Origin of the sequence: Saccharothrix carnea (assembly GCF_003014735.1) — a bacterium.
Taxonomy (GTDB): Bacteria; Actinomycetota; Actinomycetes; order Mycobacteriales; family Pseudonocardiaceae; genus Actinosynnema; species Actinosynnema carneum.
The window spans coordinates 1-112318 of the sequence record NZ_PYAX01000007.1 but is presented as its reverse complement, the minus strand read 5'-3'; the positions used below and the strand labels follow the sequence as shown (position 1 = coordinate 112318).

The 112318-nt window shown below is 71.8% G+C and carries 116 protein-coding genes; 46 read left to right on the top strand and 70 right to left on the bottom strand.

All coding sequences use genetic code 11. The features are described from left to right. Positions 1 to 83: 83 nt before the first annotated feature. Positions 84 to 1022 carry a carbohydrate kinase family protein gene (locus B0I31_RS21545; RefSeq protein ID WP_106617185.1) on the bottom strand — a complete coding sequence of 313 codons (939 nt, stop codon included), beginning with the start codon at positions 1020 to 1022 and terminating at the stop codon, positions 84 to 86. Then, positions 1019 to 1615 (bottom strand): TetR/AcrR family transcriptional regulator, encoded by a 597-nt coding sequence (locus B0I31_RS21540; protein WP_106617184.1) that lies wholly within the window; start codon positions 1613 to 1615, stop codon positions 1019 to 1021. Before B0I31_RS21540 ends, B0I31_RS21545 begins: the two co-directional genes overlap by 4 nt. A gap of 89 nt (positions 1616 to 1704) precedes the next feature. Between B0I31_RS21540 and B0I31_RS21535 the strand changes: the two genes are divergently transcribed. After that, positions 1705 to 2844, top strand: coding sequence for an acyl-CoA dehydrogenase family protein (locus B0I31_RS21535; protein ID WP_106617183.1), 1140 nt, complete (start codon positions 1705 to 1707; stop codon positions 2842 to 2844). Here the strand turns inward: B0I31_RS21535 and B0I31_RS21530 are convergent. Beyond that, positions 2822 to 4051, bottom strand: a complete 1230-nt coding sequence (locus B0I31_RS21530; RefSeq protein WP_106617182.1) for an amidohydrolase — start codon at positions 4049 to 4051, stop codon at positions 2822 to 2824. The genes B0I31_RS21535 and B0I31_RS21530 overlap by 23 nt on opposite strands. A 19-nt stretch (positions 4052 to 4070) precedes the next feature. After that, positions 4071 to 4943 (bottom strand): aldose 1-epimerase family protein, encoded by an 873-nt coding sequence (locus B0I31_RS21525; RefSeq protein WP_106617181.1) that lies wholly within the window; start codon positions 4941 to 4943, stop codon positions 4071 to 4073. Positions 4944 to 5011: 68 nt separating this feature from the next. Here B0I31_RS21525 and B0I31_RS21520 point away from each other — a divergent pair, with 68 nt between their 5' ends. The 4 genes from B0I31_RS21520 (at position 5012) to B0I31_RS21505 (ending at position 8931) form a co-directional block, all read left to right on the top strand. Next, on the top strand, positions 5012 to 5566 hold the full coding sequence (locus B0I31_RS21520; RefSeq protein ID WP_106617180.1) for a TetR/AcrR family transcriptional regulator: 555 nt from the start codon (positions 5012 to 5014) through the stop codon (positions 5564 to 5566). Further along, positions 5563 to 6396, top strand: coding sequence for an MBL fold metallo-hydrolase (locus tag B0I31_RS21515; protein WP_106617179.1), 834 nt, complete (start codon positions 5563 to 5565; stop codon positions 6394 to 6396). The genes B0I31_RS21520 and B0I31_RS21515 overlap by 4 nt, the downstream gene beginning before the upstream one ends. Positions 6397 to 6473: 77 nt before the next feature. Then, on the top strand, positions 6474 to 6770 hold the full coding sequence (locus tag B0I31_RS21510) for a YiaA/YiaB family inner membrane protein (RefSeq protein WP_106617178.1): 297 nt from the start codon (positions 6474 to 6476) through the stop codon (positions 6768 to 6770). 40 nt (positions 6771 to 6810) lie between these two features. Further along, on the top strand, positions 6811 to 8931 hold the full coding sequence (locus B0I31_RS21505; protein WP_106617177.1) for a hypothetical protein: 2121 nt from the start codon (positions 6811 to 6813) through the stop codon (positions 8929 to 8931). Between the two features lie 49 nt (positions 8932 to 8980). Here B0I31_RS21505 and B0I31_RS21500 read toward each other — a convergent pair whose 3' ends face one another. Beyond that, positions 8981 to 10363 (bottom strand): APC family permease, encoded by a 1383-nt coding sequence (locus B0I31_RS21500; RefSeq protein ID WP_106617176.1) that lies wholly within the window; start codon positions 10361 to 10363, stop codon positions 8981 to 8983. 72 nt (positions 10364 to 10435) lie between these two features. After that, a complete protein-coding gene (locus B0I31_RS21495) occupies positions 10436 to 10669 on the bottom strand; it encodes a hypothetical protein (RefSeq protein WP_106617175.1) in 234 nt (77 codons plus the stop codon). Between the two features lie 95 nt (positions 10670 to 10764). Here B0I31_RS21495 and B0I31_RS21490 point away from each other — a divergent pair, with 95 nt between their 5' ends. The 3 genes from B0I31_RS21490 (at position 10765) to B0I31_RS21480 (ending at position 13244) form a co-directional block, all read left to right on the top strand. Next, positions 10765 to 11604, top strand: a complete 840-nt coding sequence (locus B0I31_RS21490) for a helix-turn-helix domain-containing protein (protein WP_106617174.1) — start codon at positions 10765 to 10767, stop codon at positions 11602 to 11604. Between the two features lie 12 nt (positions 11605 to 11616). Then, complete coding sequence (locus B0I31_RS21485) at positions 11617 to 11826, top strand: DUF397 domain-containing protein (RefSeq protein WP_106617173.1); 210 nt, start codon at positions 11617 to 11619, stop codon at positions 11824 to 11826. A 116-nt stretch (positions 11827 to 11942) separates the two neighbouring features. Then, on the top strand, positions 11943 to 13244 hold the full coding sequence (locus tag B0I31_RS21480) for a cation:proton antiporter (RefSeq protein WP_245950206.1): 1302 nt from the start codon (positions 11943 to 11945) through the stop codon (positions 13242 to 13244). On the opposite strand, the gene B0I31_RS21475 is transcribed toward B0I31_RS21480, so the two are convergent. Continuing rightward, complete coding sequence (locus tag B0I31_RS21475; protein WP_106617171.1) at positions 13241 to 14206, bottom strand: NAD(P)-dependent alcohol dehydrogenase; 966 nt, start codon at positions 14204 to 14206, stop codon at positions 13241 to 13243. The two genes, B0I31_RS21480 and B0I31_RS21475, sit on opposite strands and share 4 nt — an antisense overlap. Before the next feature lie 88 nt (positions 14207 to 14294). Continuing rightward, the gene (locus B0I31_RS21470) at positions 14295 to 15563 is read right to left on the bottom strand and encodes an MFS transporter (protein WP_106617170.1); all 1269 of its coding nucleotides are present in this window, start codon (positions 15561 to 15563) and stop codon (positions 14295 to 14297) included. A gap of 207 nt (positions 15564 to 15770) precedes the next feature. On the opposite strand from B0I31_RS21470, the gene B0I31_RS21465 reads away from it, so the two are divergent. Beyond that, positions 15771 to 16061 (top strand): hypothetical protein, encoded by a 291-nt coding sequence (locus tag B0I31_RS21465; RefSeq protein ID WP_106617169.1) that lies wholly within the window; start codon positions 15771 to 15773, stop codon positions 16059 to 16061. A gap of 69 nt (positions 16062 to 16130) precedes the next feature. Here the strand turns inward: B0I31_RS21465 and pdxH are convergent, their stop codons facing one another. Beyond that, positions 16131 to 16787 carry a pyridoxamine 5'-phosphate oxidase gene (gene pdxH, locus B0I31_RS21460; RefSeq protein WP_106617168.1) on the bottom strand — a complete coding sequence of 219 codons (657 nt, stop codon included), beginning with the start codon at positions 16785 to 16787 and terminating at the stop codon, positions 16131 to 16133. Positions 16788 to 16835: 48 nt separating this feature from the next. Continuing rightward, positions 16836 to 17696, bottom strand: coding sequence for an urease accessory protein UreD (locus B0I31_RS21455; protein WP_245950204.1), 861 nt, complete (start codon positions 17694 to 17696; stop codon positions 16836 to 16838). A 77-nt stretch (positions 17697 to 17773) separates the two neighbouring features. Here B0I31_RS21455 and B0I31_RS21450 point away from each other — a divergent pair, with 77 nt between their 5' ends. Next, positions 17774 to 18280, top strand: coding sequence for a DUF4232 domain-containing protein (locus B0I31_RS21450; RefSeq protein WP_106617167.1), 507 nt, complete (start codon positions 17774 to 17776; stop codon positions 18278 to 18280). On the opposite strand, the gene ureG is transcribed toward B0I31_RS21450, so the two are convergent. From ureG to B0I31_RS21425, 5 genes are read right to left on the bottom strand one after another with little or no spacing between them, the layout of a single operon-like run. Beyond that, positions 18250 to 18924: an urease accessory protein UreG gene (gene ureG / locus B0I31_RS21445; RefSeq protein ID WP_106617166.1), complete on the bottom strand. Its 675-nt coding sequence runs from the start codon at positions 18922 to 18924 to the stop codon at positions 18250 to 18252. The genes B0I31_RS21450 and ureG overlap by 31 nt on opposite strands. 4 nt (positions 18925 to 18928) lie before the next feature. Next, the gene (locus B0I31_RS21440; RefSeq protein WP_106617165.1) at positions 18929 to 19579 is read right to left on the bottom strand and encodes an urease accessory protein UreF; all 651 of its coding nucleotides are present in this window, start codon (positions 19577 to 19579) and stop codon (positions 18929 to 18931) included. After that, a complete protein-coding gene (locus B0I31_RS21435) occupies positions 19579 to 21279 on the bottom strand; it encodes an urease subunit alpha (protein ID WP_106617164.1) in 1701 nt (566 codons plus the stop codon). Before B0I31_RS21435 ends, B0I31_RS21440 begins: the two co-directional genes overlap by 1 nt. Then, positions 21276 to 21587, bottom strand: a complete 312-nt coding sequence (locus tag B0I31_RS21430) for an urease subunit beta (RefSeq protein WP_106617163.1) — start codon at positions 21585 to 21587, stop codon at positions 21276 to 21278. Before B0I31_RS21430 ends, B0I31_RS21435 begins: the two co-directional genes overlap by 4 nt. 9 nt (positions 21588 to 21596) lie before the next feature. Further along, positions 21597 to 21899: an urease subunit gamma gene (locus tag B0I31_RS21425; RefSeq protein WP_106617162.1), complete on the bottom strand. Its 303-nt coding sequence runs from the start codon at positions 21897 to 21899 to the stop codon at positions 21597 to 21599. Positions 21900 to 22086: 187 nt separating this feature from the next. On the opposite strand from B0I31_RS21425, the gene B0I31_RS21420 reads away from it, so the two are divergent. The 5 genes from B0I31_RS21420 (at position 22087) to B0I31_RS21400 (ending at position 26555) form a co-directional block, all read left to right on the top strand. Beyond that, positions 22087 to 23199 carry a citrate synthase 2 gene (locus tag B0I31_RS21420; RefSeq protein ID WP_106617161.1) on the top strand — a complete coding sequence of 371 codons (1113 nt, stop codon included), beginning with the start codon at positions 22087 to 22089 and terminating at the stop codon, positions 23197 to 23199. A 126-nt stretch (positions 23200 to 23325) separates the two neighbouring features. Further along, positions 23326 to 24459: a phosphoserine transaminase gene (serC, locus tag B0I31_RS21415; protein WP_106617160.1), complete on the top strand. Its 1134-nt coding sequence runs from the start codon at positions 23326 to 23328 to the stop codon at positions 24457 to 24459. Positions 24460 to 24701: 242 nt separating this feature from the next. Then, positions 24702 to 25622, top strand: coding sequence for a septation protein SepH (sepH, locus tag B0I31_RS21410; RefSeq protein ID WP_106617522.1), 921 nt, complete (start codon positions 24702 to 24704; stop codon positions 25620 to 25622). Positions 25623 to 25750: 128 nt separating this feature from the next. After that, the gene (locus B0I31_RS21405) at positions 25751 to 26125 is read left to right on the top strand and encodes a hypothetical protein (RefSeq protein ID WP_106617159.1); all 375 of its coding nucleotides are present in this window, start codon (positions 25751 to 25753) and stop codon (positions 26123 to 26125) included. Then, entirely contained in the window at positions 26118 to 26555 is a 438-nt protein-coding gene (locus B0I31_RS21400; protein ID WP_106617158.1) for a hypothetical protein, read from the top strand. The genes B0I31_RS21405 and B0I31_RS21400 overlap by 8 nt, the downstream gene beginning before the upstream one ends. Here the strand turns inward: B0I31_RS21400 and B0I31_RS21395 are convergent. Further along, complete coding sequence (locus B0I31_RS21395) at positions 26552 to 26779, bottom strand: hypothetical protein (protein ID WP_106617521.1); 228 nt, start codon at positions 26777 to 26779, stop codon at positions 26552 to 26554. The two genes, B0I31_RS21400 and B0I31_RS21395, sit on opposite strands and share 4 nt — an antisense overlap. Positions 26780 to 26882: 103 nt before the next feature. Here B0I31_RS21395 and B0I31_RS21390 point away from each other — a divergent pair, with 103 nt between their 5' ends. Together B0I31_RS21390 and B0I31_RS21385 are read left to right on the top strand one after the other, a co-directional pair. Beyond that, a complete protein-coding gene (locus tag B0I31_RS21390; RefSeq protein WP_106617157.1) occupies positions 26883 to 28646 on the top strand; it encodes an ABC transporter ATP-binding protein in 1764 nt (587 codons plus the stop codon). Beyond that, the gene (locus B0I31_RS21385) at positions 28643 to 30508 is read left to right on the top strand and encodes an ABC transporter ATP-binding protein (protein WP_106617156.1); all 1866 of its coding nucleotides are present in this window, start codon (positions 28643 to 28645) and stop codon (positions 30506 to 30508) included. The genes B0I31_RS21390 and B0I31_RS21385 overlap by 4 nt, the downstream gene beginning before the upstream one ends. 6 nt (positions 30509 to 30514) lie before the next feature. On the opposite strand, the gene B0I31_RS21380 is transcribed toward B0I31_RS21385, so the two are convergent. Further along, positions 30515 to 31162, bottom strand: a complete 648-nt coding sequence (locus B0I31_RS21380; RefSeq protein WP_106617155.1) for a DUF2537 domain-containing protein — start codon at positions 31160 to 31162, stop codon at positions 30515 to 30517. 64 nt (positions 31163 to 31226) lie between these two features. Next, on the bottom strand, positions 31227 to 32060 hold the full coding sequence (locus B0I31_RS21375) for a TrmH family RNA methyltransferase (RefSeq protein ID WP_106617154.1): 834 nt from the start codon (positions 32058 to 32060) through the stop codon (positions 31227 to 31229). 148 nt (positions 32061 to 32208) lie between these two features. On the opposite strand from B0I31_RS21375, the gene B0I31_RS21370 reads away from it, so the two are divergent. Then, entirely contained in the window at positions 32209 to 33708 is a 1500-nt protein-coding gene (locus B0I31_RS21370) for a glutamate-cysteine ligase family protein (protein ID WP_106617153.1), read from the top strand. Positions 33709 to 33792: 84 nt separating this feature from the next. Here the strand turns inward: B0I31_RS21370 and B0I31_RS21365 are convergent, their stop codons facing one another. The 7 genes from B0I31_RS21365 to B0I31_RS21335 all read right to left on the bottom strand — a co-directional run bounded on the left by B0I31_RS21365 (position 33793) and on the right by B0I31_RS21335 (position 41361). After that, entirely contained in the window at positions 33793 to 34212 is a 420-nt protein-coding gene (locus B0I31_RS21365) for a YciI family protein (RefSeq protein WP_106617152.1), read from the bottom strand. Positions 34213 to 34915: 703 nt separating this feature from the next. Beyond that, positions 34916 to 35326: a hypothetical protein gene (locus tag B0I31_RS21360; protein ID WP_106617151.1), complete on the bottom strand. Its 411-nt coding sequence runs from the start codon at positions 35324 to 35326 to the stop codon at positions 34916 to 34918. A 4-nt stretch (positions 35327 to 35330) separates the two neighbouring features. Beyond that, positions 35331 to 36941 carry an ABC-F family ATP-binding cassette domain-containing protein gene (locus B0I31_RS21355; RefSeq protein WP_245950202.1) on the bottom strand — a complete coding sequence of 537 codons (1611 nt, stop codon included), beginning with the start codon at positions 36939 to 36941 and terminating at the stop codon, positions 35331 to 35333. Positions 36942 to 37102: 161 nt separating this feature from the next. Then, the gene (locus B0I31_RS21350) at positions 37103 to 37876 is read right to left on the bottom strand and encodes an ABC transporter permease (protein ID WP_106617150.1); all 774 of its coding nucleotides are present in this window, start codon (positions 37874 to 37876) and stop codon (positions 37103 to 37105) included. Between the two features lie 162 nt (positions 37877 to 38038). Beyond that, complete coding sequence (locus B0I31_RS21345; protein ID WP_425444381.1) at positions 38039 to 39286, bottom strand: MFS transporter; 1248 nt, start codon at positions 39284 to 39286, stop codon at positions 38039 to 38041. A gap of 88 nt (positions 39287 to 39374) precedes the next feature. Then, positions 39375 to 39839 carry a MarR family winged helix-turn-helix transcriptional regulator gene (locus B0I31_RS21340; RefSeq protein WP_106617148.1) on the bottom strand — a complete coding sequence of 155 codons (465 nt, stop codon included), beginning with the start codon at positions 39837 to 39839 and terminating at the stop codon, positions 39375 to 39377. Positions 39840 to 39867: 28 nt separating this feature from the next. Then, positions 39868 to 41361 (bottom strand): NCS2 family permease, encoded by a 1494-nt coding sequence (locus B0I31_RS21335; RefSeq protein ID WP_106617147.1) that lies wholly within the window; start codon positions 41359 to 41361, stop codon positions 39868 to 39870. An 82-nt stretch (positions 41362 to 41443) separates the two neighbouring features. Between B0I31_RS21335 and B0I31_RS40725 the strand changes: the two genes are divergently transcribed. Then, positions 41444 to 41713: a DUF2530 domain-containing protein gene (locus B0I31_RS40725; protein ID WP_181320300.1), complete on the top strand. Its 270-nt coding sequence runs from the start codon at positions 41444 to 41446 to the stop codon at positions 41711 to 41713. Positions 41714 to 42090: 377 nt separating this feature from the next. Here B0I31_RS40725 and B0I31_RS21325 read toward each other — a convergent pair whose 3' ends face one another. Both B0I31_RS21325 and B0I31_RS21320 read right to left on the bottom strand, forming a co-directional pair. Then, the gene (locus B0I31_RS21325; RefSeq protein WP_106617146.1) at positions 42091 to 44919 is read right to left on the bottom strand and encodes a sacsin N-terminal ATP-binding-like domain-containing protein; all 2829 of its coding nucleotides are present in this window, start codon (positions 44917 to 44919) and stop codon (positions 42091 to 42093) included. Then, positions 44916 to 45686: a DUF3027 domain-containing protein gene (locus tag B0I31_RS21320; protein WP_245950200.1), complete on the bottom strand. Its 771-nt coding sequence runs from the start codon at positions 45684 to 45686 to the stop codon at positions 44916 to 44918. Before B0I31_RS21320 ends, B0I31_RS21325 begins: the two co-directional genes overlap by 4 nt. A 72-nt stretch (positions 45687 to 45758) precedes the next feature. On the opposite strand from B0I31_RS21320, the gene B0I31_RS21315 reads away from it, so the two are divergent. The 4 genes from B0I31_RS21315 to B0I31_RS21300 are packed head-to-tail and all read left to right on the top strand — an operon-like array spanning position 45759 to position 49514. After that, positions 45759 to 46505: a glutaminyl-peptide cyclotransferase gene (locus B0I31_RS21315; RefSeq protein WP_106617518.1), complete on the top strand. Its 747-nt coding sequence runs from the start codon at positions 45759 to 45761 to the stop codon at positions 46503 to 46505. Between the two features lie 15 nt (positions 46506 to 46520). Further along, complete coding sequence (locus B0I31_RS21310; RefSeq protein WP_106617144.1) at positions 46521 to 47423, top strand: threonine ammonia-lyase; 903 nt, start codon at positions 46521 to 46523, stop codon at positions 47421 to 47423. Between the two features lie 34 nt (positions 47424 to 47457). Then, on the top strand, positions 47458 to 49023 hold the full coding sequence (locus B0I31_RS21305; RefSeq protein ID WP_106617143.1) for an MFS transporter: 1566 nt from the start codon (positions 47458 to 47460) through the stop codon (positions 49021 to 49023). Between the two features lie 11 nt (positions 49024 to 49034). Further along, positions 49035 to 49514, top strand: coding sequence for a DUF2771 family protein (locus B0I31_RS21300; protein ID WP_106617142.1), 480 nt, complete (start codon positions 49035 to 49037; stop codon positions 49512 to 49514). Positions 49515 to 49935: 421 nt separating this feature from the next. On the opposite strand, the gene B0I31_RS21295 is transcribed toward B0I31_RS21300, so the two are convergent. Continuing rightward, entirely contained in the window at positions 49936 to 50322 is a 387-nt protein-coding gene (locus B0I31_RS21295; protein WP_073887878.1) for a cold-shock protein, read from the bottom strand. 178 nt (positions 50323 to 50500) lie between these two features. On the opposite strand from B0I31_RS21295, the gene B0I31_RS21290 reads away from it, so the two are divergent. After that, a complete protein-coding gene (locus B0I31_RS21290) occupies positions 50501 to 50692 on the top strand; it encodes a hypothetical protein (RefSeq protein ID WP_106617141.1) in 192 nt (63 codons plus the stop codon). On the opposite strand, the gene B0I31_RS21285 is transcribed toward B0I31_RS21290, so the two are convergent. After that, entirely contained in the window at positions 50658 to 51302 is a 645-nt protein-coding gene (locus B0I31_RS21285; RefSeq protein ID WP_106617140.1) for an HAD family hydrolase, read from the bottom strand. The genes B0I31_RS21290 and B0I31_RS21285 overlap by 35 nt on opposite strands. A gap of 36 nt (positions 51303 to 51338) precedes the next feature. On the opposite strand from B0I31_RS21285, the gene B0I31_RS21280 reads away from it, so the two are divergent. Then, positions 51339 to 51884 carry a TetR/AcrR family transcriptional regulator gene (locus B0I31_RS21280; RefSeq protein ID WP_181320273.1) on the top strand — a complete coding sequence of 182 codons (546 nt, stop codon included), beginning with the start codon at positions 51339 to 51341 and terminating at the stop codon, positions 51882 to 51884. Positions 51885 to 52170: 286 nt separating this feature from the next. Here the strand turns inward: B0I31_RS21280 and B0I31_RS21275 are convergent, their stop codons facing one another. After that, positions 52171 to 53145: a Gfo/Idh/MocA family protein gene (locus B0I31_RS21275; protein WP_106617138.1), complete on the bottom strand. Its 975-nt coding sequence runs from the start codon at positions 53143 to 53145 to the stop codon at positions 52171 to 52173. A 41-nt stretch (positions 53146 to 53186) separates the two neighbouring features. Between B0I31_RS21275 and B0I31_RS21270 the strand changes: the two genes are divergently transcribed. Continuing rightward, positions 53187 to 53561 (top strand): YccF domain-containing protein, encoded by a 375-nt coding sequence (locus tag B0I31_RS21270; RefSeq protein WP_106617137.1) that lies wholly within the window; start codon positions 53187 to 53189, stop codon positions 53559 to 53561. 4 nt (positions 53562 to 53565) lie between these two features. On the opposite strand, the gene B0I31_RS21265 is transcribed toward B0I31_RS21270, so the two are convergent. From B0I31_RS21265 to B0I31_RS21245, 5 genes are all read right to left on the bottom strand, one after another. Continuing rightward, positions 53566 to 53976 carry a VOC family protein gene (locus B0I31_RS21265; protein ID WP_245950196.1) on the bottom strand — a complete coding sequence of 137 codons (411 nt, stop codon included), beginning with the start codon at positions 53974 to 53976 and terminating at the stop codon, positions 53566 to 53568. A gap of 13 nt (positions 53977 to 53989) precedes the next feature. Continuing rightward, on the bottom strand, positions 53990 to 54775 hold the full coding sequence (locus tag B0I31_RS21260; RefSeq protein ID WP_106617135.1) for a metallophosphoesterase: 786 nt from the start codon (positions 54773 to 54775) through the stop codon (positions 53990 to 53992). Between the two features lie 255 nt (positions 54776 to 55030). Beyond that, positions 55031 to 55768 carry a maleylpyruvate isomerase family mycothiol-dependent enzyme gene (locus tag B0I31_RS21255; RefSeq protein ID WP_106617134.1) on the bottom strand — a complete coding sequence of 246 codons (738 nt, stop codon included), beginning with the start codon at positions 55766 to 55768 and terminating at the stop codon, positions 55031 to 55033. 49 nt (positions 55769 to 55817) lie between these two features. Beyond that, complete coding sequence (locus B0I31_RS21250) at positions 55818 to 56624, bottom strand: HAD-IIA family hydrolase (RefSeq protein WP_106617133.1); 807 nt, start codon at positions 56622 to 56624, stop codon at positions 55818 to 55820. Between the two features lie 18 nt (positions 56625 to 56642). Next, positions 56643 to 57107, bottom strand: a complete 465-nt coding sequence (locus tag B0I31_RS21245; RefSeq protein ID WP_106617132.1) for a MarR family winged helix-turn-helix transcriptional regulator — start codon at positions 57105 to 57107, stop codon at positions 56643 to 56645. A 115-nt stretch (positions 57108 to 57222) separates the two neighbouring features. On the opposite strand from B0I31_RS21245, the gene moaA reads away from it, so the two are divergent. The 3 genes from moaA (at position 57223) to B0I31_RS21230 (ending at position 59572) form a co-directional block, all read left to right on the top strand. Next, positions 57223 to 58281, top strand: coding sequence for a GTP 3',8-cyclase MoaA (gene moaA, locus B0I31_RS21240; protein WP_106617131.1), 1059 nt, complete (start codon positions 57223 to 57225; stop codon positions 58279 to 58281). A gap of 1 nt (position 58282) precedes the next feature. Continuing rightward, entirely contained in the window at positions 58283 to 58537 is a 255-nt protein-coding gene (locus B0I31_RS21235; protein ID WP_106617130.1) for a MoaD/ThiS family protein, read from the top strand. Positions 58538 to 58918: 381 nt separating this feature from the next. Continuing rightward, positions 58919 to 59572, top strand: coding sequence for a transglycosylase family protein (locus tag B0I31_RS21230; RefSeq protein WP_106617129.1), 654 nt, complete (start codon positions 58919 to 58921; stop codon positions 59570 to 59572). Between the two features lie 107 nt (positions 59573 to 59679). Here B0I31_RS21230 and B0I31_RS21225 read toward each other — a convergent pair whose 3' ends face one another. From B0I31_RS21225 to B0I31_RS21205, 5 genes are all read right to left on the bottom strand, one after another. Next, the gene (locus B0I31_RS21225) at positions 59680 to 60105 is read right to left on the bottom strand and encodes a molybdenum cofactor biosynthesis protein MoaE (protein WP_106617128.1); all 426 of its coding nucleotides are present in this window, start codon (positions 60103 to 60105) and stop codon (positions 59680 to 59682) included. After that, positions 60102 to 60575, bottom strand: coding sequence for a MogA/MoaB family molybdenum cofactor biosynthesis protein (locus B0I31_RS21220; RefSeq protein ID WP_245950194.1), 474 nt, complete (start codon positions 60573 to 60575; stop codon positions 60102 to 60104). Before B0I31_RS21220 ends, B0I31_RS21225 begins: the two co-directional genes overlap by 4 nt. Continuing rightward, positions 60572 to 61045 carry a cyclic pyranopterin monophosphate synthase MoaC gene (moaC, locus tag B0I31_RS21215; RefSeq protein WP_106617126.1) on the bottom strand — a complete coding sequence of 158 codons (474 nt, stop codon included), beginning with the start codon at positions 61043 to 61045 and terminating at the stop codon, positions 60572 to 60574. The genes B0I31_RS21220 and moaC overlap by 4 nt, the downstream gene beginning before the upstream one ends. A 55-nt stretch (positions 61046 to 61100) precedes the next feature. Beyond that, a complete protein-coding gene (locus tag B0I31_RS21210) occupies positions 61101 to 62489 on the bottom strand; it encodes an NAD-dependent malic enzyme (protein WP_106617125.1) in 1389 nt (462 codons plus the stop codon). A 95-nt stretch (positions 62490 to 62584) separates the two neighbouring features. Beyond that, the gene (locus tag B0I31_RS21205; RefSeq protein ID WP_077005610.1) at positions 62585 to 62770 is read right to left on the bottom strand and encodes a hypothetical protein; all 186 of its coding nucleotides are present in this window, start codon (positions 62768 to 62770) and stop codon (positions 62585 to 62587) included. Positions 62771 to 62873: 103 nt separating this feature from the next. On the opposite strand from B0I31_RS21205, the gene B0I31_RS21200 reads away from it, so the two are divergent. Both B0I31_RS21200 and B0I31_RS21195 read left to right on the top strand, forming a co-directional pair. Beyond that, the gene (locus B0I31_RS21200; RefSeq protein WP_245950193.1) at positions 62874 to 63473 is read left to right on the top strand and encodes a 3'-5' exonuclease; all 600 of its coding nucleotides are present in this window, start codon (positions 62874 to 62876) and stop codon (positions 63471 to 63473) included. 110 nt (positions 63474 to 63583) lie between these two features. Next, complete coding sequence (locus B0I31_RS21195) at positions 63584 to 65830, top strand: helicase-associated domain-containing protein (protein ID WP_106617123.1); 2247 nt, start codon at positions 63584 to 63586, stop codon at positions 65828 to 65830. A gap of 198 nt (positions 65831 to 66028) precedes the next feature. Here B0I31_RS21195 and B0I31_RS21190 read toward each other — a convergent pair whose 3' ends face one another. From B0I31_RS21190 to B0I31_RS21175, 4 genes are read right to left on the bottom strand one after another with little or no spacing between them, the layout of a single operon-like run. Next, positions 66029 to 66634: a GTP-binding protein gene (locus B0I31_RS21190; RefSeq protein WP_106617122.1), complete on the bottom strand. Its 606-nt coding sequence runs from the start codon at positions 66632 to 66634 to the stop codon at positions 66029 to 66031. Further along, complete coding sequence (locus B0I31_RS21185) at positions 66615 to 67373, bottom strand: DUF742 domain-containing protein (protein ID WP_106617121.1); 759 nt, start codon at positions 67371 to 67373, stop codon at positions 66615 to 66617. The genes B0I31_RS21190 and B0I31_RS21185 overlap by 20 nt, the downstream gene beginning before the upstream one ends. Before the next feature lie 30 nt (positions 67374 to 67403). After that, positions 67404 to 67823 carry a roadblock/LC7 domain-containing protein gene (locus tag B0I31_RS21180; protein WP_033442969.1) on the bottom strand — a complete coding sequence of 140 codons (420 nt, stop codon included), beginning with the start codon at positions 67821 to 67823 and terminating at the stop codon, positions 67404 to 67406. After that, positions 67820 to 71152, bottom strand: coding sequence for a sensor histidine kinase (locus B0I31_RS21175; protein ID WP_245950191.1), 3333 nt, complete (start codon positions 71150 to 71152; stop codon positions 67820 to 67822). The genes B0I31_RS21180 and B0I31_RS21175 overlap by 4 nt, the downstream gene beginning before the upstream one ends. A gap of 558 nt (positions 71153 to 71710) precedes the next feature. Between B0I31_RS21175 and B0I31_RS21170 the strand changes: the two genes are divergently transcribed. After that, a complete protein-coding gene (locus tag B0I31_RS21170) occupies positions 71711 to 72577 on the top strand; it encodes an ABC transporter substrate-binding protein (RefSeq protein ID WP_245950189.1) in 867 nt (288 codons plus the stop codon). Between the two features lie 123 nt (positions 72578 to 72700). Here B0I31_RS21170 and B0I31_RS21165 read toward each other — a convergent pair whose 3' ends face one another. The 4 genes from B0I31_RS21165 to B0I31_RS21150 form a co-directional block, all read right to left on the bottom strand. Continuing rightward, complete coding sequence (locus tag B0I31_RS21165) at positions 72701 to 73678, bottom strand: LppU/SCO3897 family protein (RefSeq protein WP_219910751.1); 978 nt, start codon at positions 73676 to 73678, stop codon at positions 72701 to 72703. A gap of 64 nt (positions 73679 to 73742) precedes the next feature. Further along, positions 73743 to 74210, bottom strand: a complete 468-nt coding sequence (locus B0I31_RS21160) for an LppU/SCO3897 family protein (protein WP_106617117.1) — start codon at positions 74208 to 74210, stop codon at positions 73743 to 73745. Between the two features lie 85 nt (positions 74211 to 74295). After that, complete coding sequence (locus B0I31_RS21155) at positions 74296 to 75183, bottom strand: LppU/SCO3897 family protein (RefSeq protein WP_106617116.1); 888 nt, start codon at positions 75181 to 75183, stop codon at positions 74296 to 74298. A 69-nt stretch (positions 75184 to 75252) separates the two neighbouring features. Continuing rightward, complete coding sequence (locus B0I31_RS21150) at positions 75253 to 75870, bottom strand: LppU/SCO3897 family protein (RefSeq protein ID WP_106617115.1); 618 nt, start codon at positions 75868 to 75870, stop codon at positions 75253 to 75255. Between the two features lie 210 nt (positions 75871 to 76080). Between B0I31_RS21150 and B0I31_RS21145 the strand changes: the two genes are divergently transcribed. The 3 genes from B0I31_RS21145 to B0I31_RS21135 are packed head-to-tail and all read left to right on the top strand — an operon-like array spanning position 76081 to position 79207. After that, positions 76081 to 77742 carry a DNA repair helicase XPB gene (locus B0I31_RS21145; RefSeq protein ID WP_106617114.1) on the top strand — a complete coding sequence of 554 codons (1662 nt, stop codon included), beginning with the start codon at positions 76081 to 76083 and terminating at the stop codon, positions 77740 to 77742. 4 nt (positions 77743 to 77746) lie between these two features. Further along, the gene (locus tag B0I31_RS21140) at positions 77747 to 78238 is read left to right on the top strand and encodes a hypothetical protein (RefSeq protein ID WP_106617113.1); all 492 of its coding nucleotides are present in this window, start codon (positions 77747 to 77749) and stop codon (positions 78236 to 78238) included. Positions 78239 to 78247: 9 nt separating this feature from the next. Next, positions 78248 to 79207: an o-succinylbenzoate synthase gene (locus tag B0I31_RS21135; protein ID WP_106617112.1), complete on the top strand. Its 960-nt coding sequence runs from the start codon at positions 78248 to 78250 to the stop codon at positions 79205 to 79207. Here B0I31_RS21135 and B0I31_RS21130 read toward each other — a convergent pair. Beyond that, a complete protein-coding gene (locus B0I31_RS21130; protein ID WP_106617111.1) occupies positions 79149 to 80054 on the bottom strand; it encodes an RNA polymerase subunit sigma-70 in 906 nt (301 codons plus the stop codon). The genes B0I31_RS21135 and B0I31_RS21130 overlap by 59 nt on opposite strands. Continuing rightward, complete coding sequence (locus B0I31_RS21125) at positions 80051 to 80938, bottom strand: alpha/beta hydrolase (protein ID WP_106617110.1); 888 nt, start codon at positions 80936 to 80938, stop codon at positions 80051 to 80053. Before B0I31_RS21125 ends, B0I31_RS21130 begins: the two co-directional genes overlap by 4 nt. Before the next feature lie 119 nt (positions 80939 to 81057). Between B0I31_RS21125 and B0I31_RS21120 the strand changes: the two genes are divergently transcribed. Next, positions 81058 to 82299, top strand: coding sequence for a hypothetical protein (locus B0I31_RS21120; protein WP_106617109.1), 1242 nt, complete (start codon positions 81058 to 81060; stop codon positions 82297 to 82299). Between the two features lie 25 nt (positions 82300 to 82324). On the opposite strand, the gene B0I31_RS21115 is transcribed toward B0I31_RS21120, so the two are convergent. The 8 genes from B0I31_RS21115 to B0I31_RS21080 form a co-directional block, all read right to left on the bottom strand. Continuing rightward, a complete protein-coding gene (locus B0I31_RS21115) occupies positions 82325 to 83425 on the bottom strand; it encodes a CapA family protein (RefSeq protein WP_106617108.1) in 1101 nt (366 codons plus the stop codon). Further along, positions 83422 to 84048, bottom strand: coding sequence for an SRPBCC family protein (locus B0I31_RS21110; RefSeq protein ID WP_106617107.1), 627 nt, complete (start codon positions 84046 to 84048; stop codon positions 83422 to 83424). The genes B0I31_RS21115 and B0I31_RS21110 overlap by 4 nt, the downstream gene beginning before the upstream one ends. Beyond that, positions 84045 to 84899 (bottom strand): FAD binding domain-containing protein, encoded by an 855-nt coding sequence (locus B0I31_RS21105; protein ID WP_106617106.1) that lies wholly within the window; start codon positions 84897 to 84899, stop codon positions 84045 to 84047. The genes B0I31_RS21110 and B0I31_RS21105 overlap by 4 nt, the downstream gene beginning before the upstream one ends. After that, complete coding sequence (locus B0I31_RS21100) at positions 84896 to 87328, bottom strand: xanthine dehydrogenase family protein molybdopterin-binding subunit (RefSeq protein WP_106617105.1); 2433 nt, start codon at positions 87326 to 87328, stop codon at positions 84896 to 84898. The genes B0I31_RS21105 and B0I31_RS21100 overlap by 4 nt, the downstream gene beginning before the upstream one ends. Next, positions 87325 to 87867 (bottom strand): (2Fe-2S)-binding protein, encoded by a 543-nt coding sequence (locus tag B0I31_RS21095; protein WP_106617104.1) that lies wholly within the window; start codon positions 87865 to 87867, stop codon positions 87325 to 87327. Before B0I31_RS21095 ends, B0I31_RS21100 begins: the two co-directional genes overlap by 4 nt. 72 nt (positions 87868 to 87939) lie before the next feature. Further along, a complete protein-coding gene (locus tag B0I31_RS21090) occupies positions 87940 to 89046 on the bottom strand; it encodes an XdhC family protein (RefSeq protein ID WP_106617103.1) in 1107 nt (368 codons plus the stop codon). Beyond that, positions 89039 to 90124, bottom strand: a complete 1086-nt coding sequence (locus tag B0I31_RS21085) for a vWA domain-containing protein (protein ID WP_106617102.1) — start codon at positions 90122 to 90124, stop codon at positions 89039 to 89041. Before B0I31_RS21085 ends, B0I31_RS21090 begins: the two co-directional genes overlap by 8 nt. Next, positions 90121 to 90999, bottom strand: a complete 879-nt coding sequence (locus B0I31_RS21080; protein ID WP_245950185.1) for an AAA family ATPase — start codon at positions 90997 to 90999, stop codon at positions 90121 to 90123. Before B0I31_RS21080 ends, B0I31_RS21085 begins: the two co-directional genes overlap by 4 nt. 290 nt (positions 91000 to 91289) lie before the next feature. Between B0I31_RS21080 and B0I31_RS21075 the strand changes: the two genes are divergently transcribed. After that, positions 91290 to 91511: a PspC domain-containing protein gene (locus B0I31_RS21075; RefSeq protein WP_106617100.1), complete on the top strand. Its 222-nt coding sequence runs from the start codon at positions 91290 to 91292 to the stop codon at positions 91509 to 91511. On the opposite strand, the gene B0I31_RS21070 is transcribed toward B0I31_RS21075, so the two are convergent. From B0I31_RS21070 to B0I31_RS21050, 5 genes are all read right to left on the bottom strand, one after another. Further along, positions 91512 to 92855, bottom strand: a complete 1344-nt coding sequence (locus tag B0I31_RS21070; RefSeq protein WP_106617099.1) for a beta-N-acetylhexosaminidase — start codon at positions 92853 to 92855, stop codon at positions 91512 to 91514. Then, complete coding sequence (locus B0I31_RS21065; protein ID WP_106617098.1) at positions 92852 to 93688, bottom strand: carbohydrate ABC transporter permease; 837 nt, start codon at positions 93686 to 93688, stop codon at positions 92852 to 92854. Before B0I31_RS21065 ends, B0I31_RS21070 begins: the two co-directional genes overlap by 4 nt. Continuing rightward, positions 93685 to 94572, bottom strand: a complete 888-nt coding sequence (locus B0I31_RS21060; protein WP_106617517.1) for a carbohydrate ABC transporter permease — start codon at positions 94570 to 94572, stop codon at positions 93685 to 93687. Before B0I31_RS21060 ends, B0I31_RS21065 begins: the two co-directional genes overlap by 4 nt. 25 nt (positions 94573 to 94597) lie before the next feature. Beyond that, entirely contained in the window at positions 94598 to 95875 is a 1278-nt protein-coding gene (locus B0I31_RS21055; RefSeq protein ID WP_106617097.1) for an extracellular solute-binding protein, read from the bottom strand. Between the two features lie 104 nt (positions 95876 to 95979). Continuing rightward, positions 95980 to 96633 (bottom strand): copper homeostasis protein CutC, encoded by a 654-nt coding sequence (locus B0I31_RS21050; RefSeq protein ID WP_245950183.1) that lies wholly within the window; start codon positions 96631 to 96633, stop codon positions 95980 to 95982. A 130-nt stretch (positions 96634 to 96763) separates the two neighbouring features. Here B0I31_RS21050 and B0I31_RS40720 point away from each other — a divergent pair, with 130 nt between their 5' ends. From B0I31_RS40720 to B0I31_RS21040, 3 genes are all read left to right on the top strand, one after another. Next, a complete protein-coding gene (locus B0I31_RS40720; RefSeq protein WP_181320272.1) occupies positions 96764 to 96940 on the top strand; it encodes a hypothetical protein in 177 nt (58 codons plus the stop codon). A gap of 181 nt (positions 96941 to 97121) precedes the next feature. Then, positions 97122 to 97727, top strand: a complete 606-nt coding sequence (locus B0I31_RS21045; protein WP_053718676.1) for an RNA polymerase sigma factor — start codon at positions 97122 to 97124, stop codon at positions 97725 to 97727. 59 nt (positions 97728 to 97786) lie between these two features. Then, on the top strand, positions 97787 to 98209 hold the full coding sequence (locus B0I31_RS21040) for a carboxypeptidase regulatory-like domain-containing protein (protein WP_380736080.1): 423 nt from the start codon (positions 97787 to 97789) through the stop codon (positions 98207 to 98209). A 119-nt stretch (positions 98210 to 98328) separates the two neighbouring features. Here the strand turns inward: B0I31_RS21040 and B0I31_RS21035 are convergent, their stop codons facing one another. The 5 genes from B0I31_RS21035 to B0I31_RS21015 form a co-directional block, all read right to left on the bottom strand. Then, on the bottom strand, positions 98329 to 99108 hold the full coding sequence (locus B0I31_RS21035) for a phosphodiesterase (RefSeq protein ID WP_219910750.1): 780 nt from the start codon (positions 99106 to 99108) through the stop codon (positions 98329 to 98331). Between the two features lie 1125 nt (positions 99109 to 100233). After that, positions 100234 to 101856, bottom strand: coding sequence for a chaperonin GroEL (gene groL / locus B0I31_RS21030; RefSeq protein WP_106617094.1), 1623 nt, complete (start codon positions 101854 to 101856; stop codon positions 100234 to 100236). Between the two features lie 216 nt (positions 101857 to 102072). Next, the gene (locus B0I31_RS21025; RefSeq protein WP_106617093.1) at positions 102073 to 103311 is read right to left on the bottom strand and encodes a serine/threonine-protein kinase; all 1239 of its coding nucleotides are present in this window, start codon (positions 103309 to 103311) and stop codon (positions 102073 to 102075) included. Positions 103312 to 103478: 167 nt separating this feature from the next. Next, the gene (locus tag B0I31_RS21020; RefSeq protein ID WP_033432301.1) at positions 103479 to 103685 is read right to left on the bottom strand and encodes a cold-shock protein; all 207 of its coding nucleotides are present in this window, start codon (positions 103683 to 103685) and stop codon (positions 103479 to 103481) included. A gap of 80 nt (positions 103686 to 103765) precedes the next feature. Continuing rightward, entirely contained in the window at positions 103766 to 104410 is a 645-nt protein-coding gene (locus B0I31_RS21015) for an AIM24 family protein (protein WP_106617092.1), read from the bottom strand. 54 nt (positions 104411 to 104464) lie between these two features. On the opposite strand from B0I31_RS21015, the gene moeA reads away from it, so the two are divergent. The 3 genes from moeA to pssA all read left to right on the top strand — a co-directional run bounded on the left by moeA (position 104465) and on the right by pssA (position 107553). Then, complete coding sequence (moeA, locus tag B0I31_RS21010) at positions 104465 to 105679, top strand: molybdopterin molybdotransferase MoeA (protein ID WP_106617091.1); 1215 nt, start codon at positions 104465 to 104467, stop codon at positions 105677 to 105679. Positions 105680 to 105854: 175 nt separating this feature from the next. After that, positions 105855 to 106577, top strand: a complete 723-nt coding sequence (locus tag B0I31_RS21005; protein ID WP_106617090.1) for a phosphatidylserine decarboxylase — start codon at positions 105855 to 105857, stop codon at positions 106575 to 106577. A 4-nt stretch (positions 106578 to 106581) separates the two neighbouring features. Then, a complete protein-coding gene (pssA, locus tag B0I31_RS21000; protein WP_106617089.1) occupies positions 106582 to 107553 on the top strand; it encodes a CDP-diacylglycerol--serine O-phosphatidyltransferase in 972 nt (323 codons plus the stop codon). 588 nt (positions 107554 to 108141) lie between these two features. On the opposite strand, the gene B0I31_RS20995 is transcribed toward pssA, so the two are convergent. Then, positions 108142 to 108726 carry a peptide deformylase gene (locus tag B0I31_RS20995; RefSeq protein WP_106617088.1) on the bottom strand — a complete coding sequence of 195 codons (585 nt, stop codon included), beginning with the start codon at positions 108724 to 108726 and terminating at the stop codon, positions 108142 to 108144. Between the two features lie 111 nt (positions 108727 to 108837). Here B0I31_RS20995 and B0I31_RS20990 point away from each other — a divergent pair, with 111 nt between their 5' ends. Next, the gene (locus tag B0I31_RS20990) at positions 108838 to 109134 is read left to right on the top strand and encodes a DUF3263 domain-containing protein (protein WP_181320271.1); all 297 of its coding nucleotides are present in this window, start codon (positions 108838 to 108840) and stop codon (positions 109132 to 109134) included. Continuing rightward, a complete protein-coding gene (locus B0I31_RS20985) occupies positions 109131 to 109784 on the top strand; it encodes a LytR C-terminal domain-containing protein (RefSeq protein WP_106617086.1) in 654 nt (217 codons plus the stop codon). The genes B0I31_RS20990 and B0I31_RS20985 overlap by 4 nt, the downstream gene beginning before the upstream one ends. A 7-nt stretch (positions 109785 to 109791) precedes the next feature. Here the strand turns inward: B0I31_RS20985 and B0I31_RS20980 are convergent, their stop codons facing one another. After that, positions 109792 to 112026: an AAA family ATPase gene (locus B0I31_RS20980; RefSeq protein ID WP_245950181.1), complete on the bottom strand. Its 2235-nt coding sequence runs from the start codon at positions 112024 to 112026 to the stop codon at positions 109792 to 109794. Positions 112027 to 112117: 91 nt separating this feature from the next. Between B0I31_RS20980 and B0I31_RS41210 the strand changes: the two genes are divergently transcribed. After that, on the top strand, positions 112118 to 112318 hold a 201-nt coding region (locus tag B0I31_RS41210; protein WP_219910767.1), incomplete at its 3' end, for a hypothetical protein.

Below are 112318 nucleotides of genomic sequence, written 5' to 3'. Positions count from 1 at the left end.
CACATCCGGATGCATGGGTGGCTAGCGTGCATCCACCACCGTAGCCCTTATGGGCTGTTTATCCACCTCACGAGGGGTGAGAGCTAGGTCATCTCCAGCTCTCGTTTGAAGGGCGGCTCGGCGCCCGCCCGGGAGCACGTGATGGCCGCCGCGGCGCCCGCGTAGGCCAGCGCCTCGCCCCACTTCCCGGCGTCCAGACCCCGGACAGCCTCGACGGACAGCGCGTCGTGGTCGTGCAGCCAGGCCAGCAGCGCGCCCTGCACGGTGTCGCCCGCGCCGATCGTGTCGACCACGTCCACGGGCGTGGGTGGGACGCGGATCACGTCGCCGGCGGCGGTCAGCACGGCCAGCCCGTCGCCGCCGCGGGTGAGCACGACGGCGGCCGGTCCGGCGCCCTGCCAGTCGCGCACGACCTCCAGCACGTCGTCCTCGGACGCGTCGGCCGGCAGGTCGGCCAGCCACCGCGCGTCCTCGACGGACACCTTCAGCAGGCCCACGTGCGGCAGCCACGAGTCGTACCGGTCGCGGTAGGCCATCGGGTCGTGGATGAGGCCCGCACGGATGTTCGGGTCGAGCACGGTGAGCGCGCCGCGCTCGGCCTCGCGCCACAGCACCCGCTCGTACGTGCTCGCGCCCGGCTCCAGCACCAGCGACAGCGTGCCGAACGAGACGGCCTTCGTCCCGGCGGGCAGCGGGCCCGGGTCGGTCACCTGGCGATCGGCCGTGCCCTCGACGTAGAACGAGTAGCGCGCCGAGCCGTCGTCGGCCAGCCCGACCACGGCCAGCGTCGTGGGCTGGTCGCCGCGCTGGACCAGGTCGGTGCGCACGTTCGAGGCGTGCAGGCGCTCCAGCAGCCGGTCGCCGAACAGGTCGGAGGACACCCGGGACAGGAAGCCGACCGGTGCTTCGAGCCGTCCGGCGGCCACCGCCACGTTGTACGGGCCGCCGCCCAGCCGCGGCGACAGGTCGCCCTCGGACGTGGGCACCAGGTCGACCAGCGCCTCACCTGCAACGACGATCACGACTGGCTCCGTTCTCTCCGCAACCCGTCCAGCAGCAGTTCGCCCAGCGCGGTGAACGCCTCGGCGTCCGACACGCCCGCGCGCCGGGGCAGCACACCGGTCTGGATGCCCTCGATGAGCAGACCGGCCATCTCGGCGATCAGCGTCGCATGCACGTCCCGGAACACCCCGTCGCGGACACCCTCCTGGATGAACGCGCGGATGCGCTCGGCGGCGGCGCGGGCGTTGCGCTCGTAGGTGCTGCGCGTGGGTGCGAACGCGGACACGTCGGTGATGAACTGGGCCGACGCGCGGCGCAGCTCGTCGGCCGCGCCCGCCAGGTAGGTGCCGACGCGGGCGCGCACGTCGTCGATGTCGGCGATGCGCTGCTCGATCCGCTCGGCCGCACCCTTGAAGTACCGGCCGACGACCCGCACCGCCAGCTGTTCCTTGCTCGCGGCCAGCGCGTACAGGGTGGATTTGGAGCAGTGCAGGCGGGCGGCGAGGTCGTCCAGCGTGAAGTGCGCGAACCCCTCGGCGAGCACGAGCGCCTCGAGCCGGCCCAGCAGCTCCACCTGCCTGGGCGTCAGCGGTCTGCGCACGATCGAGGTCATAGGCGGCAACTCTGTCACAGTGCCTGGATCCAGTACTGGAGTACGTCCTACAGTACTGTTGACAGTACCCCGCGATCCGGAGGTCGACGATGCCCGCCGAGCGCCTGCTGCCCACCACCGAGGCCGAGGACCTGCTCGCCCTGGTCCGCGAGATCGCGCGCGACGAACTCGCGCCGCACGCCGCCGAGGCCGAGGAGCACTCCCGGTTCCCGCGCGAGGCGTTCCGGCTGCTCGGCAAGACCGGGTTGCTGGGGCTGCCGTACCCGGAGCGGTTCGGCGGCGGCGAGCAGCCGTACGAGGTGTACCTGCAGGCGTTGGAGGAAGTCGCGTCGGCGTGGATGTCGGTCGCGGTCGGGCTGTCGGTGCACGTCATGTCCAGCTACGCGCTGGCGACGTTCGGGACCGAGGAGCAGAAGTCGCGGTGGCTGCCGGACGTCGTCGGCGGTGACCTGCTCGGCGGGTACGCGTTGTCGGAGTCGCACGCGGGCTCGGACGCCGGTGCGTTGTCCACGCGTGCCGTGCGCGATGGCGACCACTACACCGTGAACGGCACGAAGGCGTGGATCACGCATGCCGGGGTGGCGGACTTCTACACGTTGATGGCGCGCACGTCGGACGCCGGTGGCAAGGGTGTGAGCTGCTTCTTCGCGCCCGGCCACGTCGACGGTCTGGTCGCCGCCAAGCCGGAGCGCAAGATGGGCCTGACCGGCTCGATCACCGCGCAGCTGTCGTTCTCCGACGTGCGGGTGGACGCCGACCGCCTGATCGGCGCCGAGGGTGACGGCCTGAAGATCGCACTGTCCGCTTTGGACTCGGGCCGCCTGGGGATCGCCGCGTGCGGTGTGGGGTTGGCGCAGGCGGCGCTGGACGAGGCCGTGGCGTACGCCAAGCAGCGCACCCAGTTCGGCCGCGCGATCATCGACTTCCAGGGCCTGGAGTTCCTGCTGGCCGACATGGCCGCCGCCGTGGACTCCGCCCGCGCCACCTACCTCGACGCCGCCCGCCGCCGCGACCGCGGTTTGCCGTTCACCCGCCAGGCCGCGATCGCCAAACTGGTCTGCACCGACGCCGCGATGAAGGTGACGACGGACGCCGTGCAGGTCCTGGGCGGCGCCGGCTACACCCGCGACTTCCCGGCGGAGCGCTACATGCGTGAGGCCAAGGTCCTGCAGATCTTCGAAGGCACCAACCAGATCCAACGCCTGGTCATCGGCCGCACCCTCCGCTGACCCGCGGGGGTCGGGGTTCGCGGTAGAAGGGGTTGGTGACGATTTCCTCGCCGTCGGCGTAGCGGTAGACCTCGCGGCCTTCCACGAAGACCTTCAGGGCGCGGCTCATCACGTCCAGCGGGTCGCCCGACCAGATCACGACATCGCCGTCGAGGCCGGGGGCCAGGGAGCCCACGCGGTCGTCCAGGCCCATGATGCGGGCCGGGTTGACGGTGATCGACTCCAGGCCGACCCGGGGGTCCAGGCCTTCCTTCACGGCCAACGTCACCTGGTGCACGAGGAAGTGGATGGGGACGACCGGGTGGTCCGTGGTGATCGCGATCCGCACGCCCGCACGGGCCAGGATGCCGGGGTTGCGCAGCGAGCGGTTGCGGACCTCGACCTTCGAGCGGGACGTGAACAGCGGGCCGATGATCACCGGGATGTCACGCTCCGCCAGCAGGTCCGCGATCAGGTGACCCTCGGTCCCGTGGTTGACGATGAGCCGGTAGCCGAACTCCTCCGCCAGCCGCAACGCCGTCGCGATGTCGTCCGCCCGGTGGCAGTGCTGGCACCACGGCACCTCACCCGACAGCACCCGCGCCAGCACCTCGGACGTGGTGTCCCGCTCGAACACACCACCCTCGGCCGCGTCACGCCTGGCCGCGTAGTCCTGCGCCTTGGTGAACGCGTCACGGATCACCGCCGCCACGCCCTGCCGCGTCGACGGCAGCTTCTTCTGCTCCCCGTACACCCGCTTCGGGTTCTCGCCCAACGCGCTCTTCACGCTGACGGGGTTGCGCACGAGCATCTCGTCGGCCGTGCGGCCCCAGCACTTCACCGCCACGGTCTGCCCGCCGATGACGTTGCCCGACCCGGGCTTGACCACCGCGGTCGTGACGCCGCCGGCCAGGGCGTCGGCGAAGCCCTGGTCGGCGGCGTTGATCGCGTCCAACGCGCGCAGCCGGGCGCCGTTGGGGTCGGTCATCTCGTTGGTGTCCTGCCCGGCCCAGCCCTCGCCCTCCTCGTGCACGCCGAGGTGGCCGTGCGCCTCCACGAACCCGGGCAGCACCCAGCCGCCCGCCGCGTCCACGACCGGCACGCCGTCCGGCACCTCGACGTCGGCGCCGACCGCGGCGATCTTCCCGTCCTGGATCAGGACCGTGCCGCCCTCGATCGGCTCTCCGACGACCGGGACGACGTACCCACCCGTGATAGCGACGTTCATAGTTAGCGACGCTAACGGTCTACGACAGCGGGCGCAAACCCCACCGTCCGGCCCACGACTCGCCCGGCTCCAGCCACAGCAGGTCGATCCCGCTGTTCAACGCGTCGGGCGGGCACGTCATCGGCTCGATCGCCACCGCGCGGCCACGGCCGGGGAAGTTGTCCGGCGTGTAGACCTGCACCCACTTGAAGTCCGGGTCCGCCCACACCTCGACGCCGCCGCCCGGCCCCTTCAGCACGTGCCGCACCAGCCCGTCCACCGGCTCGCACCCGCCGAACGCGGTGTCCAGCTTGACGCCCTCCAGCAGCCGCGCCACCCGGAAGTCGTAGTCGCCCGACACGGGCTCGGCCGGACCGTTCGGGATCATGGTCCGCGGGTCGACCGGCAGCACGGTCGTGGCCGCCAGCGACAGCGACGTCTCGTCGGTCAACGACGCGCCGGCCCGCGGGTACGGGTGCGTGCCCACCCCGAACGGGGTCCGCTTGTCACCCACGTTGGTGACGCCGTGGGAGACGGTCAGGCCGTTCTCGTCGAGCGCGTAGGTGATGGTGGTGCGCAGCTCGACCGGCCAGCCGAGGCCCGCCACCGGCGTCTCCAGCGAGATCAGCGACCCGGTGTGCTCCACGGTGCCCCAGATCGCGCGGCGCACCAGGCCGTGGATGGCGTTGCCCCGCGCGGGCTCGCCGATCTCTAGCCGCTGCTCCTCGCCGTCGAGCACCCATCTGCCGCCCGCCGTGCGGTTGGGCCACGGCACCAGCACCGCGCCGGCACCCATGGGCGGTTCGCCGTCGTACGTCTCCACGTACGGAACGCCGCCGACCTCGTAGGACTTCAGTCCCGCACCCTCGGGTGCGATGACGGCGCGCGCCGCGCCGTGGGCGATCTCCAGCATGGGTCAGGAGCGTATCCGAGGGGCTCTCCCCTTGACGTAGTTACTAGACCGGTCTCTATAGTAAAACCATGCCAAGACGGACCGACACCCGAGAACGCGTGGTGCGCACGGCGGCCGACCTGTTCCGGGCGCAGGGCTACCACGCGACGGGCCTGAACCAGGTGCTCGCCGAGGGCGGCGCGCCCAAGGGCTCGCTCTACTTCCACTTCCCGGGCGGCAAGGAGCAGTTGGCGGCGGAGGCGGTGACGTTGGCGGGCAACGAGCTGTGCGACGCGCTCGCCGCCGTCCTCGACGCCGAACCGGACTCCTCGAAAGCGCTTGCCCGAGCACTGGAGCTCCTCGGCCGCGACCTGCTGGCTTCGGACTTCCGCAGCGGGTGCCCCGTCGCCACGGTCGCGCTCGACGCCGCGTCGGACAGCGAACCGATCCGCGTCGCCTGCGAGGACGTCTACGCCCGGTGGCAGGGCCTCATCGCCGCCCGCACCGGTGACGAAGCCCTGGCGACGGTCGTGCTGGCCGCCATCGAGGGCGCCCTCCTGCTCGCCCGCACCCGCCGTTCGCTCGAACCCCTGCACGCCGTCGGCGCCCGCCTGGGCGCCTTCCTGGGAAGGCCGAGACCATGAAGGTGCACCACCTCAACTGCGGCACCATGCGCCCGCTCGGCGGGAAGCTGGTGACCGGCGAGGGCTCGTACTTCAGCAAGACCGAACTGGTCTGCCACGTGCTGCTCCTCGAAACCGACGACGGCCTGACCCTCGTCGACAGCGGCATGGGCGTCGACGACGTCCGCACCCCGGACGACACACTGGCACGCTCCTGGCGGCTCATGAGCCGACCGGCCCTGGACGAACGCGAAACCGCGCTGCGCCAAGTGGAAGCGCTCGGCTTCACCGCCGCCGACGTGCGGACCGTCGTGCTGACCCACCTGGACCTCGACCACGGCGGCGGTCTGCGCGACTTCCCCCACGCCGACGTCCACCTCTCCGCCGAGGAACTCGCCGCCGCCACCGGCCCGCACAAGTCCCGCAACGACCGCATCCGCTACCCGGACGAGCAGTGGGAGCACGGCCCCCGCTGGGTGCCGCACGAGACCACCGGCGAGACGTGGTTCGGCTTCGACGGCGTCCGCGAGGTCAGCCCCGACGTCCTCCTCGTCCCCCTCTTCGGCCACACGCACGGGCACACGGGCGTGGCGGTGCGCGACGGCGACCGGTGGCTGCTGCACGCGGGCGACTCGTACTTCTTCCACGCCGAGATGACGCCGAAGCGGTACTGCCCGCCCGCGTTGACGTACATGCAGAAGCGGATGCAGGTGCTGCCGGAGCTGCGCGTGGCCAACCAGGAGCGGTTGCGCGAGCTGGTGCGCGACCACGGCGCCGAGGTGGACGTCTTCAGCGCGCACGACGCCACCGAGCTGCGCCGCCACCAGGACCGCGCGGCGGTGGTCGAGTAGCGGAGGTGGCCGAGCAGCGGCGGGATTGAGTAGCGGTACTCATGACAGCGGCGCCCCCGGCCGGGGACGCTTCGGCCATGACCTCCACCGCCAAGCCGCACTCGCCGACCACCACCGCTTTCTACGCGCAGGCGGTGATCTCGTTCGCCGTCTCGCTCGCCGCCGTCGGGCTCGGTGTCGCCTACCTGCCGGTCGACGGCTGGGTCCGCGCGTTCCTCGCCCTCGGCCTGCTGTTCACCGTCACGTCGGCGTTCACGCTGGCCAAGTGCATCCGCGACCGGCAGGAGGAGACCTACGTGGTGAGCCGGGTCGACCAGGCCCGGCTGGAGAAGCTGCTCGCCGAGCACGACCCGTACCGGGTGGAAGCGGCCTGAGCACCTACGCTGTCGCCACCACGCGGGAGGAGCACCTGAAATGACGGCCGCCGCTCTCGACGGCATCGACGACGTCGACTGGGCGTCGCTCGACCACGCGTACGGCTCGGCGGAGGACGTGCCGCAGACCTTGCGCCACGCGGTCAGCGAGGACGACGAAGTCGCCGGCGAGGCGTTGGAGCACCTGTTCGGCAGCATCTACCACCAGGGCACGCTGTACTCGGCAACGCCGTGGGCGGTGCCGTTCGTGGCGCGGCTCGCCGCCGACCCGGGCACTCCCCGGCGCGTCGGCCTGGTGCACCTGCTCGGCGCGATCGCCGAGACCGGCGACGCCTCGCCGGAGGTGCTGGCGGACGTGCGCGCGGCGTTGGCCCGGGAGACCGCACGGCTGCTGCCGCTGCTGGACGACCCGGACGTCGAGCTGCGGCACGTCTCGACCTACCTGCTGGGCAACCTCACGCCGGCGGCCGAGGTGCTGCCCGCGGTGCGGGCGCGGCGCTCTCGTGAACGGTCGCCGCGCGTGGTGGCGGGCCTGCTGGCGGCGGCCGGTCGGGTCGCGCCGGCCGAGAGCGCCGAGTGGCTGGTGGGCGAGCTGGCGCCTGCTCGTCCCGCCGCCGTCCGGGCCGGTGCGCTGTGGGCGATCGCCGACGCCGGGCTGCCGTGGTCGGGTGCGGCGACCGGCGCGGTGGTCGACTGCTGGCTCGACGGCGAGCCGTTGCGGAACTGGGTCTGGTCGGCGTCCCCGTTCGCGGACGTCGTGGCGCGGATCGACGACGCGCCGTTCGTCGAGCTGTGCCGGACGCTGTTCGAACGCGGGTCGGCGGACGCCGCGCGCCGGGCCGTCGAGGCGGCCTACGCGCGGTGCGTGAGGTCGCGTTCGGCCCGTGCGGCGTGCGCTCCCCTGCTGGCCACCGCGGTCGAGCACGCCGACGTGGGCGTCCGGGTGTCCGCCGCCACGGCGGTGCGTGACGTGCCCGCGGCGGCTCCCCTGGCCGCCGACGCGCTGGCGGCTGTCGTCGCCGGGCCCGCGCCCGACGTCGACTCGCCCGAGGAACAGCTGTTCGAGCTCGCCCTGGAGGTGTTGATCGCGCTCGGCGACCCGCGCTGGCGCTCGCCGTTCACCGCGGCGCTCCAGGCGGGCTGCGTGGTGCCCGACGTGATCGCGCTGCTCATCGACACCGCCGTGCCGTGCGATCCCGTGCTGCTGGACGCGGTGCGGCGACGGTTGGCGGCACTGCCCCCGGAGTGGGCGCGGGCGTCGGACTACGACGCCCTCCTCGGCCGGATGCGGTGGCACAACGAGGTGAACACCCTGACCAGGCTCCTGCACCGGTGGGGCGCGGACGCGGCCGAAGCCGTGCCGGACCTGGTCGCCTTGGTCCCGCACGACCAGTGGTGGGCGGTCCGCGCGCTGGCCGCGATGGGTCCGGCGGCGACGGCGGCCGTGCCCGTGCTGAGCCGGGTGCGTGCCGACCCGGCGGCGTCCTGGCGCCACCGCCTCGACTGCGCCGAGGCCCTCACCGCCATCACCGGTGACGTCGGCCACGTCGCCTCCTGCGTCGCGGAAGCCGCCGTCGCGTCACCCGTGCCGGCCGCGCAGACGGCCCTGCGCCACGGACTCCCGCTGGACGACCTGCTGCCGGCCCTGCGCGACCTCGCCACCACCGCCGCGGCCGACGACCCGGCCACCATCCGCCTCCGGATCGAGGCGGCCCGGCTGCTGCTGGGCACGGGCGACACCACCGCGCCGCTCCGCGCCGCCGCCGACGCGCTGGACAGCGCCCGGCACGTGGCGGACGCCGCCGAGCTGGCCGGTCTCGTGGGACCACCGGCCGCGTCCCTGGTGCCACGCCTGCGCGAACTGCTGGCCGACCGCCACGACACGCACGCCGCCGCGCTGGCCATCCGCCGCGTCACGGGCGAGGCCCAGCCCCTGGTCGACGCCGTCCGGCAGCGGTTGGCCTGGGTGGGCACCGGACCGTGGCTGGTCGAGTCGCTGCGCGAGCTGGGCGACGACGCCACCCCGTTGCTGCCCGCGCTGCACGCGTTGGCCGAGGGTGACGCCGCGATGCCGGGCGGCGGCATCCACGGCCGCCGGGTCCGCCAGGACGACGAGGAGCGCCGGCTGCTCCGGAAAACGTTGGCCGGACTCGGCCACTAGTCCACAGAGGACCGTGGTGGGGAAGCGAATCCCCACCACGGTCGGCGGGTCACTTGGACAGCTTCCCCGGGTCGAACGTCACCTTGCCGTGAACCACGCGGTTGATGAGCCAGAGGACCACACCGGCGGCGAGCAGGTACAGCGCGATCTTGTAGTCCGCCGACGCGCGGCCCGACAGCGGGCTCGCCAGGTACGCGCACGTGATCGCACCCAGCACCGGCACCCACGTCGGCGCGCGGAAGTGCTTGTGCTCGACCTTGTCCTTGCGCAGCACCAGCACCGCGATGTTGACGATGGTGAACACCACCAGCAGCAGCAACGCCGTCGTGCCGCCGAGCTTGGCGATGTCCGCGGTCGACACCAGGATGATCGCGACGCCCGACGTGAAGACGATCGAGATCCACGGCGTGCGGCGGAACGGGTGCACGGTGCCGAACACCCTCGGGATGATCCGCTCGTTCGCCATGCCGTAGACCAGCCGGCTGGCCATCAGCATGTTGATCAGCGCCGAGTTGATGACCGCGAACAGGCCGATCAGCGAGAAGAGCCACAGCGGGAAGCCGGGCGCGCCGACCTGCACGACCCGGAGCAGCGCCGATGGTCCGGCCTTGGCCAGTTCGCTCGCCGGGATGAGCAGCGAGGACGTGATCGCCACGAGCACGTAGATCACACCGGCGACGATCATGCCCCACAGCATGGCGCGCGGGAAGATGCGGGTCGGTTCGCGGGTCTCCTCGGCCATGTTCACCGAGTCCTCGAACCCGACCATCGCGAAGAACGCCAGCGCGGTGGCCGCCGTCACCGCCACGAGCGGGCTCTGGCCGGGCTTCGGGTCGATCTGGGTGAGGCGGCTCGGGTCGCCGTCACCGGCCAGCACCGCGTAGACGCCGATCGCGATGATGATCAGCAGGCCGGACAGCTCGATGCAGGTCAGCACGACGTTCGCCTTGACCGACTCCGAGACGCCCCGGAAGTTGATCAAGGCGATGCCGACGATGAACAGGATCGCGACCAGCGTCGCGGCCACCGTGAACGTGTCGGAGAAGAACTCCCTGATGAGCGACTGGAGGTAGCCGCGCCCGAACGTGAGCGCGGCGGAGGACGCCGACGTGATGCCCGAGCTCATCACCGCGAACGCCACCATGAAGGTCAAGAACTGGATCTTGAACGCCCGGTTGGTGTAGAGCGCCGCGCCCGCCGCTTTGGGGTACTTGCCGACGAGCTCCAGGTAGCTGAACGCGGTCATGAACGCCACCGCGAACGCGACCAGGAAGGGCAACCACAACGCGCCGCCGATCAGGCCCGCGACGTTGCCCGAGAGACCGTAGATACCGACACCGAGGATGTCACCGATCACGAAGAACAGCAGCAGCTTCGGGCCGATGGCCCGCTTCAGTTCCGGTTGCGCCGGTGCGCTCGTCGCTTCCGCCATGCCGACTGAGTGTGCCGGATCACACACCGCCCGGATAGTCGGATCCGCGCACCTTGGGCAAGTCTTGATGTTTCAGTCGCGCGCGGCGGCCCGCAGATCGGCTTCGGCTTGCGCGATGGCCTCGTCCAGCGCTTCCCGGAACGCCGCGATCTGGTCCGCCTCCAGCCGGACGCCGTCCACGCCCGAGGGCAGGAACACGTCGATCCCGCCGTCCTGGACTTCGAGGCTCAGCACGTCCTCCTTGTCCGAGTAGCACCGCAACAACCACTCGCGCTTCGGCGAAGTCACCTTGATGATCGGCTCCATGCCCGAAAGATTTGCAGGCTTGCGTTAATTTGGGCAATAACTCTTTCGAGTGACTCTCCTTGCGGTGGAAATTGCAACCGCCCTAACTTGATCGCATGGCCCGCCGCGCTGGAACATCCGCCCGCTCCCGCCGTCTCGCACACGTCCTCCGGAAACTGCGCACCGCCGCCGGTCTGAGCATGGAAGCGGTCGGCGAGGCCGTGGGCATGTCCGGGAGCAAGATCAGCCGCATCGAGTCCTCCGAGATCGGCGTCTACCTGGACGACTTGGAGAAGCTGCTCGACTGCTACAAGGTTGCGCGCAAACAACGCGTCGAACTCCTCGACCTCGCCCGGCACGCCGAGCAACGCGGCTTGTTGCGGATGAACAACCAAAACCTTCCCGAGGACTGGCAGGCGTGGGCCGACTTCGAAGATGAAGCCAGCGCGCTGCTCAATTACGAACCCCTGATGATCCCCGGTCTGCTCCAGACCCCGGATTATGCCCGGTCGATCATCAAGGCGACCGGGCACACCCTGACCAACCCTCAGGTGGATGCCCTGGTCGCGAGCAGGATGGCGCGTCAAGGGTTGCTCAGCCGCAACACGCCGCTCAAGTTGAGCGTGATCATCGAGCAGGGCGTCCTGGAGCGCCCATTCCACGACCAAGCCGCTCAGCGACGCCAGATCCGGCATCTCATCGACGCGGGGGAACGCCCCCACATCACGGTGAGGGTTGTACCGACCGACGCAGAGCTGCACGGCGGCCTCAACGGGCCGTTCGTGATCCTGAAGTACGACGACGACCCGAGTTTGGTGCTGTTGGAGAACAAGGTCGCCAGCCTGTTCATCGACGAGGACGACCAGATCGAGGTGTTCGAGGCGACCTGGGCGGCGCTCCGGCGTTTGGCGTACACCCCGGAGGAGACGCTGGATTACTTGAAGGGCCTCGCGTGACACGATGCAGACATGACCCTGTGGCGTAAGAGTTCCCGCAGCAACAGCAGTGCCAACTGCGTCGAGGTGCTGTGGCGCAAGAGTTCCCGGAGTGCCAGCAGCGCGAACTGCGTGGAGGTGGCGCGCCTGTCGACCCGGGTGGCGGCGCGGGATTCCAAGAACCCGGCGCCGACGCTCAGCTTCCCCGCCGCATCATGGGCCCGGTTCGTGCGGGCTCAGTAGCGCGCCCCGAGGTGACCTCTCCAGAGGGTTGACGCCACCGCGCGGGGGTACCTCACCCGGTACCCCAGCGGCCGAGCGCGTGCCTGGCCGCGGGCCTACCGAGAGGAGACCCGCTGGTGGGTTCGACCGCCGTGGCCTACGCCGGCGTCGGTGTCGCGACCCTCCTGGCCGCGGTGCTGCCCCGGGTCGTCGGTCGGGCGCCCATCTCGATGCCGATGATCTTCCTGGCCGCCGGCGCGGTCGCGTTCACCGTCGTGGAGGGGCTGCCCGACCCCGATCCGACCGAGCACGGCACGCTCGTCCTGCACCTCACCGAGCTGTGCGTGATCATCTCGCTGATGGGCGCGGGACTCGCGCTCAACCGGCCGATCGGGCTGCGCCGCTGGTCGAGCACCTGGCGGCTGCTCGGCATCACGATGCCGGTGTCGATGCTGGCCGTGGGCCTGCTCGGGTGGGGAGCGCTCGGCCTGGGCCTGGCCTCCTCGCTGCTGCTCGCGGCGGTCCTGGCGCCCACCGACCCGGTGCTCGCCGGCGAGGTGCAGGTGGCCGAACCCGCGGAGAACCCCGACCGGCCCGGTGAAGGCGAGGACGAGGCCCGGTTCGCGCTGACGTCCGAGGCCGGCCTCAACGACGGGCTGGCGTTCCCGTTCACCTACGCCGCCGTGGCGATCAGCGTCGTCGGCGCGGCGCCGGACGCCTGGTTGCCGCGCTGGCTCCTGGTGGACGTGCTGTGGCGGTTGGCGTGCGGGGTGCTCGTCGGCCTGCTCATCGGGTGGGCGTTGCGCAAGCTGTTCTTCGCCGCGCCGTCGGAGGACTTCCGGCTGGCGGAGCACGCCGAGGGTTTCGTCGCGCTCGCCTGCACCTTCCTGGCCTACGGCCTCACCGAACTGGCCGAGGGGTACGGCTTCATCGCGGTCTTCGTGTGCGCCTGCACGATCCGGGCGGGCGAGCGCTCCCACGGCTACCACCGGGTCCTGCACCAGTACGTCGAGCAGGTCGAGCGGATGCTCACCGTGCTGATCATCTTCCTGCTCGGCGGCGCGGCGGTCACCGGCCTGCTGGCGGGCACCGGGTGGCGGGAGGTGCTGGTGGCGCTGGCCGTCCTGCTCGTGGTGCGGCCGGTCGCGGGCCTGGTCGCGCTGGCGCGGGGCAAGACGGGGCCTCGTGAGCGGGCCGTCATCTCGTTCTTCGGGGTGCGGGGCGTCGGCTCGCTGTTCTACGTCGCCTACGCGCTCCAAGCCGGGGACTTCGCCGACCAGGACGCCATCTGGCGGGTGGTCGGCCTGGTCGTGATCGGCTCGATCATCCTGCACGGCATCACCGCGACCCCGTCCATAAGGCTGCTCGACCGCTTGCGGCTGCGCGCGGCGCAGGACCGGCACGGCGACCCGGAGCAAGCGCCCCGAACCGCGGTCTAGTCCGCCACGGTGATCACCACGTTGCCCCGCTTGTGGCCCGAGTCGACGTACCGGTGGGCCTCGGCGATCCGGTCCAACGGGTAGGTCCGGTCCACGACGATCCGCAGCCGGCCGTCCTCCAGCATCTCCTTCACGGTCAGCAGTCCGGCGTTCTTGCGCACCGACATGCCGAACACGACCTTCCGGCCGCCGCGCAACGACGTCCACAGACCCCACAGCACGTTGTGCAGGCCGGTGGTCGGGGCGTACTTCCCGCCGGCCCGCAGCGCCCGCCGGCACCGGCTGAACGAGCTCTTGCCGACCGTGTCGAACACGACGTCGTAGGCGTCCACGTCCGCCGTGAAGTCGCGTTTCGTGTAGTCGACGACCTCGTCGGCCCCGAGGGACTGCACCAGTTCGACGTTGCCCGGACCGCAGACACCGACGACCTCCGCGCCGAACAGCTTCGCCAACTGCACCGCGTACGTGCCGATGCTGCCCGACGCGCCGTTGACCAGCACCCGCTGCCCCGCCCGCACGCCGAGCTTGTCGCGCAGGAAGAACAGCGCCGTCGTCGCGCCGTCCACCGCGGCCGCCGCCTCGGCGAACGTCAGGCCGGCCGGCTTGGGTGCCAACGACCCGCTCGCCGGCATCCGCACGTACTCGGCGTGCCCACCCGCCCCGAAGCCGGTGAACCCGTAGACCTCGTCGCCCGGCGCGAACCGCCGCACGTCCGAACCGACCTCGGCGACGACGCCGGAGACCTCCATCCCCAGTGTCCGCAGCCTCCGGCGCGGCCGGCGCAGGCCGATGATCACCCGTCCCCACAGCGGCTCACCGCGACGCATCGCGCACTCGGCCGACGTCACCGTCGTCGCGTGCACCTTGATCAGCACGTCGCCCTTCCCCGGAACGGGCACCGCCGACTCCACGACCCGGACCACGTCCGGCGGACCGAACCTGGTGTGCACGGCAGCTCTCATGCCGGGGGACGCTAACCACCCGGAACTGAGGACGTTCTCAGTATTTCCGCAGGTCAGGGACATCCCCTAGGGATGTTCCCGCACACCGTCAGCCGACCGCGCCCACCGGGCCGGCGGGCGTGAAGCGGTAGCGCCGGATCGCCGGGATCGCCAGCACCGCCAACGCGGTCCCGACCACGACGAGCACACCACCCACCGCCGTCGCGTTGCCGGGGCCGATCATCGCGCCCGTGGTGCCGTGGAGCAGGTCCGCCAAGCGGGGACCGCCGGCCACCACCACGATGAACACGCCCTGCATCCGGCCGCGCATCTCGTCCGTCGCGGCCGACTGGAGGATCGCGCTGCGGAACACCATGCTGATCATGTCCGCCGCGCCGCCGATGGCCAGGAACACCACGGCGAGCCACAGGGCGTGCGACAGGCCGAAACCGACCATCGCCACGCCCCACGCCACCACCGCGAGCACGACGCCCGTGCCGTGCCGGGTCACCCGGGACGTCCAGCCGGACGTGAGGCCGCACAGCATCGCGCCCAGCGGGATGGCGGCGAACAGCAGGCCCAGTGCCAACCCACCGCCGGGCGGGTCGCCGAACGTCTGCTCCGCCATCTCCGGGAACAGCGCCCGGGGCATGCCGAACACCATCGCGATGATGTCCAGCAGGAAGCTCGCCAGCAGGATCTTCTGCACGGCCAGGTACCGGAACCCGTCGACCACGTCCCGCAGCCCGGCCCGCCGCGACGTCCCGTTCAGCGGCGGCAGCGGCGGCAGCTTCCAGACCGCCCAGATGGTCAGCGTCAGCGCGATGGAGTCGACCAGGTACAGCGTCGACAGGCCGACGACCGGCATCAGCGCACCCGCCAGCATGGGCCCGAACACGCCGCCGAACATCATCACCGTCGAGCCGAGCGCCGTCGCGGCCGGGATCTGTTCGGCGGGTACGAGCCGGGCGATCGACGCGGTGCGCGCGGGCGCGTTCACGGCGAAGAACACCTGTTGCAGGCCGAGCAGGGCGATCACCAGCCACACCGAGTCGACGTGCAGCGCGGCCTGCCCCCACAGCAGCACGGACGTCACCGCGATACCGGTGTTGGTCACGACCAGCAGCTTGCGCCGGTCCACCACGTCCGCGATCGCGCCGCCGTACAGGCCGAAGACCAGCAGCGGCACCAGCGCCACCCCGGCCGCCACGCCCACCCAGCCGGACGACCCGGTGAGGTCGTACACCTGCTTCGGCACGGCGACCGCGGTCAGCTGGCTGCCGACTGCCGTGACGACGGTCGAGAGCCACAGCCGCCGGAACGCCACGACCTTCAGGGGCCGCGTGTCGATGGCGATCCTGCCCAGCACTCTCCGCACGGTCGTTAGCGTACGGCAACTAACGAAATCCTCACCGAGATGTGGGACACGGGCCGGAACGGTCCCCGGCGCGGTGTCGCGTCCCCTGAGCACTGCCCGTCCGTCCGCCCTCGCGACCCTCACCGAGCGGCACCCGACCTCTCCATGATCGGAACAGGGCGGCGCGGCCGGCCCGCCGCGGACAGGTCTCGGAGCAGAGGAGAACACATGGCGACGACGGTGAAGCACTACCAGATCGTGAACTTCGGCGGCTCTCTCGACGCCGGCAAGTCGGCCGAGTGGGAGACGGGGGTGATCACCTCCGACCGCAGCCTCCACTTCACCGCCATCCCCGACCCGGTGGATCCCGGCGGGTTCCTGCCCGGCACGATCGAGTTCGAGGTGACCAGGGTGTGGACCAGGTTGAAGCCGGACGGGCTGCACTACCGCATCCAGGTCACCAACGTGGGCAACCACAACTGGTCCTACCGCGTCTTCGCCACCGACGTCGACTCGTAGCGCGTTGCCGTGAGAACGGACGAGCCCCGAGGCGCTGATCCGCCTCGGGGCTCGTTCCACGTCACCGGACTACGGCGCGATGCGCTGGACCTCCCAGCCGTCGCGCCCGAGGCGGAAGCGGAGGCGGTCGTGCATGCGGTCGCGGCGGCCCTGCCAGAACTCGACCTCTTCGGGCCGGATGCGCCAGCCACCCCAGTGGGGCGGCACGGGTACCCGGTCGGCTTCGGCGAACTGCCGTTCGACCTTGTTCAACGCGCTCTCCAAAGTGGAGCGCCCGCTGACCGCGCGGGACTGCGGCGACGCCCAGGCGCCGAGCTGCGAGCCGCGCGGGCGGCTCGCCCAGTAGGCCGCGGTCTCCTCCGGGCCGACCTTCTCGACCGTGCCGCGCACGTGGGCCTGCCGCTGCATCGCGAACCACGGGAACGTGGCCGACGCGTACCGGGTGGCCATCAGGTCGTGGCTCTTCGCCGACGTGTAGTTGGTGAAGAACACCAGGCCGCGCTCGTCCAGGCCCTTCGCCAGCACGGTCCGCGAGGACGGCCGACCCTGGGTGTCGGCGGTCGCGAGGACCATCGCGTTCGGCTCCGGCAGGCCCGCGCCCGTCGCCTGGTCCAGCCACAGCTGCAACTGCTCGTGCCAAGTGGCCGCGAGGTCGCTCTCCGTGAGCGAGCCCTGTTCGTAGGACACGCGCATAGACGGCAACGCGATGTTCGTCGTCTCCGACATCCCGACCTCCCGGAGCGTAATTCGGCCTGGCCAAGGCACTTGTGGCACCTAGCGATCCAGCGACCGTACGGGTTCGGCGCCGAAGGCGAAACCGCCCGCACGGTGATGACCGCCACCCGATCCGTGACTTTGGGTGTGACCGTCACCTCGGAATCGAGTTCGAGATCGAGTCAGAGAGCCGCTCGATCCGGGGTGCCGGGCCCGAGCCTCGTCGAGCGCGCGTTCGACGGTCACCGCGTCGTCGGCCAGGGCGGTGCTCAGGCTGCCGCCGCGGGCCAGCGGTACGAGCGACCACCAGTCCTCTGAAACCGCTCCCGGGAGGTCGTCGTCCCAGCACAGCAGCTCGGTGCCGAACACCCGGCGACCCGCCAGGCCCGCCGGGCTGGTGTCCACTTCGGGCGTTCCGAGTCGGGATGTCTGTCTCATCACGGGCCCGTCCCGGCGGACGTCGAGCGTGGTGGTGAGCGAACCGGACTTCTCGTTCGTCCGCCCCAGCACGACGATCTCGCGCGCACGCAGCCGAGCGCCTTCCCCCATCCGCGCGCGCAACACCGATTCGTGGCACGCACGCGCGGTGACCACGGTCGGTTCCGGCAGGTAGGCCAACGACGCGCCGTCTGCCAGCTGCACGTCGACCACCGCACGGCTGCCGCCGGGGTGCCTGCCGGGCAGCGCGAGCGTCGCCGCCACCCCGCGCAGCTCCAACGACGCCCCCGCCTCGACGATGACGCGCAATTCCAGGTCGTCACCGCCCAACGGCGCCGTGACCGCGCTGACCAGGTGTACCAGCGCCACCTCCTGGGGCCCGGGGCGGGGCACCAGGCGCAGCGGCGCCATCGACCGCACCTCGCGCACGACGGTTCGCCCGTTCGGGTCGGGCGCCACGACCAGGTGAGCCCGCGCCCTCACCGGGGCAACCCCTGTGACCCCCGACACGTCCTTGGGTCGGGTGGAACTCCCACCCGCGAATCTCGGGGGAGATCGTGATGAGGAGAGTGATCGCAGCCGCCGCGGTCGTCGCGGCGGCGACATTCACCATCGGGGGAGCCGCTTTCGCGGTCCCGGAGGTCGGCACCTGCCGATCCGCCGACCTGACCATCGGCTTCGGCCGCGAGGGCGGTGCGGCGGGCACGGTGCACCGGGAGGTCGTGTTCACCAACCGGAGCATGCACGCGTGCGTGCTGCGCGGCTTCCCAGGTGTGTCCTATGTGGACGCCAACGGCAACCAGGTCGGCGCCGCCGCCGTGCGCGTCGGCGAACGCGGGCCGTCGCTCACGCTGCCGCACGGCACTGCGGTCCGCTCGGACGTCGGCTTCGCCCAGGTCGACAACTTCGACCCGGACGTGTGCCGCAAGACGCCCGTGTGGGGCATCCGCGTGTTCCCGCCGGACGAGACCGTGCCGCTGTACCTGCCGATGACCGACCAGCACGGCTGCGCGGGCGACGTCAGCCCGTTCGGCAATCAACTGACCGCCGCGAGCGTGCGGAGCTGAGCGCGCACCCACTCGGCCACCGCGGGAGCGTCCGGTGTGTCCACAAGGGACTGGCTGATCACCGGTAGGTCACCCCGCATCCGGTGGGCGTCGGCCGTCATGACACCGAGGTCGGCGCCCACCATCGGCGCGAGGTCGGTCTTGTTGATCACCAGCAGGTCCGCGGTGGTCACGCCGGGGCCGCCCTTGCGCGGCACCTTGTCACCGCCCGCCACGTCGACCACGAACACCTGCCGGTCCACCAGGCCGCGGCTGAACACCGCGGTGAGGTTGTCACCGCCGCTCTCGATGATCACCAGCTCCAGGCCGGGGATCCGGTGCTCCAGCAGCTCCACCGCGTCCAGGTTGGCGGTGATGTCGTCGCGGATCGCGGTGTGCGGGCACGCGCCGGTCTGCACCGCCTCGATCCGCTCGACGTCCAGCACCCCCGCCGCACGCAGGAAGTCCGCGTCCTCGGTCGTGTAGATGTCGTTGGTCACCACGGCGAGGTTCACGCTGCCGCCCAACGCACGGCACAGCGCCGCCGTCAACGCGGTCTTGCCGCTGCCGACCGGCCCACCGATGCCGATCCGCACCGCCCGGTGCTCGTGCGGTTCGTGGGGGTCGTGGCCGGCGTCGGCGGGGTCGAAGTTCACCGGGTGCACGTGGTCAGCTGACAAAGAGACGCACCTCTTCCGAGTGGTGGCGGTCGTGGGCTTCGGCCAGCAGGTCCAGGCCGGGGGCGCTGGGCGCGGGCAGGTCTTCGGGCGGGGTGTCGGCGTGGTCGGCGGCCATCGCGGCGACCGCGTCGATCTCCGGCGCGAGCCGCGCCAGCACCGCGTTCACCCCGAACGGGTCCAGCCCCAGCAGCCGGATCGCGCCCGTCGCCGGACCCGTCACGGCGTGGTAGGCCACCGTCTGCGCGGCCTCGAACGGCTCACCCACCAGCACGCCGACGATGACCGGGTGGTGCGGCCTCGGCGTGACCCGCAGCAGCTCCGCCAACGCGGGCGACGGCCACGCCTTGCGCGCCGCCCGCGCGATGCCGCGCCCCTGCACGCGTGACGCGCGGCGCTGGGCGGGCGACGGCGTGCGGGCGTCGAGTTCGGCGTCCAGCTCCTCGTACCGCCCACGGCACGCCGCCGACGCGAAGACCGCGCCCAACGCACCCGCCGTGCGCAGCCGGCCGACCAGGAACGACCGCAACGACGCCTCGTCGTGCACCAGCCGCCGCGCGACGGCCTCCTCCAGCCCACCCGAGTGCACGTGGCCGCCGCCCGGGAACCGGGAGTCCGCGATCATCAGCGCCGCGAGGTTCATCAGAACAGGAAGTAGCGCTGGGCCATGGGCAGCTCCGCCACCGGCGCGGGTTCGACCAGCTCGCCGTCGATGCGCACGGCGAAGCTGTCCGGGTCCACCTTCACGTCCGGCAGGGCGTCGTTGAGCACCATGTCCGCCTTGGTCACGCCCCGCGTGTCCCGCACCGGCACCAACGGCCGCGCCAACCGCAGCACGTCCGCCAGATCGGCGTCCACCGCCTGCTGCGACACGAAGTGCACGCTGTTGCGCGCCGCCGAGAGCGCGCCGAACATGGGTCGGGCGAAGATCGGCTGCGGGGTCGGGATGGACGCGTTCGCGTCACCCATCGCGGCGTGCGCGATGAACCCGCCTTTCAGCACCACCGAGGGCCGCACCCCGAAGAACTTCGGCTCCCACAGCACCAGGTCGGCCAGCTTGCCGACCTCCACCGACCCGACCTCGTGGTCGATGCCGTGCGCGATCGCCGGGTTGATCGTGTACTTGGCCACGTACCGGCGGGCGCGCAGGTTGTCCGGCAGGTCGCCGCGCCGCCGCTGCATCACGTGCGCGGTCTGCCAGGTCCGGATGATGACCTCGCCGACCCGGCCCATCGCCTGCGAGTCCGAGCTGATCATCGAGATGGCGCCCAGGTCGTGCAGGACGTCCTCGGCCGCGATCGTGGTGGGCCGGATCCGGCTCTCCGCGAACGCCAGGTCCTCGGGCACGGACGGGTTGAGGTGGTGGCACACCATCAGCATGTCCAGGTGCTCTTCCAGCGTGTTCACCGTGTGCGGGCGCGTCGGGTTGGTCGAGGACGGCAGCACGTTCGGCTCGGACACCACCTGGATGATGTCCGGCGCGTGCCCGCCGCCCGCGCCCTCGGAGTGGTAGGCGTTGATCGACCGGCCCGCGATGGCGGCCAGCGTCGACTCCAGGAACCCGGCCTCGTTCAGCGTGTCCGTGTGGATCGCGACCTGCACGCCGGACTCGTCGGCGATCCTCAGGCAGGCGTCGATCGCGGCCGGCGTGGTGCCCCAGTCCTCGTGCAGCTTGAACCCGCCCGCGCCACCCGCCAACTGCTCCCGCAGGGCGTCCTCCCGGGTCGTGTTGCCCTTGCCGAGCAGCAGGATGTTCACCGGCAGGTGGTCCAGCGAGGCCAGCATCCGCCCCAGGTTCCACGCGCCGGGCGTCACCGTCGTGGCCTTCGTGCCCTCCGCGGGGCCCGTGCCGCCGCCGATCAACGTGGTCAGGCCCGAGGCGACCGCCACGTCCACGATCCCCGGCGTGATGAAGTGGACGTGGCAGTCGATGCCGCCGGCCGTGAGCACCTTGCCGTTGCCCGACAGCACCTCGGTCGACGGCCCGATCACCAGCGCCGGGTCCACGCCGTCCATGGTGTCGGGGTTGCCCGCCTTGCCGATGCCGACGATCCGCCCGTCCCTGACCCCGACGTCGGCCTTCACCACGCCCCAGTGGTCGAGCACGACCGCGCCCGTGATGACGAGGTCCGGCGCGCCCTCCGCGCGGGTGGCCACGCCCTGGCCCATCGACTCGCGGATCACCTTCCCGCCGCCGAAGATCACCTCGTCGCCCGCGCCTTGCGGACCCATCGACCGGTCCTCGGTGACCTCGATCAGGATGTCGGTGTCGGCGAGCCTGATCCGGTCGCCGACCGTGGGACCCAGCAGTTCCGCGTAGCGGCGGCGGCTGATCTCGTTCACCGGTCCAGCTCCCCCGCCCACTCCGGCCGCAGCCCCGGCACCCGCCGCGCGCCCGCCAGCGGCACCAGCACGACCTCCCGCTCCACGCCCGGCTCGAACCGCACCGCCGTGCCCGCCGGGACGTCCAGCCGCTTGCCCCACGCGGCCTCCCGGTCGAACTCCAGCCCGGGGTTGACCGCGGCGAAGTGGTAGTGCGACCCGACCTGCACCGGGCGGTCCGCCGCGTTGACCACGACGAGCGTGGTGCGCGGCCGGCCGGGGTTCAGCTCGACCGGCTCGTCACCGGTGATGATCTCGCCAGGGACCACAGCTGCTCCTCACACGATCGGGTCATGCACGGTCACGAGCTTGGTGCCGTCCGGGAAGGTCGCCTCGACCTGCACGGACTCGATCATCTCCGGCACGCCGCCGAGCACCTGGTCGCGGCGCAGCACGTGCCGCCCGCTCTCCATCAGCTCGCTGACCGTGCGGCCGTCCCGGGCGCCTTCGAGCACGTGGTCGGTGATGAGCGCGACCGCTTCCGGGTAGTTCAGGACGACGCCGCGGTCGAGCCGCCTGCGCGCGACGTCGGCCGCCACGTGGACCAGCAGCTTGTCCCGCTCGTGCGGTGTCAGGTGCATGGCCGGTGGTCTACCACGGGAAACACGCGCGAGCCCGGAACCGAAACAAGGGCTTAACGATCTACCCGCCTTCTGAATCGGTTCCTTGATCGTGACCGACGACACGCGGACCCCCGATTGCCCGCGGTGGAGAAGGGGAGCAAGGTTTGCCCAACTCTTCACTCCCGCCAGAGAAGGAGCGCACAGCGTGGTGCAGACCGAGGACGACGGTTTCCGGCCGGGCTTGGAGGGCGTGGTCGCCTTCCGCACCGAGATCGCCGAGCCGGATCGCGACGGTGGCGCGCTGCGCTACCGCGGCGTGGACATCGAGGACCTGGCCGGGCACGTGACGTTCGGCAACGTGTGGGCCCTGCTGGTCGACGGCCGCTTCGGGCCCGGTCTGCCGCCCGCCGAGCCGTTCCCGATCCCGGTGCACACCGGTGACGTGCGGGTGGACGTGCAGGCGGCGCTGGCCATGGTCGCCCCGATCTGGGGCTACCAGCCGCTGCTGGACATCACCGACGAGCAGGCGCGCGAGCAGCTGGCCCGCGCCTCCGTCATGGCCCTGTCGTACGCGGCGCAGTCCGCGCGGGGCATCGGCCGGCCCGCCGTGCCGCAGCACCGCATCGACGAGTGCACCACCATCACCGAGCGCTTCCTCACCCGCTGGCGCGGCGAGCCCGACCCGGCGCACGTCAAGGCCCTGGACGCCTACTGGGTGTCGGCCGCCGAGCACGGCCTGAACGCCTCCACGTTCACCGCCCGCGTCATCGCCTCCACCGGCGCGGACGTCGCGGCGTCCATGTCCGGCGCGATCGGCGCCATGTCCGGCCCGCTGCACGGCGGCGCGCCCGCCCGCGTGCTGCCGATGATCGAGGAGGTCGAGCGCACCGGCGACGCGAAGGCGTTCGTCAAGGGCATCCTCGACCGCGGCGAGCGCCTGATGGGCTTCGGCCACCGCGTGTACCGGGCCGAGGACCCCCGCGCCCGCGTGCTGCGGCGGACGTGCCGGGAACTCGGCGCCACCCGCTACGAGGCCGCCGACGCCCTCGAGCAGGCCGCCCTCGCCGAGCTGCGCGAACGCCGCCCGGACCGCGCCATCGAGACCAACGTCGAGTTCTGGGCCGCGGTGATCCTCGACTTCGCCCAGGTGCCACCGCACATGATGCCCGCCATGTTCACCTGCGCCCGGACCGCGGGCTGGTCGGCGCACATCCTGGAGCAGAAGCGCACCGGCCGCCTCGTGCGCCCGTCCGCCAAGTACGTCGGCCCCGGCCCGCGCAAGCCGTCCGAGGTGGAGGGCTGGGACGAGATCGCCTGACCCGGCCCGATTCCACGTGACCAGGGACACCCGCCTGTCACCCCCCGGCCACGCGGCTGCAACACTTAGGGACCCGGCAACGGCGCCGGTCGTGCCGACCCCCTCCCCGTAACCGGAGGCTTCGCGATGACCCAGACCGCCGACCCGACCTCGTTGGTCCTGCCCTCCGACCTGCTGCCGTCCGACGGCCGGTTCGGGTGCGGGCCCTCCAAGGTCCGTCCCGAGGCCCTCGCGGCGCTCGCGGCCGAGGGCGCCGCGCTGATGGGCACCTCCCACCGCCAGAAGCCGGTGAAGTCCCTGGTCGGCTCGGTGCGCGCCGGCCTGCGGGAGCTGTTCTCGCTGCCCGAGGGCTACGAGGTCGTCCTGGGCAACGGCGGCACCACCGCGTTCTGGGACGCCGCCGCGTTCGGCCTGGTGCGCGAGCGCGCCCAGCACTTCACCTACGGCGAGTTCTCCTCGAAGTTCGCCAAGGTCACCAACGACGCGCCGTTCCTCGGCGAGTCGATCGTGGTCAAGGCCGACCCGGGCAGCGCGCCCGAGATCGCCTACGCCGAGGGCGCCGACCTCGTCGGCTGGGCGCACAACGAGACCTCGACCGGTGTCGCCGTGCCCGTCTCCCGCCCCGCGGGCAGCGACGGCGCCCTGGTCGCCATCGACGCCACCTCGGGCGCGGGCGGCCTCCCGGTCGACCCCTCCGACTTCGACGTCTACTACTTCGCGCCGCAGAAGTGCTTCGCCTCGGACGGCGGCCTGTGGATCGCGCTGATGTCCCCGGCGGCCCTGGAGCGCGTCGCCGAGATCGGCCAGTCGGGTCGCTGGGTGCCGGAGTTCCTGTCGCTCACCACGGCGCTGGACAACTCCACCAAGGACCAGACCTACAACACGCCGTCCCTGGCCACGCTGTTCCTGCTCAACGACCAGATCGAGTGGATCCTGAGCAACGGCGGCCTCACCTGGGCCGTCGACCGCACCGCCGACTCGTCCTCGCGCCTGTACACCTGGGCGGAGTCGACCTCCTACACGACCCCGTACGTCGCCGACCCGGCGCACCGCTCGCAGGTCGTCGGCACCGTCGACTTCGACGACTCGGTCGACGCCTCCGTGGTGGCCAAGGTGCTCCGCGCGAACGGCATCGTGGACGTCGAGCCGTACCGCAAGCTGGGCCGCAACCAGCTCCGCGTGGCCATGTTCCCGGCCGTCGAGCCGACCGACGTGAGCACGCTGACCAAGGCCGTCGACTGGGTCGTCTCCAAGCTCTGACCAGCCGAAGCGCACCCGTGGGGCCGTCCCTCCCGAGGGGCGGCCCCACGGCTTTGACCGGCCACTTCGGGATCCCGCACCCGTCTCACCCGGGTAAACCTTGGGGTAACGGACGTGCGGACGGCGCCGACATACGGCAAGATCACACGAAGATATCGGCGAACACGGCGAGTCTCCCCCGTCAAGGCGGCGCGCCGCATTAACGTGAGTACTCGGCGAGGTGAGCCATCCGGGAGGCCATGATGCGAGCGTTGCGAGTCATCGGGCTCGAAGACGACGGCAAGTCCGTCATCCTCGAGGACCCGGATCGCGGCGAGCGCTTCGTGCTCCCCGCCGACGAACGGCTGCGCGCGGCGGCACGCGGCGACCTCACCCGACTCGGCCAGATCGAGATCGAGGTCGAGAGCCAGATGCGCCCCCGTGAGATCCAGGCCAGGATCCGCGCCGGCGAGTCCGTCGCCCAGGTGGCAGCCGCCGCCGGCCTGCCCACCCACCGGGTCGAGCGCTACGCCTACCCCGTCCTCCTCGAACGCTCCCGCACCGCCGAACTGGCCCAACGCGCCCACCCCGTCCGCGAGGACGGCCCGGACGTGCAGACGCTCGGCGAGGTCGTCGCGCACTCCTTCGGCCTGCGGGGCCAGGAGTACGCCGACGTCAGCTGGGACTCGTGGCGCGGCGAGGACGGCCGCTGGGTCGTCCAGCTCCACTGGACCGCCGGCAGGTCGGACAACCTCGCGCACTGGGCCTTCCACCCGGGCGCCCAGGGCGGCACGGTCACCGCACTGGACGACGGCGCCATGGAACTCATGGACCCGAACCCCAACCGAACCCTGCGCACCGTCCGCCCGGTCACCCAACTGGCCCGCCAAGCCCTTGAACTGGAAAAACAAGCGGAACCGGAAATCCTCGTCCGCGAGGAACCACCCCCTCCGCCACCACCTCCGGTCCAAGAACCCCAGCAGCCCACCCCCGAGCCGATTCCGGCAGTGGCCGAAGACCCAACTCCGACGCCACCACCGGCACCAGCACCACAACAACCGGCAACGGGCACCAAGCCACAACCGCCCCGCAAGGACCCACCACCAAAGCGCGGCAAGAAGAACCACCCCATCGTCCCGTCGTGGGAAGACGTCCTCCTAGGCGTCCGCTCCACCCGCGGCTGACAGACACCATTCGGAAGGGCCTCCGCCACCAAGGCGGAGGCTCTTCCGCACATCACCGGCCCGACCACCGACCCGAACCCGGATCTCCCCCGGTTTGCCGACACCGATCACCCGGGTAACCACCCGCCATGCTGGGACGACTGGTCGCCGGAGCCGCCCTCGGCGCCGCCCTGGGCGCGGCCTGGTGGGGCCTGCGCGAGTTCATCGCCTCCGGAACCATCTGCTCGACCGACAACTGGGACTGCCTGGCCATGGGCCTGTTCGCCATGCCGATCAGCCTGATCGTGGGCATCCTGATCGCCTGGGCCGTCCTCAAAGCCGCCCACCAGGACCGCCCCCTCGGCTACGCCGCGGTCGGCGTCACGTTCACCGCCGCCCTGACCCTGCTCACCGTCTGGGTGTCGATCCCGGCCGGTTCGGTCGCCGCGGGCGTGATCGGCTTCGTCCTGGCCGCCCCGGTGACAGCACGGCACCCGGTCAGCCACACTTCTGCCCGTGACTGACACGCCGCACCCCTCACGCCTCACCGCGGGAGGCTTCGCGTTCAAGGTGCTCCTGCGCGTCGTGGTGTCGGCGGTCGTCGGTTCCGCGCTGCTCATCGCCTGGATCTGGGCCTACCGAACCGGCGTGCTCGACCGGGTGGTCAACGAGACCACCCTCGGCGAGTTCATCCTGCTGGTCGTCGTCGGGCTCCCCGTCGCGCTGCTGTTCAGCGCCCTCCTGGCCGGCCCGGTCCTCTGGCTGCTGAAGGTGCGCCCGGTGTGGCCGATCATCCTGATCGGCCCCGTCTTCCTCGGTCTCGCGCACTACTTCAAGCTCCCCGACGAGCTGTCCTCACTCGGCGACCGGTGGACCGTCCTCGTCCTCCTCGCCGGCGCCAGCTACGGCCTCGCGGGCCTGCTCACCGCCCCGGCCATCCTCCGCAGGCGCTAACCCACCCCCGGCACCTCGTCGAGCACCTCCACCCCCACCCCCTCGAACCGACACCACTCCTCCGCCTCCTCCCGGCTGATCGGCCGCGCACCCTCGGGCCGCCGCCCGCCGACCACGTCCCACCCGTCCGGCGCGAGCACGTACAACCTCCCCCCGCGCACCGCCAACAACCGGCCACGCGGAAACGCCATCGCGACTTCACCACGCAGGTACGTCACATCCACCTTGACCTCCACCTAACTCCAGCTTGCAGGGTCAAAGACACGAAAACCGGATGCCGATCGTCGGTCCACCTTCGTACCGTCTGAGTGGACCGGAGGGGGACTCGTGTCGGAAGACCGTACTTCCACAGCCGCGACACTGCGCAGGCTGTGGCCGTACCTCAAGCCCGTTCGCACACCCGTCGTGCTGGCGATGGCCGCCACCATGCTGGCGATGATGTGCGGCCTGGGCATCCCGCTGATCACCCAGCGCATCGTGGACGGCCCGATCGCCGGCCGCGACCTGGGAGCGTTGCCGCTGCTCATCGGCATCGTCGTGGCGCTCGGTTGCGCCGAGGCCGGCCTGTTCTACGCCCGTCGCAAGCTGATCGCCGGACCGGCGTCGCACGTCGAGGCGCGGATGCGGGCCGAGCTGTACCACCACCTGCAGGACCTGCAGGTGGCCTTCCACGACCGCTACCAGTCGGGGCAGCTGCTGTCCCGCGCCACGACCGACCTGACCCAGGTGCGGCGGTTCGTGGGCTTCGCCGTCATCTTCCTGGTCGTCAACAGCCTGGTCGTGCTCGTCGGCCTGGGCGTGCTGTTCTGGCTGTCACCCGCGCTCGGCCTGATCGTGCTGGCCACGACGCTGCCGCTGGTCGCGCTGTCCTACCTGTTCGAGACGAAGTTCAAGGTCGTCGCCCGCCGCGCGCAGGACCAGTCCGGCGACCTCACGACCGTGGTCGAGGAGTCGGTCCTCGGCATCCGCGTGCTGAAGGCGTTCGGCCGCGGCCCGCACCTGACCAAGCGGTTCATCCGCCAGGCCCGCGAGCTGCGCGACACCGAGATCGCCAAGGTGCGGATCTTCGCCGCGCTGTGGGCCGTGCTGATCGTGCTGCCCGAGCTGGGCATCGCCGGTCAGCTGGCGTTCGGCTCGATGGGCATCGCGGACGGCACCGTCACGGTCGGCACGCTCGTCGCCGCCGTCACGGTGAGCGCCTACCTGCGCTGGCCGGTCGACTCGATCGGGTGGTTGTTGGCGGAGACCAACTCCACCGCGTCCGCGCTCGAACGGTACTTCGAGGTGGTCGACACCGAGATCACCGTCACCACCCCGCCCGACCCGAAACCGCTGGCCACCCCCGTCCGCGGGCACGTCCGCTTCGAGGACGTCCGCTACCACCACCCCGGTTCGGACAACGAGGTGCTGCGCGGTGTCGACCTGGACATCCGGCCGGGCGAGACCGTCGCGCTCGTCGGCGCCACCGGCTCCGGCAAGACGACCGTCACCGCCCTGGTGCCGCGCCTGGCCGACGTCACCGCCGGCCGCGTCACGCTCGACGGCGTCGACGTCCGCGACCTGGACCTGGCCGAGCTCCGCCGCGTCGTCGGCACCGCGTTCGAGGAGCCGATCCTGTTCTCCGCGAGCGTCACCGAGAACGTGGCGCTCGGCTCGAAGGACGTCAGCGAGGAACGCGTCCGCGAGGCGCTCAAGGTCGCGCGGGCCGAGGAGTTCGTCGACGCCCTCCCGTGGGGCCTCGACACCCGCATCGGCGAGCAGGGCCTGTCCCTGTCCGGCGGTCAGCGGCAGCGCCTCGCCCTGGCCCGCGCGGTCGCGGGTCACCCGGCCGTGCTGGTGCTGGACGACCCGCTGTCCGCGCTGGACGTGCACACCGAGGCCGAGGTCGAGGCCGCGCTGCGCCGCGTGCTCAAGGGCGTGACCGCGCTGGTCGTCGCCCACCGCCCGAGCACCGTGCAGCTGGCCGACCGGGTGGCGATGCTGGTCGACGGCCGCATCGCCGCCACCGGCACGCACACGGAACTGTTGGCGGACAACGAGGAGTACCGCAACTTGTTGTCCACTATGGAGGACGAGGAGGTGGCGGCGTGACCGGCACCGCGACCAACCACCAGCCCACCACCCCGGCGCCCGACCCCGACGAGGAAGCTTGGCGGGGCGTCGCCGCCGAGGACGTCGAGGACGTCGACTACGCCACCGGCGTCAAGCTCCAGGCCCGCTCCCGCCGCCTCCTCGGCGAACTCCTCCGCCCGCACAGCCGGGCCGCGATCCTCGCGCTGGTGATCGTGATCGCGGAGAACGTGGTCAACCTCGCCGGACCGCTCCTCATCGCCGCGGCCATCGACGCCGGCATCCCCGCCGCGCTCGACGGCCGCCCCGAGGCGCTCGCCTGGTGCGTCGGCGGCTACGTCGCCGCCGCGATCTCCGCCACGCTGCTGCGCTGGGCGTTCGTCCGGCTGACCGGTCGGATCGGCCAGGACGTGCTCCTCGTCCTGCGCGAACGGGTCTTCCGGCACGCCCAGCGGCTGTCGGTCTCGTTCCACGAGAAGTACACCTCGGGCAAGGTCATCTCGCGGCTGACCAGCGACGTCGACTCACTGCAGGACCTGGTCGAGGAGGGCCTGGACGGCTTCTTCACCTCGATGCTGTCGCTGCTGGGCATCTCGGTCGTCCTGCTCTACCTGGACGCCCCGCTCGCGCTCGTCGTGCTGTCCGGCTTCCTGCCGCTGATCCTGCTGACCCGCTGGTTCCGCCGCCGTTCCGGTCGGGCCTACCGGCACACGCGCGGCGCGATCGCGAAGATCATCGTGCAGTTCGTGGAGACCATGAACGGCATCCGCGCGGTGCAGGCGTTCCGGCGCGAGCGGCGCAACGAGAAGATCATGGGCGAGCTGAACGGCCGGTTCCGCGACGCCAACACCGACGCGATGGGCGTGATGGCGGCGTTCACGTCACTCGTCCGGGTGATCGGCAACCTGTCGCTGGCGGTGATCCTGGCCTGGGGCGCGTTCCGGGTGGCGAACGGGCAGCTCGAACTCGGCGTGCTGGCCGCGTTCACGCTGTACGTGCGGCGGTTCTACGACCCGTTCGACCAGCTCGCCATGTTCGCCAACGCCTACGCGTCGGCGACCGCGGCCCTGGAGAAGATCTCCGGTCTCCTCGAAGAGGAACCGCGGGTCCGCGAGCCGGAGGAGCCGACGCCCCTCGGCGACGTCCAGGGCGCGGTCCGGTTCGACGGCGTCGAGTTCCGCTACTCCGACTCCACGCCCGTCGTGCTGCCGTCGTTCGACCTGACGGTGCCCGCCGGGCAGACCGTGGCGCTGGTCGGCGCGACCGGCGCGGGCAAGTCCACGCTGGCCAAGCTGGTGGCCCGGTTCTACGACCCGTCCGCGGGCTCGGTCCGGCTGGACGGGGTCGACCTGCGGTCGGTGGCCGACACCGACCTGCGGCGCGCGGTCGTCATGGTGACGCAGGAGAACTTCCTGTTCGACGGGACCGTGCTGGACAACATCGCGCTCGGCAGGCCGTCCGCGACCCGCGAGGAGGTCGAGGCGGCGGCACGGGCGGTCGGCGCGGAGGAGTTCATCCGGGCGCTGCCCGAGGGCTACGACACCGACGTGCGCAAGCGCGGCGGGCGGCTCTCGGCCGGGCAGCGGCAGATGGTGGCGTTCTCGCGGGCGTTCCTGGCCGATCCGGCGGTCCTGGTGCTGGACGAGGCGACGTCCAGCCTCGACGTGCCGACCGAACGGGCGGTGCAGCGCGCTCTGGAGACCGTGCTGGCGGAGCGGACGGCGTTCATCATCGCCCACCGCCTGTCCACCGTGCTGATCGCCGACCGGGTCCTGGTGCTCGACGGCGGCCGGGTGGTGGAGGACGGCACGCCCGAGGAGCTGATCACCGGTCGCGGCCGGTTCGCCGCGCTGCACACCGCTTGGCGGGACTCCCTGGCTTAACCGCGCCTACACCGGTGCCAGCACGGTGACCAGCAACAACGACAACCAGGCCGCCAGCACACCCGCCACCACGCCGTACGCCACCCACCGCCACACCGGCACCTTCCGCGCCAGCCACACCGACGGGGTGATGCCGCCGACCACCAGGACGTTCGCCAGCACGGCCAGCCACTGGCTGGTCTCGCCCAACCCGACCGACAACCGGTAGACGGTGAACGTCACCACGGCGGCGACGATGAAGCTGACCGTGAGCCCGGTGCCCCAGGGGGTCTCCTCCTGGGGTTCCGGCTGCTCACCCTCGCCGTCCTCGCCGTCCGCACCCTCGACCACGACCTCGGTTTCACCCAGGTCCTCGTCGACCGGGGCCTCCACGACCACCAGCTCACCGGTCACCGGGTCCGTGTACTCCACCGGCGTTCCCATGTCGGCCGCCAACCTCACCGCCAACTGACGTCCACGCCTGGTCACGAGCGCGCTCGCCGCACCGTCCGAGGGCGTCTCGGCCCGCGTCACCGCGTCGGCCACCTTCGCCCACTCGTGCAGCGCGTCGGCGAGCCCGGCGCCGAGCGGGAGCGTGTGGGGGTCGACTTCCCGCTCGCCCGCGTCGTCGCGGCCCGCGAGCACGGCCCGGCCGTCCTGGACCCGCAGTTCCACCTACGTCCTCCTCTGGTCGTGCACGGGTCGTGCTCGGGTCGTGCCAGGGGAGAACGTAGCGCGTTCAGGCGATCGCGTAGAAGGCGATCGCGGCGGCGGTTGCCACGTTCAGCGAGTCGACACCCTCCGCCATCGGGATCCGGACCGCCAGGTCGGCCGCCGCGATGGCCTCCTCGGTCAGCCCCGGTCCCTCCGATCCGAGCAGCACAGCGACCTTCCGGCCGCGCAGCCCGGCGTCGGCCAGGTTCTGCGAGCCCGCCCTGGGCGTGAGCGCGGCGACCGTGAAACCGTTGCGCCGCAGGAGGTCGAAGCCTTCGGTCAGGTTCGGCATCGACGCGAACGGCACGCGCAGCACGTGACCCATCGAGACGCGGACGCTGCGCCGGTACAACGGGTCGCTGCACCCCGGGCCGAGCAGCACGCCGTCGATGCCCAGCGCCGCCGCGTTGCGGAACAGCGAGCCCAGGTTCTCGTGGTCGCCGACGCCTTCGAGCACCGCCAGCCGCCGTGCCGAGGCGACGAGTTCGGCCACGTCCGGCTGGGGTGTCCGGTCGGCGGCGGCCAGCACGCCCCGGTTGAGGTGGAACCCGACCACCTCGGCCATGACCTCGGCGGACGTGACGTACGCGGGCGCCGGCAGGTCACCGAGGGCTTCCACCCGCCGGCGCACACCGAGCAGCCCGCGCACCGGGTAGGGCGACCGCAGGAGCCGTTCGACGACCACCACGCCCTCGGCGATCACCAGGCCGCGCCCGCCGGGTCGGTCCGGCCGCCGGTCGGCCGTCGACAGGTCCCGGAAGTCGTCCAGCCGGGGGTCGGCCGGGTCGTCGATCTCGATCACCCGAGCAGTGTCCCACTTGCCGAGAGGTGAACACCCCTCGTAGAACGAATGCCGCATACGCACCCCTCCAACCAGCACCTTCTCGCTGATTGTTACCGCTGTGTGACAGAGAGCACCGATTTGGGCGCTGGCGGGCGAGTACTTGCTGTGTCACGGTTGGCCTCCGCTAAGCCCGCCGGAGCAGCCCTACCGATTGGGAGGCGGCATGGGTACGGATGTGTCCAGTCGGACGTTCACCAGAGAGGACCGCCAGCGCTACCGCGAGCGCATGCAGCGGTGCATGGACGCGCTGGGAACCATGCTGGTGGAGGAGAGCTTTTCCTTCCCGAGGCAGCAGATGGGGCTGGAGATAGAGCTGAACCTGGTCGACGGCGCCGGTCGGCCCGCGATGGCCAACTCCGAGGTGCTGGAGAAGATCGACGACCCGTCGTTCACGCTGGAACTGGGCCAGCACAACCTGGAGGTCAACGTCCCGCCGCGCGAACTGGCCGGTGACGAGACGCTCGACCTGGAGAAGGAGCTGGTCTCCACGCTGGCGTCGGCGGACGTGAAGGCGCACGACGCGGGGACGTCGATCGTGATGATCGGGGTGCTGCCGACGTTGCGGCACGAGCACTTCGACCGGCGGTGGCTGTCCCAGCAGGCGCGGTACACGACGTTGAACGACCAGATCCTCGCGGCGCGCGGCGAGGAGGTCAGGCTGTCGATGGAGGGCGCCCCGATGCCGGGGCGGGCGGGTGAGCGGCTGTCCAGCTACGCCGAGTCCATCATGCCGGAGGCGGCTTGCACGTCCGTGCAGCTGCACTTGCAGGTGGCGCCGGACGATTTCGCGGCGCACTGGAACGCGGCGCAGGCGCTGGCCGGCGTGCAGGTGGCGATCGCGGCGAACTCGCCGTTCCTGCTCGGGCGGGCGTTGTGGCACGAGACCCGGATACCGCTGTTCCTGCAGGCCACCGACACCCGTTCGCAGGAGCTGAAGAACCAGGGCGTCCGGCCGCGGGTGTGGTTCGGCGAGCGGTGGATCACGTCGATCTTCGACTTGTTCGAGGAGAACGTGCGGTACTTCCCGGCGTTGCTGCCGGAGACCGGTGACGAGGACCCGTTGGACGTGCTCGGGGCGGGTGGCACGCCGTCGTTGACGGAATTGCGGTTGCACAACGGGACCGTGTGGCGCTGGAACCGCCCGGTGTACGACGTGGTGGACGGCGTGCCGCACCTGCGCGTGGAGAACCGCGTCCTGCCGGCCGGGCCGACCGTGCTCGACACGATGGCGAACGCGGCGTTCTTCTACGGCGCGCAACGCGCTCTGACCACTTTGGAACGTCCTCTGTGGACTCAGATGTCGTTCCACGCGGCGGAGGAGAACCTCTACGCCGGGTCGCGGCACGGCATGGGTTCCCAGCTGTACTGGCCGGGCATCGGCTGGGTGCCGCCGGACGAACTCGTCCTGCGCCGCCTCCTGCCGCTCGCCCACGAGGGCCTGCGGGCGTGCGGCGTGTCCGACGAGGCCCGCGAGCGCTACCTCGGCGTGATCGAGGCGAGGTGCCTGGCCAGGCGCACCGGTTCGCAGTGGCAGCGCGAGACCGTGGCGCTGCTGGAGGACCGGGGCGCCGACCGCGACGCCGCACTGAGCGCGATGCTGGGCCGTTACGTCGAACTGTCGCACGCCGGCGAACCGGTCCACACCTGGCCGGTGGGCCTGTAAATCCGGACCGGCACTGCCCGCCGCGCTTCCGGGTCACTTCCCGGGCGCGGTGGGCGTGGGACGCCTGGCGGGCTTGGGTGTCCTTCAGAGCTGCCCGGTGGCCTCCCGCCACGCCCGCTCCTTCTGGATCCACTCGTTGTCCTGCGGGAACTCGTCGATCGACGGAACCCGCCGAACCTCGGTCTTGAACCCGGGCCCCGCGATCGGCAACCGCTTGGCCCACTCGACGGCCTCCTCCTTGGAGGCCACGTTCAGCACGTAGAAGCCGTTGAACAGCTCCTTCGTCTCGCCGTACGGCCCGTCCGTGACGACCGGCGGCTCGGACGAGTAGTCGACCACCACACCCTCCGCGGCATCGGCGAGCCCTTCGGCGGCGACCAGCACCCCAGCCCTGATCAACTCGTCGTTGAACTTGCCGACCGTCTCCAACATCTCGCTGAAGTCGAACTCCACCATGCTCGCGTAGGCCTCATCCGTCGCGCGCATGATCAGCATGTACTTCATCGCTCGTTCTCCCTCGACCGTCTGCGGGCCCCTCCCTGGGACCCCGTCCACCCCAAGGTCGAACGACCCGAACCGCGAATCGACACTCTCACCAAATCCGGATTGTGACCGCCATCACACTCCTGCCGCACACGCCGGCGTAACCCCCACCCCACCCCACCCCGCCGCGCCAAGCGCGACCCGACCGGACCCTCACCCATCGGGCCACCTGTGGCCCGGCCCCACCACGCGTGATCCGACCCCACCACGCGTGATCCGGGCGAGCCGACCTGGTCGGCCTCGCCTGACCCCGCGTCCCACCGCGCGCGTGGGCGAGCGTCCGTACGGGGCCGCGCGTGGGTCCCGGCCGCGTGGCGCGTACGGGCTGCGTGCGGGCCGCCTGGGGCCGTGCGGGCCGTGCGGGCCGTGCGAGCTGCGTGGGCGCACGGGGCTGCGTGGGCGCACGGGGTTGCGTGGGTCCGTGCGGGGCGCGGCGGCGGGCTGTCCTCGTTCGCGTTCGCCCGCGCTCCGCTCATGCCCGCGTTCGACTCAGCACCCGGCTCCGTGTCAGCACCCAGCTCCGTGCCCGACGCCCAGTCCGGGGCCGGGGCGCCGCGCCTTCATTCTTCCGGCAACGTTTTCGGCGTTTCCATTGATCCCCGGCCGCGTTCGATTCGCGCGTTCGGGTGATCTTCACGCCACCCCCGCCGACCGAAACCCCAGGTCAGCGGCGCCGTCCGGCCTTCAGCGGGGCGACGTCGGCGCCGTCGTGGGAGCTGCGGCACTCGTCGGGGGTGACCGCCTCCACCGCCAGGGTCAGCATCCCCTTCACGCCGGTGTAGATGCTCTCGCCCGCCGACGCCAGCGACGTGTGCACCCGGTTCGAGTCGGAGAAGTCACGCTCGTCCTTCGTGCGCTTCTTCCCGGCCTCCTCGGGCTTGGTCGCACTGCGCAGGTTGACCTCCAGCCACGCGGCGACCTCGGTCGGCGTGGTCAGGACCTCCTCCGGCGTGCGCTCCAACCGCTCCGAACGCGGGGAGGCGTGGTCGAGTGACGTGTGCTCCACATAGGCGTGCCAGTGCGTGTTGCGCAGTGACCACGTCTGCTCGACCGGCCAGTCCTCCTCGGTGCCCATGCGCCTATCTTGCCAGGGTCCGCACGTCCAGGGTGTGGTCAACCCCCACCGCCGACGCCAGCCTCCGGTCGTGGGTCACCAGCAGCAGCGTCCCCCCGTAACCCTCCAGAGCCTGTTCCAACTGCTCGATGGCGGCCACGTCGAGGTGGTTGGTCGGCTCGTCCAGCACCAGGCACGTGGTCCCGCGCGCCTGCAGCACCGCCAACCCCGCCCGCGTCCGCTCACCCGGCGACAGCGAACGCGCCGGCCGCAGCACGGCGTCCGCACCGACCCGGAACTTCGCCAGCAACGTCCGCGCCTCCACCTCCGCCAGCCCGGTCAACCCGGTCACCACCTCCAGCACCGACGACGGCACGGCGAAGTCCGCGCGCACCTGGTCGACCTCACCCACCACCACCGCCGGCCCCTGGCTCCGATCACCGGCCACCAGCGGCAGCCGTCCCAGCAACGCCCCGAGCAACGTCGACTTGCCCGATCCGTTGGGCCCCGCGATCCGCCACCGCTCACCGGCACCGATGGTCAGGTCGATCGGCCCGAGCGTGACGTCACCCCGGCTGACCACCGCACCCCGCAACGTGAACGCGACCTGGCTGCCCCGACCCGCGCTGGGCAACGTCAACCGCAGCTCCCACGGCTCGCGCGGCTCCTCGACCTCCTCCAGCCGCTCCAGCTGCCGGTCCACGACGGACGCCTTGGCGGTCAGGTTCTCCGCGCCCTGCTTGCGCGCGAACTTGATGTTCTTGTCGCTCTCGTCGGACTTCGCGTTGCGCCGCACGCCCTGCCGCGACCACTCCCGCGTCTGCCGCGCCCGTGCGGTCAACGCGTCACGTCGGGCCGCATAGGCCTCGTACTCCTCCCACGCCCGCTGCCGCACCCGTGCCTGTTCCTGCACGTACGCGTCCCACCCGCCGCCGAACACGCTCACCCGGTGGCTGAACTCGTCCAGTTCGGCGATCGCGGTCGTGGTGCGGGCGAGGAACTCGCGGTCGTGGCTGACCAGGACCATCCCGGCACGGCTGCGCAGCACGTGGGTCTCCAGGACGTCCAGCCCGGCCAGGTCGAGGTCGTTGGTCGGCTCGTCGAGCAGCAGCACGTCGGCCGTCGTCAGCAGCACGGCCGCCAGCCGCAGCCGCGCCGACTGCCCGCCGGACAGCTCGCCGGACCCCCGCTCGTCAAGCAGCGTCGCCGGCAGCCCGAGCCGCTCGCACACCTCATCGGCGCGTTCGGCGAAGTCGGCCGCGCCGGACGCGGTCCACCCGTCGAACGCCCGCGCGTAGGCGTCCTCGGCCCCCGCGGCACCCTCGCTCAACGCCACCGTCGCCGCCTCGAACGCGCGCTGCGCCGCCGCGACCCCCGTGCGCCGCGCCAGGTGGTCGCGCAACGACTCGCCGGGCCGGATCTCCGTCTCCTGGGTGAGGTGCGCGACCACCCCGCGGGCGGTCACCACACCGGAGTCCGGGGTCAGCTCACCGGCCAGCACGCGCAGCAACGTCGACTTGCCGACACCGTTCGGCGCGACCAGACCTACCCGTTCACCTGCGGGGACATCGAGATCCACCTCCGAGAGCACGGTCCGCGGACCGAACGACAGCGTGACGTTCCTGGCTGTCAACACCGCCCGATCGTGACACGCGCGCCCACTGACGGCACCCGACTTTCCCGGCACGACCAGTACGGCGGACACGACGAGGCCCCACCCACCCGGCGGTACGACCGGGAGGCGGGGCCTCGTCTGTTCCCGAACTGACTGCCGCTCCCACCACGAAGCGACGAGACTTAGGTTAGCCTAACTTCCTCCACTGCACCAGTCCTGCGCACCAGACCGCGCGCGACGAGTTCCACGACCACCGCGATCGCCACCGCCTCGACCGCCAGCAGCCCCAGCAGCACGACGAGCTGCAACGCGCCCGCCTGCCACACCGGCGCCCCGCCCAGCAGCATCCCGACGAAAGCGCCGGGCAACGTGACCAGGCCGACCGTGCGGGTCTGGTCGAGCGCCGGGATCAACGCCTCGGCCGCCGGCCGCCGCACCAACTCGCGCACCGCCACCGGTTCGGTGAACCCCAGCGCCAGCGCCGCCTCGAACTCACCGTGCCGATCGCGCAACGTGTCCAACGCCCGCCGCACCGACAACGTCGTGGCCGTCATCGCACCGCCGATCAGGATCCCCCCGACCGGCACCAGCGCGATCCCCACCAACGGCACCAGACCGCTCACCACCAGCGCCACCAGCGCCGGCACCGTCCCGCCGAGGATCGCTAGCGCCACCCACACCCCTCGCCGACCGGTCTTCGTGCGCGCCGCCGACGTCCCCGTCGCCACCCCGGCCATCAGCACCAGGAACGCCGCCGTCAACGGCAACGACGCCAGCACCACCGTGATCACCGCCGACACCGCGGCCAACTGCCCCGTCGCCCGAACCGCCGCCCGCACCACGGGCTTCGGCGACGCCAACCGCGCCCACCACACCACCGCCCCCGCGACCGCGGTGAAGATCAAGCAGACGACGAGCAACCGGACCCAGTCCGTCGCGATGACCACGCCGCCCATTGTCAGACGCGGAGTCGGACGCGGGCACGGCGACGCGAGGAACAGTAGAGGCGGCGAGACGAGACGGCGGACCCGGCAGCCAGACCAGGCGGCCAGACGAAGCAACCGGACCAGGCGGCCAGGCGGGGCGGCCAAACGGGGCCCGGCCCGACAGGGCAGAGGTCAGACGCGGGCGCGGCGGCGCAGGCCCAGGCGGTGCGTCGGCAGCTCCAGGCCACCCCGCCGCGCCAGCACGATCCCACCCACGACGGCCGCCAAAATCGACACCGCACCACCGACGACCAGCGGCGCCCGCGCGGTGAAGTGCTCGGCCAGCCAACCCATCACCGGGCCGCCCACCGGGTTCCCACCCAAGAACACCAGCATGTACAGACCCATCACCCGACCGCGCATGGCCGGTGACACGGCCAGCTGCACGGTCGCGTTCGCGGTGGTCGTGAACGTCATCATGGCGATGCCGAGCGGAATCAATGCCGCACACGTCCACCATATTGTAGGCAATATACCGGCTACAATCTCCAGTATACCGAATGCCAAAGCCCCGACGATCAGCAACCGCATCCGTGGCTTGCCGTTCGCACTGCGCTTCGCGGCCAACGTCGCACCGGCCAGCGTCCCGACCGCCAGCATTGTAGACAGTAGACCGTATGCATCAGCGTCGCCGCCGAACGTGTTGCGCGCCAGCACGGCCAGCGTCACGTAGAAGTTCAGCCCGAAGGTGCTGATGAAGAACACCAGGCACAGCAGGATCACCAGGTCGGCGCGCTTGCGCACGTACCGCAGACCTTCCCGCAGCTGCCCCTTCTCCCGCGGCACGGGCTCGCCGCGGTGCAGTTCGGCCGCACGCATCAGCAGCAGCCCGCCCAGCACGCCGAGGAAGCTGATCGCGTTGATCAGGAACACCCACCCGGTGCCCACGAAGATGATCATCACACCGGCCACCGCCGGGCCGACCATCCGGGCCAGGTTGAACGTCATGGCGTTCAACGCCACCGCGTTGGTGAGCTGGTCGCGCCCGACCATCTCGACCACGAAGCTCTGCCGCACCGGCGTCTCCACCGCCGACACCGCGCCCAGCAACAAGCACAACAGGTAGACGTGCCACAGCTCGACCACACCGGACACGTCGAGCAGGCCGAGCGTCAGCGCGCAGAGCCCGAGCCCGGTCTCCAGCACGAGCAGCAGCTTGCGCTTGTCCATCCGGTCGGCGAGCACGCCCGCCCACAGCGACAGGAACAACGTCGGCGCGAACTGCAGCGCGGCGGCGATGCCGAGGGCGACCGGTGAGCCGTCGGACAGCTCCAGCACCAGCCAGTCCTGCGCGACGCGCTGCATCCACAGCCCGACCAGCGAGACGACCTGGCCGGACGCGTACAGGCGGTAGTTGCGGACGCGGAGGGAGCCGAACATGCGCCGGCGCGGCGGGGGTGGTGCGGGTGCGGCCGGGTTGCGTTCGACCTGGTCTGCCCCTGCACCACCCGCGTACGCCGGCACGTCGTTACTGCCCCGCCATCCTGTCGATTATCTCGGCGGCGCGCGACAGCACGCCCCGCTCCTCCGGTGTCAGCTCGGCCAGCCGCTTGTCCAGCCAGGCTTCCCGCGCGGACACCTCTTCGTTGATGTAGCCCAGCCCCGCCTCGCTCAGCTCCACGATGGCCTGGCGGCCGTCCGTGGGGTGGGGGCGGCGCGTGGCGAACCCGTACTCCTCCAGGGCGGCGATCACCCTGGTCATGGACGGTGGCTGGACGCCTTCCTTGGCGGCCAGCTCGCCCGGCGTCAGGGGTCCGCACTTGTGCAGCGTCGACAGCGCGGACACCTGGGTGAGCGAGATCGCGGAGTTCACCCGCTGCGCGCGGAGCCTCCGGGTGAGCCGGACGACGGCCAGTCTCAGCCGACTCGCCAGTCCCGCTTCAGCCTCGGTCTCCGCCACGTAGTTAGCATACCTCACGATCTCTGCGCCCATCGTGTGAACTTGCCCATCCGGCCGGCGGTCAGCCCGCGAGGGCGGCCTGGATCGGGCCGATCGCGAAGTAGACGACGAACGCGGTGGCCACGATCCACATGAGCGGGTGCACGCTGCGCGCACGCCCGGTGAGCGCCCGCAGCACCACGTAGCTGACGAAACCCGCGCCGATGCCGTTCGCGATCGAGTACGTGAACGGCATGATCACGATGGTGAGGAACGCGGGCAGGCCCACGGAGAAGTCCGCGAAGTCGATCTCCTTGATCTGCATGATCATCAGCGCGCCGACGACGACCAGAGCGGGCGCCGCCGCCTCGATCGGCACCACCGCGTACAGCGGGGTGAGGAACATGGCGGCCAGGAACAGCAGGCCGGTGACGATGTTGGCCAGCCCGGTCCGCGCGCCCTCGGCGATGCCGGACGCCGATTCGATGTAGACGGTGTTGGACGAGGACGACGCCGCACCGCCCGCGACCGCGCCGACACCGTCCACGAACAGCGCCTTCGACACGCCCGGCAACTGGCCGTCCTTGCCGATGAGCCCGGCTTCCTTGCCCAGGCCGGTCATCGTGCCGACGGTGTCGAAGAAGTCCGTGAGGACCAGGGTGAACACCAGCAGTGCGGCGGTCAGCGCGGGCACGCGGGTCCACGCGCCGAACGACACGTCACCCAGAAGGGAGAGGTCGGGCAGCCCGAACACCTGTTCCGGCAACCCGGGGTAGCCGAGGTTCCACCCGGCCGGGTTGGTGCCCTGCGACGGGCCCGCCTTGACGATCGACTCGACCACGATGGACAGCACGGTCGCCGCCAGCACGCCGATCAGGATCGCGCCCTTGACCTTGCGCGCGACCAGGATGCCGGTGACCACCAGGCCGACCACGAAGATGAACGTGGGCCAGGACGCGATGGACCCGTTGATACCGAGCCCGACCGGCACGGTGGTGCCCGCCGCGTCCGGCAGGCGTCGCACGAACCCGGCGTCGACCAGGCCGATGAAGCAGATGAACAGCCCGATGCCGACCGCGATGGCCGCCTTCAGCTCCGCGGGCACCGCGTTGAACACGGCCGTGCGGACACCCGTGACGACCAGCAGCAGCACCACCAGGCCGTTGACCACGACCAGACCCATCGCTTCGGGCCAGGACATCTGCGGCACGATCGTGACGGCCACGAACGAGTTGATGCCCAGGCCCGTGGCCAGCGCGAACGGGTAGTTGGCGACGAGTCCGAACAGGATCGTCATGACACCCGCGACCAGCGCCGTCACCGCCGCGACCTGCGGGATGGTGAGGATGTTGCCGAGCACGTCGACCTTCGCGCCGGGCGCGTCGGCGGCGAAGCTGCCCAGGATCAGCGGGTTCAGCACGACGATGTAGGCCATGGTCACGAACGTGACCAGCCCGCCGCGCACCTCCCGGCCGACCGACGAGCCGCGTTCGGAGATCTTGAAGAACCCGTCCAACCCGGACCGGGCAGGCCCACCCGGTGGCGTCTGCGCGGCGGGTGTCTCGGCGGTGGCCATACTCATCTCCTCGGCGGTCGGTCGGTGTGGCGAGCAGGCAGAGCGTGCCCCACGTGTGTTTCAGCCAGGTAGCCTGCCCGACGTGGCCGAACAGGACGCAACACCCCTCCCACCACCGCCCCCGCTACCGCCGAAACTGGCCGATCCCGTGCCCGCGATCGCGGTCGGGACGGCCCTGTGGTGGCTGGCGCTGGCCGCTGCGCTGGTGTTCGGGGACGGTTTCGGGGCCGTGGCGTGGACGTGCCTGTCCGGCGGCGTGCTGGGCATCATCGGCTACGGCGTCTTCACCTGGCAACGCTCCGCCGCCCGCCGCGGCACCCGCACCGCCCAACACGGCCAAGGCCTCGAGTGAGCGGCGCCACCCAACCCACCTTCACCCCGGCGGCCCCTGCTGCCCTCGGCCTGCCCGCACCCTGGACCCGGGCTGGCCACCGACCCGCCCGCGCCCCTCGGTACCGGCTGGCTCTCCGCCAACCCGCACCTTCGACCCCGGCTTGACCCCGCTCTACCCGCTCCGGCGCCCATGGCCCGGGCCGGCACTGGCGGCTGGCACTGCGGCGGCCACTGGCGCTGCGGCACGCCCCTCGGCAGACCCCCCGACAGATCACGCGGCGCACTTGCGGCTGACACGAGGGGCCGGGGCGCCGCGCCTCCTTCTTTTCCGGCAACAAATCCGGGGATTCCATTCATCCCCGAACCCGCATACCCAATAGGGTGATCTTGGCGCGGTCAGCCCAGCAGGACGGCCGGGGTCGGGTCGGCGATCAGTGCGGCGAACGTGTGGCGATCATCCCACCGGCCCGTCGTCCACGCCAGCGCACGCGCCAAGCCCTCTGGCGTATCGGCAGCGTGCACGACACCGGACTCCACCCACCACGACACCGAGTGCTCCGCACCCTCGGCCGCCACCACAAGATCATCGTGCACGATCAGCGAACCGTCCGGCAGGTCGACGCCCAGCAGGCCGCACGCCAGCCGCACCGCGCCCAGCTCCGACCAGATCACCTCGTCGCCCACCCCGACGACCGTCCCCGACACCTCTTCCGACGCCAACGGCAACGCCAGCAGTTCCGCCAGCTCCCCCGCCGCGCCGGACGACGCCAGCACCTGGCCCGGCGGCAGCACACCCAGCAGCCACGGCAGGTCGAGCACCAGCACGTCGTCGGCCGGCTCGGCGGCACCGGTCAGCACCCGCACCCGGTCCGGCGGCTCGACGCTCACCGAGTCCGCGACCTCCGCCAGCAACGCGTGCACCCGCAGCACCAGGGCGTCGGACAGCTTCCGCGCCGGATCACCCAGCCGCGCGATCAAATCCGTCACGTCGTCGGAATCCACCACGCTCAACGACGTCCGCACACCGGCAGCGGCGAGCACGTGCGGCGGCAGGCCCACGGACGGCACGACGTCGTACAGCCCCGCCAGCCCGTCCGCGTCGGGCAGCCGCCAAGACCCGAGCGGCACGCCGTCGATCGTCGCGTAACGGGCCAGCCACCAACCGGTGTACCCGTCCGGCTCGGTCACCGCTCGCCACGCCACCGGGTCGGCGGCCATCATCGCCAGCGCCGCGGGCCACTTGTCCCGCGCGACCAGGTCCAGGTCCCGGATGCCCAGCACCCGCGTGGGCGGCACGTCGAACGCGTCCCACCAGTAGCCCTCGTCTGCCAGGTCGTGGTCGGGCTCGGTGGGCGAGTCGTCGTCGACCACGGTGAACCCGTCGATCACGCCGACGTCGGTCAGCACCGACCGCGGCCACTCCTCCGCCACCGACGCGTCCAGCACCCCGAACGGCGCGTCGGTCTCCAGCACCGACAGCAGCGCCGAGTCCGGCAGCACGAGTTCGTCGGCACGCCGCCACTCGCCGTCCGCGGACGGCAGCGCCAGCTCCGACAGCCACGGTCGCCCACCGGCCCGCGACACCAGCCGCAGCACGGTCCGCACCAGCTCCGGCCCGTCCAGCGCGGGGTCGTCCAGGCTCCGGTGCACGGCCTCGCGCACCGCGTCGGAGTCCAGCAGCTCCGCCGGTCCGGCCTCGGTCGCGCCCAGCCGCAGCAGCAGCGGGTGCGCGGCCTCGGGGTGCGCGATCCGCAGCCCGGACACGGAGAACAGCTCCGAGTCCGTGCCGACCAGCACCCCGCGCGGGCTGCTCACCAGCCGGCCGTCGACCAGCGGCACGGGCAGGCTGCCCATCTCCTCGCGCGCGGTGGAGTCGACGTCCGCGACCGGTGACAGCGCGTCGTACACCTGGTGCCACCACGACGGGTCGCCGCCGACACCGGCCAGCGCGGCGACGACTTCGGACACGCCGAGCCGCGGCACTTCCAGCGCGGCCAGCGCCTTGGCGTGCGGCGGCAGCGTCAGCTCGTAGTCCAGGAGCCCGGGGATCACGTCCTCCAGCAGCTCGACCAGTTCGAACGACGCGAGGTCCAGCACCTTCGCGGTCGACGGCGCGGCCCACTCGCCGTCCGCCAGCGGCAGCCACGGCGCGTCCCTCAACGCCCGCAGGATCCCCGTCCGCAGCCGGTCGTCCACTTCGGACAGCGGGAACCCGGGCAGCGGCACCAGCGACGTCCGCTCGACCGCGGGCAGCTTGGCGACCAGCTCCGGGTACGCCGACGCGGCCTGCTCCAGCACGAACGTCGCCGCCGCGCCCGCCAGCACCCGCCGCCGGGACGGTTCCACGGGCAGCGTCGCGATCAGCCGCGCGGGCAGCGACAGCTTCTCGTCGGTCGGCGTGGGCGCGTGCAGCACGTCACCGGACAGCGGCTCGTCCATCGGCCACGCCCAGCACACCGACCACTGCGGCCGCGACTCGACGCCAGCGACCAGTGACGCGGGCAGTTCGCCACCCGCCCGGTGCACCAGCCACCGCTGTTGCCCGCCGGGCCCGGTCAGCTCCACCACGCCGGCTGCCTCGGACCGCTCCCACGCGTCCGCGCCGACCTCGACCCGCCGCAAGCCGGGCAACGCCAGCAGCAGGTCCGGCACCTGCGCCGCGAACTCGGCGAGCAGGCCGTCCGCGTGCACCTTCAACGGCAGCCGGACTTCGGTGTCGAACCCGTCCGGCAGGTCCGTCTCCTCCGACGGCCACACCAGCCGCAGCACGGGCACGTCACCGCCGCGCGCGGACGCCAGCGACGGCACCACCTCCCGGGTGCGGGCGGCCGAGAACGCCACCGCACCGGTACGCGACACCACGCGCGGCTCGTCCGTCACCGCCAGCACGGCGGCGAAACCCACGCCGAACTGGCCCACTGTGTCGGCGGCCTTCGACGACGCGCGCAACGACGCCAGCGCCGCGACACCGGCCGCGTCCAGCGGCGCACCCGTGTTCGCGGCACGCAACTCACCGTCCACAAGGGACAGCCGCAGCACGCCGGGCGCGTCACCGGCCGCGTCGGACGCGTTCTGCGCCAGCTCCACCAGCAGCCGGTCGCGGTACCCGCCGAGCCGCAGGTCCTCCTCGGCGTTGGCGTCCTCGCGGAACCTGGTCGGCGAGCCGCGCCACGCGGCCAGGACCGACTCGCGCAGCGCCTCGGTGCCGAACGGGTCCGCGCTCACTTCCCGCTCTCGGCGTTGGCCTCGACGTCGAGCACCGCGTCGTCGTAGACGACCTCGGCGACCGGCACCAGCGGGCCACCCTCGACCTCGGTCTCGGAGTGCGCGCCGCACCCGTACTCGACGTGCACGACGTGGCCGTCCGCCGGCGTCATCTCGTTCGCGCACACCCCGAACGCGGCGCCGAGCGAGCCGGCGATCCGGGTGTAGAAGCCACACGTGCCGCAGGTGGCGGGCGCGCTGCGGGCCATCTCGCTGCGCGGGCCGAAGTCGCCGCCGTGCCAGCGCTGGGCGGCGTCGAGCACGCCTTCGCGGGACAGCACCCGCACCCGGCCGAGCCCGACCTCCAGGGCCACCTCTTCGACCGCCGGGTCGTCCGAGCCGACGTAGCCGGGTGCCAGGCGCGGGTCGTCCTCGGGGGTGGGCAGCAGGTCGCCGACGCCGAGGTCGCCCGCGCGCACCCGCTCGTGCCACGGCACCCACTCGGGCGCGACCAGCGCGTCGTCGCCGGGCAGCAGCACGACCTCGCTCACCGAGAGCGGCGTGCCGGGGCCGGCGAACGCGACCGTGACGGCCCAGTTCCAGCCGCGGTAGCCCGCGTGCTCGGCCTCGAACAGGTGCGTCGCCGACACCTCGTCCTCGGCGACGGTGCCCACGTGGTCGCCGACGCGTTCCGCGCCCGCCTCCTCTTGTGCGGCGGCTCGGGCGAGCCGGACTGCCGCTGGGTCGGCGAGCGCTGGATCGGGCTGGCGGGTCGGCGTGGCGGTCACAGGTGGATTGTGCCGCACGTGTTCGCCGCCCCGTGCACACGTGCCACCCTTTCGGACGTGCGGTGGCTCCTGATGGCGGCGGTCTTCGTCTTGTCGGCGGCGTGCACCACCCCTCCGAGCGGTCCAGCGGGTGGGCCGACCCGGGTCGAGGTGCTGGGCACGCTGCCCCACGACACGGGCGCGTTCACGCAGGGCTTGGAGCTGTCCGGCGGTGTCCTCTACGAGGGCACGGGTCTGGAGGGCCAGTCGTCCCTGCGCCGCCTCGACCCCGACACCGGCGAGGTCGAGCACCGCGTCGACCTGCCCGAACCGCTGTTCGGCGAGGGCATCACCGTGGTCGACGACCGCATCTGGCAGCTCACCTGGCGGGACGGCGTGGCCATCGAGCGGGACCGGGACACGCTCGAGGAAGTGAGACGCGTCACGTACGACGGCGAGGGCTGGGGCCTGTGCCGTGACGGCGGCCGGCTGGTCATGAGCGACGGCAGCGCCGAGCTGACGTTCCGCGACCCCACCTCCTTCGTCGAGCACGGCACGGTCACCGTGCGCCGCGACGGGCAGCCCGTCACCCGTTTGAACGAACTCGAATGCGTGAACGGCCAGGTGTGGGCCAACGTGTGGCTGAGCGACGAGGTGGTGCGCATCGACCCGGCGAACGGGCAGGTCACCGCCACCGTCGACCTGAGCGGCCTGCGTCCGGCCGACGTGCCGGACAGCGCCGTGCTCAACGGCATCGCGGCCGTGCCCGGCACCGACGAATTCCTGGTCACCGGCAAGAACTGGCCGACGATCTTCCGGGTCCGCTTCACGGACGGGTGACCTACCGTCTCGCACGTGGACATCGACCTCGACAACATCGCCCGCGCCGCCGAGACCGTCGACCCCGTCTTCCGCGGCACACCGCAGTACGTCGACGAGCAGCTGTGCGCGGCGCTGGGCCGCCGGGTGACGGTCAAGGTCGAGACGGTCAACCCGCTGCGCAGCTTCAAGGGCCGCGGCGCCGACTTCATGGGCCTGACGCTGCCGCCCGAACGCCCCGTCGTGTGCGCCTCGGCGGGCAACTTCGGCCAGGCCGTCGCCTACGTGGGCCGCCACCGCGGGTTCCCCGTCCAGGTGTTCGTCTCGCAGTCGGCCGTGCCCGACAAGGTCCGCCGGATGAGGTCGCTCGGCGCGGCCGTGACCGAGGTGCCGGGCGACTTCACCGCCGCCAAGGACGCGGCCCGCGAGCACGCCCAGCGCCACGGCGCCATCTTCGTGGAGGACGGCCGTGACGTGGCCATCACCGAGGGAGCGGGCAGCATCGCCGTCGAACTCCTCCGGGCGGGCACGTTCGACGCGGCCGTGGTCCCGGTCGGCGACGGCGCCCTGATCACCGGCATGGCCCGCTGGCTCAAGGAGCACTCGCCGCACACGCGGGTCATCGGCGTGTGCGCGGAGGGCGCCCCGGCCGTCGCCCGCGCCTGGGCGGGCCGCCCGGTGGCCGACACGCCCACCGACACCATCGCGGACGGGATCGCCGTCCGCGTCCCCGTCCCCGCGGCCGTACCCCGGCTGAGGGCGCTCGTGGACGACATGGTTCTGGTGCCCGACGACGCCATCCGCGAGGCGATGGCGCTGGCCCGGGCCACGCTCGGCCTCGTGCTGGAACCGGCGGGCGCGATCGGCCTGGCCGCGATCGCCGTGGCCGACATCCCGGGCGAGACGATCGCCACCGTGCTCACCGGGGGCAATGTGTGAGACAGCCCGCACTCGGTGAGGCAGGATTGAAGGCGTGACACCCCCTCGGCCGGAAGACCCGTCGCGGCGGTACCCGTGGGAGGACGACGAGTACAAGCCGCGCACCCGGCCGTACCCGACGCCCGGCTCACCGCCGCCACCGGACCCTCCGCCGCACGGCCGCCCGACACCGCCCCGCGACCAGCACGGGCAACGCGAGTCCGCACGCTTCACCCCACCCCCGGACGACAAGCCGACCACGCCGACGCTGCCGAAGAAGCTCACCGTCACCCGCGTGGCGTGGTTCCGCACCAGGCAGCTCAGCAGCCAGGCCCTGGCCACGTTCCGCAAGGCCGCGCACGCCGATGGCGCCAAGCAGTCCGGCCTGTCGTCGCTCACCTACGCGGTGATGCTGAACTACGCCGCCGACGCCGCCATGGCCGTCGCGCTGGCCAACACCCTGTTCTTCTCCGCCGCCACCGGCGAGAGCCGCGGCAAGGTCGCGCTCTACCTGCTGATCACCGTGGCGCCGTTCGCGCTGGTGGCGCCGGTCATCGGCCCCGCGCTGGACCGCATCCAGCACGGCAGGCGGGTGGCGCTGGCCGCGTCCTGCGTCCTGCGGGTCTTCCTGTCCATCACGATGGCGCTGAACTTCGACAACTGGGGCCTCTACCCGGCCGCGCTGGGCAGCATGGTGCTGTCCAAGTCGTTCACCGTCCTCAAGGCCGCCATCACACCCCGCGTGCTGCCCCGTGAGATCACGCTGTCCAAGACCAACGCCCGCATGACGGTCTTCGGCCTCGCCGCGGGTGGCGTGTTCGGCGCGGTCGCGGCCGGTTTCGCGAACCTGTTCGGCTCACCGGGCGCGCTCTGGTTCACCGCCGTCCTCTGCCTGGCCAACGCCTACTACTGCCTGCGCATCCCGTCGTGGGTCGAGGTCACCGAGGGCGAGGTCCCCGCGTCGTTGAGGGCCAAGCCGCAGAAACCGAAGCGGCAGGCACTGGGCCGCACGGTCGTCGTCGCCCTGTGGGGCAACGGCTCGATCCGCATGCTGACCGGTTTCCTCATGCTGTTCGCCGCCTTCGTCGTCCGCGCCCAGACCGAGGGCGACGCGTTGATGCAGGTGCTCCTGCTGGGCGTCATCGCCGCCGCCGCGGGCATCGGCAGCTTCCTCGGCAACGCCGTGGGCGCCCGCCTGCACTTCGGCTCACCGGATCAGGTGGTCATCGGCTGCCTCACCGCCGCCCTCGCCACGGTGATCATCGCCGCCGTCCTCCCCGGCCTCGCCACCGCCGCGGCCGTGGGCCTGATCGGCGCCACCGCCAGTTCGCTGGCCAAGGTGTCGCTCGACGCGGTCATCCAGGACGACGTCCCCGACGAGTCACGCGCATCGGCGTTCGGCCGGTCGGAGACCATCCTGCAGCTCGGCTGGGTCTTCGGCGGGGCGCTCGGCGTGCTGCTGCCCACCGAGTACTGGATCGGCTTCACCGTCCTGGCCGTCCTGCTGGCCGTTGGCCTGGCCCAGACTGTCCAGACCAAGCGCGGCGCGACCCTGATCCCGGGCCTGGGCGGCGACCGCCCACTGCGGCCCGCACCCGTCGTGCCCAGGGCGGGCACGTAGGCTCGACCGCCGTGCGCCGAGTCCTGATCCCCGCGTCGCTGCTGGTCCTAGCCGGCTGCGCGGCAGCACCCACCGCCCCCGAGGTGACGTTCTACGCCGATGGCAAGACGATCAACGTCAAGCCGTCCCAGTACTGCGACCTGCAGTCGGAGAACTGCGACGTCGCCCCGGACGCGGTCGGCGTCCTGCGCGTCCGCCCGGGCAAGCCGGTCCAGATCTCCGTCCCGGGCGACCTGGCCGAATCCGCCTGGTCGGTCAAGTTCACCTACCGCAACGCCAAGGGCGAGCAGCAAGAACCACTGCGCAGCAAACTCTTCACCGAACGCGACCCGAAATACGCCTACACCCTCGTCCTGCCGAGCACGGACGACCAGCTGGAAAGCGTCGAGGTCCAGCAATACGGCGCCCGCATCGAAGCCAGCACCACCGGCGCATTCGACTTCGTCGCCCGAGCCACCTGGATCCTCTCCATCGACGACCGCTCCCACTAACCGCCACAAGGCCACCGGCCCCGCCCCCCACCGAGGCAACCGGCCCTCACCACACCCACACCGGACCCGCCGCCAGCCCACCGAGGCTCGATTTGACATGGGTTCGGGTGCTTTAGGCTGGTCGAAGCCGGCAGGCCTGGCGGCACGCTCTTCCCCGCCGGGCCTGCCGGCTTTGGCCTGCCTGGAGTGCCCGTAAGGGCCCCATGTCAAATCGAGCCGGACCCGCGCAACCGCCCCTGGGCGTTGAACTCACACGCTCCGAACGTTGGACTCTCACGCTCCGAACGTTGGACTCTCGCACTCCGAACGTTGGACTCTCGCGCCCTGAACGTACGACTCTCGCGTTCTGAGCGTTGAACTCACGGGTCCTGAACGTTCGACACGCACGACCTGAGCGTTCGACACGCGCGGATTGTTCGGGTTACGGGTCCAGCTCCCGGGCCACCGCGCGAACCACCTCGGCGATCAGCTTCGTGTTCTTCCGATCCGGGTACCGCCCACGCCGCAACTCCGGCTGCACCTTGATCTCCAGCAGCTTGATCATGTCCTCGATCAGGCCGTGCAGCTCCTCCGCGGGCCGACGACGCGCCTCCGCCACCGACGGCGCGGGGTCGATCAGCCGGACCGACAGCGCCTGCGGCCCGCGCCTGCCCTCGGCCATGCCGAACTCGATCCGCTGACCGGCCTTCAAGCCCTCGACACCCGGAGGCAGCGCGGATTTCCGCACGTAGACGTCTTCGCCACCGTCCTGTGTGACGAAGCCGAAGCCCTTCTCCGAGTCGTACCACTTGACCTTGCCGGTCGGCACCGTTCTCACCAATCCCTTTGCGATCACACGACGAACGCGCCCCGGGGCGTGCCCGAGGCGCGTCCCACCAGACTATCCAGAACACCACCGCCGGGGCACCTCCGATCGCGCGACTACCCGCCGACCGCCCCGACCGACCACCAACCACCGCTGACCACGCCGCGTCTACGCTTCACCCATGTCGACCCCGAAGCTGATGCCGCTCGCGGTGGCGCTGTTCGCGCTCGGCGTGGCGGCCATCGTCGCGATGTTCATCGCGGGCGAACGCGGCCTGCCCGCCTGGGTGTTCGCCGCGGGCTGGCTGCTCGCCCCCGCGGGTCTCGCGCTGGGCGTGTTCAGCGCGGTGCGCGGCGCCCGACCCCGGCGCTGAGCCGGTCCGCGTTCGCCCGCAGCCACGCCGGGAATTCCGTCAGGTCCCGCAGCACCACGTCCGCGCCCTCCGCCGTCAACTCCTCGGCGTCGCACGGCCCGCTCACCACACCCACCGACACGGCCCCGGCCGCCTTCGCGCCGCGCACGTCACCAACGTGGTCGCCCACGTACACCGCCGCGCCGTGCGCCTTCAACGCCTCGGCCTTCCCGATCGACCACAGCTCTCCGAAGAGGTGGTCGACCTCCCAGTCGAACGCGGCCAGGTGCAGCGCCGCGTTGGCCCGGTACTTGCCGGTGACCACGATCGTCGTCCCGCCCAGCTCACGCACCGCGGCAAGCGCTTGCGCCGCGCCCGGCAGGGCGACCGTGGCGGGGATGACGACCTCCGGGTACAGCTCGCGGAACCGGGCGATCAGCGCCGGGACGTCCTCCTCCGGCACGCCGAAGTCGCGGTAGATCATGTCCAGCGGCGGGCCGAGGTTGGCCGCGAAGTGCGCGCCGTCCAGCGGGTAGCCGCTCTCCGCCGCGACCGCGTCCATCACCGCCGCCATTCCCGGCCTGGGATCGATCAACGTCATGTCCAGGTCGAAGCCCACGGTCAACGGCACGGTTCGAACCCTATGCGCTGTGCCAAGCTTTGCGCCGTGACGGAACTCACCCGGGCACTGCTCGTCGCGGCGACGGAGTTGATCGCGGCACACGGCTCACGTGGCCTGCGCATGGCGGAGGTCGCCGTCAAGGCGGGGGTGAGCCGGCAGACCGTCTACAACGAGTTCGGCAACAAGGAGCGGCTCGTCCAGGCGGTGGCGCTGCACAAGACGGCCGAGTTCCTCGACGGCGTGCGCGAACGGCTGGTCAGCACCACCGACCCGCTGGAGGGGCTGCGGCGGGGCATCGGGTTCGCGTTCGACCTGGCCGCCAGGGACCCCTTGGCCAAGTCCGTGCTGAACGGCGCGAACGCCGAGGACATGCTGCCGCTGCTGACCACCAAGGGCCGGCCGGTGCTGACGCTGGCGACCTCGGTGTTCGCCCGGCACATCCGCGAGCACTGGCCCGCGCTCCCCGACGCCCGCGTGCACGTGATCGCGGACACGATCGTGCGGGTGGGCCTGAGCCACCTGCTCACCCCGAGCAGCCGTCGCCTGGAGTCGGTCGTGCTGGTGACCGAAGCCCTGCTCGGCAACGCCTGACAACCACACCCACCGCACCGCACCCGCCGCGCCGCTACCGCCGGGCCGCTCCCGCCCGAACCCGCCGCACGACCGGCGCAGTCCGGTGAACCCGCCGAGCACCCACGCGCCGCCCGGCCACCACCTTCGCCACCCCAGCCGACCCACGACCAGCTGCCCCACGACCAGCCACCGCACGACCGGCCCCACGACCACCCGCCGCACGACCGCCGACGACCCGCCGCGCGACCACCACCACCAACCCCGCCAACCCGACCAGCGCGACCGTCCACACCTTGCCCATGCGCTACCCCACCGTCACATCGTCGTAGGTCAGGCCGACGCGCTCGGCGGCCCTGGTGAGCGTGCGCAGGATCGCCAGCGACTCGGCGGGCCGCATCGACGGGCTCTCCGTCTCACCCGCCCGCACCCGCTTCACGACCTCGCGCAACTGCGGAACGTACCCCGCGCCTTCCTGCTCGTGCCGGTGCTCCACACCGTTCACCACGATCCGGCTCGGGTTGTAGAGCGCCTCCGGCACGTCCACCAACCCCCGCGTCCCGTACACGACCGCACCGGACTTCAGCGGGCTGACCAGCGAAGACCCCAGCAGCGCGTGCACACCGTCCGGGTAGCCGAGCAGCATCCCGATCTCGGCGTCCACCCCGCCGACCAGCCGCCCGTGCGCCTGCACCGTCTCCGGCTCGCCCAGCACCAGGTGCGCGAACGACACCGGGTAGATGCCCAGGTCGAACAGCGACCCGCCGCCCAGCGCCTTGTTCCACAGCCGGTGCTCCGGGTCGTGCTCCAGGGTGAACCCGAAGTCCGCCCGCACCGACCGGACCTCGCCGATCGCGCCCTCCGCGATCAGCTCGGTCATCCGCACGACGAGCGGGTTGAAACGGGTCCAGATGGCCTCCATGAAGAACAGGCCGCGCTCGTGCGCCAGGTGCACCACGTCCTGCAGCTCGGCCAGCGTCAACGTGGCCGGCTTCTCGCACAGCACGTGCTTGCCCGCCTCCAGCGCCGCGCGGGTCACCGCGTGGTGCTGGACGTGCGGCGTCGCCACGTAGACGACGTCCACGTCCGGGTCGGCCAGCAGGTCGGCGTAGTCGCCGTACGCGCGCGGGATCCCGTGCTTGGCGGCGAAGGCCTCGGCCTTGGGCACCGCGCGCGACGACACCGCGAGCACCTCGACGTCGGGCAGCAGGCGCAGGTCACCGGTGACGACGTCGGCGATGCCGCCCGTCGCCACGACACCCCAGCGGAGTTTGTTCGACACGGACGGAGCTTAACGGCAACTTGATCGGGCAAGATGGTCCCGTGAGGCTCATCCTGAACCTGATCTGGCTGGTCCTGAGCGGCTTCTGGCTGGCCGTCGGGTACGTGGTCGCCGGCGTGGTGTGCTGCGTGCTGATCATCACCATCCCGTGGGGGCTGGCGTCGTTCCGCATCGCGAACTACGCGCTGTGGCCGTTCGGGCGCACGGTCGTGGACCGGCCGGGCGCGGGCGCGCCGTCCCTGCTCGGCAACATCGTGTGGATCGTCGTCGCCGGGATCTGGCTCGCCATCGGCCACGTCGTCACGGGCGTGCTGCTGTGCGTGACGATCATCGGCATCCCACTGGGGGTGGCGAACTTCAAGCTGGTGCCGGTCTCCCTGATGCCCCTGGGCAAGGAGATCGTGCCCGCCGCCTGACGGCTCAGCCGGTCACCTCGTGCAGGCACAGCACGTTGCCCTCGCTGTCGTGGAACCAGGCCGCCTTCTCCGAGCCGAGCACCGCCACGTGGTTGACCGTCTTCAGGTCCGGCAGGTCGTAGTCCTCGAACCGGACACCGCGTCGTTGCAGGTCACCCATCTCGGCCTCCAGGTCGTCGACCTCGAAGCTGAGCACGGTGTGACCGCTCTGCGCGCCTTCCTCGGCGGGCATCAGGCCGAGCACGTCACCACGTCCGAGCTCGAACAGCCGGGTACCGTCACCGGCGCCGCCGATCGGCGTGAGGCCCAGCTGGTCGGTGTAGAAGTGGGACGCCCGGTCGGGGTCGGACACGGGCAGGATCGTCGTGGTCCTGGTCGCGGTGAGCATGGCGCGCCTCCTTGCGGTGGCAGCCATGCTGCGCCTGCTCCTACTGGTCCGCAACCAGTTGGACGACCAGGCACGGACCGCCGCTGTAGAGGCCTGCGTCCACGGCGAGCACCTTGCCGTCCGCGTACCTGAGCGGGCCGTCGATCTCCTCCGGCGCCACGCCCAGCTGGTCGGCGATGACGCTGTGCCCGTGCACGACCTCGTGGCCGCCGAGCACGTCGAGCAGCTCGGCCGCCACCTCGGCGCCGTCCGGGCCGCGGAACGCGTAGCGGGTGGTCATCTTGCGCCAGCACTCCCACCAGTGGTCCAGGTCGTCGCTCTCCAGCACGTCCCGCACGGCCTGGTTGACCTCGTCGATCGTGGTGCCCCACTCCAGGTAGGCGAGGGTGTCGGAGTGCATCAGCAGGTGGCCGTCCACCTCGGTGAGCACGCGACGGGTGGTCAGCCACCCGATGTGGGCGTCGGTGAGCCGGTCCTGGTCGCTGCGCAGGCCGCCGTTGAGCAGCCAGCTGCGGGCGAAGCTGCGCGGTGTCGGTGCGCCGGGCACGTTGCGGTCGCCGAACCGGTGCATGCCCAGGAGCAGCACCTCGTGGTTGCCGATGAGCGCGTCGACCTGGCCGCCGCTCTGCTCGGCCAGCCGCATCACGAACTCGATCACCCCGATGCCGTCCGGGCCGCGGTCCACGAAGTCGCCGAGGAACCACAGCTCCGCGTCACCGCCGCACCAGTCACCGTCGGCGTCGACCAGGCCCGCGGCGTGCAGGGCTCGGGTCAGTTCGGCGAGGTGCCCGTGCACGTCGCCAACCACGAAGAGCGGTCGTTCCACATCTGCGACGATAAGCGACTCGGGGGTGTGGTGCGCAAAAGTCGATCAGCGCCCGCCCCGCCCGCCACCGCCACACCTCACCCACCGGGGTGAGTTCGGGCTCGTTCGCCGTGACGAAAGCCGCCCCGCGACCCATCCCGCCGGCACGCCCCACCGACACCAGCACGCCACCACCGGCCACCACCACCGGCCACCGCTACCGGCTACCGGCTACCGGCTACCGGCCACCCTCCTCCGAGACCACCGGCTCCCCCCTCACTTCAGGCTGGGCCACGCGATCAACGCCTCCGCCTTCGCGCGGTCGCCGCTCACCCTCACCTCCCCCAACCCCACCCGCCGCCACAGCAGCAGGTACAGCTCCTCGGCCGTGCCGGTGACCCGGGCGTCCGCCGCACCCCCGGCGAGCCGCGCCGGACCCACCGACCCGTCCGTGCCCACGAACCACGTGGTGCCGGTGTCGGTCGCCGCCAACTCCAGCACCGCGCGCCCGCCCTCCCACGCCTTGCCGTAGAGGAAGCGCCCGAGGAACTCCTCGACCCCGTCCACCGCCAGCTCGGCAGGGATCGACCCGACCGCGCCCGCGGCCAGCCACGCGTCCCAGCAGTGCACGACCGCCTCGTGCGCCTGCCGTGACGCCAGGGCCGCCGCCGTGTCGCGCTCCTCGTCGTTCCACCACACCCACACCGGGGCGTCCGGCCCCGCGCCGCGCACGTACTCCTCGTGCACGGCGACGTACCGGGCGCTGATCTCCCGCCAGCCCTCGACCCGGTCCGGCCCGGTGTCGGCGGCCCGCCGCGCCGCCTCCTCGTCCGGGTACGCGCCCTTCGCCAGCACGACCGCGGTCCACCACGCCTGCACCTCCGCCAGGTGCGCCACCAGGTCGTCCACCGTCCACCCCGGACAGCTGGGCACCGGCGCACCGAGGTGGCCCGCCACCGCCTCGGTGAAGGACCCGCTGAACTCCTCGACGACCGCCAGGTGATTGATGCCCATGGCCGGCCACGTTAGCGCCGACCACCGACAATTCCAGCGTCGCCGCAGGTCAGCCCTGCTCCGGCAGCTCGTCCGGGAACGGGTCGGCCGAGTGGCCGACCAGGTCCGCGATCGACTTCACCACCCGCGTCGGCCGGTACGGGTACAGCTCGGCCGTCGACTCCGCCGAGATGCCGGTGAGCACCAGGATCGTGCGCAGCCCCGCCTCCAGGCCGGACCGCACGTCGGTGTCCATCCGGTCGCCGATCATCAGCGTGTTCTCCGAGTGCGCGCCGATCGCGCGCAGCGCCGACCGCATCATCAACGGGTTCGGCTTGCCCACGTAATAAGGGGCGCGGCCGGTGGCGCGTTCGATCAGCGCGGCGATCGAGCCGGTGGCGGGCAGCGACCCCTCGCGGGACGGGCCGGTCGCGTCCGGGTTGGTCGCGATGAACCGCGCGCCCTCCTCCACCAGCCGGATCGCCTTGGTGATCGCGGTGAAGCTGTAGGTGCGGGTCTCGCCGAGCACCACGTAGTCCGGGTCGCGGTCGGTCAGCACGTACCCGATCTCGTGCAGCGCCGTGGTCAGGCCCGCTTCGCCGATCACGAACGCCGAGCCGCCCGGCCGCTGCGAGTCGAGGAACTTCGCGGTGGCCAGGGCGGAGGTCCAGATCGCGGCCTCCGGCACCTCCAGGCCCGTGCGGGACAGCCTGGCCCGCAGGTCGCGCTGGGTGTAGATGGAGTTGTTCGTGAGCACCATGAACGGGATGTCGTTCGCGGTCAGTTCGGCGACGAACTCGCTCGACCCCGGGATCGGGTGCTCCTCGTGCACGAGCACGCCGTCCATGTCCATCAGGTAGTTCCACTGAGCGGCCATGGCGGACATGCTGCCGGCTCAGGCCTCGATCACGCGCCGCCGGAACGTTTCGATGAGCAGCTGGTTGTAGCGTTCCAGCACGTCACGCTCCTCCGGGGTGAAGCGCGACAGCACCTCGCGCAACGTCTCCTGCGCGCCGGCGAACAGGTCGCTGAACCGGCTCTCGTCGCCCACGGTCACCTCGACCAGCACCTTCCGCCGGTCGTGCGGGTCGCGCACCCGCCGCACGTACCCGGCACGTTCCAGCCGGTCGATCACGCCGGTCACCGCGCCGGTGGACAGCCCCGACAGCTCGGCGATCCGGCCGGCCGTGATCGGGCCGTCCGCGCGCAGGGCCAGGTCGAGGCACTTCTCGTCGGTGGGCGACAGGCCCATCCGCTCCGCCACGCGCGTGTGGAACATGACGGTGAGCGCGCTCGACTCCCGCGCGTAGACGCTGAACCGCTCCAGCACGTCCGCGGGCACCTCGTGCTCACTGGTCATGACGGCAATTTAGCGTTCCGGCGCACGGGTCCGGCATCCTCGTCCGACTCGCCACGCGCCGCCGTCCCCCATTTCCCTCAGCACCCACAAGTGTGAGCCGATTACCCTGGCAGGGGTGACAGCTGTCGAGTTGGGGCTACCCGTTGTGCGCGGCAACCCGGACACCTCCGAACGACCGGGTTCACCGCTGCTGGTGGACCGGTTCGGCCGGGTCGCCACCGACCTGCGCGTGTCGTTGACCGACCGCTGCAACCTCCGCTGCACCTACTGCATGCCCGCCGAGGGCCTGGACTGGCTGCCGAAGCCCGACCTGCTCTCCGACGACGAGCTCGTCCGGCTGATCCGCATCGCGGTGACCATGCTCGGCGTGACCGACGTCAGGTTCACCGGCGGCGAGCCGCTGCTGCGGCCCGGGCTGGACGACGTGATCGCGGCGACCGCGGCCCTGGACCCCCGCCCGAAGGTCTCGATGACCACGAACGGGTTGACCTTGGCCAAGCGCGCCGCGGGCCTGGTGGCCGCGGGACTCGACCGGGTGAACGTCTCGCTCGACACCCTCGACCCGGCGCGCTTCCTCCGGCTCACCCGGCGCGACCGGCTGGCCGACGTGTTCGCGGGCCTGGCCGCCGCGCGCGAGGCCGGGTTGGCGCCGGTCAAGGTGAACACGGTGCTGATGCGCGGCGTGAACGAGGACGAGGCCGTGCCGCTGCTGCGCCACTGCCTGGCGCACGGCTACCAGCTGCGGTTCATCGAGCAGATGCCGCTGGACCCGCAGCACGGCTGGGACCGCGACGAGATGGTGACCGCCGAGGAGATCCTGGCGTCCCTGCGCACCGAGTTCACCCTGACGCCCGAGCCGGGCGACCGGGGTGGCGCGCCCGCCGAGCGGTGGCTGGTGGACGGCGGCCCGGCGGTGGTGGGCGTGATCGCGTCGGTGACGCGGCCGTTCTGCGCGGCGTGCGACCGGACCAGGCTCACCGCGGACGGCCAGGTGCGGAACTGCCTGTTCAGCCGGTCGGAGACGGACCTGCGGGCGTTGCTGCGCGGTGGCGCGTCGGACGAGGACGTCGCGGGGGTGTGGCGCGGCAACGCGTGGGTGAAGGCCGCCGGGCACGGCATCGACTCGGCCGGGTTCAGCCAGCCGGACCGGCCCATGAGCGCGATCGGAGGGTGAGGTGCGGCTGACGGTGCGGTACTTCGCGGGCGCGCGGGCGGCGGTGGGGCTGTCCGACGAGAGCTTCGAGCTGCCCGGTGACGCGACCACGGTGGGCGCCGCGATCGACGCGGTGCGGGGCCGGCACGGCGCGAAGGTGGCCCGCGTGCTGCCCGCGTGCAGCTTCCTGCTCGACGGCGTGGCCGTGCGCGATCATGACACGGCAGTGTCATCCGGGGCGCAACTGGACGTGTTGCCCCCCTTCGCCGGTGGCTGACGCTTCTCCACTCATGCGGGTTAATACGTGAGGTAAACCTCACTTACGGTGATTGATCTCGACGAATCTCGGAACGGAAACAGACCGATAACGGTGCTCTGAGCTGGCTAAACAGGGCAGTCGGGGAGTCACTCTGTCGCGTTACAGTGACGTGCGTCACATGCCAGATCATTTGGCGCGCGGCTCCCGGTTACGTACCGTCGCTTCTCGGTTGGCCCCGACCGACCAGAGCTAGACCGGGACGCCTCGCACCGAACCTGTCCAACGGTGTCCCGGAACACCCCCCGAGCGAGAGACAACCACCGGACAGGGAACAAAGCCGAGCGGCGTACCGGGCCCGAACCCGAGCCGGTCGAGCAGGTGCGGGTGGCAGAGAGGGAAATGGCTTCTTACCGAGGCAAGCACCGTCCGACCACCAGTTCCACCGCCCGGAGCATCGCGAAGGTCGCCGTCGCCGGCGTCATCGTGGGCGCTCCGCTGGCCATGGCCGCCGGCACCGCCAACGCGCAGTCGGTCAACTGGGACGCGGTCGCCGCGTGTGAGAGTGGCGGCAACTGGAGCATCAACACCGGCAACGGCTACTACGGCGGTCTGCAGTTCCTGCCGTCCACGTGGACCTCGCACGGCGGTTCCGGCATGCCCCACCAGGCTTCCCGCGAGGAGCAGATCCGTGTGGCCGAGAACGTGCTGAAGACCCAGGGCATCGGTGCCTGGCCCGTGTGCGGGCCCAAGGGCCTCGGCGGCGCCCCCGCGCCGGTGAAGGCCAAGCCGGCCCCCGTGCAGCAGGCTCCCCAGCAGGCCGCTCCGGCCCCGAGGCAGTCGGCCCCCGTCCAGCAGGCGCCCGCCCCGGTCACCGTGGCGCTGCCGACCTCCAACCCGAACGGCGACTACGAGATCAAGGCGGGCGACAGCCTGTCGAAGATCGCGGAGGAGCTGAAGGTCGAGGGTGGCTGGGCCAAGCTGCACGAGCTCAACAAGGAGTTCATCCCGAACGCCGACCTCATCCTGCCGGGTCACAAGATCGCTACCAAGTGACTTGTGGCCGGCGCGAGTCGGTGCACGACGGAACCGGGACCTCGGACCGCCCCCCTCGGCGGTCCGGGGTCCCGACCCGTTCCCCGGCGTAGTGCCGAAGGCCCTGGTCAGGGCATGTTGACCCACTCGTCGGTGCCGTCGCTGAAGACCTGCCGCTTCCACACGGGCAGCCGCCGCTTCACCTCGTCGACGAGTTCCGAGCACACCGCGAACGCCTCACCCCGGTGCTCGGCGGACACCGCGCACGCCAGCGCCACGTCCCCGATCGCCAGCTGACCGACCCGGTGCGACACGGCGACGGCGCGCACGCCCTCGAACCGGCCCACCACGTCCGCCACCACCTCGGCCACCACTCCGGCGGCCGTCGGGTGCCCGACGTACTCCAGTTCGCGCACCGATCGCCCGTGGTCGTGGTCGCGCACCACCCCGGCGAACGTCACCACCGCGCCCGCCGCCGCGTGCTCCACCAGCTTGGCGTGCTCGTCCACGGACAGCGGCTGATCGCTGACGGTCGCCCGCAGCACCTCGGTCATGCGTGGTCACCTCCGGACACCTGGTCGACGGCGTGCTCCAGCACGGTCGCGAGCACGTCCAGCCCGTCGCGCACCCCGCCGGTCGAGCCGGGCAGGTTCACCACGAGCGTGCGGCCCGCGACCCCCGCCACCCCGCGCGACAGCACGGCCGCGGGCACACGTGGCCAGCCTGACATGCGGATGGCGTCGGCCACGCCCGGCACCTCGAAGTCCAGCACCGACCTGGTCGCCTCGGGCGTGCGGTCGGTGGGGCTGATGCCCGTGCCACCGGTCGTGATGACGACCGCGACACCGTCCGCCACGGCCACCCGCAGCGCCTCGGCCACCGGCTCGCCGTCCGGCACCACCACCGGTTCGGGTACGTCGTAGCCGCGCTCGCGCAGCCAGTCCACGATGATCGGCCCGCCGCGGTCGGCGTAGACGCCCGCCGAGGCCCGGTTCGACGCCGTGACGACCCTGGCCGCCTTCACGGGCGCTCCCACAGGCCGGTCTTGCCGCCTTCCTTGCGCTCGACCCGCACCGCGTCCAGCGACGCCGCCGGGTCGACCGCCTTCACCATGTCGTGCAGCGTGAGCCCGGCCACCGACACGGCCGTCAACGCCTCCATCTCCACGCCCGTGCGGTCGGTGGTGCGGACGGTCGCGGTGATGCGCACCTCGGCGTCACCCAGCGCGAGGTCCACCTTCACCCCCGACAACGCGATCGGGTGACACAGGGGCACCAGCTCCCACGTCCGCTTGGCCGCCATGATCCCCGCGATGCGGGCCGTGGCCAGCGCGTCGCCCTTCGGCAGGCCGTCGCTGCCCAGCAACGCCACCACTTCGTGCGTCGTGCGCAAGACGCCCGACGCCACCGCCGTGCGCGTGGTCGACTCCTTCTCGGACACGTCGACCATGCGTGCCGCGCCCGCGGCGTCCAGATGGGTGAACTGGTTGCTCATACGGCAATTATTGCCGCTGCTCCGCTGACGGCGGCTCGGTCGCCTGGAGGTCGAGTCAGGCGGTCTCGAGGGCGGCCTTCCGGACCGCTTCCGCGACCGCCGGGGCGACCGTGCTGTCGAACACGCTCGGCACGATGAACGACGCGTTGAGCCGCTCGCCGTCGACCACGTCCGCGATGGCCATGGCGGCGGCGATGAGCATCGAGTCGGTGATCGTGCGGGCGTGCGCGTCGAGCAGGCCCCGGAACACGCCCGGGAACGCCAGCACGTTGTTGATCTGGTTCGGGAAGTCGCTGCGCCCGGTGGCCACGACGGCGGCGTGCTTCTGCGCCTCCATCGGGTCGATCTCCGGGTCCGGGTTGGCCAGCGCGAACACGATCGCGTCGCTGTTCATCGTGGCGACCTGCTCGGCGCCGAACAGGTTCGGGGCGGACACGCCGATGAACACGTCGGCGCCGACCAGCGCGTCGTGCAGCCGCCCGCTGACGTTGTCCTTGTTGGTCGTCGCCGCGATGGACTTCAGGTTGTCGTCCAGGCCGGGGCGGTCGCGGTGCACGATGCCGTCCACGTCGACCGCGACCACGTCACCGGGCTCCTGCTTGAGCAGCAGCCGGATGATCGCACTGCCCGCCGCGCCGACCCCGCACACCACGACCTTGCAGTCGGTGATCTTCTTGCCGACCACGCGCAGGGCGTTGCGCAGCGCGCCGACGACGACGATCGCGGTGCCGTGCTGGTCGTCGTGGAAGACGGGGATGTCCAGCTTCTCCCGCAGCCGCGCCTCGATCTCGAAGCAGCGCGGCGCGGCGATGTCCTCGAGGTTGATGCCGCCGTAGACCGGGGCGATCAGCTCGACCGCGCGGATGATCTCCTCGGTGTCCTGGGTGTCCAGGCAGACCGGCCAGGCGTCGACGCCCGCGAACTTCTTGAACAGCGCGGCCTTGCCCTCCATGACCGGCAGCGCGGCGGCGGGGCCGATGTTGCCCAGGCCGAGCACGGCGGAGCCATCGGTGACCACGGCGACCGTGTTGCGCTTGATGGTGAGCCGGCGGGCGTCGTCCGGGTTCTCCGCGATCGCCATGCAGACCCGGGCGACACCGGGCGTGTAGGCGCGGGAGAGGTCGTCGCGGTTGCGCAGCGGCACCTTGGACGAGACCTCGATCTTGCCGCCGAGGTGGACCAGGAACGTCCGGTCGGACACCTTGCGGACCACGATCCCGGGCAGCAGCTCCAGGGTGTCGGTGATGTCCTTGGCGTGGTTGGCCGACAACGCGTTGCAGGTGAGGTCGATGATCACCCGGTCGGTGTGCGACTCGACGACGTCGAACGCGGTGATCACGCCGCCCGCCCGGCCGACTGCCGAGGTCAGGTCGCCGGCGGCCGACGCCGAAGGCGGGGCCTCCAGCCGGACGGTGATCGAGTAACCAGGGCCGGGGACCGGCATCGAACCTCCCAGAACAGCACAGCTCAAGAGGTTTCGAGCGTAGTCCGCACAGATATACGGAACGCGCGCGGCTCGACGGCCGCGCGCGTCCGCGCCTAGCGGTTGATCTCGGTCACGGGGTGGTGGTAGCCCAGCTCCTCGACCGGCAGCGGGAAGGTGACCTTGCCGAACGGGGACAACGCGCCCTGCACGTCGCTGGCCAGCTCGGACACCGCGTACTTGCCGTCGGCGGGCGGCTCCGGCCAGTGCGGGTCGATGCGCTCGGGGCGGGCCTTGGCCACGGTTCCTCCTCGGTGGTGCCTTCGTCGGGGACAAGTGTGCCTCATCCGCGCTGGTGGGGGCCCGGGGTGGTCGGCGGGGAAATGCGAGAGCCACGTCACGGGTGTGATCCGTAGCCTCGTGCGGGTGGAGCTGCTGAACGTGGTCGACGTCGAGGCGACGTGCTGGGAGGGCCAACCACCGCCCGGTCAGGTGAACGAGATCATCGAGATCGGCCTGACCTCGGTCTCCCTGACGACCGGCGAACGAGTCACCAAACACCGCATCCTGGTCCGGCCACGACGTTCGACCGTCAGCCCGTTCTGCACGGAGCTGACCGGGTTGACGCAGGCGGAGGTGGACGGCGGCGTGGACTTCGCCGAGGCTTGCCGACTGCTGGCCGTCGAGCACCAGGCGGGCTCGCGCCCTTGGGCGAGCTGGGGCGACTACGACCGCAAGCAGTTCAGGCGGCAGTGCCAGGCGACGGGCGTGCCTTATCCGTTCGGGCGACGGCACTGGAACGCGAAACTGGTCTTCACACAGGCGCACGGCCTGCGCAAACGGCCGGGGATGGCGCAGGCACTGGAGATCGCGGGACTACCGCTGGAGGGCAGGCACCACTCCCGCGCCGACGACGCCTGGAACATCGCCGCCCTTGTCCTGCACTTGGTCGAACGCGACGCCTGGCCGTCCGAGCCGACGACCAGGCCCGAGGACGACCGGTGACGGCGCGCGCCCCGGAGGCCTGAAGACAGAGCCACGTCCCCGGCGGCCGGCGGTGGGGTTTCGGGGGCTGGTCAGCCCGTCGCCGGCAGTCGGCATATACCGTGGTGGGGATGTCCGGCACGACCCTCGCCGAGTGGCTGCGGGCGCAGGACGACTCCGCGCTCGTGGCTCTGCTGCGCGCCCGGCCGGACCTGGCCACGCCCCCGCCGGCGGACACGACCGTGCTCGCCACCCGCATCGGGTCGCGGGCGTCCGTGGCGCGGGCCTGTGAAGACCTCGACACCCTGACCCTCACGGTCCTCGAAGCGCTGCTCGTGCTGGACGCCGACCTCGCACCGGTCCGCCGGAGTGCCGTGCAGGAACTGTTCGGCGCGACCGACATCGGCCCGGCCCTGGACAGGCTGCGCGCCCGTGCCCTGCTGTGGGGCGGCGACCACGCGCTCTCCACCCCGCCGGCGACCCGTGACGCGGTCAACCCGTTCCCCTGCGGCCTCGGCCGGTCCCTGCCGCGCCTCGCCGACGCCGACCTCACCTCGCTCGACCCGGACGAGCACCGCGTCCTGCAGACCCTCGCCGCGGGCCCGCCGGTCGGGCAGACGAAGGACGCGGCGCACGTCGTCTCCCTCGCCAACGCCAAGACCCCGATCCAGAAGCTGCTCGCCCGCGGCCTGCTGGTCCGGCGGGACGCGCAGACCGTCGAGCTGCCCCGCGAGATCGGCCTGAAGGTCCGGGGTGACCGGCCGCTCGGCGCGATCCAGACCACCGAACCGCCGCTGACCACGTTCCGCCGCGACCTGTCCGACGTCGACCACACCGGCGGCGGTGAGGCGTTGGAGCTGTCCCGGCACGTCGAGACGCTGCTCAAGAGCTGGTCGGAGGACCCGCCGGCGGTGCTGCGGTCGGGCGGTGTCGGTGTGCGGGAGCTGCGCAAGCTCGCCAAGGACCTCGACGTGGACGAGCGCCGGGCGGCGCTGCTGGTCGAGCTGGTCGTCAACGCGGGCCTGGTCGCCGACACCGAGGGCCTGGAACCCGAGTGGGTGCCGACCACGCAGACCGACGCGTGGCTGGTCGCCGCGCCCGAGCACCGGTGGGCGACGCTGGCCCAGGCGTGGCTCGACCTGCCGCGCCTGCCGGGTCTGATCGGGCAGCGCGACGACCGCGACCGGCTGCTCAACCCGCTGGCGCCCGAGCTGAACCGGCCCGGCGCCCCCCGTGACCGCAGGCGCATCCTCGAAGCGCTGGCCGCGTTGGCGCCGGGCACCGCCGTCACCGACCCGGACGAGCTGGCCGCCGTGCTGGCGTGGCGGGCGCCCCGGCGCGGCGGGCGGCTGCGGGACGAGCTGGTGCGCTGGACCGTCGAGGAGGGCACGCGGGTCGGTGTGCTCGCGCACAACGCGATCACCTCCCAGGGCCGCACGCTGCTCACCGAGGGGCCCGGCGCGGCGGCGAAACGGCTCGGTGACGCGTTGCCCGCGCCGGTCGACCACGTGCTGGTGCAGGCGGACCTGACGGTGGTCGCGCCCGGCCGGCTGGACCCGGAGCTGGCCGACGAGATCGCGCTGGTCGCGGACGTCGAGTCGGCGGGCAGCGCCACGGTCTACCGGGTGCGGGAGGGGTCGGTGCGGCGGGCGTTCGACGCCGGGCGCAGTGCCGCCGACCTGCACGAGCTGTTCAGGTCGCGGTCGCGCACGCCGGTGCCGCAGTCGTTGACGTACCTGATCGACGACGCCGCCCGCAAGCACGGCAGGTTGCGGGGCGGTTCGGCCGGGTCGTTCCTGCGCTGCGACGACCCCGTGCTGATCACCGAGGTGATGTCGCACGCGGCGGCGGAGCGGCTCGCGCTGCGCAAGATCGCGCCGACCGTGCTGGTGAGCCCGCTGCCGCTGGCGGAGGTGCTGGACGGGTTGCGGGCGGCCGGTTTCGCGCCCGCCGCCGAGGGGCCGGACGGTCACGTGCTGGACCTGCGGGCGAGCGGGCGTCGGATCGCGGGCAAGGGCAGGCGCAGGCCGGTGCCGCCGAGTGCGGCGTCGGACGAGCAGCTGGGCGAGCTGGTGCGGCTGGTGCGGGCGGGCGACCGCGCGGCGACGACCACCGGCGGTGCCCGGGTGTCCGTGCCGGGTCACCTGGGCGCGGGACCGTCGGCGACGCTGGCGTTGTTGCAACGTGCCGCGCGGGAGGGCCGCAGCGTGCTGGTCGACTTCGTGGACGGCCACGGCACCGCCGCCCGCCGCGTGATCACGCCGCAGGTCGTGGGCGGTGGCGTGCTGGAGGGCGTGGACGTCAGCTACGGCGAGGTGCGCCGGTTCCCGCTGCACCGCATCACGTCCGCCGCCCTGGTCGAGGGCGACGGCGCGTAACCCCCGTTCAGCCCCGAAGATCACCCGATTGGTGACGACGTCACGGCCTAGCGTCGAATCGCGGCCTCCGCGCCGCAGCACACGTGCGTCGACCGGCCGGGCGAACCCCGTCCTCTCGGGCACGCGGAAGGGCGGCCTCCTACGAGGAGACCGCCCTTCGGTGCGTGCAACGCCAGATCGGCACGGCTGACCCGCAGGTCAGCCCGCGCGGACCGACATCCACTGGCGCATGGCGTGCTCGACCAACGTGATCAACGTCTGCTTGGTCGACTGCCGGTTGCGCGCGTCGCAAGTCACTATCGGCACCGACTGGTCGATCGTGAGCGCCTCGCGCACGTCCTCGATCCGGTGGTGCAGCAGACCGTCGAAGCAGTTCACCCCCACCACGTACGGCAACTGCCGGTCGTCGAAGAAGTCGATCGAGGCGAACGCGTCCGCCAACCGCCGCGTGTCCACCAGCACGATCGCACCGATCGCGCCGCGCACCAGGTCGTCCCACATGAACCAGAACCGGTGCTGGCCCGGTGTGCCGAACAAGTACAGGATCAAGTCCTGGTCCAGCGACACCCGGCCGAAGTCCATGGCCACCGTCGTGGTGACCTTGTTCGGCGTCGCCGAGAGGTCGTCCACCCCGGCACTCGCCTCGGTCATCACCGCTTCGGTGGTCAGCGGAACGATCTCCGACACGGAACCGACGAACGTCGTCTTGCCCACGCCGAAGCCACCGGCCACCACGATCTTCGCGGAGGTCGTCGGCTTCTTGGCGCCTTCGGCCGCGTTGGGGCTAGAGCCTGCGAAGCCCACTGAGCACCCTCTCAAGGAATTCAATGGACGGCCGGTCCCCCACGACCAAGCCACCCTGGTGAATCAAAACCAAACCCATGCTCGCCATGTCGCCGATCAACACCCGCACCACACCCAGCGGCAGCCGGAGGTGAGCGGCGACTTCGGCCACCGACCTGGTGTCGGTGCACAACCCGCAGATCGACCGGTGCTCGGGGAGCACCGCCGCGTCGCGTTCGAGCCCGCGCTCGCTGGTCGACACCAGCGCCTCGATCGCGAGGTCGTAATCGGGCCGGGTGCGGCCACCGGTCCGGGTGTACGGGCGGACCAGGGACCCGGACTCGGCCGCGGGGTTCTCCTCGCGCCGCACGACCGGCTGCGGACCGGTCGCGTAGGGCACCTGTTCCGGCACGCTGTCGGGCAGGCCGTGGGCACCGAAGAGATCGGCGCCCGGACCCCCGAACAGGCCGCTGCCGTACCCGTCGATGTCGAACCGGTTGGGAACGTCGTCGTAGTCGTACGACGAGTCGTCAACCTCACGCTGAGACATATCGCCTTGCCCCTGCCCTGTGCCTTCGACCCGTGGCGCCGCCGCTTGTTCCGCCCGGCGGGCCCGCCACGAGTTGGGTGCGTCCTCGGCTTCCTCGTCCTGTGCGGGGTCGGCATCCGGCTCAGCGAATTGGAAGCCCCCGACCGCCCACTCCTGGTAGTTGAAGTTCCTACCGAAGCGTCGGCCGCCGGCGCCAGATCGTTCAGCCATTTACCTTCACCCCCACGATCTCATGAGGATCTACCGCCGAACCACGCCCTGGAGCTGCGCGCGCAGCTCCGGGGTGAGCTGTTGGCCCACGCGCTCGACCAGCAACGTCATCTCGTACGCGACGAGGCCGATGTCGCAGTTCGGGGCCGCGAGGACGGCGAGGCACGACCCGTCGCTGATCGACATCAGGAACAGGTAGCCCCGTTCCATCTCGACCACGGTCTGGTTGACCGTGCCCGCCTCGAAGCACCGTGCCGCGCCCGCCGTGAGGCTGACGAGCCCGGATGCCACGGCGGACAGCTGTTCGGCGCGGTCGCGGGGCAGGCCCTGCGAGCCGGCGAGCAGTAGCCCGTCCGCCGACACGACCACGGAATGTGCCACACCGGGAACCCGGCGCACGAAGTCGGTGATAAGCCAACCAAAGCTGCCTGGCTGAGCTGCGGTCGTCACTCCTGCTCCTCGTCTTGCCGGCTCGACATGTCACCAGCGTAAGCGTCGATCAAAGCGTGTCGCCCTCGACGGACGCCCTGCTGAAGACTCGACATGCGTCCACGGATCGCGTCAGCCGATCGTGGTGGCAGCGGGGGCCGCTGCGGTTGCCGCTCCGAAGCCGTCGACTTCGGTGCGGCGGATCCCGGCACAAGCTGAGCCTTGGGCACCCGCTTGGGCAACCCCGCCTGTGTCGTGGTCTCGGGTGCCTTGTTCAGCAAGGCCTGTGCCGCCTGCCAGCCCTCGTCGGCGGGGGACTCCCACACCGACTCGGCGGCGAGCGCGGCCGGCTCGGGTTCGGCGACCGGTTCGGGCTCGGTCACGCGGGACACCTCCGCGGCGCGCTTGGGCAGGTTGTTGGGCGAGCCGGGCTGCCGCTTGGGCAGCCCGCCCTCGGTCAGACTAGTGCCCTCGGCGCGGTTGGACGTCGCTTCGCCCCGTTGGGGCAGCGAACCGGCGTCCGCTTCGCGCATCGGCGGGGGGTTCTGGCCCGAGTCGAGCAGTCCCCGCTGCGGCAGCGGGTCGTCGGACGTGGTGGGCGCGACCGGCGGGATCGGGCGCGGCCGACGGGTCGGCAGGCCCGACTCGGCGGGCGTGGGGCGCTCCGGTTCGGGCGCCGGCGGCACGGCCTGGGCGGTCGCGGCGGACGTCTCGCTGCCCACGGCCTGGAACCACTGCGAGAGGACCGCCTCGTAGATCGGCAGCCGCTCGGTCGGGGCGTCCAAGTCGTGCTCGACCTCCCTGGCGGCGGGCGCGGCGTGCGGCGCGGTCCCGTTGCGGCGCGCGTGCTCCGGTTCCGGCTCGGGTTCGGGCTCGACGAGGAAGCCGCTGTCCACCGGCGCGAACTGGGTCGTCTCGAACCCGTGCCCGTAGTCGGTGTCGTGCTCGGCGCGGTCCTCGTAGGCGGTGAACAGGGTCGGCTCGCCGAACGAGCCCTCCGGTTCGCGGTGGTCGACGTCACGCTCGTCGCCGCGCAGCCACGGCTGGGACACCTCGGCGGGCGTCTCCGCGGGTGCCTGGCCGAACGTGGGCGTCTCGCCGAACGCGGGCACCCGGGCCGGGTCCTGCTCGCCCTGGCCCTGCACGAAGCTCACCGGGAACGCCGGCTCGTCCTCGACGCGGGGCAGGCTCGGGAAGCTGGTGTCCTCGTCGAGGCGGGAGAGCGTGCCGGTGCCGAACGCGCCGGCGATACCGGACGCGCGCTGCGCCGTGGACCCGAACGCGGAATCGCCGAAGCCCGAGTCGGTCGCGCCGCCGAAGCCGCCGGAGTCGCCGAACGCCGAGACGGGCTCGCCGCCCATCGGGGAACCGGGGGCGCCGGGCGAGGCGACCAGCGTGTCGGGCACGAGCACGAGTGCGGTGGTGCCGCCCTCGATGTCCTCGTTGGACCGCAGCCGCACCTTGATGTCATGCCGCTTGGCCAGCCGCGCGACCACGTACAGGCCCATCCGGCGGGACACCGCGACGTCCACGTCCGGCGGGTCGGCGAGCCGCTGGTTGGCGTCGATGAGCTCCTGCTCGCCCATGCCCACGCCGCGGTCCTGGATCTCGATCGCCAGCTCGCCCTTGCGGGTGCGGGCGGTGCGCACGGTGACCTTGGTCACCGGGTCGGAGAACGCGGTCGCGTTGTCCAGCAGCTCCGCGATCAGGTGCACGAGGTCGTTGACCGCGCGGCCCTGGACGGTGAGCTCCGGGGTCTGGCCGACCTGCACGCGGGCGTACTGCTCGACCTCGGACACCGCGGCGCCGAGCACCTCGGCCGCCGGGACCGGGCGGGTCAGCCGGCGGGACAGGTCCGTGCCGGACAGGACCAGCAGGTTCTCGCTGTTGCGCCGCATGCGGGTGGCGAGGTGGTCCAGCTCGAACAGGCTGGCCAGCTGGTCGGGGTCCTGCTCGTCCTGCTCCAGCCGGTCGATCAGGTTCAGCTGGCGCTCGACCAGGGCCTGCGAGCGGCGGGACAGGTTGACGAACATCGAGTTGACGTTGTCGCGCAGCAGGGCCTGCTCGGCGGCCAGCCGCACCGCCTCGCCGTGCACCGCGTCGAACGCCCGGGCCACCTGGCCGACCTCTTCGCGGGTGGTGATCGGCACCGGCGCGATGGCCGTCTTCGCCGCTTCCTGCGGGTTCGGGTCGGCGAGGATCCGGTTGACCGCCTCGGGCAGGCCGTGGTCGGCGACCTCCAGCGCGGTGCGGCGCAGCGTGCGCAGCGGGTTGAGGATCGAGCGGGCCACGAACAGCGCCATGACCAGGGCCAGCAGCAACGCGCCCAGCACGATGCCGGAGTCGCGGAACGCCGCGTTGCGGGCCGCGCCGGTCAGCTCGTCGGTCCGGTTCTGCAGCTGCTCCAGCAGCAGGTTCTCCACGTCCCGGGTGAGGTTCACGGTCAGCGTGGAGGCGATGTCCCACTTCTCCGGGCGCAGCGACGTCATGGGCGCGCGGGCCGCGGCCAGGTTCAGCGCCGTCTCCTGCATGTCGTTCGCGGTGTCGACGATCAGGCCGGTGACGGTGTCGTCGTAGATCTTGGCCTGGTCGGGGGTCGCGGACTTGCGGAAGTCGTTGCGGGCCGCGTCCAGCTCGGCGTTCGCGGCCAGCAGCAGGCGCTCCTGGCCGGGGCCGAAGCCGCCGCGCTGGAAGACGTCGAGCATGATGCCGCGCTTGCGCGACTCCTGCTCCTTGATGCGGGCGATCGCGTTGGTGGCCAGGTGCAGCCGCACGAGCTCGGGCTGGTTGATGCCCGCGATGGCCTGCTCGCCGAGGTCGAGGAGGCTCTCCACCGACTCCGAGTAGGTGCGCAGCACCGCGTCGGACGGGTAGTTGGTCTCGCGGACCGCGTTGCGCAGGCTGTTGAGCCGGTCGAGCTGGCTGGACGCGCGCCGGAAGCGGGTGACCACCTCGTCGTCGAGGTCGGCGCTGAGGTCGGCGATCTTGGCGTTGAGCGCCTGCACGGTGTCCTCGACGCGGCGCAGCTGCCGGTCGAGCACCACGCGGTCGAGCTCGCGGCCGGACGCGACGTGGCTCGCACTGAGGTCCCGCTCACGCTGCAACTGCTGCACGAGGTCGGCGACCGCCGACTCGAGCTGGATCTGGTTCGCCAGCCGGTTGAGGTCGGCCGCGTCGGCGAGGTCGGAGTTGACCCGCAGGCCACCGAGGGCCACCGCGGCGACGGTGGGGATGAGCAGGACGGCGGTCAGCTTGGTGGGCAGTCGCCAGTTGCGCAGCCGCCAGGCTGCCGTGCGGGGCGTCTGCGCCCGTCCGGCTTTGGTCGGCCCGGTACCCGTTTGTTCGGTCACAGTTCCATCACTCAGCGCAGCCAGTCCGTCACCCGTTCCGGGCCTTTCGGAGCGCGGTGGAATCCCCACGCCTGACTGGCTGGGACCTCTCTCTCGACGGGCCACCCTGGGCTTCCTCTTCCGGCAGCAGTGTTCCCCGGCCTCTCCCCCGCGGACCGAAGCATGGACACGAAATCGGGCCGAATTGCAGCACAGGAGCGGTGGTGCCGGCTAGTCAACCCCGCTCCGCGCTCGGTACACGACAGTCTGCGACGACCTGTGCCACCAGGCGGGGAGCGTAGTGGTCGACCCCAGCCCCGGGGAAGACTCCGGAAGCACTCACCGTATCGGAGCAGGGCTGTCGTTTCATACCTCTGGGTGGTTACCATCCCCCGCATCGACAAGTGCGTCGAGAAATTCGTTGATCAAAAAGACCCGCCCTCTGTGGTCATCCCGGCGAGAGGTGCCATGCCTACCCCAGCGCGTGTTCTGCGACGTGCGGCAGCGTTGTTCGCGTGTGCCGCCACCTTGACGGCGTGCGGACTGATCCCCGGCACCGATGGGAACAGCCGCCCCGACGTGGAACGCAGCACACTGCGCATCGGTGTGCTGCCCGTGGTGGACGTGGCACCGCTGCGCCTGGCGTTCAACAACAAGCTGTTCGAGAAGGCCGGCCTTCAGGTGCAGCTGGTGCCGCTGAACAGCGAGGACGAGGGCGTCAAGCAGCTCGACACCACGCTGGACCTGACCTGGGCGACGCACGTCACGCTGTTCCGCAGCTTCGCCGAGAACCCGCAGCTGCAGCTGCAGGGCGAGGCGTACCAGGCGGGCGCGAACACGATGGCGCTGGTCACGCTCAACCAGGACTACGACAGCCCGGGCAAGCTGCGCGAGCCGCGCATCGCCGTGCCGTCCACCGGTGACGTCGGCGCGCTGACCACGAAGGCCGTGCTCAAGACGGCGGGCGTGGAGAAGCAGCGGATCAGGATGACCGAGATGCCGTTCGAGCAGATGGTCAGCGCGATGGAGGCCAAGCAGGTCGACGCGGCGTGGATGACCGAGCCGTACATCACGCAGGCGCAGGCAGGCGCCGGTGCGCGCATCCTCACCGACACCGCGGTCGGCCCGACCAAGGACTTCCCCATGTCCGGGTACGCGTCGAGCAAGAAGTTCGCCGATGGCAACCCGCGCACGCTGGCCCTGTTCCGGCAGGTCCTGCGGGACGCGCAGGAGGCGGCGTCGAACGACAAGCTGTCCGTGCAGAACGCGCTGACCGGCTACATGGACGTCGACCAGCGGACCGCGGCCCTGGTGTCGGTCGGCACGTTCCCGCTGTCGCTCAACCCGGTCCGCTTGCAGCGGGTCGCCGACATGATGGACACCGAAGAGGTGCTGCCGCAGCGGTTGGACGTCGGCGGGTTGTTGCCGCCCGGAACCGTGAACTGACTCAGCGTCAGCGAGAAGCGTTGCGATAGGGGCCTTCCCAATGCGGGAAGGCCCCTCTTTTTTCGATTTCCGCCTCGGTGGGAACCCGATCCTGCGTCAACCGAGTCTCGACGCAGTCGCGGATCAGGCTTCGGTCAAGCAGATCGTCGTAGCGGGCTGTGAGTAAACGGCTACGGTGTCGCCACTCTCGCACTCGTTCTCGTCCGCCCGACCCGTCACGACCTTGCCCACCTTGTAGGTGGCACCGCCCGAATCGCAGGCCACCTTGGTGGTTTTGCCCGCGACAATCGAGCCTTCCTCCTTGAAGCAGTCGCCCTCGGCAGCGTTGAGCACCAGGCACAGCTTGAAGCCGTTGCTGCGCCGGCCGCCGCTGTCCGAGTACTCGGCGTAGTCGCCGTCCGGGCAGGAGTCGGCGCTGCTGTCGAGGTTGGCGGCGACCTTGAAGGCGGCTTCGGCCGACGAGCAGTCGACCTTCTCCACGTCGGCGTCGCTGACGCTCGCCGAGATGACCTTGATGCAGTCGCCCGCCTCGGCCCCGGACGGGCCGGTGAGGTTGGCGATGATGCCCGCGACGACGACGCCCACGATGCCCAGCGCGACCACGGCGACCAGCGCTTTCGCGCCGCGGGACGTGCCCTTGGGCGGTGGCGGGAACTGCTGCGGGTAACCCGGCTGACCCGGCTGTCCGAACTGGCCGGGCTGGCCGAACTGGCCCGGCTGACCGAATTGCCCGGGCTGGCCGGGGTGACCCGGCTGACCGTACTGGCCGGGGTGACCCGGCTGACCGAATTGACCGGGCTGACCGAACTGCCCCGGCTGACCGGGGTACTGGGTCTGGCCCGGGTACTGCGGTTGGCCGGGGTACGGGGCCTGGCCCGGTTGGTCGGGCTGGGGCGGCTGGCCGGGGTAGCCGGGCTGCGCGTACTGGGGTGGCTGACCCGGGTAGCCGGGCATCGGCTGGTAGCCGGGGTCCTGCGGCGGGTACGCCTGGCCGGGCTGGTGGGCCGGGAAGCCCTGCGGCGATGAGGGCGGACCCCAGCCGGGCTGCTGGGGCGGTGGGGAGCCCTGCGGCTCACCGTGGGGATTGGGAGGCGTGGTCACCTGGCGTTCCTCTCGACATCGGCGAGCGGAACGTACCCCCGGGCGGCCGGCGGGCGCAGCGATTTCAGGGCAGGTCGGACACGCGGACCAGGCAGAACGTGACAACGGGCTCGACGTACGTCACACGCTGGCCGTTCGGGCACTCCACCGGCTCGCGGTCGATGCTCACCACCCGGACCGCCTTGGCGGCCGTGCAGTCGGCCTTGCGCACCCCCGACGCCTTGTCGTTCTCGTAGCAGGCGCCCTCGACGAAGTTGGGCATCAGGCACAACGTGTCCGTGCCGGTGAAGACCGTGTACGGCGCACCGCCCTTGGGGCACTGCGAAGCCTCTTCCACCACCTTGGCCACGCGCACGTTGGCGTGCGGCGACCGGCAGTCCAACGCCCGGTATGCGGCACCCTGCTCGGCCCGTTCGAGGTGCGCGCAGACGCCCGGCCCCGCGCTCTTCGGCTCACCGCCGAGCAGCGTGACCGCGAACGCGCCCGCCACCACGACCGCGACCGCGCCGACACCCCACCCGATCTTCCGCATGGAACAGGAGATCGGCACGGCCGCGCGCCGGGTTGAGCGAATTCACCCGCGAGTGTCCTGCGGGCGGGCCGCCGGGTGGGGACGGTCACATCTCGGGGAGCCCCAGGCAGTACGTGACGGGCGGCTCCGGGTAGGCCATGCCCGCGCCGTCCGGGCAGGCTTCCAGGTCGTTGACGTCCTGGATGACCCTGATCACCTTGAACGTGTCGTTGCCCACGCAATCGGTCTTGACGAACCCGCTGCCCTCGTCGGCCTTGTAGCAGGCGCCCTCGACCATGTTGGGCAGCAGGCACAGCCGGTACCCGTCGCCGACACCGCCGGCCGGGACGATCTCGGTGTAGATGCCGTCCTCGGAGCAGGTGCTGTCGGTCGTCTCCAGGACCTTGCCCACCTTGTACGACGCCTTGTCGGCGGAGCAGTCGAGGGTCTCGACGTCGGCGCGGTTGTCGTTCTCGGCGGTCACGCTGACGCAGTCGCCGACCTCGGCGTTCGCGGAGCCCCTGGTGAGGAAGTACACGCCGAACGCGACGATGGCGATCAGCAGCAGGACCAGCAGGGCGATCAGGACCTTCCGGCCGTTGCCGCCGGAACCGCGGGTCTCGTTCGCGGCGGGTGCGTGGGAGGCCGGTTCGGCGGAGGCCACGGGGTCGGCGGCGGGCGCCGGGCGGGCACCGGTCACGGCGGTCGGGCCGGCGGGCGTCACGGGCTCGTTGCCCTCCACCGCGCGTTCACGCGCGCCCTCGCCGGGCTCGGGGGTGGTGTTGTCCCCCGGTTCGGTGGAGCCGGAGCCGAGCCCCGTCGAGGCGGGGGTCGAGAGCCGCTGCTCCCCGGCCGACTGGGCGGCGTCCCGCGAGGCCGCGATGCGGTCGGCGTCGGCGGGCGGCACGGCGGGACGGGCGGCGGGACGGGCGGCGGGATCACCGGCGGCCCCGGTCGGCACGTCGTCGTCGGGTCGACTCGGCTCGTTGCTCATGATCATCCTCGCTGGCCGGGGTGCGCGTGACGTCCCAGAAGGTAACGCCACGCGCACCCGCGAGGTGGATCAGGCTTCCTCGGCCGGCGCGAAGCAGAAGGTCGTCTTCGGCTCGGCGTAGGTCAGCGGCGTGGCGTCGCCGCAGGCCGTCTCGTCCACGCTGCCCTTGACCAGCTTGGTCAGCTTCAGCACGCCGGACTTGCCGCAGTCGACGGCCGGGTACCCCATCTGGGTCCCGCCCTCCACGTCGTAGCACTGGCCCTCGACCAGGTTCGGCACCAGGCAGAGCTTCGAGTCCGGGCCACGACGGGCGGTCTCGGTGTACTCGTCGTAGTACTCACCGGGGCAGGCCTCGGTGGTGGAGCCGAGCACCTTTCCGATGGTGTAGTTCGCCTCGGCCGAGCCGCAGTCGACGTTCTTGAACTCCGGCTTGCTGCTGGTGCCGGTCACGCTGGCGCACTCGCCGGCCTTGGACTGGGCCGCGTCGCTGGTGAAGTAGTTGATGCCGTAGACCACCACAGCGGCCACCGCGAGACCGATGATCGCCGTGAGGATCCGGGCGACGATGCCCTTCTTCTTCGGCGCCGGCGGAATCTGCTGCGGCTGCGGGGCGTTCTGGTACTGCGGGGCGCCGTGCTGCGGGCCGCCCTGGTACTGCGGTGCGGACGCGGGCATGTCCGTGCTCATGAAGGACCTTCGTTCCATCCGGGGAGGCCCCGAATCCCACGCCGAGCGGCGCGGTGGGGCGGAGGGACGCTATCGACTGCGTCACACGGGCGTACGCGGCTTTACCGAACCGAGTCCGTAAGCGTTGGGTATGCGTTCGCGTACCGTCCGCATCCGACTTGCGCCCGGTATGCACACTTGAAGGACACCAAGCGACAGGAGCGCGCACTCGTGACCGACGGCCCTTTGATCGTCCAGTCGGACAAGACCCTGCTGCTGGAGGTCGAGCACCCGCTGTCGGACGACGCGCGCACCGCCATCGCGCCGTTCGCCGAGCTCGAACGCGCCCCCGAGCACGTCCACACCTACCGCATCACGCCGCTGGCGCTGTGGAACGCGCGTGCCGCGGGTCACGACGCCGAGCAGGTGGTCGACGCGCTGGTCCGGTTCTCCCGCTACCCCGTGCCGCAGCCGCTGCTGGTGGACGTGGTCGACACGATGGGTCGGTTCGGCCGGCTCCAGCTGGCCAACCACCCCGCGCACGGCCTGGTGCTGAACTCGCTGGACCGCGCCGTGCTGGAGGAGGTGCTCCGGCACAAGAAGGTCAAGCCGATGCTCGGCGAGCGGGTCGACGACGACACGGTGATCGTGCACCCGAGCGAACGCGGCCGGCTCAAGCAGCTGCTGCTCAAGATCGGCTGGCCGGCCGAGGACCTGGCCGGGTACGTCGACGGCGAGGCGCACCCGATCGAACTGGTCGAGGACGGCTGGGAGCTGCGCGACTACCAGCGGCGGGCCGCGCAGGCGTTCTGGGCGGGCGGCTCGGGCGTGGTCGTGCTGCCGTGCGGGGCGGGCAAGACGCTGGTCGGCGCGGCGGCGATGGCCGAGGCGGGCGCGACGACGTTGATCCTGGTCACGAACACCGTCGCGGGCAGGCAGTGGAAGCGCGAGCTGGTCGCGCGGACGTCGTTGACCGAGGACGAGATCGGCGAGTACTCCGGCGAGCGCAAGGAGATCCGGCCGGTCACCATCGCGACCTACCAGGTGATCACGCGCAAGTCGAAGGGCGAGTACAAGCACCTGGAGCTGTTCGACTCGCGGGACTGGGGCCTGATCGTCTACGACGAGGTGCACCTGCTGCCCGCGCCGGTGTTCCGGATGACCGCCGACCTGCAGTCACGGCGTCGGCTCGGCCTGACCGCGACGCTGGTGCGCGAGGACGGCCAGGAGGGCGACGTGTTCTCGCTCATCGGGCCCAAGCGGTACGACGTGCCGTGGCGGGACATCGAGGCGCAGGGCTGGATCGCGCCCGCCGAGTGCACCGAGGTGCGGGTGACGCTGACCGACAACGAACGGCTGGAGTACGCGACGGCCGAGCCGGAGGAGCGCTACAAGCTGTGCTCGACGGCCCGGACGAAGCTGCCGGTGGTGCGGGCCATCCTGGACCAGCACCCGGGCGAGCCGACGTTGGTGATCGGGGCCTACCTGGACCAGCTGGAGTCGCTGGGCGAGGCGCTGGACGCGCCGATCATCCAGGGTTCGACGAAGAACAAGGAGCGCGAGGCCCTGTTCGACCGGTTCCGGCGCGGTGAGCTGCGGACGTTGGTGGTGTCGAAGGTGGCGAACTTCTCCATCGACCTGCCCGAGGCGTCGGTGGCCGTGCAGGTGTCGGGGACGTTCGGGTCGCGGCAGGAGGAGGCGCAGCGGCTCGGCCGGTTGTTGCGGCCCAAGGGTGACGGGCGGCAGGCGCACTTCTACTCCGTCGTGTCGCGGGACACCTTGGACACCGACTACGCCGCGCACCGGCAGCGGTTCCTGGCGGAGCAGGGTTACGCCTACCGGATCGTGGACGCCGACGACCTGCTCGGCCCCAAGCTGCCCGAGGTGAGCTGAGGCCGTGACCCGGATCGCACCGTTACCCCGCTGGTGGAGGTGGCGGCCGGACGCCGACGTCGACGCGATCCGCCGTGCCGCCAGGCGGCGCTGGACGCGGGTGACCGAGTGGGACGTCGTGCTCGCGGCCGGGGCGCGGGACGTGGTGCACTGCGAGCAGTTCGCCGATCCCGCGCAACGCCGCCGCGCGGGCCGGTGGTGCGCGCACTTCGACGCACTGCGCGACCTGGACCCGCGCCGCGTCGCGCAGGTCGAGCGGCTGCTGTGGCGGGCGTTGGTGGCGTTGCGGGACAGCCAACCGCTGCGGGAGGCGTTGGCGCGCACCGAGAACCGGCCCGGCCTGGCCGCCGCGATCGCCGAGCCGACCCGTGAGCTGGCCGAACTGGACCGTCGCCTGGACCAGTTCGAGGACGCGTTGCGGATCGTCGTGGAGGAGCTGGACCCGGAGCTGACCGGCACCGCACTGCGCCGGGTCGCCGCCCTGGACCCGCTCTAAGCTCGTCCGGTGCTGGTCTACTCGATCCCGATGCGCAACCGGTTCCGCGGCATCACGGTGCGCGAGGGCGTGCTGCTGGAAGGGTCCGCCGGGTGGGGTGAGTTCTGCGCGTTCCTCGACTACTCCGACGAGGAGTGCGCGCCCTGGTTGGCGTGCGCGCTGGAGGCGGCCGAGCAGGGCTGGCCCGCGCCGGTCCGTTCCGAGATCCCGGTCAACTGCACGGTTCCCGTCGTCTCGCCGGAACGCGCGCACGAGATCGTCGCCCGTTCGGGCTGCTCGACGGCGAAGGTGAAGGTGGCCGATCCCGGCACACCGCCGGCCGACGACCTGGCGCGTGTCGAGGCGGTGCGTGACGCGCTCGGGCAGTCGGGCGCGATCCGGGTCGACGCGAACATGGCGTGGGACGTCGACACGGCGGTCGCCGCGATCCGCGAGCTGGACCGTGCGGCTCGGGGCTTGGAGTACGTCGAGCAGCCGTGCCCGTCGATCGAGGAGCTGGCGGCGGTGCGGCGGCGGGTCGACGTGCGGATCGCGGCCGACGAGTCGATCCGGCGGGCCGAGGACCCGTTGAAGGTGGCGGTGGCCGGTGCCGCCGACGTGGCGGTGATCAAGGTCGCGCCGCTGGGCGGTGTGCGCCGGGCGTTGGCCGTGGCGGAGGCGTGCGGCCTGCCGTGCGTGGTGTCGTCGGCGGTGGAGACCTCGGTCGGCATGGCCGCCGGCCTGGCACTGGCCGCCGCCCTGCCCGAGCTGGACTTCGCCTGCGGCCTGGGCACCCTGCCCCTGCTGACCGGCGACGTGACCACCGACTCCCTCGTCCCGGTCAACGGCCACCTCCCCGTCCCCACCCACGCCCCGAACCCCGACCGCTTCACCGACTTCGCCGCCGACCCGTCCACCACCACCCGCTGGCTCACCCGCCTCGACCGGGTCCGGGAGGTGGCACGAGCGTCGGGTCGGGGAAGACCGTGAGGCGGGCGATGCCGGTAGTGGTGGTGGTGAGGACGGCCATGCCCCAGGGTTTGCCCTGGTGGTAGGTGTAGGTGGCCGGGTGGTCGTTGGCGGTGGTGGGGTGCATTCGCCAGTCGCCCGGGGTGCCGATGACGGTGGCCAGGAAGGTCAGGCAGGTGGCGCGGCCGGCGAACCAGGTCGATGAGCCGGCGACTTCGAGTGACGCGTCGGCGCGGAGCGCGCGTTCCAGGGCCGACAGGTCCGAGTTCTCGAAGCCCGCGATGTACTCCGACAGCAACGCCCGTGCCCGCGGTGACGTCGGTTCGACCAGGTCGTCCGCGGTCGGCGCGACTTCGTCCAGGGTGGCGCGGGCCCGTTGCAGGGCGCTCTTCACCGAGGCCACGGTCGTGTCCAGCATCCGCGCGACCTCGGTGGCCGGGATGGCCAGCACCTCCCGCAGGATCAGCACGGCCCGCTGGCGCGGCGGCAGGTGTTGCAGGCCCGCGATCAGCGCCAGGCGCAGGTCGTGGCGGGAGGTCACCACGGCGGCCGGGTCGTCGGACTCCGGGGTGACCAGCGCGTCCGGCAGCGGCTCCAGCCACTCGACGTCGGCCGCCGTCGCGTCCAGGGTTGACGGCAGTTCGCGGCGACGGCGGCCCCGCAACGCGTTCAGGCAGGCGTTCGTGGCGATCCGGTACAGCCAGACCCGCACCGACGACCGGCCCTCGAAGCCGTCGAACGACCGCCACGCGCGCAGGTACGTCTCCTGCACCACGTCCTCGGCCTCGTGCCGCGACCCGAGCATCCGGTAGCAGTGGGCCAGCAGTTCCCGCCGGAACGGCTCGGTGGCCTGCTCGAACGACGTCACACCAGCCCCAGCCTCGGCCGCGCCCACGACGCGAACCGGGCGATCGCGTCATCGGCCTCCGGCGCGCGCCCGGCGGCCATCTGGAAGGTGTGCACCTGCTCCTCGAACACGTCCAACCGCACCTCGACCCCCGCGTTCTTCAGCCGGTCGACCAGCATCCCGCTGTCGTCGAGCAGTGTCTCGTGCGACCCGACCTGCACGAACAGCGGCGCGAGACCGGTCAGGTCGGCGTGCAGCGGGTTGGCCAGCGGGTCGCGCCGGGAACCGTCCGGGCCGAGGTAGAGCTCCACCAGGCCGTCGACGAAATCGCGGTAGAAGTAGCCGTCGGTCTCCGCGTTGGTCGACCACGTCCGCCCCGTCAGCTCCAGGTCGACCCACGGCGAGATCGCCATCACGGCCGCGGGCACGGGCAGGCCGGCGGCGCGGGCGTTGAGCTGGGTGGTGATGGTCAGGCCGCCGCCCGCCGAGTCACCCGCGAAGGCGATGTGGCGTGCCTCGAACGACCCCAGCAGCCACCGGTAGACGTCGGTGACCGCGTCGACCTGCGCCGGGTGGACGTGCTCGGGCGCGAACGGGTACCGGAACAGCAGCGCCCGCGCGCCAACAGCCTTGGCGAGGTGCCCGTAGAGCTTGCGGTGCGTGTACATCGAGCCGGCCACGTAACCGCCGCCGTGCACGCACATCAGCACGCGGTCGGCCGCGGCGCCGTGCGGCAGCAGCCACATCGCGGGCGTGCCCGGCTCGTCGGTCTCGACGTAGTCGACCCCGCGCGGCTCGGCGGTCAGGTCACCCCAGCTCTCCGGGTCCATCGGCCGCCCGTTGAGCCGGTCGACCGTCCACCGCTCGTACATCGCCCGCACCGCCGCCGACTGCTCGCTCGCCATCGCCCTGCCTCCTCGATCGTGGTGTCCGGGAGTGCAGACCTGCGGGCAGACCGAAAGGAATCGGTCGGATGCTGACTTAGGCTGGACCGTCAACCACCTCGCGCCTTGGAGGCACACCCATGTCCGTCGACTCCGCCCACGGCGGCACCACGCGAACGTTGCAGTCCCTGCTGATGGACACCGGCGGGCTGGCCGACCTGCTGGACGCCGACACCGTGCAGACCTGGGCCAGACTCTCGGAGGGCCTGAGAAGGAGCTTCGAGAGCTTCCTCGCGCAGATGGACGGCACCACGCGCCCGTCCTACACCGCCGACCTGTGCACGGCGTACTACGCGTACGGGAAGCCCACCCGATTAAAGGAAGGGTTCCTCGGCACGAAGTTCACCGGCGTCTCGACGATCGTGGTCGAGCTGCTGGAGAAGTTCATGCGCCGCAACGGGCAGTGGACCTACCTGGAGCAGCAGGACTGGTTCCGGTCCGGGGACTACGTCGTCGCCGTCGAGGTGAACTACTACCCGGACCGGTCGGGCGCCAACGACCGCCCGGAGTTCCACAAGGACACCGCGGGCATCAACGTGTTCGCGAACCTGATCTTCGCCAACACGCAGCCGATGGAGGCGACCGAGTGGTTCGCCGACCTCGAGGAGCCGAGCGCCAAGCGGGCGCAGTGGCAGCGGGACCACCTGCCCGCGGGCTACCTCAAGGACCTGGGCCTCGCCCGGGTGGCCCTGCGCGGCAAGGACACCGGCGCGGTGCCCGGCGGAGTGGCCCACAAGCAGTACACCTACGTCTCGTGGGTGGACGACCTGGTGTGGCACTCCACGCCGGCTGAGAGGCGGCGGGTCAAGTTCACCGCCGAGGCCGCACGGCGGGCCTACCCGAAGCTGAACGCCACCCTCGCCGGCGACTTCGGGTTCGTCGACCAGGAGTTGCAGGTGGCCGTGCTCGGTGCCGAGCTGGTCAGGTCCTTCGCCGACGACCCCGGCACCCACCTGCACCGGTGGATGGTGGAGCAGAAGCAGCCGGTCCGCGACATCGACACCGCACGGACGGCGTGGCGGGCGGTGTACCAGGGCGACGGCGGCAAGACCCGGTACGACCAGGACGCGGACACCCGCAGCCGCATGACGTGGCGGATCACCGGGAAGTACGCCATCGCGAACTCCCCCGACCCGAACCTGCCCGGCAGCGAGGAGATCCTCGAGACACCCGCCGGCCTGTCGAACCGCGAGCGCTCCAACAGCCTGGACGAGCACCAGGAGGCGTTGCGGAAGGTGCGCGCGGCCAACGTCGGGACGCCGCGCGCGTTCATCCGGACGTGGGTGCGGCTGGTGGCCAAGGACAGCGGCGAGCTGACGTGACCGGACGGCCGTCGCCCACCCCGCCTCAGGGGTGGGTGATGGCCGCGCCGAGGCTGCGGACGACGCCGTCCGTGCGGTCGAGGGCTTCGGTGCGGCGGGGATTCGCGGGGACGCGGGTCAGGTCGACCACGCGGATCGGCGGGCCGAACTCGACCAGCGTCGGCACGTAGGACGCCTCCGCCACGGTCCAGCCCGAGGGCCCCTTCACGAACTTGAAGCGGGTGACGATGCCCTCCTCGGTGATGCCGCGCGGCTCGGAGTGGCGGGCCACCTCGTTGCCCATGCCGTAGACGACCCACTTGCCGTTGACCTGCTCGATCGGTTGCACGGCGTGCACGTGGGTGCCGATGATCAGGTCGACCGCCGGGTCCGCCAGCACGGCCCGCGCCATCTCCTTCTGCTGCGGCGTCGCCTCGTGCTGGTACTCGTTGCCCCAGTGCAGGCTCGCCACCACGACCTCGGCACCGGCCGCCTTCGCCGCACGGGCCGCCGTCAGCACGCCCTCGGTGGACAGCTGGTTCGCCATCCACGGCTGGGGCAGGGGGATGCCGTTGAACCCGTACGTGAACGCGATGTGCCCGACCTTCACCCCGCGCACGTCCAGCAGCAGCGGTGTCGCGGACTCCTCGGGCGTGCGGAACGAGCCGGTGTGCTTGAGCCCGGCCGCGTCCATCACGTCGAGCGTCGTCCTGATCGCCGGCGCGCCCCGGTCGAGGGTGTGGTTGGACGAGGTGGAGCAGCTGTCGTAGCCGATCTCCTTCAACGCCGACGCGACCTCGGGCGGCGCGCTGAACGCCGGGTAGCCGTAGGTCGGGGCGCCGGGCGCGGACAGCGGCGTCTCCAGGTGGCAGATCGACACGTCGGCGGCGATCGCCTCGCGCAGGCCTTCCAGCAGCGGCACGAAGTTGCGCGCGCCATCGGCGTCGGCCTGCTCGGTCAGCGCCGGGTGGATCAGGATGTCGCCGCCCGCGGCCAGCGTGAACGACGGCGGCTCGGGTGCGGCCGAGGAGGTGGTCGACGCGGGTGTCCGCGGGGTCGTGATCACGACCGGCGACCCGGTGCACCCCACCAGCACGCACAAGCAGGCGACCAGCCCGAGGACCGATCGCCTGCCGCGCGCGTTCAGCGGTGCCGCCCGCGGAACCTGCGCACCAGCAGCGCCACCACCAGCAGCCCGGCCGCCGCCGGCAGCACCCGCTTGAGCACGGGCGTGCCCGCCGTGTCGAGCAGGTCGAGCGGCTCGTCGGGCACGGCGCGCAGGTGCGGCCTGGCGGTGGTCTCCGGAGAAGTCACCTCCTCAGCTTCCGCCGGCGCGAGCCGCGTCGCCAGGCATTCCGCGAACTCGTCGATGATCCGGCCGCTGACCTCGCCGATCAGGCCCCGGCCGAGCTGGGCGGGACGGCCGGTGATGTTCAGGTCGGTGACCACCGACACCTCGGTGGCGTCGGCGGCCGCGGTCAGCGCCACCGACACGGTCGCGGACGCGGTGCCGTTGCCGCGGGTGTCCTTGCCGGACGCCTTGAGCACGGCGGCGTGCACCCGTTCGTCGACGGACGTGAACTCGCCGGTGCCCTTGTAGAGCAAGGTCACCGGCCCGAGCTTGACCTTGACCGTGCCGGTGAACCGCTGCCCCTCGACCCCGGTGAGGGTGGCGCCCGGCATGCACGGCGCCACCTTCTCCGGGTCGAGCAGCGCGGCCCACACGTCCGGCACGGGCGCGGGGACGGTGAACCGGTGTTCGAGCTTCATGCGCTCACCGCGGCCGTCACCGCCCGTTCGGTGAGCACGCGGGCCAGGTGCGACCGGTACTCGGCGTCGGCGTTGCCGTCGCTGGGCGGATCGGCGCCCTCGGCGGCACGGGTGGCCGCCGACGTGATCGCCTCGGCCGTCGCGGGCTGCCCGACCAGCGCTTCCTCCACGCCACGGGCCCGGACGGGGGTCGGGCCCATGTTGGTCAGGCCGACGCGGGCGTCGGCGATCTTCCCCTCGGACACGCGCACCGCGGCGGCCACCGCGACGATCGACCACGCCTGCGCGACCCGGTTGAACTTCTCGTAGTGCGCGCCCCACCCGGTCAGCTTGGGCACCTTGACGTGGGTGAGCAGCTCGTCGGGCGCCAGCGCGGTGGTGAAGTAGTCGACGAAGAACCGCGCCGCCGGCACTTCCCGCGTGCCGTTCGGCCCGGCGCACACCATCACCGCGTCCAGCGCCAACGCCGGTGCGAGCAGGTCCCCGGCCGGGTCGGCGTGGGCGAGCGAGCCGCCGAACGTGCCGCGGTGCCGCACCTGCGGGTCGGCGACGGTGTCCGTGGCCAGGCACAGCAGCCGGGCGTGCTCGCGCACCAACGGGTCCCGTTGCACCTCGTAGTGCGTGGTCATGGCCCCGATGCGGAGCGAGTCGCCGTCATCGTGCACGCCGGTCAGCTCGGTCAGCCCGGACAGGTCGACCACCAGGGTCGGCACGGCCAGCCGCATCCGCAGCACCGGGATGAGGCTCTGCCCGCCGGCCATCGCCTTGGCGTCCTCGCCGCCCGCGGCCAGGGCGCGCACCGCCTCGTCCACGGTGGTGGGCGCGACGTAGTCGAACGCGGCCGGGATCATTCCGCACCCCCTCGGGCGTCGATGCTGCCGAGGCCGCCGCCGGCTCCGGGAGTGGTCGGCACGCCGTCACCGCGGCCGTGGATCGCCTTCCACACCCGCATCGGGGTGCACGGCATCTCGACCTCGGAGACGCCCATGTGCCGCACCGCGTCGACGATCGAGTTGACCACGGCGGGCGTGGACGCGATCGTGCCCGCCTCGCCGACGCCCTTCACGCCCAGCGGGTTGCTGGTCGCGGGCGTCTCGGTGCGGTCGGTGGTGAAGTGCGGCAGGTCGACCGCGGACGGCAGCAGGTAGTCGGCGAGGGTGGCCGTGGTGAGCGTGCCGTACTCGTCGTGCACCGCCTCCTCGTAGAGGGCCTGCGCGATGCCCTGCGCCAGGCCGCCGTGCACCTGGCCCTCCACGATCAGCGGGTTGACCACCTTGCCGACGTCGTCCACGCACACGTACGAGCGGATCTTCACCGCGCCGGTCTCCGTGTCGACCTCGGTCGCGCACAGGTGCGTGCCGTGCGGGTAGGAGAAGTTCTCCGGGTCGAACGTGGCCTCGGCGTCCAGGCCGGGCTCGACACCGTCCGGCAGGTTGTGCGCGACGTGCGCGGCGACCACCACGTCGCCCAGTGCCATGGTCGTGGACGTGCCGCGCACGGAGAACGTGCCGGCGGTGAACTCGACGTCGTCCTCGGCGACCTCCATCAGGTGCGCGGCGACCGTGCGGGCCTTGGCCAGCACCTTGTCCGCGGCCAGCACCACCGCCACGCCGCCCACGGCCAGCGACCGGGAGCCGTAGCTGTCCATGCCGCGGTGCGAGACGCGGGTGTCGCCGTGCAGCACCTCGACGTCCTCGAACGCCACGCCGAGCCGGTCGGCCACGATCTGGCTCCACGCCGTCACGTGCCCCTGGCCGTGCGGCGACGTGCCGGTGATCAGCTCGACCTTGCCGGTGGGCAGCATCCGGATCGCCGCGTGCTCCCAGCCGCCCGCCGCGTACCGGAGGGCGCCGAGCACGCGGGACGGCGCGAGCCCGCACATCTCGGTGTAGGTGGAGATCCCGACGCCGAGCTGCACCGGGTCGCCGTTGGCGCGGCGTTCGACCTGCTCGGCGCGCAGCGCGTCGTAGCCGAACAGCTCCTTGGCGCGGGCGGTGGCGGCCTCGTAGTTGCCGGAGTCGTAGGTGAGGCCGGCGACCGTGGTGAACGGGAACTCCTCGTGCCTGATCCAGTTCTGCTCGCGCAACTCCAGCGGGTCGACGCCCAGCTCGGCGGCCAGCTCGTCCATGATCCGCTCGATCGCGAACGTGGCCTCCGGCCTGCCCGCGCCGCGGTACGCGTCGGTGGGCACCTTGTTGGTGAACACGTTCGTGCAGGTGAAGCGGTAGGCCGGGAACTTGTAGATGGCGTTGAACATGAACGCGCCCAGGATCGGCACGCCCGGTGACACCAGCCGCAGGTAGGCGCCCATGTCGGCGAGCAGGTCCACCTTCAGGCCGGTGACCGTGCCGTCGCGGCGGGCCGAGATCGTGATGCGCTGCACCTGGTCGCGGCCGTGGTGGGCGGACAGCATCGACTCGGTGCGCGACTCGGTCCACTTGACCGGCTTGCCGAGCCGGCGCGCCACCAGCAGGGTCAGCACCTCTTCGGGCGTGACCTGGAGCTTGCCGCCGAAGCCGCCGCCGACGTCCGGCGCGATCACCCGGATCTGCTGCTCCGGGATGCCGAGCACGGCCGACAGCATCCACCGCAGGATGTGCGGCACCTGCGTGGACGACCACATCGTCACCGAGCCGGGTGACGGGTCGACCACGACCGAACGGGGTTCCATGAACGCCGGGATCAGCCGCTGCTGGCGGAACGTGCGCTCGACTACCACTTCGGCGTCGGCGATCGCCTGGTCGACGTCGGACCCGGTGCCCGCCTCGGCGGAGTCGAACACCCAGGTGGCGCTCTTGTTCGTGCCCAGGTCGGGGTGGACGAGGTCGGCGTCGTCCTCGACCGCGCGGTCGAGGTCGAGCACGACCGGCAGGTCCTCGTAGTCCACGTCGATCGCGGCCAGCGCGTCGTGCGCCTCGGCCGCGCTGCGGGCCACCACCAGGGCGACGGCCTCGCCGGCGAAGTTGACCTGGTCGACGGCCAGCGACGGCGCGGGCGGCGCGAGCATGTCCTCGGTGATCGGCCACGCGCACGGCAGGCTGCCCTGCTCGGCGGCCAGGTCCTGGCCGGTGAGCGCGACCAGCACGCCGGGCATCTTCACGGCCTCGGTGACGTCGATCGAGGTGATCCGGGCGTGCGCGACCGGGCTGCGCAGCACCGCCATGTGCAGCATGCCGGTGAGCTGCAGGTTGTCGGTCCACCGGGTGGCGCCGGTGATCAGCCGGGCGTCCTCCTTGCGCCTTCGGGCCTTACCGACCTCGGGTTCGGCGGTGGCGGTCATTCGCCACCCCCGGCGTGCATGGGTGCGCGGTCGACCACGGCCGTCTCGTCCACGCGCTCCGCTTCGGGGCCGGAGCCGGGGCTCATCTTCTGCGCCGCGTCACGGACCGCGCGCACGATGTTCTGGTAGCCGGTGCAGCGGCAGAGGTTGCCCTCCAGGCCGTGCCGCACCTCGTCCTCGTCGGGGTCGGGGTTGTCCGCGAGCAGGTCGATGGCCTGCATGATCATGCCGGGGGTGCAGAACCCGCACTGCAACGCGTGGTTCTGGTGGAACGCTTCCTGGACGGGGTGCAGCTGCCCGTCGCGGGCGATTCCCTCGATCGTGGTGACCTCGCGGTCGTTCGCCTGGACCGCGAGCACGGCGCACGACTTCACGCTGTGGCCGTCGAGGTGGACCGTGCACGCGCCGCAGTTGCTGGTGTCACAGCCCACGACCGTGCCCGTCTTGCCGAGTCGTTCGCGCAGGTAGTGGACCAGCAGCGTGCGTGGTTCGACGTCGTCGCGGTACTCCACCCCGTCGACGGTGACCGATATCCGCATGAACCCTCCAAGTGTGGTGGTGATGGGGGTCACAGCCGAGACTGCTCTTCGTTGCCTCGTCAAACAACCCCCTCACTTGTGGATGGAGCCGTCCGTACGGGCCAGGCGCTCACCTCCCCCGCCCCAGCGCAGCGCGATGATCTCCGCGGCGATCGACACCGCCGTCTCCTCGGGCGTGCGGGCACCCAGGTCCAGGCCGATCGGGGACGCGAGCCCCGCCAGTTCACCCTCGGTCAGGCCCGCTTCGCGCAGCCGGCGCAGCCGGTCGTCGTGCGTGCGGCGGGAACCCATCGCGCCGACGTAGCCGAGCTTGAGGCGCAGCGCGACCTCCAGCAGCGGCACGTCGAACTTCGGGTCGTGGGTGAGCACGGCGACCACCGTGCGCTCGTCCAGCTTCCCCGCGTCGGCCTGCGCGGCGAGGTAGCGGTGCGGCCAGTCGACGACCACCTCGTCGGCGTCCGGGAACCGGCTCTTCGTGGCGAACACCGGGCGCGCGTCGCACACCGTGACGCGGTAGCCGAGGAACGCGCCGAGCCTGGCCACGGCGGCGGCGAAGTCGATCGCGCCGAACACCAGCATCCGGGGCGGCGGCTCGAACGAGTTGACGAACACGGCCATGCCCTCGCCGCGCCGCTGGCCGTCCGGCCCGTAGTGCAGGGTGCCGCTGCGGCCGGTGGCGAGCAGGCCGCGCGCGTCGTCGGCGATCGCGTCGCGCGCCCGGGCGGACGGGATGTCGCCGCTGACGCGGTCCGGCCAGACGATCAGGCGCCGGCCGACCCATTCGGGGTGTTCCACGATCGTGGCGATGGCCACCGGCTCCTGCGCTTGGACGGTGTGCAGGACCTCGGGCAGTTCGGGGAACGTGTCGCGGTTGACCGGCTCGACGTAGACGTCGATGATCCCGCCGCAGGTCAGGCCCACCGCGAACGCGTCGTCGTCGGTGACGCCGTAGCGCTGGAGGACGGGGCGGTCGTGCTCGACCACCTCCTGGGCCAGCTCGTAGACCGCGCCTTCGACGCAGCCGCCGGACACGCTGCCGACGACGGCGCCGTCCGCGCCGACCAGCATCGCCGCGCCGGGCGGGCGGGGCGCGGAGCTGAACGTGGCGACGACCGTGCCGACGCCGACGGTCTCCCCCCGGTCGACGCGGTCGGCCAGTTCGGCGAGGACATCACGCAAGTCGAACCTCCTCCAGCAGGGCGTGCAGGGTGTCGAGGCTGTGGCCGGCGAGCAGCCGGTCCACGTGCGGCAGGGCGGCGGCGATCCCGGACTGCACCGGCCGGTACCCGGCGTGACCGGCGTGCGGGTTGACCCAGACGACCTTGTGCGCGAAGCGTTTGAGCCGTTGGACCTGGTCGGCGAGCAGGGCCGGGTCACCGCGTTCCCAGCCGTCCGAGCAGATGACGACGACGGCCCGGCGGGCGGCGCCGCGTTGTCCCCAGCGGTCGAGGAAGACCTTGAGCGTCTCGCCGAGCCGGGTGCCGCCCTCGTAGTCGGGCACGGCGCGGGCGGCGGCTCGCAGTGCCTGCTCGGGGTCGCGGTGGCGGAGTTGGCGGGTGACGCGGGTCAGGCGGGTGCCGAGCGTGCAGACCTCGACGGGCATGCGGCGGGCGACGACGTGCGCGAAGCGGAGGAGGGCGTCGGCGTAGGGCTTCATCGAGCCGGACACGTCGATCAGCAGCACGACCTTGCGCGGACGGGTGGCGCGGCGGCGGTGCCGCGGCCGGGTGGGCTCGCCGGTGGCGAGCATGTCGCGGAGGGTGCGGCGGGCGTCGACCGCGCCTCGGCGGGCGGGGGTGCGGCGCAGGGCGCGGCGGGTCGGCGGGACCGGGTCGAGGACGGCCAGCAGTTCGTGCAGGTGCCGTTTCTCGGCGGGGCTGAGGGTGGCGATGTCCTTGCGCCGCAGCACTTCCACATCGCTGGCGGCGACTTTGAGGGTGGGCGACGGCCGGGCGTGCTTCGCCGTGCCGTTGCCGAGGGCGGCCAAGTGGCTGGTCTGGCGGGCGCGGTTGGCCGGCGGCGGCGGTGGTACCCCGCCGAACCAGGCCGCGAACGCCGCGTCGTAGCGGGGCAGGTCGTCGGGCTCGCCGCACAGCGTCACCCGGCCGGCCCAGTAGAGGTCCGCGCGCCGGGCGACGTCGAGGTGGTCGACCGCGGCGACGAACGCCTGCACCCGGTCGGGACCGCACGCGACGCCGCCGTGCCGGAGCGCGCGGGCGAACCCCACGAGCCCGGTCGTCGCGCCGGCTCCGGTCATCCCACGATTGTGCTCCCGGTCACGCCGCCGAGCACACCGGCTGAAAGGGCGCGCTGGGCGTCCTCCCGGTACTTCAGGACGGCACCGAGCGTGATCGCCGCCGTCTCCGCGTCCAGTTCCGTGCGGCCCAGGGCGAGCAGGGCTTCGGCCCAGTCCAGCGACTCGGCCACGCCCGGCGGTTTGAGCAGGTCGAGGTCGCGCAACCGCCGCACGGCCGACGCGACCTGGTGCGCGAGGCGTTCGGTGACGCCGGGCAGCCTGCGGCGCAGGATGGCGACCTCGCGGGGCAGGTCGGGGTGCTCCAGCCAGTGGTAGAGGCAGCGGCGCTTCAGGGCGTCGTGGACTTCGCGGGTGCGGTTGGAGGTCAGCACGACCAGGGGTGGGGTGGCGGCGGTGACGCGGCCGAGTTCGGGGATGGTGACGGAGTTCTCGCCGAGCACTTCGAGCAGGAACGCCTCGAACTCGTCGTCGGCCCGGTCCACCTCGTCGACGAGGAGGACGCACGGTGCGGTTTCGAGGGCTTGGAGGAGCGGGCGGGCGAGGAGGAAGCGGCGGGTGTAGAGGGAGGCTTCGGCCTGCTCGGCGTCGACGGGACCGGCGGCTTCCAGGGCGCGCAGGTGCAGGAGCTGGCGGGGGAAGTCCCAGTCGTAGAGGGCCTGGGTGGCGTCGATGCCCTCGTGGCACTGCAGGCGGATGAGGGGCAGGTCGAGGGCTCGCGCGAGGGCGACGGCGAGGGAGGTCTTGCCGGTGCCCGGCTCGCCTTCGCAGAACAGGGGGCGGTGCAGGCGCAGCGCCAGGAAGGCGGCGGTCGCGATGCCCTGGTCGGGCAGGTAGCCGACGCGGTCCAGTTGGGCGGCGAGCTCATCGGGCGTCACGCTCCCGAGCCTAAGCGCCCGCGTGTCCTGCGTTCCGAACACGCGTGTCCCACGTTCGCGTCGTGCGTGTCGAACGCTCAGGACCCGTGAGTTCAACGCTCAGAACGCGAGAGTCGTACGTTCGGAGCGCGAGAGTCCAACGTTCAAGGCACCTGAGTTCAACGCTCGGGTCCGGGCCGAGGCGGGCGATCTCAGGGGGAAGGTCCTGGTCACACCCTGAGCGGCCGGTCCGGGGGATGTCAGGGTGCGTCCCCGATGTTTCCGCGTTCGCGTCGGCGCAGTCTTGAGCCATGACGAACGACGTGCTGAACGAAGCCACTGCCAAGGTCAAGAAGTTCCGCCGCAGCCGGAACGACCGGATGGTCGCGGGTGTGTGCGGCGGCGCGGCCGAGATGCTCGGCGTGGACGCGGCGCTGCTGCGCATCCTGCTCGTCGCCGCCACGCTCTTCGGGGTCGGCGCCGGCGCGATCCTCTACCTGGCCTGCTGGATCCTGGTGCCCGAGAAGGACTGATCAGCGCGGGTGGCCGGGCACACCGGGGAGTGCCTGCCACGGTCGGGGGCCGTCGAGGGGGCGGTACTCGACGCCGAGTGCGTCGAGTCGCGGCAGGTGGTGTTGGGCCAGCCGGGTCAGGAACTCCGCCTCGTCGCGGTCGGCGGGGCTCCACACGACCTCGGCGAACGCGCACAGCCGGGGGAAGGCGGCGTAGTCGAGCCGTCGCGGCGAGTCGAGGTGTTCGGTCCACAGGTTCGCCTGCGCCCCGAGCACCCGGTCCGGGGGTTCGTAGCGGTAGACGTCCTCCAGGGTGGTGATCGTGCCGACCGGGATCGGCTCGTCGGGGTGGTCGGACTGCCGGTAGTCCAGGTACAGGTGCTCTTCCGGGCACATGACGACGTCGTGGCCGCGGTCCAGGGCGGTGCGGCCCGGTTCCTCGCCGCGCCACGACGCGATGATCGTGCGGGTCGGCAGGGGGCCGACGCCGAGGGCCTCGTCCCAGGCGAACGGCCGCCGTCCGCGCTGGTGCAGGTGTTGGGCGATGCGGCGGACGAACCGGCCGTCGCTGTTCACGGCCTCGTCACCGCCCAGGCCGACGACCTCGGACGGGAAGACGGCGAGCAGCTCGTCGAACACCTGCCGGTAGAAGTCCACTGTGGACTCGTCGGACCGCAGCACGTTCGGGTTGACGCCCCAGTCGGTCCAGACGCCGCCGCCGGAGACGCCCAGTTCCGGGTACGCCGCGATGGCCGCCTGGCTGTGCCCCGGCACGTCGACCTCCGGGACGACGGTGATGTGGCGCGCCGCCGCGTACGCGACGACTTCCCGCAGGTCGTCCTGGGTGTAGTAGCCGCCGTGGGGCCGTCCGGCCATCCCGCCGGAACGCCGGTCGCCGAACCGCGAGTCGGGCCGCCAGCCGCCGACCTCGTGCAGCCGGGGGAAGCGGTGCGACTCGAAGCGCCAGCCCTGGTCGTCGGTCAGGTGCAGGTGCAGCACGTTCAGCTTGTGCACGGCCAGCAGGTCGACGTACCGCAGCAGGTCGTGCTTGGGCAGGAAGTGCCGCGCCACGTCCAGCATCACGCCGCGCCACGCGAACCGCGGGTGGTCCTCGATCGCGCACACCGGCAGCGTGACCGGGCCGGGTGGCACGGCGCGGAACGCCGCCGGGCCGCTGAGCTGCCGCAACGTCTGCCGCGCGTAGAACTCCCCCGCGTCGTCGGACGCCTGGACGCGCACGCCGTCTGCCGACACGGACAGCCGGTAGCCCTCGGCGGGACCGGCGACGCGTTCGACCTGGAACGTGCCGTCGAACGGCACCTCGCCGTCACCGCGGGTGAACGACGCGGGACGAGGCAGGATCACGACTTCACCGCCCCGGCCAGGCCGGCGACCAGTCGCCGCTGCACGAGGACGAAGAAGATCAGCACCGGGATCGTCATCAACGTCGATCCTGCCATGATCGCGCCCCAATCGTTCTGGTCCGGTTTCACGAACACCTGCAGCGCCAGCGGCAGCGTCTGGTTCTCCGCCGCCGAGATGATGAACGTCTTGGCGAACAGGAAGTCGTTCCACGCGTGGATGAACGACAGCACGCTCGTCGCCACCAGACCGGGCGCCACCAGCGGGAACAGCACCTGCCACAGGAACCGGAACCGGGACGCGCCGTCCAGCGTCGCCGCCTCCTCCAGCTCCACCGGCACCGCCGCGACGAACCCGCGCAGCATCCAGATCGCGAACGGCAGGCTGAACGCCAGGTGCACCAGCACCAGCGAGCCCAGGTGGTTGAGCCCGAACACCGGCGCCACGTCCCGCACCGACTGCATGACGAAGAACAGCGGGATCGTCAACGCCTCGACCGGCACCATCTGCACCACCAGCAGCATGATCAGCAACGTGGTGCGGCTGCGGAACCGGAACCTGGTCAGCGCGGTGGCCGCCAGGAACGAGATCAGCAGGCTCAGCACCACCACCGCGACCGCCACCACCACGCTGTTGAGCAGGTAACGCCCGAAGCTCTGCACGGTCAACGCGCGCACGAAGCTGTCCAGCGTCGGCGCGAGCGTCCACGGCCGCGGGTCGGCCGAGATCACCTCCGCCTCCGGCTTCAGCGCCGTCAGCACCATCCAGTACAGCGGGAACGCCACCACGGCCGCGATCACGACCGTGACGCCCTCCGCCACGACCCGCCGGTTCACAGCGCCTCCCCGCTCCGCCGCAGCGCCCGCAGGTAGCCGAGGGTGACGAGCAGCAGCAACGCCGTCATCACCACGCCGATGCTCGCGCCGAGCCCGTACTCGGAGGCGGCGAACGCCTGCTGGTAGGCGTAGACGTTGAGCACCAGGTTGCGGCCCGCGATGCCGCCGCCGTTGGTCATGATGTAGATCTGGGTGAACACCTTGAAGTCCCAGATGATCGACTGGATGGTGACCACGATCAGCAGTGGCCGCAGCAGCGGCAGGATCACGCTGGTCGCCGTCCTGGTCGTGGACGCGCCGTCCAGCGCGGCGGCCTCCAGCACCTCGCCCGGGATCGCCTTGATCCCCGCGTACAGGGTGACCATGACGAACGGGAACGAGCACCAGATCACCTGTGCCGCGACCAGCCCGAACGCCAGCCACTTGTCGTAGGTCCAGGACATCCCGGTGGTGCCGAGCACCTCGTTGACGAACCCGAAGTTGGCGTCGAACAGGAACAGCCAGATCGTGGACCCGGCCACCGCGGGCGTCGCCCACGCGCCCAGCGCGGCCAGGAACAACGTCATCCGCGCCCACGTGCGGACCCTGGTGGCCAGCACCGCCAGCGCGGTGCCGACCACCAGGGTCCCGAGCACGCAGACCGCGGCGAACCCGATCGTCTGCCCGAGCACGGCCCAGAACCTGTCCTGCGACAGCAGGTTCGCGTAGTTGCCCAGGCCCAGGAAGGTCAGCGGCGCGCCACCGCTGACCTGCTCCTGGCCGTAGTCGAACAGGGAGATCAGCACGAGCTGGTAGATCGGGTAGCCCATCAGCCCGACCAGCACCAGCAGCGCGGGGGCGAGGTAGGCGAACGCGATCCGCCCGTCGCCCTTGGCCGTTCGCATCGTCATGCTCTTGTCCCTTGATCGTCTACGACGAAGCGAAGGCGGCGTTCATCTCGTCGGCCGCGGACTTGGCCGCCTTGTCGAGGTCTTCGCCACCGGCGGCGACCTGCTGCAACAGCGTCGGCAGCACGGCCTGGGCGTCGATCTTGGCCCAGTTCGGCGTGACCGGCACGAACCGCGTGCCCGCGTCCAGGGTCTTGATGAACGGCTCCAGCACGGGGTTGGCCTCGGCGACCTCGGCCTGCACGTCGCCGAACGTCGGCAGGTTGCCCATCGCGTCGAACATCTTGCGCTGGTACTCCTTGCCGCCGAGCAGCCGCAGGAACTCGGTGGCCAGCGTCTTGCGCTCGCTGCCCTTCAGCACGCCGAGCAGGTTGCCGCCCGCGAACGCCGGCGCGATCTCACCGGCCTTCTTGCCGGGCAGCGGCACGACCGCGTACTTGCCCGCGGCGGCGGAGGCGTCGACCGACTTGCGGTTGAAGTCGCCGCCGACGACCATCGCCGCCTTGCCCGCCCGGAACGCCTCCACGCTGGCGTCGCCGCCGTTGCCCGCGCACTGGGCGGGCGGGCAGATGTCGTCCGCGATCAGCTCGGTGTACTGGCGCAGGCCCGCCTTCGACTCGGTGCTGTCGATCGCGGCGACGTACTTGTCGCCGTCCTTGCGGGCGATGTCGCCGCCGTTGGCCCACACGAACGGCATCGCGCCGTAGGTGTACTTGCCGCCGGCGGAGATGCCGAGCAGGTCCGGCTTGGCGGCGCGGATCCGGCGGGCCAGCGGTGCGATCTCGTCCAACGTGGCCGGTGGCTGGAGGTTGAGCTCCTGGAACACGTCGGTGCGGTAGTAGAGCGCGCGCACGCCGACGTACCAGGGCACGCCGTAGACCTTGCCGTCCACCTTGCCGGTGTCGAGCACGGCGGGCAGCAGGTCCTTCGCCTCGTCCCACGTGCCGAGGTCCAGCTCGGCGAACCCGCCGCCCGCGACGTAGCCCGCCAGGTCGGTGTTGCCGAACTCGGCGACGTCGGGCGCGCTCTGGGGGTCGCTGAACGCGGCCTTGAACCGCTCGGCGCGGGTCTGCACCTGGATGTACTGGACGTCGACCGTGACGCCTTGGTGCGCCTGCTCGAACTCGGTGACCGCCTCCTTGACAACCGCCTCCTTCGGACCCCGGTTGACCTCGTCGAACAGCCAGACCCTCAGCTGCCCCACCTGCTCGTCACCACCGGCGGGCGCCGAGCCGGACTGGACCGGGGCGCACCCGGCCAGCACGACGGCGCCCACGACGGCTGCTACTGCGAACCGCATCTCGCCCACCTTTCCGGTGTGTCGCACCCCAGTATCGTTGCGTAATCTGCAACGGCCATTTCATGGGAAGCAACGGCGATGCTAATGTCGCGACGGCAAGCGGTCTAGACCAGATTCGCCCAGGTCCGGACGGCGTCGGCGGAGAGCGGGGCGTCCCACCCGCCTGGCCGGACCGCGCCACCGACGTGGAACCCCGTGACGCCAAGGGCTTTCAACGGCGCGACGTGCTCCGCCTTGAGCCCGCCGCCGACCAGCAACCGCACCTCGTCCTGCCGTGCGGCCAACCGTTCCAGCACAGCGAGGCCGTCCGCGACCCCGCGCGCGCTGCCCGCCGCGAGCACCGTGTCGCAGCCCAAGCCCGCGACGACGGCCCACGCCGCCTCCGGGTCCACCGAGTTGTCCAGCGCGCGGTGGAACGTCCACGCGCAGCCGTCCAGCTCCGCGACCAGGGCCGCGCACGCCGCCTCGTCCACCCGTCCGCCGGCGTCGAGGAAGCCGAGCACGAACTCCTCCGCGCCCGCCTCCCGCAGCGCCGCTGCGTCCCTCCGCAGCCCGTCGAGGTCGCCGGGTGCGAACCCGGGCGCGTCGCGCAGCATGACCCGGACCGGCAGATCGGTCGCGGACAGCACGTCGCGCAGCACGGTGACCGGCGGCGTCAGCCCGTCCGCGGCCATGTCGACGGTGAGTTCCAGCCGGTCCGCGCCACCGGCCTGCGCGGCCTCGGCGTCGGTGGCGTCCAGTGCGATGACCTCAAGCATGGTCTGGACCATAGCCGTGACGAGTGCGCGGACGTCGTGAGTGAACTGTTAATGCGAGGCGGTGTATCCAGCGTAGAACTACTCACTCCTTACCTAATGACCGATCCTTGACCCCGCTGAGGAGGCCGCCTTGAGCGCCGATCCGCAACGCGCCGGTGAACCGCGGTTCGCCGGTGGGGACGAGCCGGTCGGGGAGTTCCGCTGGACGGACGACCCGCACGACGCGCCACCGACGCCGCCGACCGGCCACCACCAGGGACGACACGTCCCGGTGCGCGCCGACGGCACGGCCGTGGCCGTCAGCTGAGCCGCTGGGGGAGGAACGGTGGTGGTCGGTCGGCTTCGAGGGGTGCCGATCGGCGGCCGCTGCGATGGGGGGAGGCGGTCCGCGGTGCGAGGGGGGCATCGCGGACCGCCGCCGCGCCGGTGACGGCGCAGGTGTGTGACGATCAGCTTCGGCTGGGGGACGCCGAGAAGGAGGTGACGACGTGGGAGAACTGCGCACGGCCGGTGAGCGCCCACCGTGGGAAGGGCTCGACGGGACGGACCGGCACGCGGCTTGCGTCGTTGCCGCGCGCGACGGTGACCGCAGGGCGTTGGACGTGCTGGTCGCCGACCTGACGCCGCTGGTGTGGCACGTTGCCCGAGGACACGGGCTGGACCGCAGCACCGCGGAGGACGTGGTGCAGACGGTCTGGCTCGCGCTGCTGCGGCACCTCGACCGGCTGGTCGAGCCGCGCGCGCTGGCCGGGTGGCTGGTCGTCGCGACCCGCCGCGAGGCACAACGGACCTGGACACCGGCTCGCCGTGAAGCGGCGCTGAGCGACGAGCTGGCGGAACAACTGGAGAGCGAGTACGGCCTGCCCGAGGACGCCGCCCTGGTCGACGACCGGGACCACCGGCTGTGGCGGGCCTTCGGCCGTTTGTCGCAGAAGTGCCAGGAACTTCTGCGGCTCACCGTGCTGGCCGGCCGGGCGGAGTACCGCGCGGTCGCCGAAGCACTGTCCATGCCACGAGGCAGCATCGGCCCCACCCGGGGTCGGTGCCTGACCATGCTGCGCACACATCTCGACGCGGAAGGAGGATCGCGGTGAACGACATCGACCCGCGCGATGACCGCAGAGGCCAAGAGGACACCGCTGTCCTCACAGAACTGAACCGCCTGGTGTACGAGTTGGACGCGCCCCCGGCGGGGCTCGTCGAACGCATCCAGTTCGCGGTGGCACTGGAGAACCTGGACGTCGAGGTAGCCCGCTGGGAACGTGCGGGCTCGTTCGCGGGGGTGCGCGGTGGCAGCCCCGGCACCATCACGTTCACGGTGGACAACCTGACGTTGATGGTGAACTTCACCTCCATCGGCGCGCGGCACCGCATCGACGGCTGGCTCGTGCCCGCCGGCGAGCACACCGTCGAGGTGAGGGTGGCCGAGCACGAGTCGAGCACCACCAAAGCCGACGACGGCGGCCGGTTCGTGCTGTCCGACGTGCCGGCGGGCACCACGCAGATCGTGGTGCACCTGGTGAACTCCCGGGGTGAGCCGGGGCGGACCGTCGTGACGCCGACGATCATGTTGTGACGCCGCGCTTGGTCGTGGCGCCGCGCCTGGTCGTGGCGCCGCGCCGTCGCCCGTTCGAGTGGTTCCGGGCGAGAACTTTCTGCGATCACACCGGCCCACCGTTGGGGTGAATCGGAGGGTCAGAAGGCTCCGATCAACGCCCCGGCGGCACTCACCGCAACCGTGTGCGTGGCGAACCCCGACTCGGTCGCCACGTGCAGCAGGAACCCTGTCGGCTCGGCCAGGTACCCGACCTGCTGGTCCGCGCGGAGGGTCAACGACGTCTGGCGGTAGGTGCTCGGTGCCACGGCCACCGCCGTGCCCGCGAACGGCACGCTGATCGGCCGGTGCACGTGCCCGGCCAGGACGCGGGCGACGTTGCCGTGACGCTGGAGCACCTCACCCAACGCCGGGCCGTCCGCCAGGCGCATGCCGTCGAGGAACGGGATGCCGACCGCCACCGGCGGGTGGTGCAAGCACACGAAGGCCGGCACCTCGGGCCGCCGGGAGAGCACGTCGTCCAGCCACGACAACTGCTCTTCGCCGAGCCGCCCGGCCGGCCCGTCCGGCCGCCACGAGTCCAACGCGACCACGGTGAACCCGGGGTGGGCCACCTCGTAGTGCGCCGAATCCCCGCCGCCGAGGAACGACGTCCCCCCGAACACCTCGACCAACGCCGCCGGGTCGTCGTGGTTACCCGTCGTCAAGTACAACGGCAACGGAAACCGCCCAACCACCTCCCGCAACTGCTCGTACGCCCCGACCTGCCCGTACTCTGTCAGGTCACCGGTGATCACCACACAATCCGGCCGCGGGTCCAACGCCAACACCCGCCCCAACGCGAGCCTCAACAACGCCGCCGGCTCGGCCGCCAACGCGTCGGTCCGCAAGTGCGGATCGCTCAAGTGCGCGATGAGCACCTGATCACTCCCATCCTCAGCCCTGCCGGAACCCCGGCAAACTCGTGACCCAACCCCACCACGCGCTCCGCCTTGCGCCGCGTTCGCGCCGTAGCCAATCGCGATGGCGCCGCGGCGGCCGTGCGGCATCGCTGGCAACCGTCGCACGGCCGTGCATCGCAGTGGCGCGGGGGTGCGGCGGCAGGGGTGCGGGTGTCGTAACGAGCCCGGCGGCCGGCAGCTGCGGCAGTGCCCGACCCGCCCGACCCGGGCGTTGGTCGGGCGGATCGGCTCGTGACGCGGTTGTGGGTCCTGACGCGCGCCGGCCGCACCGATTCCCATGCCGCTGGGTGGGGTCGGTGGCCCGTGGACAAGCGGCGGGCGTGGAGTGCCACAGACCGGTCCGCGGCGGCTCTGTGGGCACCGCGGCCCGGCGGCTGTGGGCTCAGCCACCGCGGGCTCTGGCGGCGAGGCCAGGGCTCCGGGGTCAGCGGCGGCGCAGTCGGCAGCAGCGGGGCGGGGCGGCGGGGCGCGGCGGCGGCGGGGCGGCGCGGTGGGCCGGGTCGGCGCGGCCGGAGCGGGGGCGGGGTCGAAGGGCGGGAGCGGAGGGGCGGAGTTGAGGGCCGGGGTTGGACCGCGCCTGGTCGGGCCGGTCTGGTCGGTAGGGCTCGCGGACTGGTGGGTGGCGGGAGCCAGTGGGTACCGGGTGCCAGCGGGTCGTGGGTGGGCAGCGGGTCGTGAGGCCAGGCAGGGCGCGGGTTGTGGGCCAGCCGGGGTCGTGGGGTCGGATGACCAGCGCGGCGGCTGGGGGCGGCCAGGCGGGTTGGTGGGCGGGGCAGGCGGGTGGGGCAGGCAGGTAAGTGGGTGAGTGGGGCAGGCGGGCGGGTGGGCAATCGGGTGGGCGGGTTGGTGGGTGGGCGGGTTGGCGGGGTAGGCGGGCAGGTGGGGTGGTTCGGGGTTCCGTCTCGTTTCAACCGAGGGGCGGTAACGGTGTTTCCGTACACTTCTTGGTCGATCTCACCCGATCGTGTTTGCCTGGTCCCGGCTTACCGCAGGTGGGGATGGCGAAGGGCCCGGGTCCGCCGAGGCGGAGCCGGGCCCTTCGTGACTTCGGCCGATCAGACCTGGGTCAGGTGACCTGGTCGATCAGAAGTCCATGCCGCCGGCGTCCGGGACGGCCGGGGCAGCGCCCGCCTTCTCCGGCTTGTCCGCCACCACGGCCTCCGTGGTGAGGAACAGGGCGGCGATCGACGCGGCGTTCTGCAGCGCCGAACGGGTGACCTTGGTCGGGTCCGGCACGCCGGCCGCCAGCAGGTCCTCGTACACGCCGGTCGCGGCGTTGAGGCCGTGGCCCACGGGGAGACCCTTGACCTTCTCCACCACGACACCGCCCTCGAGGCCGGCGTTGACGGCGATCTGCTTCAGCGGCGCCTCGACGGCGACCTTGACGATGTTCGCGCCCGTCGCCTCGTCACCCTCCAGGTTCAGGCCCTGGAACGCGATCTCGGCGGCCTGCAGCAACGCGACGCCACCACCGGCGACGATGCCCTCCTCGACGGCGGCCTTCGCGTTGCGAACGGCGTCCTCGATGCGGTGCTTGCGCTCCTTGAGCTCCACCTCGGTGGCGGCGCCGGCCTTGATCACCGCGACACCGCCGGCGAGCTTCGCCAGGCGCTCCTGCAGCTTCTCGCGGTCGTAGTCGGAGTCCGACTTCTCGATCTCCGCGCGGATCTGGTTGACGCGACCCTGGATCTGCTCCGGGTCACCGGCACCCTCGACGACCGTGGTCTCGTCCTTGGTCACGACGACCTTGCGCGCCTTGCCCAGCAGCGACAGGTCGGCGTTCTCCAGCTTGAGGCCGACGTCCTCGGTGATGACCTGGCCACCGGTGAGGATGGCGATGTCCTGCAGGATCGCCTTGCGGCGGTCGCCGAAGCCGGGCGCCTTGACGGCGACGGACTTGAACGTGCCGCGGATCTTGTTGACGACCAGCGTGGCCAGGGCCTCGCCCTCGACGTCCTCGGAGATGATCAGCAGCGGCTTGCCGCCCTGCATGACCTTCTCCAGCAGCGGGAGCAGGTCCTTCACCGACGAGATCTTCGAGCCGTAGAGCAGGATGTACGGGTCCTCGAGGACCGCTTCCTGGCGCTCGGGGTCGGTCACGAAGTAACCGGAGATGTAACCCTTGTCGAAGCGCATGCCCTCGGTGAGCTCGAGCTCGAGCCCGAGAGCGTTGCTCTCCTCGACGGTGATGACACCTTCCTTGCCGACCTTGTCCATCGCCTCCGCGATGAGCTCGCCGATGGTCGAGTCGCCCGCGGAGATGGACGCCGTGGCGGCGATCTGCTCCTTGGTCTCGACCTCCTTGGCGGTCTTCAGCAGCTGCTCGGTCACGGCCTCGACGGCCTTCTCGATGCCGCGCTTGAGGCCGAGCGGGTTGGCGCCCGCGGCCACGTTGCGCAGACCCTCGCGGACCAGAGCCTGGGCGAGCACGGTGGCGGTCGTGGTGCCGTCACCCGCGACGTCGTCCGTCTTCTTCGCCACTTCCTTGACGAGCTCGGCCCCGATCTTCTCCCACGGGTCCTCGAGCTCGATCTCCTTGGCGATGGAGACGCCGTCGTTGGTGATGGTCGGCGCGCCCCACTTCTTCTCGAGCACGACGTTGCGGCCCTTGGGGCCGAGCGTCACCTTGACGGCGTCGGCGAGAATGTTCATGCCACGCTCGAGACCGCGGCGGGCATCCTCGTCGAACGCGATCATCTTGGCCATTGCGGTGTGTTCCTCCGCCTGATTACGAATGGGGCCACTGCGGACGCGCGCCCGCAGCGGAACACGGTGCTTCGGCCAGGCTCGGTGCCCGCGACGGACGACCAGCCCCCTGGAGGGGACGGGCCTCACCGTCCCAGCCTGCGTGTTGGCACTCAGGTGGTCCGAGTGCCAATACCGTGTTTAGCACTCGACGGAGGAGAGTGCAAGAAGAGGTGGTCAGCGGGACGTGCGAACGGACACGCTCGTGGGCAGCGGCTTGCCGCTGGTCGTGCCCCCGACCTCGATGGACTGGCTGGAACCGCCGTTGCCGGCCGGTCGCGGAGGTTCATCCTTCGGCGTGAGGATCACCACGAGGATGACGATGAGCACGATCGCGACCGCGCCCGCGATCACGGGCGCGAACCACGCCGGCCGCGACTTGCCCGTCTTGGTGAACGCGCTGGCGCCGACCTGGGCGGGCGGCCGCAGCCGGACGGGCTCCTGCAGGAACCCGGGCTGCTGTTGCTGCTGGTAGGGCGGCCGGTACTGGCCCTGCTGCTGCGGCGGCACGGGCACGCCACCGGTCTGCGGACCCATCGGCATCGGACCGGAGTCGGCGCGGCGGGGCGGCGGCGCGCCCTGCACGGCACCTGACAGCGCGGCCCGGGCGGCGTTGACCAGCTCGGCGCACGAGCCGTACCGCTGGTTCGGGTCCTTGGCGGTGCCCTTGCGCAGCACGTCGTCGATGGCGGGCGGCAGCGACACCACCGACGTCAACGACGGGATCTCGGCGCCGAGGTGGCCCTGGATGACGTCCTGCACGCTGCCCTGGAACGGCGGGCGCCCGGACAGGCACGCGTAGACCATGCACGCGAGCGCGTACTGGTCGGTGCGGCCGTCGAGCGGTTCGCCGCGCAGGTGCTCGGGCGCGGCGTAGGTGGGTGAGCCGAGGAAGTCGCCGGTGCGGGTGCGGTGCCCGGTGGCGCCGCGCCGGGTGAGGCCGAAGTCGGCGAGGTAGACGTGCTCGCCCGCGGCTTCCTTGGTGGTGACCAGCACGTTGGCCGGTTTCACGTCGAGGTGGACCAGGCCCTTGCCGTGCAGCATGTCGAGCGCTTCGGCGACCTGGCCGAGCAGCGTCAGGGTGCGCGCGGGCGAGAGCGGGCCGTCCTTGATGTGGGAGGCGAGGTCCTGGCCGTCGACCAGCCGCATGGCGATGTAGAGCAGCCCGTCGACCTCGTCGAAGTCGTAGAGCGGCACGATGTTGGCGTGGTCGATCGCCGAGGTGTTGCGCGCCTCGTCGACGAACCGCTCCCGGAACTCGGCGTCCGCGGTGAGGTGTTCGCCGATGACCTTCAGGGCGACCTTGCGACCGAGCCTGACGTCCGTGGCCTTGTAGGTCACGCTCATGCCACCGCGGCCGAGCACCCCGTCGATCCGGTAGTGGCCCAACCGTCGCCCGCTCAGGTCCTCCGACACGCGACGGAGCCTAACGTCCGTGTACAGGGGCTTACACGGGGTTCCCGTCAAACGGACCAGACGGGCCGGACGGACCGGGTGGACCCGGGTGGGCCGGTCGGACGCGGACCGGTCGGATCAGGAGGAGGTGGCCCGACCCGCCGCGGCGGTGGCGGGTCGGGCGGAGGTCACGATGCCTTGCGCACGTCCGATGCCTGGCTGCGGCCGTCGCGCCCTGCCTGGATCTCGAACTCCACGCGGTCGCCCTCGGCCAGCGTCCGGAAGCCTTCCATCTGGATCGCCGAGTAGTGCACGAACACATCCGGCCCGCCGTCGGCGGCGATGAATCCGTACCCCTTCTCCGAGTTGAACCACTTGACCGTGCCGACAGCCAAGACGTCCTCCTTCGAGAAATACCTTGAGCAAACCGCCACGCTAGAGGCACGAGGGGGTTCGCCGATACCTCCTTATGGAGTCATGAGCGGACGCTGAATCCGTTGTCGCGCAACCAACTGACGAGTCCTCGCGGGCTGCGGGTCCGGGTGAGCACCAGACCGGGTCCGGCGAAGTCGAGGACCAGCCCTTCGCCATTCCGCACGGATTGGGGCGCGTCCGGGGAAACGGCGCGCAACCGGGACTGCACGGTGTCGGCGAACGCGACCACGTGGCCGCTCGCGACGGTGACCAGCTCGCCGGGTTCGAGGGTGACCACGTCGAGGGTGCCGTAGCAGCTGAGCACGACGGGCCCGGTGCCGAACGCGTAGGTGAGGAAGCCGTGGTCACCGCCGTGCAGGGCGCGCACGGGCGGCGCGGCCGGGTCGAGGCGGGCGGTGGCGGCGCAGGCGAGCCAGCTGTCGCGGGCGACGCACCAGCCCGTGGTGGCGTCGAGCTCGAGCACGTGCAGGTCGCCGGGCAGGGGTGGTGCGACGTCCACCCAGCCGCCTTCGGGCCCCGCGGTGCACAGCGCGGCGCTGACGCCGGGCGACTTGGCGCGGCTGTCGACGGCGACGCCGTAGCTGGTGGCGAGCAGCGAGGATCGCTCGACCACCACCGGCTCACCGGGTGCCAGGACGAGTCGGGCCACCCCGAACGTGGGGGTGTGGCGGGTCCGGACCTGCAACTTTCCCCCTGTCGTGATCAGCCGGTTGGAGCAGTCTGCCACGGGCGCGGCAGGATGTGTCCCGTGTCGAACACGCTGACCCGAGTCGCTGATCACAAGGCCCGCGTCGCCGGGCTGGTCGGGCGGATGCCGGTGGTGGACCTGGAGGTGGCCGACTGCCTCGGTCTGGTGCTGGCGCAGGACGTGGTCGCGCCGGTGCCGCTGCCGCCGTTCGACAACTCGGCGATGGACGGTTACGCGGTGCGTGCCGCCGATCTGGCGTCGCTGCCGGCGGAGTTGCCGGTGGTGGAGGACATCCCGGCGGGGCGGACGTCGTCGGCGGCGTTGGCGCCCGGCACGGCGCACCGGATCATGACGGGCGCGCCGGTGCCCGCCGGTGCGGACGCCGTGGTGCAGGTGGAGTGGACCGACGGCGGCACGTCGGTGGTGCGGGTGGACCGGCCGGTGGTGGTCGGCCAGAACGTGCGGCGGATGGCGGACGACGTGGCCGTGGGCACGACGGTGCTGCGCGCGGGCACGGTGCTGGGTCCGGCGCAGCTGGGGTTGGCGGCGGCGCTGGGGTTCGGGTCGCTGCCGGTGCGGCGCAGGCCGCGGGTGCTGGTGCTGTCGACGGGGTCGGAGCTGGTGGGGCCCGGTGCGGTGTTGGAGCCGGGGCAGATCTACGAGTCGAACGGCGTGATGTTGGCGGCGGCGGTGCGCGAGGCGGGCGGTGAGGCGGAGCTGCTGCGGTTCGTGCCGGACGACGTCGAGCGGTTCCACGCGGCGATCGCGCCGCGGTTGGCGGATGTGGACCTGCTGCTCACGTCAGGTGGCGTGAGCGCGGGGGCGTACGAGGTGGTGAAGGACGCGTTCACCGGCCGCGGGGTGGAGTTCACGAAGGTCGCGATGCAGCCGGGCGGGCCGCAGGGCGCGGGGCGCTACCAGGGCGTGGCCGTGGCGACGCTGCCCGGGAACCCGGTGAGCGCGCAGGTGTCGTTCGAGGTGTTCATCCGGCCGGCGCTGCGGGCCGCGATGGGGTTCGAGCGGGTGGAGCGGCCGGGCGCGGTGGCCCGGTTGAGCGCGCCGGTCACCTCGCCGGCGGGGCGCACGCAGTTCCGGCGTGGCGCGTACGACCCGGAGTCCGGGCAGGTGGTGACGCCGGTCGGCGGGCCCGGGTCGCACCTGCTGTCGGCGTTGGCGGTCAGCAACTGCCTGATCGAGGTGCCGGAGGACGTGACGGAGCTGGCGGCGGGCGACGAGGTGGCGGTCCGCTTCCTGCACGGGGAGTGACCCGGGCTCGACCGTCCGGCGTTGATCACGGGTGTGACGCGGCTTACACTTGGGATGATCGGAGATCCGGTCAGTCCGTGCGTTCGTCGGGGGACGCACGGGCGGGCCGGACGAGGGCCGGCGCGAACGCGTAGCGTGTGGCGGGCCGGAAGCACTGCCCTGACACGGAAGAGCCATGACCGTCGATCGCGACAAGCACAGTGGTGCCGTCTCCCACTTCCTCGAGCTCGCCCGGGGGATCGTCCCCCCGATGCACCCCGCGGGCCGTCCCTTCGTGGCGGGCGCTGCCGTCGCGACACTGCTGCTGCGCAGGTACTCCAAGCGCGCCGGTGTCGTCGGCGGCCTGCTGACCGCGTGGGTCGCCTGGTTCTTCCGCGAGCCCAAGCGCACCACGCCCACCCGGCCCGACATCGCGGTCGCGCCGGCGGACGGCACCGTGTCGCACGTGGTCGAGGCCGTGCCGCCGGTCGAGCTCGGGCTCGGCGCCGCGCCGATGACCCGGATCAGCGTGTTCCTGTCGGTGTTCGACGTGCACGTGCAGCGCGTGCCCGTGCCCGGTCTGGTGCGGCAGGTGTCGTACCGGCCAGGCAAGTTCCTGTCCGCCGACCTGGACAAGGCCAGCGAGGACAACGAGCGCAACACGGTGTGGCTGAGCACGCCGTCCGGGCACGACGTGGTGGTCGTGCAGATCGCCGGGCTGGTGGCGCGGCGGATCGTGTGCGAGGTCGTCGAGGGCGACAAGGTCGAGGTCGGGCAGACCTACGGCCTGATCCGGTTCGGCTCCCGGGTCGACCTGTACGTGCCCACCGGTAGCCGGGTGCTGGTCGAGGCCGGGCAGCGCACGATCGGCGGCGAGACGGTGCTCGCCGAGCTGCCCGCCGCTTCTTCGGAGGGCTGAGCCGATGGCTCCGAGCGGGCCGGGGATCAGGCTGCTGCCGAACGCCATCACGGTGCTCGCGATGTGCGCGGGGCTGTCGGCGGTGCACTTCGCCATGGTCGGGATGTGGGGTGCGGCGATCGGGTCGATCGCCGCGGCGGCCGTGTTCGACGGGTTGGACGGGCGGATCGCCCGGCTGCTCGACGCGACCAGCAAGATGGGCGCCGAACTGGACTCGCTGGCCGACGCGATCTCGTTCGGCGTCGCGCCCGCGCTGGTGATCTACGTGTGGAAGTTCGGCGGCGACCGGCAGGGGTGGGTCGTCGCGTTGATCTTCGCGGTGTGCATGGTGCTGCGGCTGGCGCGGTTCAACACCCTGCTGGACGTCGAGCAGCCGCCGTTCGCGAAGGAGTTCTTCGTCGGCGTTCCGGCGCCGGCGGGCGGGTTGTTGCTGCTGCTGCCGTTGATCCTGGACGAGCAGCTGGGCCGGCCCGGGTGGTGGTCGAGTTCGGTGGTCGTGGCCGTGTGGACGGTCGGGGTCGCGTTGCTGCTGGTGAGCCGCATACCGACGCTGTCGGTGAAGACCATCAAGGTGCCGCCGCGGCTCGTGGCGCCGTTGCTGGTGCTGGTCGGGCTGCTGGCGGCGGCGGTGATCACGTTCCCGTTGGTGGCGCTGAGCACGGCGTTGCTGGTGTATCTCGCCCACCTGCCGTACTCGGTGCGCCGGTACCGGTGGCTGGCGAAGCACCCGGAGGCGTGGTCGGTGCCGGCGGCGGACCGGCGTGCGATCAAACGGGCGCACGGCGTGGCGGCGCGGCGGTTGGGGTTGCGCCAGCCGCTGGGCGGTCGGGTCGCGGGTGCCGCGATGCGTGCCGTGCGGCGGCCCCGGCGGGCGGTCGACCCGACGCAGATGGCGGCGGAGACCAACGGACAGCCGAGGTCCGGCAAGCGCCGGGGATGGCGGCAGATCGGCCTGCGCCGGCATGATCGCCTGTAACTCGCTACACTGGTCCTGACCTGCTGTTTCAGACGGTTACACGGTTCACGATCGGGTGATCCTCGGACCGACTACGAACAGAAACACCGTTATCGGTACGCTCGGACGTCGGTTGAAACAACGAGGCCGGCAACCAACCCCCGCCCCGCGCCGAACACCACCGGTCCCACCCCGGTCCCCGGCACCGCGAGCCGACCGGCGAACGCAGCACCGGCCGGCAGCAATACCCACAGCCGCCACCCGCCCGCCGCTACCGACCACAGCCGAGTACAGCCCGCCGCCGCTGGCCGCCGAGCACGACCGCCCGCGACCGACCGGTCGCGCGGATGCGCCGCCCGCCGCGGAGCACGGCCGCCCGCGACCGACCGGTCGCGCGGATGCGGCGGCGCGGCCGGTGACGGGCCCCGCCGACCCGGCGACGACCGGCCAGCCAGCCGACCGGCCGTCGCGACGGAACGGACCCGCAATCGACCGGCCACGGTGCGGTGGAGCGGGTGTGCGGCGAGCAACCGACAGGCGTTGATGATCGCCGGGGCCGTCGGCCGGCGGCCCCGGCGGCAGGTGCGGGGCCTCGGCGGAGCCTGCGGCTTAGTCGTCCTCGTCGTCGGCGAACGGGTCTTCCGAGGTCGCCGGGTCCCACGACAGGCCCGGCACGCCCCAGCCGTTGGCCTTCAGCATCTTCTTCGCCGCCCGCTTGTGCCGTCCCACCAACCGGTCGAGGTAGATGACGCCGTTCAGGTGATCCGTCTCGTGCTGCAGGCACCGCGCGAAGAACCCGGTGCCCTCGACCTCGACGGGCTTGCCGTCACCGTCGAACCCCGTCACCTTCGCCCACGTCGCCCGCCCAGTCGGGTAGGACTCGCCCGGCGCGGACAGGCAGCCCTCGTAGTCGTCGTCCGGGTCCGGCATGCCCAGCGGGACCTCCGACGTCTCCAACGTCGGGTTCACCACCACGCCCCGATACCGCACACCCTCGTCGTCGGGGCAGTCGTACACGAACAACCGCAGGTCGAGCCCGATCTGGTTGGCCGCCAAGCCGACACCGCGCGCCGCCGCCATCGTCTCGTACATGTCGTCGATCAACGTGCGCAGCGCCTCGTCGAACACCTCGACCGGGCGGGTCGGGTGGTGGAGCACGGGATCTCCGGCGATCCGGATCGGGTGAACTGCCATGGCGTGCAGCCTAACGGCGCGTCACACAGGACGCGCCGACCGATGAGCGGACCCACGCGAAGATCACGTGATGTAATGGCACCCACGCACGGGACACGGCTGAGGAGCCAGATGGACGCCGCAGAGGCACTGGCGCCGGCGGAGGGGCCGGACGACGGTTTGAACGACCGGGAGCGCGAGATCCTGGCCTTCGAACGCCAGTGGTGGAAGTACGCGGGTGCGAAGGAACAGGCCGTCCGGGAGCTGTTCGACATGTCCGCGACGCGCTACTACCAGCTGCTCAACGCGTTGATCGAGAAGGAAGAGGCGTTGGCCGCCGATCCGATGTTGATCAAGAGACTGCGCAGGTCCCGCTCCGGCAGGCAACGCGCCCGCGCGGCGAAGCAGCTGGGCGTCGAGCGCCGATGACGAACCCGGAACAGCCCGCGGGCCCCGCGCACCCGGCACGTGCCGCGGGCTACGCGCTGCTCGGCGTGGCCGTCATCGCCCTGGTCATCGGCCTGGTCAGCCTGTTCACCGGCGGCACCGACGACGATCCGCCCGCCGCGCAGTCGACCCCGCCGTCGACCACCACCTCGGGCACCTCGGACACGTCGGACACGTCGGTCGGCTCGCCGACCCCGTCCGGTGAGCCGACCGCCCCGTCGTCGGAGACGTCACCGCCCGCCGGCACCACGACCGCGCCCACGACGTCCCCCAACCCGGGCGGAACGACGACGGCGACGGAAACGCCGCCGCCACCCGTGAGCACGACGCCCAAGCTGCCGGTGCGCATCTACAACAACAGCACCACCCAGGGCCTGGCCGCCCGCGCGTCGGGTGACGTCGAGAAGGCCGGGTGGCAGGTCGCCGAGCGGGGCAACTACTCCCAGGGCACGATCTGGACCACCACGGTCTACTTCCGCCCCGGCACCGACGAGGAAGCCTCGGCTCGCGAACTGGCCCGCGTCCTCAACGCTCGCGTCGAGCCCCGGTTCGACGGCATCCAGAGCGCCCAACCGGGGATCATCGTGATCGTGACCAACGACTACAAGGGCCCGTCCGGCAAGGTTTCGTAGCCCTCCCCTACCGTTCGCGCGACTTGGCGTAGGCGGCGAGGGTGGCCAGTTGCGCCGGGTCCAACGACGGTCGGACCGCCGTGCGTGCGGTCGCCAGGTGGGCGCCCGTCACCTCCGGCGCGGACAGCGACTCGCGCATCGCGGTCAACGCGGCCTCGCGGATCAGCGCCGCGCAGTCCGCCGCCGAGTACCCGTCCAGGTCCCCGGCCAGCGCGTCCAGGTCCACGTCCGACGCCAACGGCGTGTTCCGCGACGACGCCCGCAGGATCTCGGCCCGCGCGTCGGCGTCCGGCGGCGGCACGTACACCAGGCGCTCCAGCCTGCCCGGCCGCAGCAACGCGGGGTCGACCAGCTCGGGCCGGTTCGTCGCGCCGAGCACGATGACGTCCCGCAGCGGCTCGACGCCGTCCAACTCGGTGAGCAGCGCCGCGACGACCCGGTCCGACACGCCGGAGTCGGACGACTGGCCGCGTCGGGGCGCCAGCGCGTCGACCTCGTCCAGGAACACCATCGCGGGTGCGGCTTCGGCCGCCCGCCGGAACAGCTCGCGCACCGCCCGTTCGGACTCGCCGACGAACTTGTCCATCAGCTCGGCGCCCTTGACCGACAGCACGTTCAGCCTGCCGGTGCCCGCCAATGCGCGCACCAGGAACGTCTTCCCGCACCCGGGCGGCCCGTAGAGCAGGAGGCCGCGCGGTGGTGCGACGCCCAGTCGGGCGAAGGAATCCGGGTACTGCAACGGCCACAGCGCGGCTTCGGTGAGCGCCTGCTTGACCTCGGTCATGTCGCCGACGTCGTCCAGGGTCAGCCCGCCGGTGCGCAGGGTGTCCGAAGTGGACATGGAGATCGGGCGGACGGTTTCCAGTGCTCCCACCAGGTCCGCTTGTCCGACTCGGGGTTCGTCGGCGTCCCGTTGCCGCAACGCGGCCCGGAGTGCGGCTTCCCGGCGCAACGCCACCAGGTCCGCCGCGACGAAGCCGGGCGTGCGGTCCGCGATGGCGCCGAGGTCCACATCGGACTCCACGGGCACGTCGCGCAGCAGGACGCGCAGCAACTCGGTCCGCGCCTTGCTGTCGGGCAACGGGAGCACGAGTTCGCGGTCGACCAGTTCAGGGACCCTCAGTCGGGGGTCGATCGCTTCGGGGTGTGCGCTGGTGACGACCAACGCCACCCCGTCCGGCCGTCCGCGCAGGGCGTCCAGCACGACGGTCGCCACCGGTGGTGCCGAGGCGGCGGGCAGCAACGCCTCGACGTCGGTCAGCAGCAGCGCCGCCGGCGCTTGTCGTTGGGCTTGCGCGAGTGCGTCGACGACCCGCTGCGCCGCCGCGTTCGCCTCCAGCACCGCGATGCTCGGTGCGGCGACTTCGACGACCGTGGCCTTCGCGCCTTGGGCGACGGCGCGCACGAACGTCGCCTTGCCGACCCCTTCCGGCCCGCTGACCAGGGCGGCCAAGCGCGGCACGGCACCGAGTCGGGCCAGCAGTTCGGGGTGGCTGAACGTCAGGTCGAACCACTCGGCCAACCGCTTCGCGGCCTCTTGCTGGCCGACCAGGTCCGCGACCGGCACGGCGGGCGTCACGACCTCGACCGCGCTGCTCGTCGCCACCGGTCCCGCGCTCGCCGTCGCCGCCGCCTGGACCGTGCCGCCGCCTCCCGACACGACCGCGGGCACGTCACCCGTTCGTGCGCCGTCACGCCAGCCGACCACCGTCGACGGCTGCACCGCCACCGGCCCGCCCGCGGGGTCGGCGGAGGTGATGGTGAGCAGTTCGTTGGTCCACGTCATGCCGATGGCGTTGGACAGCTTGCTGCGCGTGGCGGTCACGTCCGCGCCGGGTGGTGGGGCCAGGTCCTGCGGCAGGAGGGAGACCGCGTCGCCGACTGTCAGCACTTTGCCGGTGAGGGCCATGCGCAGCGTTTCGGGGGTCAGCGACGTGCTGGCCAACCGCGACCCGGCCACGATCACCGTGCGTGCGGCGGCGACGTCCACGGGTGCCACCACCACCTCCGCGCCTTCCACGACGCCGAGGTTCGACAGCGTCACGTCGTCCACCAGCACCACGCCGGGCGGGCCGTCGCCGGCGGTCGCGGCGGCCAGGGCGGCACTCACCCGGGCACCGGTCAGGCGCACCGCGTCCCACGCGCGCAGGCCGAGCGCGTCCAACACCTCGGGGTGGAGCCGCACCACGCCGCGACGGGTGTCCAGGGCGGAAGGGGACAGGCGGGCGGTCAACGTGATCACGGGGGTGAGCGTAGTTGGGGTGGGCGGTCGATGGCGCGCGGTCGGACAGGGTCGGCCCGGGTCGAGGCCCAGGGGCGCTGGTGGGCGGCCGGTGGCGCGCGGGGTCGACTCCGGACGGTCGACCGGCGGGTTGGACGCGGGCCGGCCCGGCATCTGGGCAGCGCGAGCCCGGGAAGCCGGGACGGGTGACGGCGGGCCGGGTAGCGCGGCGTACGGCGGTGGCGGGCGGCGGCGAGTGGGCGGGCAGGCGTGGCGGTGGCGGCGGGCGGTCGCGGCGGGCGATGGCGGCGGT

Coding starts and splice junctions, on each gene's coding strand:
- B0I31_RS21365 (WP_106617152.1), bottom strand. CDS start 34,212: ATGAAGTACATGCTGATCATGCGCGCGACGGATGAGGCCTACGCGAGC.
- B0I31_RS21375 (WP_106617154.1), bottom strand. CDS start 32,060: ATGCGGCATTCGTTCTACGAGGGGTGTTCACCTCTCGGCAAGTGGGAC.
- B0I31_RS21490 (WP_106617174.1), top strand. CDS start 10,765: ATGGCCCGCCGCGCTGGAACATCCGCCCGCTCCCGCCGTCTCGCACAC.
- B0I31_RS20985 (WP_106617086.1), top strand. CDS start 109,131: ATGACGAACCCGGAACAGCCCGCGGGCCCCGCGCACCCGGCACGTGCC.
- B0I31_RS21185 (WP_106617121.1), bottom strand. CDS start 67,373: ATGGCTGAACGATCTGGCGCCGGCGGCCGACGCTTCGGTAGGAACTTC.
- B0I31_RS21265 (WP_245950196.1), bottom strand. CDS start 53,976: ATGGCTGCCACCGCAAGGAGGCGCGCCATGCTCACCGCGACCAGGACC.
- B0I31_RS21340 (WP_106617148.1), bottom strand. CDS start 39,839: ATGGGCGCAGAGATCGTGAGGTATGCTAACTACGTGGCGGAGACCGAG.
- B0I31_RS21050 (WP_245950183.1), bottom strand. CDS start 96,633: ATGCTTGAGGTCATCGCACTGGACGCCACCGACGCCGAGGCCGCGCAG.
- B0I31_RS21360 (WP_106617151.1), bottom strand. CDS start 35,326: ATGGGCACCGAGGAGGACTGGCCGGTCGAGCAGACGTGGTCACTGCGC.
- B0I31_RS21335 (WP_106617147.1), bottom strand. CDS start 41,361: ATGGCCACCGCCGAGACACCCGCCGCGCAGACGCCACCGGGTGGGCCT.
- B0I31_RS21120 (WP_106617109.1), top strand. CDS start 81,058: ATGTCCGTCGACTCCGCCCACGGCGGCACCACGCGAACGTTGCAGTCC.
- B0I31_RS21500 (WP_106617176.1), bottom strand. CDS start 10,363: ATGGCGGAAGCGACGAGCGCACCGGCGCAACCGGAACTGAAGCGGGCC.
- B0I31_RS21350 (WP_106617150.1), bottom strand. CDS start 37,876: ATGGGCGGCGTGGTCATCGCGACGGACTGGGTCCGGTTGCTCGTCGTC.
- B0I31_RS20995 (WP_106617088.1), bottom strand. CDS start 108,726: ATGGCAGTTCACCCGATCCGGATCGCCGGAGATCCCGTGCTCCACCAC.
- B0I31_RS21405 (WP_106617159.1), top strand. CDS start 25,751: ATGCTGGGACGACTGGTCGCCGGAGCCGCCCTCGGCGCCGCCCTGGGC.
- moeA (WP_106617091.1), top strand. CDS start 104,465: ATGTGTCCCGTGTCGAACACGCTGACCCGAGTCGCTGATCACAAGGCC.
- B0I31_RS21155 (WP_106617116.1), bottom strand. CDS start 75,183: ATGAGCAACGAGCCGAGTCGACCCGACGACGACGTGCCGACCGGGGCC.
- B0I31_RS21530 (WP_106617182.1), bottom strand. CDS start 4,051: ATGAACGTCGCTATCACGGGTGGGTACGTCGTCCCGGTCGTCGGAGAG.
- B0I31_RS21160 (WP_106617117.1), bottom strand. CDS start 74,210: ATGCGGAAGATCGGGTGGGGTGTCGGCGCGGTCGCGGTCGTGGTGGCG.
- B0I31_RS21290 (WP_106617141.1), top strand. CDS start 50,501: ATGTCGACCCCGAAGCTGATGCCGCTCGCGGTGGCGCTGTTCGCGCTC.
- serC (WP_106617160.1), top strand. CDS start 23,326: ATGACCCAGACCGCCGACCCGACCTCGTTGGTCCTGCCCTCCGACCTG.
- B0I31_RS21525 (WP_106617181.1), bottom strand. CDS start 4,943: ATGCTGGAGATCGCCCACGGCGCGGCGCGCGCCGTCATCGCACCCGAG.
- B0I31_RS21250 (WP_106617133.1), bottom strand. CDS start 56,624: ATGGCCGCTCAGTGGAACTACCTGATGGACATGGACGGCGTGCTCGTG.
- B0I31_RS21370 (WP_106617153.1), top strand. CDS start 32,209: ATGGGTACGGATGTGTCCAGTCGGACGTTCACCAGAGAGGACCGCCAG.
- B0I31_RS21515 (WP_106617179.1), top strand. CDS start 5,563: ATGAAGGTGCACCACCTCAACTGCGGCACCATGCGCCCGCTCGGCGGG.
- B0I31_RS21230 (WP_106617129.1), top strand. CDS start 58,919: ATGGCTTCTTACCGAGGCAAGCACCGTCCGACCACCAGTTCCACCGCC.
- B0I31_RS21315 (WP_106617518.1), top strand. CDS start 45,759: ATGGCGGCGGTCTTCGTCTTGTCGGCGGCGTGCACCACCCCTCCGAGC.
- B0I31_RS20990 (WP_181320271.1), top strand. CDS start 108,838: ATGGACGCCGCAGAGGCACTGGCGCCGGCGGAGGGGCCGGACGACGGT.
- B0I31_RS21195 (WP_106617123.1), top strand. CDS start 63,584: ATGTCCGGCACGACCCTCGCCGAGTGGCTGCGGGCGCAGGACGACTCC.
- B0I31_RS21425 (WP_106617162.1), bottom strand. CDS start 21,899: ATGCACCTGACACCGCACGAGCGGGACAAGCTGCTGGTCCACGTGGCG.
- B0I31_RS21485 (WP_106617173.1), top strand. CDS start 11,617: ATGACCCTGTGGCGTAAGAGTTCCCGCAGCAACAGCAGTGCCAACTGC.
- B0I31_RS21150 (WP_106617115.1), bottom strand. CDS start 75,870: ATGAGCACGGACATGCCCGCGTCCGCACCGCAGTACCAGGGCGGCCCG.
- B0I31_RS21495 (WP_106617175.1), bottom strand. CDS start 10,669: ATGGAGCCGATCATCAAGGTGACTTCGCCGAAGCGCGAGTGGTTGTTG.
- B0I31_RS21005 (WP_106617090.1), top strand. CDS start 105,855: ATGACCGTCGATCGCGACAAGCACAGTGGTGCCGTCTCCCACTTCCTC.
- B0I31_RS21345 (WP_425444381.1), bottom strand. CDS start 39,286: ATGTTCGGCTCCCTCCGCGTCCGCAACTACCGCCTGTACGCGTCCGGC.
- B0I31_RS21225 (WP_106617128.1), bottom strand. CDS start 60,105: ATGACCGAGGTGCTGCGGGCGACCGTCAGCGATCAGCCGCTGTCCGTG.
- sepH (WP_106617522.1), top strand. CDS start 24,702: ATGCGAGCGTTGCGAGTCATCGGGCTCGAAGACGACGGCAAGTCCGTC.
- B0I31_RS21255 (WP_106617134.1), bottom strand. CDS start 55,768: ATGGGCATCAATCACCTGGCGGTCGTCGAGGAGTTCAGCGGGTCCTTC.
- B0I31_RS21095 (WP_106617104.1), bottom strand. CDS start 87,867: ATGCGGATATCGGTCACCGTCGACGGGGTGGAGTACCGCGACGACGTC.
- B0I31_RS21465 (WP_106617169.1), top strand. CDS start 15,771: ATGGCGACGACGGTGAAGCACTACCAGATCGTGAACTTCGGCGGCTCT.
- B0I31_RS21110 (WP_106617107.1), bottom strand. CDS start 84,048: ATGAAGCTCGAACACCGGTTCACCGTCCCCGCGCCCGTGCCGGACGTG.
- pssA (WP_106617089.1), top strand. CDS start 106,582: ATGGCTCCGAGCGGGCCGGGGATCAGGCTGCTGCCGAACGCCATCACG.
- B0I31_RS21520 (WP_106617180.1), top strand. CDS start 5,012: ATGCCAAGACGGACCGACACCCGAGAACGCGTGGTGCGCACGGCGGCC.
- B0I31_RS21060 (WP_106617517.1), bottom strand. CDS start 94,572: ATGCGAACGGCCAAGGGCGACGGGCGGATCGCGTTCGCCTACCTCGCC.
- pdxH (WP_106617168.1), bottom strand. CDS start 16,787: ATGTCGGAGACGACGAACATCGCGTTGCCGTCTATGCGCGTGTCCTAC.
- B0I31_RS21440 (WP_106617165.1), bottom strand. CDS start 19,579: ATGAACCTCGCGGCGCTGATGATCGCGGACTCCCGGTTCCCGGGCGGC.
- B0I31_RS21450 (WP_106617167.1), top strand. CDS start 17,774: ATGAGGAGAGTGATCGCAGCCGCCGCGGTCGTCGCGGCGGCGACATTC.
- B0I31_RS21510 (WP_106617178.1), top strand. CDS start 6,474: ATGACCTCCACCGCCAAGCCGCACTCGCCGACCACCACCGCTTTCTAC.
- B0I31_RS21475 (WP_106617171.1), bottom strand. CDS start 14,206: ATGAGAGCTGCCGTGCACACCAGGTTCGGTCCGCCGGACGTGGTCCGG.
- B0I31_RS21125 (WP_106617110.1), bottom strand. CDS start 80,938: ATGGCGAGCGAGCAGTCGGCGGCGGTGCGGGCGATGTACGAGCGGTGG.
- B0I31_RS21075 (WP_106617100.1), top strand. CDS start 91,290: ATGACGAACGACGTGCTGAACGAAGCCACTGCCAAGGTCAAGAAGTTC.
- groL (WP_106617094.1), bottom strand. CDS start 101,856: ATGGCCAAGATGATCGCGTTCGACGAGGATGCCCGCCGCGGTCTCGAG.
- B0I31_RS21505 (WP_106617177.1), top strand. CDS start 6,811: ATGACGGCCGCCGCTCTCGACGGCATCGACGACGTCGACTGGGCGTCG.
- B0I31_RS21210 (WP_106617125.1), bottom strand. CDS start 62,489: ATGCCGGTCCCCGGCCCTGGTTACTCGATCACCGTCCGGCTGGAGGCC.
- B0I31_RS21085 (WP_106617102.1), bottom strand. CDS start 90,124: ATGACCGGAGCCGGCGCGACGACCGGGCTCGTGGGGTTCGCCCGCGCG.
- B0I31_RS21100 (WP_106617105.1), bottom strand. CDS start 87,328: ATGACCGCCACCGCCGAACCCGAGGTCGGTAAGGCCCGAAGGCGCAAG.
- B0I31_RS21245 (WP_106617132.1), bottom strand. CDS start 57,107: ATGACCAGTGAGCACGAGGTGCCCGCGGACGTGCTGGAGCGGTTCAGC.
- B0I31_RS21540 (WP_106617184.1), bottom strand. CDS start 1,615: ATGACCTCGATCGTGCGCAGACCGCTGACGCCCAGGCAGGTGGAGCTG.
- moaC (WP_106617126.1), bottom strand. CDS start 61,045: ATGAGCAACCAGTTCACCCATCTGGACGCCGCGGGCGCGGCACGCATG.
- B0I31_RS21105 (WP_106617106.1), bottom strand. CDS start 84,899: ATGATCCCGGCCGCGTTCGACTACGTCGCGCCCACCACCGTGGACGAG.
- B0I31_RS21055 (WP_106617097.1), bottom strand. CDS start 95,875: ATGCGGTTCGCAGTAGCAGCCGTCGTGGGCGCCGTCGTGCTGGCCGGG.
- B0I31_RS21535 (WP_106617183.1), top strand. CDS start 1,705: ATGCCCGCCGAGCGCCTGCTGCCCACCACCGAGGCCGAGGACCTGCTC.